The sequence below is a fragment of the Kitasatospora sp. NBC_01302 genome, assembly GCF_035976515.1.
Lineage (GTDB): Bacteria > Actinomycetota > Actinomycetes > Streptomycetales > Streptomycetaceae > Kitasatospora.
The window spans coordinates 8,676,067-8,789,006 of record NZ_CP108404.1 but is presented as its reverse complement, the minus strand read 5'-3'; the positions used below and the strand labels follow the sequence as shown (position 1 = coordinate 8,789,006).

Below are 112,940 nucleotides of genomic sequence, written 5' to 3'. Positions count from 1 at the left end.
GTCGAGGGCGCCGAGCCCGGCGACACCCTGGCACTGCACTTCGTGTCGATCGAGCCGGCCCGCGACTGGGCCGCCTCCACCACCGTGCCGCTGTTCGGCGCGCTCACCTCCACCCACACCACCGCGACACTGCAGGAACCGCTGCCCGAGCGGGTCTGGATCTGGCAGCTCGACCGCGCCGAGCGCAGCTGCCTGTTCACCGCCCGCGAGGGCGACCTGCGGCTCAAGCTGCCGATGGACCCGATGCACGGCACGGTCGGGGTCGCCCCGGCCAACCTGGAGGTGCGCTCCGCGCTGGTCCCCGACGCGCACGGCGGCAACCTGGACACCCCGGAGATGCGCGCCGGCGTCACCTGCTACCTCGGGGTCAACGTGCCCGGCGCGCTGTTCAGCCTCGGCGACGGCCATGCCCGCCAGGGCGAGGGCGAGACCTGCGGGGTGGCGGTGGAGTGCGCGATGCACACGGTGGTCGTGGTGGAACTGCTCAAGGGTGTGGCCACGCCCTGGCCCCGGCTGGAGTCGGACACCCACCTGATCTCCACCGGCTCCGCCCGCCCGCTGGAGGACGCCTTCCGGATCGCCCAACTCGACCTGGTGCAGTGGCTGGTGCGCGACTACGGCTTCGCGGCCATGGACGCCTACCAGTTCCTCTCCCAGGCGGTGGAGTCACCGCTGGCCAATGTCTGCGACACCAACTACACCGCCGTCGCCAAGGTGCGCAAGGAGTGGCTGCCGGCCCCGGCCGGACCGGCCCACGGCGGCCTGCACGAACACCTGCGCAGCGCCGCGCCGCAGGGCCCGCTCGGCTGACGCATCGTCGGCGAACCTGTGCAATGGTCCGCCGCACTTCATCTCGCCGACGCATTGTCACCGACTGGCCGAAACCTTACTGTCTCAGAGTCTCCCCGCTGGAGTTGTATAGATTACTTTCGGAGGCCCTCCGTGTCGCCCGTGACCCGTCGTACCTTCCTCGGTTCCGCCGCCGCGCTCGGCGCGGCCGTGGGGCTGGACTCCCTGCCCGGCGTCGCGCCCCGCGCGGCCGCCGCGACCACGGGGACGATCAGCGATGTCAAGCACGTCGTCGTGCTGATGCAGGAGAACCGCAGCTTCGACCACTACTTCGGGTCGATGAAGGGCGTGCGCGGCTTCGGCGACCGGTCGACGATCCAGCTCGCGGGCGGCAACAGCGTCTTCAACCAGCCCAACGGCAGCGGCCGGCAGTACCCGTGGCAGCTGAGCGCCACCAACACCTGGTGGTGGGGCAGCAGCGGCGAGCTGCTGGCCCAGTGCGACGGCTCGCTCGACCACTCCTGGTCCACCCAGCACCAGGCGTGGAACAACGGGAAGATGGACTCCTGGATCGCCGCCAAGGGTTCGAACAGAACCATGGGCTACATGACCCGCTCGGACATCCCGTTCCACTACGCGCTGGCCGACGCCTACACCATCTGCGACGCGTACCACTGCTCGATCCTGTCCGCCACCGGCCCCAACCGCACCTACCTGTGGTCCGGCATGATCGACCCGAACGGCACCGCGGGCGGCGCGGCCTACGACGGCGGCAGCGAGAGCGGCCTGCACTGGCAGACCTACGCCGAGGCCCTGCAGAACGCCGGGGTGAGCTGGAAGGTCTACCAGAACGCCAGCGACAACTTCGGCGACAACGGCCTCGCCTACTTCAACCAGTTCACCGGTGCGGCCAGTTCGAGCCCGCTGAGCCAGCGCGGCATGGGCTCGGTGCCCAGCACCGGCTCGACGCCGGACGACATCGCGGCGGCGATCAAGGCCGACGCGCTCGCGGGCACGCTGCCCCAGGTCTCCTGGGTGGTGTCCAACCAGCTCTTCTCCGAGCACCCCGACGGCCCGCCGGAGAACGGGGCGCACTTCGTCAACCTCGTGCTGCAGGCGCTCGCGGCGGACCCCACCACCTTCAACTCCACCGCCCTGTTCCTCAACTACGACGAGAACGACGGCTTCTTCGACCACGTGCCGCCGCCGGTCGCCCCCGCCGGGACCGCGGACGAGTTCTACTCCGGCACCAACATCGGCCTCGGCTTCCGGGTGCCGATGATCATCGCCTCGCCGTGGACCCGCGGCGGCTACGTGGACTCCCAGGTCTACGACCACACCAGCGTCATCCGCTTCCTGGAGACCTGGACCGCCGCGCTGGGCACCCCGGCCACCTGCCCGAACATCAGCACCTGGCGCCGCCAGGTCTGCGGCGACCTCACCGGCGCCTTCGACTTCGCCAACCCGGTCTACGGGCTCCCCGCGCTGCCCGACACCAGCGCCACCATCAGCCAGGCCACGGCGAACACGCAGGTCAACCCGGGCCCGAGCAACAACGCCATGCCCGGCCAGGAGAGCGGCACCAAGCCCGCCCGCGCGCTCCCCTACCAGCCCAACGCCTGGGTCGACCACATCGAGTACGACGCGAACAACCAGATCCGGCTCTGGATCGACCTCGCCAACCAGGGCCCGCAGGCCACCGCCTACGCGCACTACTCGGTCTACGCCAACGCCTACCGCACCGACGGCCCCTGGCAGTACACGGTCGCCCCCTACAACGCCGCCTCCCGCACCGACGGCAGCGCCAGCGAGGCCTTCGACATCGGCGCGAACTACGGCAACGGCCAGTACGACCTCACCGTCGTGGGCCCCAACCGCTTCCTGCGCCGCTTCACCGGCAACGCCACCACCGCGGGCAAGAGCGCCGAGGCCACCACCTCCTACGCACCGGCACCGGACACCGGGAAGCCGGCGGTCTGGTTCACGATGACCAACTCCGCTACCAGCAGCGCCACGTTCACCATCACCTCGAACAACTACCGCGGCGGCGTGTGGACGTACCAGGTCGCCGCCGGCGCCACCGTCACGGACTTCTTCAACGCCGTGACCGTCGCCCAGGGCTGGTACGACTTCACCGTCACCGTCAGCAGCGACAGCAGCTGGTCCCGCCGGGCCGTCGGCCACCTGGAGACCGGCACGGTGAGCATCAGCGGCTGACCACCGACCGCGCACACCATGCCGGAGGCCTGCGGGCGGCACTCGCCGCCCGCAGGCCTCCGGCATGCTTGATCAGCATCTTGTTGAATGATAAATTAAATGTCGGTGGGACCGCCGCGACCGCGCAGCCCCAAGCCGACAGCAGGAGGATGGAACGATGAGCAGCGACGTCAGGAACAACCCCGACCGGTCGCGGTTCGAGATCACCGAGGACGGTGCACTCGCGGGCTTCGCCGAGTACTTCCGGCACGAGAACGAGATCGCCTTCATCCACACCGAGGTCGACCCCGCTTTCGCGGGCCGCGGACTCGCCGGCCGACTGGCCCGCGCCGCACTCGACGCCGCCCGGGAGCAGCGCGCCGACGTGCTCCCCTACTGCCCGTTCATCCGCGACTGGCTGACCAAGCACCCCGACTACGTCGACCTGGTGCCCGAGGCCCAGCGCACCCGCTTCGGCCTCTGAGCACCACACGGCGACGGGTGCGCAGCAGCGAGGGGCGCGCCGGACCGGGGTCGCCCCCTGCACATGGAAATAGTTGAACGATGAACTATGTTCTCCCGTGCGAGGCCCCCGCACGAAAGGACCCGAGGTGAACACCACCGCGAACCACCCACGGATCGACGTCCGCCGCGCCGCCGAGCGCTCCAGCACGAAGATCGACTGGCTGGACTCCAAACACTCCTTCTCCTTCGGCGGACACTACGATCCCGCCAACACCCACCACGGGCTGCTGCTCGTCAACAACGACGACATCGTCAAGCCGGGCAGCGGCTTCGAGACCCACCCGCACCGCGACATGGAGATCGTCACCTGGGTGCTGCAGGGCTCCCTGGTCCACCAGGACTCCACCGGCCACTCCGGCGTGATCTACCCCGGACTCGCCCAGCGGATGAGCGCCGGAACCGGCATCCTGCACTCCGAGAAGAACGACTCCTGGCGGCTGGCCGGCACCGACGCCCACACCGACCCCGTCCACTTCGTCCAGATGTGGGTCCTGCCCGACGAGGGCGGCATCACCCCGGGCTACGAGCAGCTCGAAATCGACGGCGAACTGCTCTCCGGCGGCCTGGTCCCGGTCGCCTCGGGGATGGACAGGCACGACGGCGCGTCGGCCGTCCGGATCAGGAACCGCCACGCGGCGCTGCACGCCGCCCGCCTGCTGCCCGGCCAGAGCGTCGAGCTGCCCGACGCCCCCTTCGTGCACCTGTTCGTCCCCCGCGGCAAGGTCGCGCTCGAAGGCGTCGGCCCACTGGACGCCGGCGACGCCGTGCGCTTCACCGCGATCGGCGGGCAGAGGGTCACCGCGGTCGAGCAGGCGGAGATCCTCGTGTGGGAGATGCACGCCACCATCGCCCGATGACCGTCCGCCCGGCGCCGGCCCGGCGCGACCCCGGAGGTGCCGGATGTCGCGCGGGTCGGCCCGGGCCGACGGCCCGGCCTCAGGAGGCGTGCGGCAGCCCGCACAGGGCCGTGTCCACGACGTTCTCGACGTGCGTGGTGCCGACCGGGTCGGTCGGGATGGTGGTCACCGCGACGTCGGCGGCCCGGCCGTCGTCGGTGACCCCGCCCCGGGTCTCGTAACCCGGGATGTCGCCGCCGTGGCCCCAGTAGACACCACCGCAGGAGAGCGGCCTGCTGATGATCCCCAGCCCGTAGCCGGCGCCGGTGGTGCCGATGGGGACGGTGGTGCGCATCTGGGCGAGCTGGGCCGCCGGGAGGAGGCGGCCGCCGAGGAGGGCGGTGAACAACCGGTCGAGGTCGGAGTTGGTGGAGATCATCTGGCCCGCCGCCCAGCCCGCGGAGGGATCCATCTGGGTGAAGTCGAGCAGCGGTCCGCCGGCCGCATCCCTGCGGTACCCCTGGGGATGGGCCTCCCGGATGGTCCGGTCGCCGGGGGCGGGGAAGTAGGTGTGGCGCAGCCCGATGCGCTGGACGACCCGCTGCTCGATCTCCTCGGGCAGCGGGCGGCCGGTGACCTTCTGGACGATCAGGCCGGCCAGCACGTAGTTGGTGCTGCTGTAGTTGAACCCCGTCCCGGGAGCGAAGTCGGCCTTGTGCTGCAGCGCGATGTCCAGCAGGTCGCGGGGGTCGTAGTAGCGGTCCTGCATCGCGGCCTCGTCGATGTAGCCCTCGTAGTCGGGGATCCCGCTGGTGTGCTGCAGCAGCTGGCGCACGGTGATGTGGCGCCCGTCGATCCCGTCGCCCCGGACCAGGCCCGGCAGGTAGGTCTCGATCGGTTCGTCGAGGCCGATCTTCCCCTCGCCGACCAGTTGCAGCACGACCACCGCGGTGAACGTCTTGGTGTTGCTGCCGATCCGCACCTGCCCGTCGACCGGCACCTTCGCACCGGTGGCCAGGTCGCCGACCCCCGCGGTGTAGGTGCGGATGCGGCCGTCGCGGCCCTGGACGCCGGCCAGCGCGGCGGGCACACCGTCGTTGTGCAGCAGTGCGTTCAGGCCCTGCTGGACGGCGTCCGGCCTGGCGGTGGCGGAGGCGGCGGACGGCGCCAGGGCGGCGCTCAGGGTCATGACGCCGACCGCCACCACGGCCGGCAGCACCGCGCGCCGGCCCTGCCGCCCCCGCCCGACCGAAAGCCCCTGCCGCATCTGCTCACGCATGACTCAACTCCTCTGGGATCGTTGGGAGACCAGGGGAAGGCTCGGCAGCCGAGCGACTCCCTGGTCACGATCGGCCAGTGTGGTCGCAGGGCCCGCCGCTGACCTCCCCCGACCGAGCGAGGAGTTTCTCCCGCGTTCCCGCGATGCGCACCCGCTGTCCTGGCGGCCAGGATGGTGCGCGCCGGAGCCGTTGCCGGCCCGAGCCGGAGGGCGCGCCGGGGAGAGAGCGCGATCGCGCGGTCGAGACGGGCGGCCGAGGACGGGCGGACGAGGACGGGCGGACGAGAGCGCGCGGCCGAGAGCGCGCGGCCGAGACGGGCGGACGAGGGCATGCGGCCCCGCGGTCAGCCGTTCGTGCCGCCGCTGGTCGCCACCCGGGGGACGGCGGGGGCCGAGTGGCTCTGCGTCGCGACCCGGGGCGCGGCGCCCGGCGTGCGCTCGGGCGCCGTGCTGGACTCGGTGACGGTCCGCGGGGCCGAGGCCGGCGAGCGCTCGGCCGCCGGGGCGGACTCGGTGGCCCGCCACCCGGCGCCGCCGCGCTCCCACACCGGAGCCGACGTCGACTCCGTGACGGGCCGCCGCGCAGCCGTCTGCCGCTCCACGGGCACGGCGGCCGGCTCGGTGCGGGACCGCCGGACGCCGGCCACCAGCCCCGGGGCCGGCCCGCCCGAGCCGATCCGGTCGATGCGGATCACCAGGTTGCGCTCACCGGTGTCGCCCGGCCAGTCGTGGTCCTTGCTGCGGATCAGCTGGCTGCGCCCGTGCTCGGTGTCCGTCCACTTGCCCTGGATGGCGCGCACGTTCGGCCGCCAGAGGCCCTCGTACTGGTGCTCGACGGAGAGGTCCCAGCCGTGGCTCGCGTCTCCGGCGTCGATCACCTGGCTGGCCCCGACGGTTCCCGGGATCTCGATCGTGGCACCGCGGCGGATGCTCACCACCACGCGCTGCGGCCAGGAGGCCGCGACCCCGATCACCGTGATCCGGCAGGACCCCTCGTACCAGGGCATGAATCGAACCTCCGCACTCGCACCGTGACGCGGTTCCGAGAAGGATCCGCCACCCAGTAGCACGGCCGACCGGGCCCGATCGGTTCGGTTCGTACAACCGAAGGCAGCCCCCGACCAGGACTTATCGATAGAAGGCACCCCCACCTGTTGACCTACGAATGCAAGACGATAGGATCGTCTCAGTCGATAAAGCGAAGCTGGACCTCGCCAGGTCCATGATCAAAGGAAGTGCAGCACATCATGGCCGAGTCCACCCGGGTCATCGTCGGCGTCAGCGGTTCACGGCGCGACGCGGCGGTCCTGCAGCGCGCGGCGGCGGAGGCGGCCCGGCGCGGCGCCGAGCTGGTGCCGGTGATCGCCTGGACCCCGGTCGGTGGCGAGCCCGCCTACCGTGCGCACCCCTGCCCGCCGCTGGCCGCCGCCTGGCACCAGGCCGCGCGCAACCGCCTCGACAAGGCGTTCGGCGAGGCGTTCGGCGGCTACCCGGCCGGCCTGCCGGTCTCCCCCGTCGTGATCCGCGGTGCGGCGGGCCCCGCCCTGCTGCAGATCGCCGACCGCCCCGACGACCTGCTCGTGGTCGGCGCCGGCCGTCGCGGACCGCTGCGGCCGCTCTTCGCCCGGGTCACCCGCCACTGCCTGGCCCGCGCCCGCTGCACCGTCCTCACCGTCCCGGCCGACGCCCGGCCCACCACCCACCACCCGCGCGGTGGGCGCGCCGAGCTGGCCATGGCCGCCTGAGGGACCGTCCGGTCCTACCCGGCGCGGCGGGCCATCAGGTAGCCACGCCGGGTGGGCGCCTCCTGCGGGTGGTTCGTCCGCTCGATCGTCGCCTCCACCGTGAAGCCGGCGTCCGCCAGCCGGCCCGCGACCGTCGCGATCTCCAGGTGGCGGAAGTCCACGTCGACCTCGTGCCCCCACCACTGGGCCAAGTGGCGTGTCCCGGTGCCGAGATGGAACGCGACCAGGAGCAGGCCGCCGGGCCGCAGCACGCGCCGCATCTCCTCGAACGCCCCGTGCAGCTCGGACGGTTCGAGGTGGATGACCGAGTACAGCGCCACGGCCGCCGCGAACTCGCCGTCCTCGGCGGGCAGCCGCAGCAGGTCGCCCACCCGGAACTCCGCCGCGGGGTGTTCCCGGCGGGCGATCTCCACCATCGCCGGTGACAGGTCGATCCCCACCGACCCGGCGCCGTGCCCGGCGAGCCAGCCGGCCACGTGTCCGGGCCCGCAGCCCAGGTCGGCCACCGGCCCGCGGCCGTCGGTCTGCTCCACGAGCGAGGCGAGCAGCGCCCGGTCGAGCGGCTTGTGCGCGAGCTCGTCGCCGATCCGCTCCCAGTACTCCGCGGCCACGGTGTCGTAGCTGCGGCGCACCCTGGCGTGATCATCGTCTCCGATCATCGGCCCAGCATCACACGGCAGGAGAATTCACCTGGCTTCACGCGGCCTTCTGCTCTCCCTCCAGGGTGCGCGAGGCGGCGAGGCGGGGGCGGGCCAGCGGGTCGACCGGGGTGCCGGCGCCCTGGTCGGGGGTCTGCTGCCAGCCGCGGATCTTCGCCGCCACCTTGGTCAGGCGGGAGTCACCCGGCGGGACGTCGATCTGGAAGTGGCCCTCCTTGGGCTGCTCCTGGTCGTCCCCGCCCCAGCGGACCACGCCCTCGCAGTCGGCGAGGATGTCGCGCAGGACCAGCACCTGCGGAGCGAACAGATTGCCCGCCGAGCCGACCGGGTAGAGGTCGGGGCGGATCGCGAAGGCCGTGCCCGAGCGGTAGTTGGACTCGTACGGCGCCAGGTCGCCGGTGGCGGTGGTGTGGCCGTGCAGGTCGCCCCGGTTCAGGGTGTCGATCTCGTAGTTGAAGCGGCGGGCGACGTGCAGCAGCACGGTCTCCACCTCGCCGCCGCGCAGCGCGACCACGGCGTCGCTGCCCTCTATCCGGCTCTCGGCGACAGCGGACCCGGCGCCCAGCACCGGCCAGCCGTTCGCCGTGGTGGCGGTGGCACCCGTGGTGGCGGTGGCACCCGCGTCAGCCGCGGCGCTCGGCGCGGCCTGCGCCCGGCCCGCCGGGCCGGCCACCACGACCGCCAGGCCGGCCGTCGCACCACCGATCACGGTCAGCAGACTCCGGCGGGATATCAGCGTGTTCTCGCTCATCGAGCAAGTCCCCCTCTTCTGGCTCAGCTTCTTCGGTCTTCGACGGCGGTCTTCACCGGCCGTCTTCAGCGGTCGTCTTCGGCGGCCGTCTTCAGCGGGCGGTGCCAGCGGCGGCCGTGTCAGCGGCGGAGCCGGCCGGAGCCGTCGCACCGGCCCGGCGGTGCGCCACCTGCGCGAGCACCAGCAGCACGACCATGGCGACCAGGCAGCCGACGACCACCGGATTGACGTAGCCGGGCACCAGCTCGGTCGCGCTCCCGTCGCGCCACCGGCACTGGTGGCTCAGCGGCACCCAGCCCTGGAACTCCGGGCGGCCGGCCGGCTCCCCCGGTCCGCAGTAGGACGTCCGGCCGCGCAGGTCCAGGACGTGGCCCGACCACAGCCCGTGCAGGTAGGTGGCGACGGCGGCCAGCGGCGCGAGCACCGCACCGATCACGTAGTACCGCGCCGACCGTGCCTGACGCCTGACCACCTCAGCCCGCCGAATTCGCGCGCAGCATCCGGGCCTTGGCGTTCTCGTCGCCCACCCGCTGCAGCAGCATGTCGGCGAAGCCCTGGCAGAACTCGTCGAGCTTGCCGTCGGGCAGCATGGACGGCGTCAGGGTCGGAAAGCCGCCGGTGCTCTCGATCAGGTAGGTCCGGCCGGCGTCGATCACCGCGTCGTCGCTGCTGGTGAGCGCCTCCCGGGCGATGGCCTTGGCGCCGCCCGCCGAGCCGAAGCGCCCCTCGAAGAACCGCTTGAAGCGCGAAAGGTAGCCGCCACCGAGGTAGTTGAACCGCATCTCCTCGACGATGGTGCCGTTCTGCAGCATCCGCATGGCGATGTTGTAGGAGTCGGCGTCCTCGATCAGGTCGCGCAGCTTGAAGGTGCCGTTGCCGTCGAGCTTGGCGAGCTTCTCCCGGCAGTAGGTCAGGCCGGAGGAGTAGCTGTCGCTGTCGCGGCGCCACTCGCCGTAGAAGGTCATCCAGTCACCGGCCCAGCCGGCCACGTCGCCGCGCTTGACGGCGGTTCCGCCCGCCGCCCCGCGCAGGTACTCGCCGTTGATGGAGGCCGCCAGGTGGGAGACCTTGAGGTCGATCCCGTAGAACGGGTCGCGCAACTGGCGGATCATCTGCACGCCGGACTTGTCGACGTAGTCGACGAAGTCCCAGTCCAGGTCGCCGATCAGCAGCTGCCACTGGGTGTTCTGGTACTCCTCGTGGCGCATGAACTCCAGCACCAGCGTGTTGGGGCTGCGCTTGCCGCCGCCCGCCGCGTACGCGGTCGCCAGCGCGTAGAGCTTCTCGACGTACTCGATGAAGGCGTCGACGGGCGCGACCGGGTTGTTGACCGAGCCGACGGCCGGGTCGCTGCCGGTCTTGTAGACGTCGTTGTCGATCTCGACGGCGCCGCCGCCGGAGCCCACGGTCAGCGTCCGGATCTGGTTGAAGGACCAGTTCTCCGGCAGCGCGAAGCCCATGTTCCCGGAGAACCCGGTGGACATGCCGGAGACGAACGACCAACGCGCGTACGTGGACTTGGTCACCTGCGTGCAGACGTTGCGCGATCCGTAGACGCCGTGGACGTAGCGCTTGCCCTGGGAGGCCAGACCGGCCACCACCCCGCGGAAGTACGGAATGATGTTGTTGTCGATGTCGGTCTGGGTGGCGTCGTAGTCGACCCCGAAGTAGATCACGGTGCCGATGTCGAAGCCGTAGCCGAAGGCCGCGGCGTGCGCGTTGAGCGCGTCGTCGAAGCCCTGGGGGTAGTTGAAGTACTTGACCTCGCCGCCGTAGTACTGCGAGATCGGGAAGACCCGCAGCCCGTTGCGGAAGATGGTGTCCAACTCACCGGGCTGGATCCGCTTGTTGAGCTTGCCACCGGGCTTCTCGTCCAGGTAGCGCCCGACGAAGCGGTAGCCGGCCGCCCTCAGGGTCTGCGCGCGGGCGTCGGTGATGGTGGTGATGCAGTCGCAGCCGGCCCCGGGGCGGGTCGGATCGCCGGTGGAGACCAGCAGCTGGCACCAGGTCGCGAAGTCCGCGCTCCCGGTCTCCGGCAGCTCCGAGAACTTCTGGAAGCTCTTCACCGCGCTGGTCAGTTCGGCGCCGAAGCTGCCGGTGAACCCACCGTAGAAGCCGCCCTGGGAGAGCCGGACCCGGTTGAAGACCATGGCGGCGCTGAAGATGTTGACGAAGATACCGCTGGCACCCTCCGCGAGCGTGTGCGCCTTGAGCCCGGCCTGGGTGCCGGGCCCGAAGGCACCGGTCGCCTGGTCGTCGGTCATCCCCAACTCGTACTGGATCGCGAGGTAGAGGGCCTTCTGCACGTCGCGCGAGAAGATGCCGTCGCAGGGTATGACGAAGAAGTTCTTCCGGCTGGCGACGTAACGCCCGTTCAGCCACTGCTGGATGGAGCGGACCGGGTCCGTCCCGCCGGCCACCACCACGTAGGCGTCCATGGTCAGCAGCGCCTTCATCACCTTGGACGACACCGTGCCCCGGAGCTGGTCACCGAGGCCGGCGTTGCTCATCAGCGAGGTGACGGCGAACTGCGTCGGCAGCCCGAAGTTGCCGTTGATGCCGCCGGGTTCGTAGCCCTTGCAGTAGCAGGCGCACTGGACGATCCGGACCAGGTTCTTGTTCGACTCGTCCAGCTTGATGCCGCCGCGCTCGTCCAGCTTCCCGATCGTGGTGGGCCCGAAGCTGCTCGACAGCGAGGCGATGCCCAACTCGTACTGGAGCGCGCGGGTGAGCGCGAACATGGTCGACCAACCGGTCTTCCCGTCCTCCGGCGTCGCCACGTACCCGGCCACGCCCGCATAGGTGGCATTGACCCACTTCTGGGCCTCAAGGACCTTGGCATCCGCCATCAGTACGCCTCCCCGTGTTGCTGTTCCGCCCGGCTTCCGGCAGCGGCCCAGCGCCTGTGGGCGGCACCCCCGCCCCGAACCGCTCGAACAGTACCCCAGAGGTCATCAGCAGCAAAAACTTTGACAAAGCATTGGCAAATTGCCACCCCACCCTCGCTGCCCGACTCGTAGGCTGCACAGCCCGCACGTACAGAAAGCGTCAAGATCGACGGCAGCGGAAACCCGGTGAGCCGGACGGCCGTCACCATCATGGAGATCACTGATCCGGCATCAGGAGCTCCGGCGGCACCCGCCCGACCGGCCATCACCTGGGGGAACGTCCATGGCACAGCTGCTCGTCGAAGAGAACTTCCAGCACCTGGACGGCCAGGACGTGGAGTTGCTGATCGAGGCCCTCGCCGAGCTCGGCCTCACCGCGGAGCCCACCCAGCCCCGCACCGCGACCCGAGGCGACGACTGGGCGCTCATCCTGCACTGGCTCAGGGACGACACCGAGCCGATCACCGGCGATGCCGTGGCAGCGGCGCTGGTCACCAGCGTCGCCCGGGAGCTGTGCCAGGCGCACGCGGCCGGGCCCGGCGGCACCAGCGTGCGGGGCCGCACCCTGCCGGTCCGCATCGACATCCGCGGGCGCTCGGGGGAACTGCTCAAGTCCCTCGCCATGCCGGGCGCCCAGGCGAAGCCGACGGCCGCCCGGTGGTGGCGCGGCCAGCACCCGACGACCACCGACGGCGCGGCACGCCGCCCGGCCTCTCCACTGCCGTCCACCCCGTGACGGCCGGCTCGCTTCAGCCGGCCCCTCGCCTCAGGCCGGTTCCAGCCTCAGCGGTCCCGAACCGCCGACCAGGGGGCCGCCGGGCGGGCACACCGTCAACGCCGTCCCTTCACGGGCCGCCCCGCAGCGCTGCCCGAACGCCGCTCACCGACGTCCACGGGCAGCTTCACGCCGTCCGAGCACCATCCTGACGGGGAGCAGGGACACCCAGGTCCAGATCGCCGCCGAAGGCGAGGCAAAGGCGATCGGCACCGTCGCACCGAAGACCACGATGTTCGTCCCCAGGTCCATGACGATCTTCCGGCCCACCCGCTCGTCCGAGGGACGGGCTCGCTCCGGACCGCGCCGGATCGACAGGAGCAGCGCGAGTTGCAGCAGGTCGATGACGATGATGGTGCCCGCGTAGACGACGACGGCCAGGGACTGCGAGGCGTACTCGGACAGCATCGTGGTGGGAAAGGGAAGCAGCGCGATGACGCCCAGCCCGGCAAGCGCGAGCCGCATGGACAGCGTGCCCAGTGGCCCGGCGAGCTGGAGGATCCGGCGGTGGTCGCGCCAGACGCCGGCGAGGATGGCGAAGCTCAGCCCGTAGGCGCCGATGTTCGGCAGCAGCCCGTGCACCATCCGGCGGAAGGCGACCGCCTCCAGCCCGGGAGTCACGTGGATGTCGAGCACCAGCAGCGTCATGGCGATGGCGAAGATGCCGTCCGACAGAGTGGCCAGCCGCTCCAAGCCGCCCTCGTCCGCTTCGCCACTGTTCACGACCGACAGGATGACCGATGACTGCGGCGACGACCTTCATTAGGCCCATAGCGGGCACGCCGGGCAGTACCCGATGACACGAGGCCCGGGTGCCAGGGGCGCCGACGCGGTTCGGCCGCCTGCTCAGCGCCTCGCCGAGGAGGTGTAGTCCGCACGCAGTGCGACCAGCGCGCGAAGCAAGTCGTCGGTGCGCAGCAGGGCGCGCCCGTCCGGCGCGTGGATGTCCCACAGGACGCTCCCCAGGGGGACCGCCCTGCCCAGCGGCAGGGGGCGGGTGATGTCGGTGACGTCGCTGACCGCGACATGGTCGCCGGTGGCCACGATGGCGTAGGTGCGGCCCATGCACTTGACGCGCAGGACTGGTCCGGGGGCGCTGCGCCCGCCGTCAGCGGCCGGTGGGACGGAATTCGGGGAGGCTTCACCGGTCAGGCAGGTCAGGGAATCAGGCATGACCTGTCGCTCTAGGCAATCGTTCAGAAACACACCGTTAACTGTGACACAGTCGCACCCTCGCTCAAAACGCCCCGCGGTGCTGAGGAGCAAGGAGCAGAGCCGCACAGGGGGCGCAGCCGACCGCACACGCGCCCCGGGCGCGGACGTCGATGCGCTGCGGGCCTCCGCGCGGCTGAACAGCGCGCCGATCTGGCCGGCGGCCCGTCGTCACGGCAGCACCGGCCGGTGGTGGGCCGGAGCACGGCTCGGCGAGCACACTGGAAGGGCTGTTCCCCCTGGAGCCGGCGACAGTCCTGGATGGTGGGCCATGCCTGAGGTCACTGATGCGGCGCGGACCGTGCTGATGACCGTGGACGACGATCCCGCGGTGTCCCGTGCGGTTGCCCGGGACCTGCGCCGTCGCTACGGGAGCGACCACCGGGTGGTCCGCGCGGAGTCCGGTGCGTCGGCCCTGGAGGCGCTGCGCGAGCTGAAGCTGCGGGGCGCGCCGGTGGCGGTGATCCTGGCGGACTACCGGATGCCCCGGATGAACGGCATCGAGTTTCTCGAAGAGGCGCTCGATCTCTATCCGGGGGCCAGACGGGTGCTGCTCAACGCCGCCTGGGCCATGCACCACGCCGGAGCCGGCGGCGGCACCCTCACCGTCCGGACCGCACGGGACGGGGAGCAGGTGCTGGTCGAGTTCCGCGACACCGGCCCCGGCGTGCCCGCCGATGTGCAGAGCCGGGTCTTCGACCCGTTCTTCACCACCAAACCCGTCGGCGAGGGCACCGGCCTGGGCCTGGACGTCTCCTGGCGCATCGTCGTCAACCGGCACGGCGGCGACCTGCGCCTCGACTCCGCGCCGGGCGACACCCGCTTCCAGGTCCGCCTCCCGATCCACCCCGCAACGGCCGACGCCCCGCCGGAGCGTGCCTGAGGCGCACAGCGGCGCCACCACGACGACGTGGCCCTCCTCGTCCACCAGCAGTCCTGAGCCTGCCCCCGGCCCGAACCGGCGCCGTCGTCGGCGGCGGCACCGTCGCTGTTCGTCCGCTTCAGAAGTGCTGACGGTGCAGGACTCTGACCAGTCGGCGTACGGCCGTGGCAGACTGGCGTCCGCGCTACCATCTGAGTGCGGAGGAGCACCATGCAGAGCAGTGCCGTCGATGGCACCGGGGCTGCGGCCGCGGCCGACCGGTTGACAGTGGACGTCCGGGTCCACGGCCGGAACGTCGTGGTCTCGCTGGCGGGTGAACTCGACAACGACAGCATCGACCTCCTGCGGGAGCGGCTGGTCGATGCGCTGGGCCGACCCGCCAGCGACCGGCTGGTGGTCAACTGCCGCAACCTGTCGTTCTGCGACTCGACCGGCCTCAACACGCTGCTCACGGCCCGACGCAACGCGGAAGAGGCCGGCAGCACGCTCGTCCTGGCCGGGCTGCAGCCCGCCGTGGCCCGGGTCTTCGAGATCACCGGCGCCGACTCCGTGTTCGACATCCGCCCGGACCTGGACACCGCGCTGCGGTAGACGTCCCGTCGGTCTCCCGCTCCGGTCGGCGGGCGGACGAAGGCACTGCGTTCGACCTGTTCCCCTGGTACCCGGCTGTCGGAGTGAGGAAAGATGAGCGCGAGCGGCCCCCGGACGATCGGCCAACCGGTGGTGCCCTCGCTCCCGCCGCACGGCCAACTGCGTCGTTTTGCGCTGACCGGTGCCGCGGGCACGGTGGGCCGCTGCCGCGACCACACCCGGCAGGCGCTCCACGACTGGGGCTGGCTGCCCACCGACAGCCCCGACCAACTGGCCCGCGCCGATGACATCCTCCTCGTCGTCTCCGAGCTGGTCACCAATGCCTCCCGGCATGCCGACGGGCCTGACCAGCTGGTCCTGCGTGCGAGCGGGGAGCTGCTGCGCATCGACGTGCTGGACGGCCTCACGACGCCGCCACAGCCCCGTCTCCCGCACTCCCCGGGGCAGCTCGGTGGCCACGGGCTGCACACCGTCGCGCTGTTGGCCAGCCGCTGGGGAACCACGCCACGCGCCGACGGCCCGGGCAAGTCCGTGTGGGCCGAGTTCGACATCCCCAGGCTCTGATCCCTCCCGCGCCGTGAGGCCGAGGTTCGTCAGATGATCGGCGAAGCAGTCGACGTCCGTGGGCTTCGCCGAGCGCGATGCCTGTCCGGGCCGTCCGAAGGGTGTGGCGGCCTCTCCCAGGGGGCTCGTGGTTCCCGTGTCGGGCAGGTGTACTCGCGACAACACTGGTTGTCGCGAGTACACGACGCAGTCTAGGGTGATCGCATGCTGCCGCCCACGGTCTCCTCCCGCCCGAGCGGGAATCGGTCCGCCGACCTCGGGATGAAGTCGCCCGGCCAGGGAGACCCGCGCTTCTGCGGTCCTCCCCCGCCGGCCACCGCGGCCGGGCTCACCGCCAGTTCGCAGCACCGACATGCCGACGACCGGAGTACCTGATGTCCCAGCTCGGTCCCGAAAAGTCCTACCGCGTCCTGCTGGTCGAGGACGACCATGCCGACGCGATGCTCATCGAGGAGGCCCTCTTCGACCAGGGGACCGCGCGCACGATCACCCGCGCCGAGGACGGTGTCGCAGCCCTGGAGCACCTGCGCGCGGTCCGCCCGCTGCCCGACCTGATCATCTTGGACCTCAACATGCCCCGGATGAACGGCCGCGAACTCCTCGCCGTCCTGAAGGGCGACGACCTCTTCCGAGCCATCCCGGTGGTTGTCCTGACCACCTCCGGCGCACCCAACGACGTCTCAGGCGCCTACCGCGGCCACGCCAACGCCTATGTCACCAAGCCGGTCAACCTCGACGACTTCACCCACGCCGTGCAGAGCATCGACACGTTCTACCTGGAGACCGCCGCAGTGCTGCCGCAGATATGAACCGGGCCCGGGGGCGGGCGACCAGGACGCCGCCGCGGCCCCCAACCGGTCACTGCGCGGGCCGAGTTGCCCACTGCCCCGCGTCGCCGCCCGGGCGACCCGGCGACGCGACCAGGCCCGGCCAGCGCTTGCGAGCGCCCTGACGGCTTATTTCGAACGCGTCGCCGAGCTGCGGGTAGCCGGCCCCCGCCTCGGCCGCCTCGCGCGCAGCCTGGTCGGTGAGGCGCTCCACCGCACGCTGCAGGTGCAGCAAGGTGTGCAGCCGTGCCAGGGCGTTGCCCTTGGCCGGGGCCCAGGCCGGCGCCGGATCCGGGTCTGCGGGGGTGTCGGGCGCCGTCTCCGGCGGGAGCGGCCGGAAGGCCCGCGCAGCCAGTCGGGAGGCCAGGTCCGCCACCGCCACGTCGGCGAGCGCGGCGATCTGTTCCTCGCTCATCAACCGGGAGAACTGGGCAGGCGACATGGGCGCAGCTTACCGGGTCCCCTTCCTTCGGAGTGACAACCTGGGTTGTCACTTTGGCTGTATGGTGTTCTGCGCCATGCCGCCCATCCGGTGGTCCTGCCCGCTCGGTGGTCCGCTGTGCCCGGGCGTCTGGCACGGCGGATCGGGAGTCGGCGGGGCAGGTCGTGCCGGGCCGGTCGGATCGACTGACATTTCGAAGAGAAGAACACCCGGGATGACCGCTGATCTCTACGCCGTGGAGCGGGCACTGCGCGCCGCAGCACCGCACGCGCTGCTGGGCGCCCTCACCGCGAGCCTCGCCCCGTACGGGGTTTTCGACGTCCAACTGCTCATGGCCGACTACAGCATGACCGTCCTGCAACCGGTGTCCGGTCTGCCGCGCACCGCACCGCCGCTGGCGGTGCACGCGGGTGCAGCCGGTCGGGCCTTCGGAACGCAACGGCCGTACGCCGAACCCCTGGCGGATCAGCGGCCGCCCCGGGGCGGCCAACCTGCGACGCTGCTCCACCTGCCGGTTTCGGTGCGCGGTGACCGCCTCGGTGTGCTCAGCCTCGCGCTGGACGCGGACAGGCTGACCGCGGAACTGCGCGACGAACTCGCCGAGGTGGCCGAGATGTTGGGCCACCAGATCGTCGTGGCCGAGCGCGACACCGACCTGTACCTGCAGGCGCGCCGCAAGGATCGCCTCACCTTGGCGGCCGAGATGCAGTGGCAGCTGCTGCCGGCCCGGGCGTGCTCCCGCGCCGAGTACGCCATCGGCGCGCAGCTGGAGCCCGCGTACGCCGTCCACGGCGACAGCGTCGACTGGTCGGCCACCGGTGACCGGCTCACCTTGACCATCACCAACGGGATGGGCGAGGGGATCGAGGCCTCACTGCTGACCAACCTCGCCACCAGCGCTCTGCGCAACGCGCGCCGGGCCGGGGTCGGCCTGGCGGACCAGGCCGCCCTGGCGGACCAGGCGGTGTACGGGCAGTACCGTGGCCGCGCCCACGTCTCGGTCCTGCTGCTGGAGTTCCACCTCGACAGCGGACTGGTGGAGATCGTCGACGCCGGCTCACCCGAGCTGTTGCGGCTGCGTGACGGCCTGATCGAGCGCATCCCGTTCGAGGCCCAGCTGCCTCTCGGCCTCGCGGACGACACACCCTACGCAACGCAGCGGATCCAGGTCCTGCCCGGCGACCGTCTGGTCTTCGTCAGCGACGGTGTCCACGCGGTGGCCGGCGACGGGGCGCGAAGCGATGGGCGTGCCCTCGCACGGGCCATTCGGGCCGTCCGGATGCTGCCCGCCGCAGACGTGCCGCGCAGGGTCCTCAGCGAGCTCGTCCGGCACCGGGGCGAGTCCCCGGCCGACGACGCGTTGGTGGTCTGCCTCGATTGGTTCGGCCGGCCGGACCGCACAGAGGAGGGAGAGGATCGCAGTGAACGCCCGCGTTGTGCTTCCGGGGTGTCAGACTGACTCCATGGAACCCGCCGCCCCACTCCCGCATCGCACGGACGGCCCTGCCATCGCCTCATCGGTGGTGGAACTGCTGGAGGTGCTCTGGGGCGGCGGCCGCGATTTGTCGGCCGCGCCGGTGTCAGTCTCCCAACTGCGAGTTCTCTACGTCCTCGAGGCGAACGAGGGCATGAACCTACGAGCCCTGACCGACCAGTTGGGCTCGCTCCCGTCGTCGGTCAGCCGGCTCTGCGACCGACTGGAGGCGGTCGGATTCGTGCAGCGCACGCCGAGCGCCGTCAGCCGTCGTGAACTGGGGCTTCATCTGACTCCGGTCGGGCGGGCGTTTCTGGCGGATCTGCGCGTCCGCCGCGAGCAGGAGTTGGAGCAAGTGCTCGCCGCCATGACGCCCGCCGCCCGGCGGGCCCTGATCACCGGCCTCGAGGCCTTCCGGTCAGCCGCGGGCGACCGCCGCGAGGACGCGCCTGCGAACGCCTCGCGCACCGCGTAGCGCGCGGCCGCCCTGCGCGGTCAGGCTCCGGCGGCGACCGGAGCGGGGACAAGTGGGCACAGCCACCAGCCGGTTGACCCTCGGTGATGCCCGGTGCACCGACGAACCGTTGCCACGAGTGGAATGTTGTTGAATAGCAACTGTTGCCCCTAGGATGGCAAGCGCCGCAGCGCGCGACCCCGGGTGCCCCTGGGCGCCCGGTGAAGGGAGGCCGGCATGGCCGAACAACTGAGACCCTCGCGGAGCGTCCTGCAGTGGCCGGCACCGGTGCGCAAGGCCGACGGCGACCCGCTGCTGACCGTCGGCCTCGCCGTGATCGGACCGGTGGTGCGGATCGACCTGAGCGGAGACCTCGATCTGGACACCTCCCCGCAGCTCGCCGAGGCGGTTGCGCAGGCTCTGATCCACCGTCCGCGCGTGGCGATCATCGATCTGTCGGCCGTGGACTTCTGCGACTGCGCCGGCCTCAGCGCGCTGCTCCGCGTCGCGCGCCGTGTCACCGGCGAGTCGGCCGCCTTCCATCTCGAACGACCGTCCGCCGTGGTCCGCAGGCTGCTGCAGCTCACCGGGACCGGGCCGGTCCTTGGTCTGGCCGCTGCGGTCGAGGTGGTCGGTTGACTTCCGCTCTCCTCCCTTGCTCCACGAGCCCGGAGGGCACCGTTGCAGACCACCCTCGCACACCCGAACACCCCTGCCAGCTCAGTGCACCCGTGGCCCGTTCGGGTACAGGCGGAAGCCGTACCGAAGCTGCACGACGCGCAAAATATCACGGCGGTCCATGACTGAGCGTCAGAAACCTCAGGGCAGGCAGGCACTGCGCGTTCGTCCTCCACACGCACCCGCCGAAGGGCCTACTTCGCAGGACGAGTCGGGGGTGCACCGATCCGCCGCCCGGGTGCGGCCACGACTCGCGACGGCCACCGCGTCCGCGTCGAGGGACCCGGCCCGCGCCAGGCTCGGCGAGCTGGCCGTCCGGGCACTTCAGCGGTCGGAACGCGGGGATGTGACGGTATCTAGGAAGAAAGTGTCGATATTGTGGACGGCTTGGATGAAGTCGTCGAGATTGACCGGCTTGGTGATGTAGGCGTTGCTGTGGTTCCGGTATGCGGCCGACACGTCGTCGGGGGCGCCCGAGGTGGTCAGGACGACGGTTGGGATGATCTTCAGCTCGTCGTCCGCCTTCAGCACGCCGAGCAGTTCGCGGCCGTTCATCCGGGGCATGTTGAGGTCGAGGACGATCAGGTCGGGTGCGGCGATGGCGGGGTCGCGCAGTCGTTCGAGGGCGGCAAGGCCGTCGGGTACCCGGACGATGCTACGGGCGCCTCCTCGTTCCCGCAGCGCCTCCTCGATCAGCATGGCATCGGCCAGGTCGTCCTCGACGAGCAGGATGTCGCGAGGGTGCTGGGCACTGGGCATCAGTGGCTCCGGTCCATGGGAAGGTGGCGGGTCGGGGTTCTGCGGTGGGATCTTCTGACGGCGGTGAGGCCGGGCCGACGGCAGGCGCCCTGGCGGGTCATGCGGCTCGCCCGGCCGAGCCGCGGGAAGCCAGCCCCGTCCGGACCGCGCGGGGCGGGACGGGGCCGCTGCAGCGCCCCACGGCCGGCTACAGGCGGGACAGGGTATGCACCAGGCACAGGGCCGATCTCCTCGTCGGACAGCGCTGACGGGAACATCGGACGGGCATGGCTCACACCCTACGGCGGTCGGCCGTCACGGGACAACACCGGTTGTCAAGGCTGTACAGTACCGGTTCGTTCCAGCCTGCACACGCATCGCCGATGCCGGGACGCAATCCTTGAGGGGGACCGAGGTGGTAGACCAAACGACGCCCCAGAGGGCGCGGACCGCAGGCCCGAGATGGTCCGGCTGGACCACCCAGCGCTGGCTGGCGGCCGGGATCGGGATCATCGTGGCGGTGTTCCTGGTGCTTGGCCTGCTGGGCGGCTGGGCGATGGGCCGCGCCGACGCTGCCACGTCGAGCATGGTGGACCGGAGCACACCCGCTCTGACCGCCGCGGTGCGACTGGAGGAGGCCCTGGTCAACCAGGAGACCGGGATCCGCGGCTACGGCCTGTCCGGCCAGCCGTCCTTCCTTCAGCCCTACACCGACGGCGTGGCCGACGAGCAGAACGCCGTGGCGGACCTCCGGCCCCTGCTGGCCGGGAACGCCGTCGGCCGCGCGGACCTGGACACGGTGCTCGCACGTGTGCAGACCTGGCAGGACAGCGTGGCCAAGCCGATCGCCACCGCCCCACCGGGCACCCCGAACGCCCGGGCCACGCAGGACGCCGACCAGGCCAAGGCGGACTTCGACGCGATCCGGGCCGCTGCCGCGACCCAGCAGGACCACCTGGCAGCCGACCGTGCCAGGTCGCAGGCCGACCTGGACCGCGCCCAGGAACTGACCTACTGGACCTTCTCGGCCATCGCCGCGGCGGTGCCGGCCCTGCTCGCCCTCGCCTTCGCCGGCCTGCGAGCCATCACCAACCCGCTGGCGCTGCTCTCCCGCAACGTCCGGCGTGTCTCCACCGGCGACTTCGCCCACCCGGTCGGAGCCACCACCGGCCCCGCCGACCTTCGCCAGCTGGCCTCGGACGTCGAGGCGATGCGCTATCGCCTGGCCGCCGAACTGGCCTTCGCCGACCAGGCACGCGCCCTGCTGGACGAGCAGGCCACCGACCTGCGGCGCTCCAACACCGAACTGGAGCAGTTCGCCTACGTCGCCTCGCACGACCTCCAGGAGCCGCTGCGCAAGGTCGCCAGCTTCTGCCAACTCCTCCAACGCCGCTACGCGGAGAACCTCGACGAGCGGGCGAACCAGTACATCGGGTTCGCGGTCGACGGCGCCAACCGCATGCAGACCCTGATCAACGACCTGCTCGCGTTCTCACGTGTCGGCCGCCTGCACCGCCAGTACAAACCCGTCGACCTGGAAGAGGTCCTGGAGGCCGCCACCGACTCGCTCAGTGTGGCGATCGAGGAGTCCGGTGCACGCGTCACCAGCGAGCCGCTGCCCACGCTGCCCGGCGACACCACCCAGCTCACGATGCTGCTGCAGAACCTGCTCGGCAACGCCATCAAGTTCCGCTCCCCTGACCGGACCCCGCGTATCGCCGTGTCGGCGCGCCGCGACGGCGACCTGTGGCACTTCGCCGTGACCGACAACGGCATCGGCATCAGCGCCGAGTACGCCGAGCGCATCTTCGTGATCTTCCAGCGGCTGCACACCCGCGAGGAGTACTCGGGCAACGGCATCGGCCTCGCGATGTGCAAGAAGATCGTCGAGTTCCACGGCGGCACCATCGACATCGACACCGACCACACCGAGGGCACCCGCGTGCGCTTCAGCCTGGCCGCCGAGCCGAGGGACCAGCACACCGACGCCGCCGAGTCGGCGTCGCGTCAGCAGACCGCACAGCCGGCAGCCGACGAGCAGGCGGAGCGACTGCGATGATCCCACCGCTGTCGGGTTCCAACACGGTGGCGACGCCGGCCGACGTCGCCACCAACTACCGGATCACGGTGATCGAGGACGACGCCGGGGACGCGTTGCTCGTCGAAGAACTCCTCGCCGACACCGGCCTCACACACACCATCGACTGGAAGCAGACCCTGGGCACCGCACTGCCCGCCCTCGCCACCACCAAGCCGGACTGCGTCCTGCTGGACCTGCACCTGCCCGACGCCTCCGGCCTCAGCGCGATCCAAGCCGTCGAGGCCGCCTGTCCCACCACCGCGATCGTCGTGCTCACCGGTCTGGCGGAAGCCGCCGCCGGGGAGCGCGCGGTCGCCGGCGGCGCCCAGGACTACCTGGTCAAGGGGCAGGTGACCCCGGACCTGCTCGCCCGCGTGGTCCGGTACGCGGTCCACCGCAAGCAGGCGGAGCGCGCCAGCGCCGAACTGCGCGAGAACCGCCTGCACGCCCAGGAGAACGCCCGCCTCGAACGCGGGCTGCTGCCCGCCCCCCTGCTCGCCGGCTCGCCGGTCGCCGCGACCACCCGCTACCTGCCCGGCCGCGAACGGGCCCTGCTCGGAGGCGACTTCCTCGACGTCGTACAGACCCGCGACGGCCTCGTACACGCCGTCATCGGCGACGTCAGCGGCCACGGGGCCGACGAGGCGGCGCTCGGCGTCTGCCTGCGCATCACCTGGCGCGCCTTGGTGCTGGCCGGGCATCGCGGGATCGACCTGCTGGATCTGCTCGAACAGGTGCTCGTGGCCGAGCGCCCACGCGAGGACATGTTCGCCACCTGCAGCACCCTCGAACTCGACCCGAGCACAGGCTCCCTGACCATCCACCTGGCCGGCCACCACGAACCGCTGCTGCTCGAACAGACCGAAGCCGCTGAACTGCCCGCGGCCCACGGAATCGCCCTGGGCATCGTCCCCGGCCTGGCGAAATGGACACCGAGCCGGGCGCACCTGCCCTCGGGCGCTGCTCTGCTCCTCTACACCGACGGCCTCAACGAAGGCCGCACCGGCCACGGAAACGAACGGCTGGGCACCGCCGGCCTCATCGACCTCGTCAGGACCGCTCCGAGCAGGGCACCCGACGAGCTCCTGGACCACCTGGTCGACAGCGCCAGGGCACTCAACGCCGGCCGCCACGCCGACGACATGGCTGTCCTCCACCTCACCTGGAACTAGTGCCATTGTCCGGCCCGCCGCAGCGCGCCCGGTCACCGGGCGCCCCTCCGGCGACGGGGGCTCGGGGGGCGAGCGGCCGGACACCGGGGGACGGGCTAGGAGGACAGAGCGGTGTGCAGCCGGATGGTGGTGCCGCTCTCGGGGGTGGAGCGGATCTGGACGAGGTCGCAGAGCTGCTGGACCAGCCAGAGCCCGCGGCCCCCGCTCTGGTCGATGGTCGGCCTGCTCCGGCCGACCAGGGGATCCTGGATGTGACCGGAGTCGTGGAACTCACAGATCAGGGCGTCGCCCTCCACCCAGGTCCGCAGGGTGCCCCGGCCACCGCCGTACTTGATGCTGTTGGTGGCGACCTCGCAGGCAGCGGTCAGCAGCTCGCGAAGGCGCGAGCCTTCCAGACCGTGCTGGGTCGCACAGGTCGTGATCTTGGCCCGTACTGTTGCCAGTTCGCCCTTCTGGTAGAGGAGCTCCTGGCAGGGGTCGCACGGGGCGGTGAGCTCGGCAAAAGCGTAGGGCTCGTCGACGAACGCGCTGTTGGGACCGTGGGCACCCTCGCGGAGGAGCAGCGGGTGGCAGCGACCGGCCGTTTCCAGTACGGCGGGCTCCAGGGCGGCGGTGTCGTAGGGGCAGAGCAGCCACCAGGCGGGCGACTGCGCGAACGCCAGGTTCAGCAGCCACTCGTGGTAGTGCAGTTCGCCGCTCTCCGCCGGGGAACGGTCGCTCCACGGAAGCTCGCTGATCCCGCGGATCGAGTGCCCCTCGGCGGCGCGCTTGGCGATCCAGTCCCGCCAGGCGGGGATCAGGCGCCCGGGGTTGCGGCCGAGCGCTCCGGCGTCGAGGAAGGAGACGCCGGCTGCCGCCCCGGTGCCCTCCAGCTCGGTGCGCAGCATGCGTTCCTTCGGTTCGGCGACCGCCACCAGGACGAGCTCGCTGCCGGCGTGGGCGTCGTCGATGAAGGACATGGCGCCGGTGAGGAACTGCGCGTCGCCGTCGTAGGGGTAAAGCTCGTGCCGGAAGGCGGACTCGCTCGTGCCGGCCCCGGCGGTCGTGGTGCTGCTCTCGCTCATGGCGCCAGCTCCACCGGGATCTGCGGCACGTCGTAACCGAGCAGCGACCAGCAGCGACGGACCGTGTCGTTGGCGCCCTCCAGGACGATCCTGTGACCGGGAACCTCGCGCGCCGCCTCGGCCAGGGCTCGCATGCCGGCAGCGTCCATCAGCTCCAGGTCCTCGCACCGCAGTCGCACTGTGGTGGATCGGGCGACCAGTTCACCCATGGCCGTCCGGAAGATCGCGGCACCTTCCGAGTCCACCACGCCGCTCACACTCCAGCAGTTCCTTCCCGCACTGAACATCCGAAAGCCAGGCATCAACCGTCGCATTCCCAGTTGCTGCGGATGTACACCGGCGGCCTGCTCCAGAGCTGCCGGGTCGAAGCTGCCCCGGTGGTAGGCGCAGACCACGAGGGCCGTTCCGGCGGCCACCAGGTCGTCCAGGCCCAGTTCGTGCCGGGCGACCTCCTGCGGGCTCGCCCCGCCGGGCCAGACGCGGTCCATCTGTGCCAGCACCCGCAGCGCCCGAAAGCCCTGGCGACATGCGGTGTCCGCCTCGCGGCGCACCATCCCGAGCATCGCCGCCGCGTCCCACCCGGCCTCGTCCGCGCGCTCCACCGCAGGATCGACGACGATGCCCTGCGGCACACCGGCTTGCGACCAGCGGGCCTCGGGGGCTCCGATGACAAGCACCTTGTCGCCGAACAGCGCGCCATCGGCGGCGAACGCGCGGGCGGTGACGTTGAAGTCGTCGTCCGAGTCGACCAACCAGCAGACGTGGTCGCCGGTCTCGACCGGATCGAGGGTCGGCACAGCACGTGCGCTCCTCACCCGCGTCCTCCTTCGCCCGTCCCCGACGGCATCCTATCGGAGGCCAACACACCGCTGTGCGGCTCGGGACGGCGAGGGGTCCCGGCCGGGCCGGACCCGTGGGGCTGCTCCCGATCGGCTCCGGCGGCCGGACGGGGAGCCGGGTCCGGTGGTCAGCGGCGGGTTGCCGGCCGGGTTGCGGGTGGCGGAACTGCTCGTTGATCCGCAGGGCTTCTTCGAGCCGGTGCTCGACGGGGCCGATGAGGCCCTGTGCGCCAAGGGAGCGCAGGAAGCCGGGGTGGTGCCGGTCATCTCGGCGGCGCGGCCCATGGTGCAGGCGGGGTGGTCGTCGTCGGGGGAGTCCGGGGTGTGGCCCCGGCGCACCGCCATGGCGTCGGCCCGATCGTCGCCCGGCCTCGGAATCCGAGCGTCCAGCGGCTCGGCAAGCTGCTGCGCAGCCCGGACGGCACCAGCCACCCGGTGGCCGGCCCGCGGACCCGAACCGGCATCGCGGCCCAGGCGGTCTACGACCTCACGGTCGACGGCCCGCACACCCTCTCCGTGCAGGGGCAGCAGGCCGACGGCGCGGACCATCATCGAGACGGTGCGGTCAGCGAGCTCATCGGTGTCTCCCTTGATCAGGGTGTCCACCGAATCCATGACGCTCCCGAGCGCGCACCCTCGTTTCGAGGCCGGACGGATTACAGGAGGCTGACGTCGCACCGCAGCGCACCGGTGACCGGGGCGGGCGGCGATAGCGTCGCCGTATGGAGATTCTGGTCACCGGCGGTGCCGGGTTCATCGGTTCGGCCGTGGTGCGCGAGTTGGTCGCGGCCGGGCACGGGGTGCGGGTGCTGGATGCGCTGCTGCCTGCGGTGCACCCGTCGGGGCGGTTGCCGGACCTGCCCGAGGGGTGCTCGGCGGTGCGGGGGGACGTGCGCGATGCCGAAGTGGTGGCAGGGGCGCTGGCGGGGGTGGACGCGGTCTGCCACCAGGCCGCGATGGTCGGTCTGGGGCTGGACCTCGACGACGCGCCCGCATACGTCGGCTGCAACGAGCTGGGGACGGCCGTCCTGCTCGCCGGGATGGCCCGGGCGGGTGTGCGGCGGCTGGTGCTGGCCGGTTCGATGGTGGTGTACGGCGAAGGCCGGTACCACTGCCCGGAGCACGGCGACGTCGCCCCCGGACCGCGCCGCCCCGCCGACCTGGCCGCGGGGCGGTTCGAGCCGCCGTGCCCGCGCTGCGGCACCGCGCTGCGGCCCGGGCTGGTGGACGAGGAGGCACCGGGCGATCCCCGGAACGTGTACGCCGTGACGAAGCTGGCCCAGGAACACCTGGCAGCCGCCTGGGCCCGGGCGTGCCAGGGAACAGTCCTGACGCTCCGCTACCACAACGTCTACGGGCCGGGGATGCCACGCGACACCCCGTACGCCGGGGTCGCCTCGCTGTTCCGCTCGGCGCTGGCCCGGGGCGAAGCCCCCCGGGTGTTCGAAGACGGTTGCCAGCGGCGTGACTTCGTCCATGTGACGGACGTGGCCGCGGCCAACCTGGCGGCGCTGGTGGAGGTGGGCGGGCGGGCGCCGGGCAGCATCAGGGCGTACAACGTCGGCAGCGGCAGCGTCCACACGGTGGGCGAGATGGCCGAGGCCCTGGCTGCCGCCCATGGCGGCCCGGCTCCGGTGGTCACGGGCGAGTACCGGCTGGGCGACGTCCGGCACATCACCGCCGACTCGGGTCGGCTGCGTGCCGAACTCGGCTGGCGGCCACGGGTGTCGTTCGAGGAGGGCATGGCCGAGTTCGCCGGCGCACCGCTGCGGTGCTGAGCCGGCGAGCAGCCGAACGGGGTGGGGCGCTGAACGGGTGGCGGCCGAACGGCGCATCCCGGGCCGGTGGCCACCGCGACGTCCCACTTCCGTAAGGCGTCGCTGCGGCCACGGGGACCCCTGCCGCCCTTAGCGTGGTCGACGTGATCTCTCCCCCCTCACTCTCCGTCGATGTCGTGCTGCCGTGCCTTGACGAGGCCACGGCCCTGCCCTGGGTCCTGGGGCGGATCCCGCCCGGCTGGCGGGCGATCGTCGTGGACAACGGCTCCCGGGACGGCTCGGCCGACCTGGCCCGCTCGCTGGGCGCGACCGTCGTCGAGGAGCCCCGGCGCGGCTTCGGCGCCGCCTGCCACGCGGGTCTGCTCGCGGCGAGGGCCGAACTGGTCTGCTTCCTCGACTGTGACGGCTCGCTGGATCCCGCCCAGCTCCCGCGCGTCACCGATCCTGTGGCCGCCGGTACGGCCGACCTGGTGCTCGCCCGCCGACGGCCCGTCAGCGCCCGGGCCTGGCCAGTGCACGCGCGGCTGGCCAACGCCGTGCTGGCCCGCCGACTGCGGGCCAGGACCGGGGCGCCGCTGCACGACCTCGGCCCGATGCGCGCGGCGCGCCGCGAGCGCCTGCTGGCACTCGGGCTGGGCGACCGGCGCTCGGGATATCCGCTGGAGATGGTGCTCGCCGCCGCTGCGGCCGGGATGCGGATCGCCGAGACGTCCGTCGACTACCTGCCGCGCTCGGGACGTTCCAAGGTCACCGGCACCCTGCGTGGCACCCGGCAGGCGGTGCGCGACATGCGCGCCGTGCTCGCCGCTCCCCCGCCCACCCTGCTGGTGATCGCCAAGGCGCCGGTGCCCGGGCGGGTGAAGACCCGGCTGACCCCGCCCTGCACACCCGAGCAGGCCGCCGCCCTGGCCGAGGCCGCCCTCGTGGACACCCTGCACACACTCGCCACCGTCCCCGCCGGGCAGCGGCTGCTGGTCCTGGACGGCGAGCCGGGGAACTGGCTGCCGCCCGGGTGGCGGGTGGTCCCGCAGACCACCGGCGGACTGGACCGGAGACTCGCGGCTGCCTTCGCGCACGCCGCCCGCTCGGCCCCCACCGCACCCGCGCTGCTGGTCGGCATGGACACCCCGCAACTGACCGCGCCGATGCTGGCCGAGCCCCTCTCCCCGGCCGCCCGGGCCGGGGCCGACGCCTGGTACGGCCCCGCGACGGACGGCGGCTTCTGGGCCCTCGGACTGGCCCGGCCCACCGCGGAGTTGGCCCGGCACCTGCTGGTGGACCTGCCGATGTCCACCGCAGGCACCGGTCCCGCCCTGCTCGGCCGGCTCGCCGACGCCGGTCTGGCGGTCGTCCGGCTGCCCGAGCTCACCGACGTCGACACCCCGCCCGACGCGCACCAGGTCGCGGCGGCCGCACCGGACAGCCGCTTCGCCGACTGCCTGCGCTCACTCGCTCTCGCGCCGGAGGCGGCGGGGTGACGGCCACCGCTGCGTGGGTCGACGACCCGTTCGTCGAGGCCGTTGTCACCGGGCGGGGCCCGCTGTGGCTGCGCCGCGCCGACGGCGGCCGGATCCACCTCGACATCGAGCGCTGGTGCGGGCCGGCCGCGGGCGCGGACCACAGCCTGCTGCGGCGCTGCGCCCGCCTGGCCGCACCGGTCCTGGACCTGGGCTGCGGCCCCGGGCGCCTGGTGGCCGCACTGCTCGCGCTCGGCGTACCGGCCCTCGGCGTCGACCTCACCGGTGCCGCGGTGGAGCGCACCCGGGGGCTCGGTGCCGCGGCGATCTGCCGTTCGGTCTTCGACCGGCTGCCCGCCGAGGGCCGTTGGGGCGCCGCGCTGCTGGCCGACGGGAACCTGGGGATCGGCGGCGACCCGGACGCGCTGCTGCGGCGCGGCGCCGAGCTGATCGCCCCGGGCGGGCTGCTGCTGGTCGAGGTGGAGCCCCGGGAGATCGACGAGCGCGTCGAGGTCCGGGTCGAGGGGCCGGACGGGCGGGTCGGTCCGCCGTTCGCCTGGGCGCGGCTGGGTGCGGACGCCGCGGCCCGGCGTGCCCGGCCGGCCGGACTCGCCGAGGCCGAGCGGTGGACCTCGCACGGCCGGTGTTTCGTCGCCCTGCGGAAGAGGACGCCGGCCCGGCCGAGGTGACGACCAGTCAGGAGCTCAGCGGGTCACGGGCAGCGCGGCATCCCCTGCCGCGCCTGCCCCAGCCGTGGTCGCGTCGGCGTCACCGCGTGTCGCCACCGGCGCGAACCGCCGCCGCAGCAGCGCGCCGATCAGCACGCAGAGCAGGGCGGCACCGTAGGCGGCCTGCTGCACCGGCAGGGCCCCCTCTGCCAGATAGAGCACCTGGCCGGCGGCGGGCACCGCCAACCACTCCCAGCGTCCGTCGAGCGCGACCAGGGCCACCACGAGCAGCCCGTACCAGGGGTAGTTCGGCGCCACCAGCAGCAACGCCGAACCGGTCACCAGCAGCGCGCCGCTCCACGGGCGGGCCGGGTCGCCGCGCCGCAGCACCCCGAGGGCCACGGCGGCCAGGAGCAGGAACGCCGCTCCTGGTGCCAGGGAGTCGGGCAGCACCAGCCGCAGCAGGCCGAACCGCTCGATGTGGCCCTCGTCGTAGCCTTCCTCGCGCAGATAGCCCGGCAGGTAGCCCAGTACCCCGGTCCCGGAGGCGGCCAGGTAGGGCAGGTAGGAGACGGCGAAGGCGCCGAACGCCGCCGCCAGGACGACCAGGTCCCGCCGGGCCGGCCGGCGGGCCAGCACGCCGGACAACGCACCGGGCAGCGCCAGAGCCGGAAGCAGCTTGGTGGCGATGGCCCCGCCGAGCAGTGCGCCGCCGGCCCCGGCCCGCCGCCACCCCGGCCTGCGCCACCCGTCGCGGGGCCGGTCCGGCGCGCGCCGCTCCCCTTGGCGCCACGCGGCGCAGCCCAGGCCCGCGGCCATCAGCAGCGCGCCGAGGGTGTCGATGTGCGCGTCGTTGACCGACCACACGCTCACCCCCGGGCACCAGCCCCACAGCGCGGCCCGCCGGTCCCCGCCGCCGACCAGCAGCAGCACCGCCGTGGTGGCCACCGCCAGCAGGGCACCGGCCGCCTGCACCCCGCGGACGCCGCCGCCGAAGGGGTGCACGCCGAGGAACCACGCCTCCGCGACGGGCGGGTAGATGGTGTGCACGGCGGGCCGGTTGATCCGGGTGCAGTCGCCGGCCGCCGTCCTTCGCTCGTCCCACCCGGTGCAGCTGCCGGTCACCGGGAACAGTCCCGGATCCCGCAGCCGGGCGAGGACCGGAGCATCCGGCGCGTACGCGTACGGAGAGACACCGGCCGCCTGCACCCGGCCGTCCCAGACGTAGCGGTAGGCGTCATCACTGGTGCGCGGCGGCGCCAGCAGGCCCACCGCGGCGACGGCCGCGCTGCCCGCAAGCACCAGCGGCACGACGTGCCGGCCCGGCACCCGCCGCAGCACCAGCACGCTGATCGCGAACAGGGCGGCGTCCAGGGCGTACCAGGCGTACAGCGGGCTGCGGTCGGCGAGCGTGCCACCTCCCGCGACGGTCGCCGCCAAGGCGGCGACCAGGGCGGCGAGCGCGAGCAGGCAGGTCAGGACGCTACGGGTCGGCATCCGCCCACCCTGCCACCGGATCGGAGCCACCGACCGGATCAACAGGGCGACGTTCGAATTCCGTAAGGGGGCCCGCCGGCAGCGGGCCTGCGGACCCCCGGGCGGTCCGGGCCGGAGCCGTCAGCGCAACGGCGGTGACGGCCGGCTGCCCGGCCCCGTCCCGCGGGCCGAGCGGGAGCACGGGAACCCGGGCCCGGCGCCGCGTCGGCTCACCTCGCGCCGGACCCGGGCCGGGCCTCCGGTACGCCCGGCAGCCCGGTGGCGAGCCCGTCCAGAGCATGCGAGCAGACGCAGTCGCGGACGGCCGGCAGCCCCTCCAGGGCTTTGAACAGGACGCCGCGCAGCCGGTCGACGTTGCGGGCGAACTCCCGCAGCACCTCGGTGTGCGTGACGCCCTCGCCGCTCTCCACCCCGGCGTCCAGGTCGGTGACCAGCGCCAGCGAGGTGTAGCAGAGGCCCAGTTCGCGGGCGAGCACCGCCTCCGGGTGGCCGGTCATGCCGACCACCGACCAGCCGTTGGCCGTGAACCAGCGCGACTCCGCCCGGGTCGAGAAGCGCGGGCCCTCGATCACCACCAGGGTCCCGCCGTCCACCGGCTGCCAGTCGGCCGAGCGGGCGGCCTCGGCCACCGCCCGGCGCCCGGCCGGGCAGTACGGATCCGCCATCGACACGTGGACCACCTCCGGGACCGAACCGTCCGCCAGCGGCAGGCCGTCGTAGTAGGTCTGAGGCCGCCCCGAAGTCCGGTCGACGAACTGGTCGGGGACCACCAGCGTGCCGGGTCCGTACTCCGGCCGCAGCCCGCCGACCGCACACGGCGCCACCACCTGGCGCACCCCCAGCGCGTGCAGCGCCCAGAGGTTGGCCCGGTAGTTGATCCGATGCGGCGGCAGCCGGTGTCCCCGCCCGTGCCGGGGCAGGAACGCCACCTCGCGCCCCGCCAGCCGGCCCAGGAAGAGCGAATCGCTGGGCGGACCGTACGGCGTGTCGACCACCACCTCGCTGACCTCGTCCATCAGCGCGTACAACCCGGAGCCGCCGATCACCCCGACCTCCGCCTGTGCGTCCACGCCGTCCACCACCTGATTCATCGTCATGTCCTGACCCATTCGCCGGAGATGTCCCCTCACAGCTTAGGAGCGGCACACCCTTCGCCGGCGGTGGTCGACCTTACGATTCCCGAACGTCCACGCCCTGCCTACCGTCCTCCGCCTCCTGTCGCGTCCTATCGTCGTGCCGACGTGGCCGCCCCTGTGCACGAACGAAGGACGCCCCATGGATACCGATGACGGCGACGCCCGCCGACCGACCCCCCGCGACCTGCCGCAGCCCGCGCCGCAACCGGGACCGGAGCGGGAGCCCGCCGGCACTCCCGGGCTCGATGCTCACCAGGGCCGCGGCGGGGCGACCGCAGCAGACGGGCCGGCCGACGGCCGCCCCGGGCCCGCCGAGCCCACCCTCCCGAAGGAGAGCACGAGGACCGGGCGGCTTCGGACGGCGCTCGCCGCGGGCCCGCCGCCCGGCCCCGCGCGACCGGAGTTCTGGCGCAGTCCGCTGCGCGGGCCGTGGCTGACCGCGGTCCTCGGCCTGGTCCTGCTGGTCGGCATCACGGTGATGTTCGTGACCGGACTGCTCTCCTACGCCGCCTACAACCCGGACCTCGCGGCGGTCAACGACCAGACTCCGGACAAGGGCTGGCTGGGCTTCTACCTCTTCGCCTGGCCGACCGGCCCCAGCTGGCTCTACCGGCTCAACCAGGGTGTGCACGTCACCCTCGGCGTGGTGCTCGTCCCGGTGCTGCTGGCCAAGCTCTGGTCCGTCATCCCCAAGCTCTTCTCCTGGCCACCGGTCCGTTCACCCGCCCAGGGGCTGGAGCGGCTCTCGCTGCTGCTCCTGGTCGGCGGCGCGCTCTTCGAGTTCATCACCGGCCTGCTCAACATCCAGCTGCACTACATCTTCCCCGGATCCTTCTACACCCTGCACTTCTACGGCGCCTGGGTCTTCATCGGCGCCTTCGTCGTCCACGTCACCTTCCGCCTCGGACGGATGACCCGCGCCCTGCGCAGCCGCCGCCTGCGCACCGAACTGCGCACCCCCACCGCCGCCACCGTGCCCGAACCCCTCGACGACACCGGCCTGGTCTCCCCCCGACCGGCGAAGGCCACCCTCTCCCGGCGCGGCGCTCTGGGCATGGTCGGCGCGGGCTCCCTGGCACTCTTCGTGGTGACGGCCGGTCAGAGCATCGGCGGCGCGCTGCGCAGGACGGCCCTGCTCGCTCCACACGGGCAGAACCCGGGCACCGGGCCGAACGGCTTCCAGATCAACAAGACGGCCGCCTCGGTCGGCATCCGGTCTGCCGACATCGGCCCCGGCTGGCGCCTGACCGTCCGCGCACCCGGGCAGGAGCGCATCCTGACGCTGGACCAGGTGAGGCAGTTGCCGCAGAGCACCGCCGCCCTGCCGATCGCCTGCGTGGAAGGCTGGTCCACGCCCGACCAGCACTGGAGTGGCGTGCGCCTGAGCGACTTGGCGGCCCTGGTCGGACTGCACGACGACCTGCCCGAGGTCTTCGTCGAGTCCGTGGAGCGCGGCGGGTCCTTCAGCTCGACCGTCCTGCGCGACAACCAGGTCCGTCACCCGCACTCCCTGCTGGCCCTGCGCGTCAACGGCGCCGACCTCTCGCCCGACCACGGCTACCCGGCCCGGATCATCGTCCCCGCCAACCCCGGCGTCCACAACACCAAGTGGGTCACCCGCCTCACCTTCGGAGCCGACTCGTGACACGCCGCCGACCCTCCGACTCTCCGCCCCGCGTGCGGCCGAGCCGCGACGGCTCGCACCGCCGATACGGAGCCTCCCCCCTGCACCTGCTCCTCGTGCTCTGCTCCTTCGCCCTGGCCGGCTACGCCGGGATCCGGCTCCTGAAGGGCGAACCGGTCAAGGTCGCCCTGTGGTTCGTCGGCGCAGCCCTCGCCCACGACCTCCTGCTGCTTCCGCTCTACGCCTTCACCGACCGCGCCGTCCAAGCCCTCGCCAACCGCCTCGGCCGCCCTGGACGGCACTCGGGACTCCCGCAGGTCAACTACGTCCGCGTACCGGCGTTCCTCGCGCTGCTCCTGCTCGCCGTCTGGTACCCGCTCGTCCTGCGCCGCGTCCCCGATTACCACAACACCACCGGCCTCGATCCGGGCCCGTTCCTCGGGCACTGGCTCCTGATCACCGCCGTGCTGTTCGCGCTCTCGGCCCTGTGTCTGCTCATCGCGACGATCCGGCGCCGACCACCGGCACCGCGCCCCGTCAAGGCTTCCTGACCGCATACCACTGCTCGGTTCAGCGGGTGGGAAAGCCTTCGAGGAGGCCGTCCGGTCGACTGGGAGCCGCTCGCGAACGTCAGGCCGCTGGTCCGCGTCGCGGTGCCTTCCGACCTCGGCGCTTCAAGGTGACTGGCCTGTCCGTGCGGCTGACCGACGGTCCGCACGTCCGCCGGTGGCAGTCACGCTCTCGGCCGCGAGCGCGCCGCTGTCGCCGAACACACCCGCACCCTCGCCGCCGAACCCGCTGTCCGGTGAAGGGCCCTCAGGCGCCCGCGAGGTAGCGCTGCGGCGAGGTGCCGACGGTGCGGCGGAACGCCGCGAGGAAGGCGCTGGGTGTGGCGTAGCCGACCGCACGGGCGACCCTGGCGACGGGGTGCCCCTCGGCCAGCATCGGCAGCGCCGCCCGCAACCGCAGCTGGGTGCGCCAGTGGTCGAACGTCATGCCGGTGTCCTGGACGAAGATCCTGCTCAGCGTGCGACGACTGGTGCCGGTGGCGCGGGCGAAGCCGTCCAGGGTACGGGAGTCGGCGGGATCGGCGAGCAGGATCGCGGCCACCGCCCGGGCCCGGTCGTCGGTCGGGTCGGGCACCCGGATCGGGGTGCTGGGCAGCGGGTGGAGCAGGTCGAAAACGACCGCCTCGGCGCGTCGGCGGGCAGCCTCGGTCAGGTCCGACCGGCCGAGGTGCCGCAGGAGTTGGGCGAGCAGGTCGTCGACGGCCACCGCGACCGGTGCGTCCCACGTCAACGGGCAGTCGGCCGGCTCCAGATAGAGGCTGTGGAACACCGCGTCGCGGGTGGCCCCCGTGCGGTGCGGTACCCCGCTGGGTATCCAGAGCGCGCGTGTCGGTGGCAGCACCCAGGAGTCCTCGCCCACCTTCACCCCCAGCACGCCCTGCGCCGCCCAGGCGAGTTGGTGCCGCGAGTGCCGGTGCTCGTCGAGCCAGCGGGCGGTGGGAAGCGCGGAGGAGTTGACGACGATGGCGCCGACCGCCGGCGAGTCGCGCAAGGGAGAGAGCACCATGGTCGTCCTCGACGCGGCGACGCTCAACGCCCGCCTGGAACGGGCCGGCTTCGAGCGGGTCGAGTCGGATCACCAGCCCGGCGTCCGGATCACCTTCCTGGGCCACCGCCCGGCCTGAACCGGCGTCGGCTTCCCCGAACACCCCCGAACGTGCCGCCCCGCAACCGTCGAGGGCGCCACCGCACTCCCGCGCTGATGCCGACCGGCAGCGCGGCACCAGCGGATCCACTGACAACACCGTCTTCCGGAGGAACACCTTCGAGGGCCCGGGGCGGTGTGCTCCGCCCCGGGCCGGTGGCCGTACCCGGGTGCTACTCGTCGAGGTGGGCGAGGAGCAGGTTGGGGTCCTTGGCGGTGACGTAGGCGGCGCTCAGCACGTAGACGGTGTCGCCGCGCAGGGCGATGGAGGTGGGGTTCTGCAGGCCGTCGGCCGGGGTCAGCACGATGGAGTGGCTGCCGTCGCCCTGGACGAGCGCGACCTCGCTGGGGCCGTTGAGGGCGGCCAGCAGCTGGTCGCCGTGGCCGGTGAAGGCGAAGTCGTCGATCCCCGGCAGCCCAGTGGCCTCGGTGCGGACCTCGCCGGCCTGTCCGCCGGGCAGGATGGGGATGCGCAGCACGGTGCCCTTGTCGAGGTTGGTGGCCCAGAGCGCGCCGTTGTGGATCTTCAGGCCGTTGGCACCGAGGAATCCTGTGGAGGCCAGTTCGGGGGCGGTGGACCAGGCGGTGGGGGTGCCGCCGGCGGTGGGCACGCTCCAGATGGTGCCGAGTACGGAGTCGGTGGCGTAGAGGGTGCGGGTGTGCGGGTCCAGTGCCAGGCCGTTGGGCAGGCCGTCGGCGGGCAGTGCGGCGATCCGCTGCGGCTGGCCGCCGGGGCGCAGGCGCCACACGCCGGTCAGGTCGGCGGTGCCGGTGGCGTAGAGGAAGTACAGCGTCCCGTCGTGCGCACGGACGAGGCCGACGGTCAGCGGGAAGCCCAGGGCGGGGGTGTGGACACCCCCGTCGGCGGGCACGGGCAGGGTGGCCAGGATCCGGATGGCGCCGGTGCGGGAGACCTCGGCGATCTGGCGGCCCTCGGCGAAGGTGACGTACGCGGTGCCGCCCGGTGCCAGGGCGATGTTCTCCGGCGTCTGCCCCTTGGTCAGGTCGAAGTGCACGGCGATCCGTGCGCCGCTCAGCGGCGCGCAGGCGGCCGACGCCGACGTCGGAGTGAGTGTGGCGGCAGCAGCCGCGACGACAACGGCCGCCGACAGAGCGGACGTGGAAAGCTTCTTGAACATGGTTCCTTCACTGTTTTCGGGCATGCGCCAGCAACGCGCCGACGCACGGGTCGGGAAAGCCTGGATTCTGCTCGGGGGTCATGCGACCCCGGGGCTGTTCGCGGCACCGGCCGGTCGTCGGCCGAAGCCTGAGCAGGACACAGCTGCTCGCAGGTGTCGGCCGAGCGCCCGGTGACGTTCTGTGTGAGGTCAGGCGGCGTCGACCGGCGAACCCGTCCGCGCCGGATCGGCCGCGACGCTGCTCCCGGTGACGGCCTGGGCGAGCAGGGCCAGCGCGGCCCGCGAGGACGAGCCGGCCTCCGTGGTGGCGACCACGACGCTTGGACCCGGTCCATGACTGAGCGTCTGCTGGATCACGCTCAGCGAGCCGACCAGCGGGTGCCGCATCTCGTAGCCGGCGACGGTGCACGCCGTGACCCGGTGGTCGGCCCACATCGAGGCGAACTCGGCGCTCTTCGCGCTCAGTTCACCCAGCAGCGCGTGCAGCGCCGTGTCCTGCGGATACTGCGCCGCCACCAGGCGCAGACTCCCCACCACCGCCCTGGCCTTGCTCGGCCAGTCCGCGTACAGCTCGCGGGTGTGGCGGTCGAGGAAGACCAGCCGGGCCATGTTGGGACGCTGCGCCGAGGTGTCCGGGGCGCCGGGGTCCAGGTGCCCGGCGAACAGCGCGTGGCCCAGGCGGTTCCACGCCAGCACGTCGCTGCGCCGGCCGAGCACGATGGCGGGGACGTCGGCCAGCACGTCCAGCAACTGGCCCGCCGCCTGCGTCACCCGCTCCGGCGCGGGCCGCCGACCCCGAGTGCGGGGCCGGTCCACCCGGACCAGGTCGTGCAGGTACCGCCGCTCGGACTCGTCCAGCCGCAGAGCGCCGGCGATGGCCTCCAGCACCTCGGGCGAGGCGCTCAACGACTGCCCCTGCTCCAGCCGCGTGTAGTAGGAGGCACTCACCCCCGCCAGCAACGCCAACTCCTCACGCCGGAGCCCCGGCACACGCCGACGCTCCCCGTAGGTGGGCACCCCGACATCCTCGGGACGCACCTGGGAGCGCCGCGCCTGCAAGAACTCCCCGAGCTGCGATTTTCCGGTCATGGATCGAGTATGGGTCGGCTCGGCGGACGTAACCTGCCCCAGCTGTGGATAGGCACCAGCCGATCTGGCTCCCCGGCAGGACTGGTGGTGTCGTGGGGGTCGCCGAGATCCGGCACCACCCCGCACACCCCCAGGAGGTCGCCTTGAGCGCCGCCATCAGTGAACACGATCTCTTCGCGGCTCTGGACGCGTCAGGCTTCGCCTTCACCAGACGCGCATGGGTCGATGCCGGACCCGCCCGGGTCTACGACCTGGTCAGTGACGTCTCCGCGATCGGCCGCTGGAGCCCCGACGCGACCGATGTCACGTTCGACCAGGGCGCCGGGCCCCGGGCCGGCGCCTGGTTCAGCGGACGCAACCACAGGGACGGCAGGCAATGGACCACCCGCTCCCAGGTCGTACGAGCCGACCCGGGCGACGCCTTCGCCTTCGTGGTCGGCGGCGCCGAAGACGGCATCGTGCAGTGGAGCTGGACCTTCCACCCCCAGGGACGCGGAACCCTCGTCGAGCAGTCCTGGCAACTCCTGCGCCTCGACCCCGTGCTGGGCACCACCCGCGGCGACCTCGACGCACTGCGCGACCACATGGCGAACAGCGTCGAAGCCACCCTGATCTCCCTCGCCCAATGGATCGCCGAAGAGTGAGGTTCCGGGTACGGCCTCGGCGAGGGTGCCAGGCGCGAGCGACCGACGGCTCAGCGGTGCTCGGGGTTCTCGAAGTCGAAGCGGCAGCCGGCGTCCCACTCGGAGCGCTGGTTGCCGTGGGCGGGGATGCCGCCGGCGTCCTTGAGGAGTCGGGCCAGGTGGAGGAGGTTCCAGGTCATGAAGGTGGTGTTGCGGTTGGTGAAGTCGTTCTGCGGGCCGCCGGAGCCCTGGTCGAGGTAGGACGGACCGGGGCCGGCCTCGCCGATCCAGCCCGCGTCCGCCTGCGGCGGGATGGTGTAGCCGAGGTGCTGGAGGCTGTAGAGGACGTTCATCGCGCAGTGCTTCACGCCGTCCTCGTTGCCGGTGATCAGGCAGCCGCCGACGCGACCGTAATAGGCGTACTGGCCGGCCTCGTTGAGCAGCGAGGAGCAGGAGTAGAGGCGCTCGACGACCCGCTTCATGACGGAGGAGTTGTCGCCCAGCCAGATCGGGCCCGCCAGGATCAGGATGTCGGCGGCCATCACCTGGCTGTAGAGCACCGGCCACTCGTCGCTCTGCCAGCCGTGCTCGGTCATGTCGGGCCAGATGCCGGTGGCGATGTCGTGGTCGACGGCCCGCAGGACGTCGACCGGGACGCCCTGGCGCTCCAGGATGCCGCGGCTGACGTCGATCAGGCCCTGTGTGTGGCTGCGCTCGGGCGAGCGCTTGAGCGTGCAGTTGATGATCAGGGCGCGCAGGTCGGTGTAGCTGGTCGTGCTCTCGGTGTCCGGCATTCGGCTGCGTTCCGTCCTCGGCGGCGGGCATGGGTTCGCCTCCACTCCACCAGCCGGGGCGCGGCGGCGCAGGCCGGGCTGGGCCGGATGCGCGCTGCGGGGAGCGCAGTTCGGCCGTGCGGTCAGCCCCGCCCGGCGTCGCCCTCCCCCGGCTGACGGTCGGTGAGGAGGTCGGCCAGCCGCCGGGCGGTGTCGGTGGGGAGGGTGGGGTGGATGAGCTCCGTGCGGTGGACCAGGCGGGGTGCGGCGACCGGGACGGCCGCGACGGCGGGCAGGGTGGCGGCCAGCGGGAGGGGCAGGGCAGTGAGGCCGTGGCCCGCGGCGGCCAGGGCCGCCAGGCCGTGCAGGTCGGTGCCGCGGTGGCGGATCCGGGGGCGGAAGCCGTCGGCGCGGCAGACGGCGCGCAGCTGGTCGAGCGGGATCGCGGTGTCGGGGGCGTCGATCCACTGGGCCTGGGTGAGGTCGGTCAGGCGCACCGAGCCGCGGCCGGCCAGGGGGTGGCTGCGGGGGAAGAGCACCGCCAGGGTCTCCTCGGCCACGCCCAGCGTGGTGGTGGGGCCCAGGTAGGGCAGCGGGAGTGGGTCGCTGGGGGCGGCGGCACCGTCCAGCAGGCCGACGTCGGCGCCGCCGGTGAGCACCTGCTCGATCACCGCCTCCCGGCCGAGCACCCGTACCTCCAGGTCCAACGGGTGCGTGGCGGTGTGCAGTCGGGCCAGGGCCTGCGCGACGGCGGGGCCGAGCGCGGCGGGCGTGTGGGCGAGGGTCAGCCGGGCGGGGCGGACGTCGTGCACCCGCGCGACGTCGGCGCGGGCCGCGTCCAGGAGCAGCAGCAGGGCGGGGGCGTGTTCCATCAGCCTCGCGCCGGCGGGGGTGGGGGCCACCGGCCGGCGCTCGATCAGCCGGGTGCCCAGGTGGCTCTCCAGTGCGGCGATGTGCTGGGAGACGGCCGACTGGGTGTAGCCGAGCGCCGCCGCGGCGGTGGAGAAGGAGCGGTGTTCGAGGACCGCGACGAAGGTCCGCAGCTGATTCGGGTTCATGTGTATCAGCATCCCTTATCCGGAGTGCAGAAATCATCGTTGGACCTGATGACCGACGGGCCGCCAGGATGGCTGCCATGAACCACACCGCACGTATCGCCCTCGTCGGGGACCGCTCCGACGCCGTCCGCTCGCACGCCCGCGTCCCCGGTCTGCTGGAGGCGCTGCGCGTCCGCGAGGGGCTGGACCTGGACGCCTACTGGATCCCCACCGAGGACGCCCACCAGGGACTCGACGGCTTCGACGCGATCTGGGTGCTGCCCGGCAGCCCCTACCGCAGCGAGGAGGGCGCGCTGGCCGCGATCCGCACGGCCCGCGAGAACGGCATCCCGTTCCTGGGCACCTGCGGCGGCTTCCAGCACGCGCTGCTGGAGTTCGCCCGCAACGTCTGCGGCCTCGAGAGGTCCGGCCACGCCGAGAACGACCCGGCGACCGCCGACGAGGACGCCGTGATCGTCCCGCTGCCCTGCTCGCTGGTCGGCCACGAGGGCACCGTCCGGGTCGCCCCCGGCTCCCGGGTCGCCCGGCTGCTCGGCGCGGACCGGATTCAGGCGCGGTACCACTGCAACTACGGGGTCGGCCCGCACCACCTGGACGTGCTGCGCGCGCACGGTCTGGCCTTCCCCGGCAGCGACGAGTCCGGCGAGGTGCGGATCGCCGAACTGCCCAGCCACCCCTTCTTCCTGGCCACCCTCTTCCAGCCCGAGCTGCACGGGGACGGCACCCGGGCCCACCCGCTGATCACCGCGCTGGCCGTGGCCGCCGCCGACCACGCGAGCGCCCGATGAGCGCGCGTCCCGTGCTGGGCCTGGCCGGCGCCGCCGTCCGCGCCTGGCTGCGCGCCTGCACGGTGCCCGAGGCCCACGCCACGAGCCCGCTGGCCACCTTCCCGGAAGCAGCGCTCGGCGCCGCGCGGGCCGGGACCGCGCGGGCCGGCGCCGCGGGCGTCGGCACCCCGGGGTCCGCCACGTACCGGCCGTGACGCGGGGCCGACCACCGCCCGGGCAGGACCCGGGGCGAGGGCCGATGTCCGGAAAACCCACCGGGCCGTCCGCATCGCCCCTCGGCCCGGCCCCCGCCCCGCGCCTACCGTCGAGCCATGACCGAGCCCCTGAGCCCCGAAGACCTGGCCGCCTACCGCGAGAACGGCTTCCTGCTGGTCAGGAACCTGATCAGCAAGCAGGAGGCGCGAGCGCTGCGGGAGGAGTGCCACGCGCTCGCCGCCCGCCTCAGCTCCGACGCCGACCCGACCTGGGCGAGCGCGCGCACCGTCGCGGGCGCGTCCGTCGGCCGCACCACCCTCAAGCACGCCCACGACACCCAGTTCCACTCGGCCGCGTTCGCCCGCCTGCTGGTCGACCCCCGGTTCACCGACGTCGCGGCGGCGCTGCTCGGCGGGCCCAACGTCCAGCTGCACCACACGAAAATGTTCATCAAGCCGCCGGAGACCGGCTCGCCGTTCCCGCTGCACCAGGACCACCCCTTCTTCCCGCACGCCGGGCACTCCGTCGCCGCCGCGGTCTTCCACTTCGACGACGCGCCGGAGGAGAAGGGCTGCATCAGGGTCGTCCCCGGCAGCCACCGGGGCGGACCGCTGCCCCACGTCGAGGAGGGCAGCTGGCACCTGCCGCCGGACAGCTGGCCGCTCCAGGACGCCCGGCCCTGCCCGGCCGAAGCCGGCGACGTGCTGTTCTTCAGCTACCTCACCGTGCACGGTTCGGGGCTGAACACCTCGGACGAGGCCCGCACCACCTGGCTGGTACAGTTCCGCGATCCGGCGGACCGGCCCACCGCGGACGAGCACACCTGGTCCCTGGGCCAGGGCATGATCCTGCGCGGTATCGACCCCACCGCGCGCAGGACGGACGCGTACGCGACGGACGCGCACAGGGCGGACGCGCACAGGGCAGAGGGGACGGACGAGCCGCAGTGACCGGACTGGCCCGGGCGGGTGCCGCCCTCCCCCTGCTGGGCGGTGTGCGGCTGGGCGTCACCCTGGCCGGACGACGGGTCGAGTTCGTCGACTGGGGGTTCTACCCGCCCGAGCCGTGGCGCAACTTCTGGCACAGCCACTCCTACTTCGAGCTCTGCTACGCCTACGCCGGGCACGGCACCTTCCGGACCGGCGGGCAGCAGCACCCGGTGCGAAGCGGCGACCTGTTCGTGGCCCGCCCCGGCGACGTCCACGAGATCACCACCGACGCGCGCGACCCGCTCGGCATCGTCTTCTGGTCCTGGACGATGGTCCCCGAGCGAGCCACTCCCGAGCGAACCGCCCCCGAGTGCGGCCCGCGCGGCGCCGATCCCCACTCCCCCGACACGCTCGCCCTGCTGGACGCCTTCGCGACCGGCCCGCGCCGGATCGTCCCGGCCGGTGGGACCCCGCTCCCCCGGCTGCTGGTGACCCTCGCCGAGGAGGCCGCCGCCCCGGGCCCCGGCAGCGCCGAACTGCTGACCGCGCTCGGCTCGGCGCTGGTGCTGGGCTGCGCCCGCGCCCTCACCGACCGGCCCGCCGCCGTCCCCCGCCCGGCCCCCGCGCCCGGCGGGCGGGCGGCGGCGGCCGTGGCGCGGATGACGCGCTACCTCGACGACAACTTCGACCGCCCGATCCGGGTGCGCGACGTCGCCGCCCAGGTCCACCTGAGCGAACGTCACGCGGCCCGGCTGTTCCACCAGGCGACGGGCCGCACGATCCTCGGCCACCTGACCCGCTACCGGCTCGGCGTCGCCGCGCAGCGGCTGGCCGATCCCACCCTGCGCCCGCTCTCCGTCGCAGCCATCGCCCGCTCCTGCGGCTACCCGGACGCCCGGCACTTCAGCACCGCCTTCCGGCGGCACTGGGGCGTGCTCCCGACCCAGGTGCGGGCCCAGGGCGGCACCAGGCAGCTGGTGCCGCGTCAGGTCGGGGCCATGACGGGGCCGAAGGCTGGGGAAGCCGCGCGCTGATCCGACAAGATCGCCCGGACAGGCCCTGGTACGGCAACGGTGGTCACTGTGACGGGGCTTCAGCTCTCGGACTGTGGCCCCGTCTCCTGTCGTGGCTGGGTCCGGGCCTGGTGTTGGCGTCGGCGGTGCCATGGGGACCCGTGCAGGACGTGGCCGATGCTGCGGCGGGCGGGCCGTGTGAGACTGCTGATCAGTCGGCGGGAGGACGCCGGCGCGCAGGGTTCCTGCGCTGATCGCGTGCTGACTGCGCTGACCGCGCCGGCCCTTCTGCCACGCCGAGAACTCGGCCCGAGCGCGGAGCCCTCACTGCCGGACGGGGCACTCCTGCTGCCGGGCATCGACGGCCGGCCGCGGCTGAGTGCGGGCGAGGTCGGCAAGCCGGCGCAGGCGGTCGGCGCTGACCGACCCCGGTTCGGCGCTCACCGCCACGAGTTGCTGTTCCCCCTCGCCGGACAGCCGCAGGGTCTCGTAGTCCACCGTCAGATCGCCCACCACGGGGTGGTGGTAGCGGATCCGGCCGTGTCCGGGTTCAGCCACCTCGTAGCGAGGCCACCAGGTGCGGAACTCAGGGCTGCGGCTGGACAGATCGGCCACGAGCCGGTCACTGGCCGCAGTTCGACCTGCACGGACCCGGCGGCGTCCGGGCCTGGGTCGTCAATTTCCGCCGCGCATTCCCCGACGTGGACGACCGGGTCGTCGAGCAGGTCAGCGAGGGGGACGTCGTGTTCACACGGGTCCGGGTCACGGGCACCCAGCTCGGGCCGTGGCTCGGCACACCACCGAGCGGCCGCCGCGCCGACTTCACCGCGCTGGGAATCGACCGGTTCCGTGGTGACAGAGTCATCGAACGCACAGCCCTGTTCGATGTGACCGACGTGATGCGACAGCTCGGGCACGAGTCCCTCCCCATCCTTCCCTCGGCCCGGCAGTCGGTCACGGCCACCGACCTCGACACCTGACACCAGGGCCACCCGACACCAGGGCGAGCCGACACCAGGAGCCAAGCATCTCCGCTGCGAACGCCTCCGAGCCCCGCCGGTTTCCGAGACCGCGCCCGTGCCCGAGGACCCGCCGCGCCCCTGATCAGCCGGGGCCCGCCAGCAGGGTCCACGGCTCGGGGCGGGCCAGCGCGAGGCGGGGTTTGCGGGCGGCCCAGTAGCGGACGGAGGCGGCCAGCACCTGGGCCGGGTCGCTGACCGGGCGGGTGGGTTCGAAGGGGCGGGTCATGCTGGTGTAGCTCTGGAACATGGCGAGCAGCTTGACGGCCTGGCTCTGGAAGGGCGAGAGGTACTGGTCGGCCAGTGGGAGGAAGAAGCGGTTCCAGGTGTCGCCGGAGACCAGCGGCGGGCGCTCGATGGGGGCCGCGCCCTGGGCGGTGCGGCACTCGTTGAGGGTGGCGCAGATGACGTCGAGCATCGCGTCGAGGGTCAGGCTCGCGTGGCCGGCGGCGACCACCTCGGTGCGCGGGTGCCGCGGGGGCGGGCCGAGGACGGCGGCGGCGATCACCTCGGCGACCTCGTCCACGGGGCTGATCTCGGCGTAGCCCGCCGGATCGCCGACCACCACGGCGGCCAGCCCGGAGACCAGCGCCTGGAAGATCGTGTAGGGGCCGGAGAACCGGGCGATCTCGCCGCTGCCGCGCCGGCCGACCACCAGCGGCGGGCGGACGAGGGTCAGCGGGCCGGGGTGCTCCTCCCGGGCGATCTGCTCGCACCGCGCCTTGGACCACTCGTAGCCGTTGCGGTAGCCCTCGAACTCGGCGCCGCGCAGGTCCTCGGGGTTGCGCACGCCGCCGACGTAGGCCGTCGAGACGTGGACCAGGTGGGTGTCCCGGCCGGCCAGGGCGAGGACGGCCCGCAGCGGGTCGATGTTCGCGGCGATCGCCTCGGGCCGGGTGAGCGTCCAGCGGGTGCTGGCCGCCGCGTGCACGATCACGTCCCAGTGGCCGCCGAGCGCGGCGGGCGGCGGCTCCTCGCCGATCCGCCAGCGCACCAGCGGGTCGCCCGCCGGGCGCCGGGCCACCCGGACGAGGGTGTGCTCATGGTCGTGGGCGGCGGCGTGCAACCGGTGCACGAGTTCGGTACCGATCACTCCGGTGGCGCCGGTGAGGAGGACTCGCATGGCTTGGCCTGTTCGTCGTCAGGGTCGGGTGGTCGGGATCGAGGGATCGTGGGCGTCGGGGCCGGGGTGGTCGGGGGCGGGGTCGGGGCCGCCGCAAGCGGCGGGCCTCAGGGCGCGGGCGCGAGCACCAGGCAGGCGTTCTGGCCGCCGAACCCGAAGGAGTTGGAGAGCACATGGGCCGGCGCGACGCCGCGCGGTGTCCCGCCGACCAGGTCCACCAGGTCGGCCTCCGGGCTGGCGGTGAGGTTGGCGACCGGCGGCACCAGGCCGCGCGCGGCGCAGCGCAGCGCGAGTGCGGCCTCCAACGCGCCCGAGCCGCCGATCAGATGGCCGGTGACGCCCTTGACGGCGGTGACCGGCGGCGACTGGCCGGCGAAGCAGCGGTGGATCGCCCGGGCCTCCGCCCGGTCGTTGAGCACCGTCGAGGTGCCGTGCGCGTTGACGTGGCCGATGTCCGCCGGGGAGAGCCCGGCGTCGGCGATGGCCAGGCGCATGCAGCGGGCGGCCACCTCGCCCTCCTCGTGCGGGGCGACGATGTGGTAGGCGTCGCAGTTCTCGGCGTACCCGGCGATCTCGCCGTGGATCACGGCGCCGCGCGCCCGCGCCGCGTCCCAGCGTTCGAGGACCAGGACGGTCGCGCCCTCCGCCATCACGAACCCGTCGCGGTCCGCGTCGAAGGGACGGCTGGCCTGCGCGGGGTCGCCGTTCCTGGTGGACATCGCCCGCATCCGGGCGAAGGCGCCCATCACGACGGTGCTGACCGCCGAGTCGACCCCGCCGGCCACCGCCACGTCGAGTTCGCCGTAACGGATCTTCCGCGCCGCCTCGCCGAGCGCGGTGGTGCCGCTGGCGCAGGCGCTGGCATAGGTGGTGCAGGCGCCCTGGAAGCCGTAGCGCAGGGCCAGTCGGCAGGCGGGCGAGTTGGCCATGGTGCGGGGCACCGTGTGCACCGGCATGTCCCTGGGCCGGTCCGCGTGGCTGATGGTGACGGCCTCCATGCTGGGCAGGCCGCCGATGCCGGTGCCGATCTGGACGCCCACCCGGTCGGCCGGCTGGTCGGCGGGCAGCCCGGCCTCGGTGACGGCGTCGGTCGCCGCGCAGAGCAGCAGCTGGGTGGTCCGGTCGATCTGCCGTGACTCGCGCCGGGTCAGGTAGGCGTCGAGGTCGAACGGCGGTACCAGGCAGGCGAAGTGCACCGGCAGGTCGTGCTCGACCAGCCGTTCGACCCGGGCTGCGGTGGACCTGGCGGCCAGCACGGAGGCGAACGCGGTGTCCAGGTCGTTGCCGGCCGGGGACTTCACACCGATGCCGGTGACGGCGACCCGGTGACCGCCGGAGGGGTGGCGGCCGCTCACTGCGGGACCGCCAGCCGGTGCTGCAGCAGATCGATGGCGTGACCGACGTTCTGAGCTGCCGTCAGGTCCTGCAGTTCGATCCGAACCTTCAGGGTGCGTTCCAACCGGGCCCCGATCTCCATGAGTTCCAGGCTGTCGATCCCGTAGTCGTCCAGCAGGCTGGTCCGCTCGTGCACCTCGTCGGGCTCGGTGCCGAGCACGTCCGAGATCACCGTTCTGACCGTCAGGGCCAGTTCCTCGCGAGTGGGCAATGTGGTCGTTCCTTCCGCCGCGTCGTGCGGCAGTTGCGCCCGGTGGCGTCAACCGGCGCTGGTCACCGGCACGGTGCGCTCGGCCACCGCGATCGCGGCGTCGAGGATGCCGGCCGCCTGCGCGACGTCGGCCGGGGTACTGACCAGTGGGGGCAGCAGGCGCACGGTGGTCGGGCTGCTCAGGCAGGGCGAGACCAGCAGCCCCGCGCCCGCCAGCTCGACCACCACCGAGCCGGCGGCCTGCGGCGAGCAGAAGTCGATCCCGCGCAGCAACCCGCGTCCGCGCACCTCGCGCACCACCGCGGGATACCGTTCGCGCAGGCGCTCCAGCTCCTCGTCCAGCGCTGCGGACAACAGCCGCCCCTGCTCGGCCAGTTCCTCGATCACGGGCAGCACGGCGGGGAGCACCGCGCAGGCCAGCGGGTGGCCCCCGAAGGTGGCGGAGTGCAGGAAGGGATCGGCGGCCAGCGGGGCGTACATGCGTTCCGAGCAGAGCAGCGCAGACAGCGGCAGCACACCGCCGCCCAGCGGCTTGCCGAACAGCACCGCGTCCACCGGCAGGCCGTCGGCGAGGGCCACCGAGCGCTCCCCGCACCGGCGCAGTCCGCACTGGATCTCGTCGGCGATCACGAAGCTGCCGTGCCGGGCGGCGTCCTCGCACCACTGGCGCAGCACGCCGGTGGCCAGCGGGACGGCGCCGTTCTCGCCCTGCACCGGTTCGAGGACGACGGCGGCGACCTCGCCGCCGGCCACCTCGCGCAGCACCGCTGCCGGGTCGTCGGCGTCGACGTGGACCACGTCCGCCCGGCAGCCGAGCAGGCCGGCCCGGTAGAGCGGATGGTGGGTCAGCGCGAGTGCGCCGAGCGACTTGCCGTGGAAGCCGCCGCGGACCGCCACCACCCGTCCGCGCCCGGTGGCCAGCCGGGCGAGCTTGACCGCGACCTCCACCACGTCGGCGCCGTTGAGTCCGAAGTAGACCTTGGGCAGCACGTCGCCCAGGTAGGCCGAGAGGCAGGCGGCGGCCTCGGCCGCGACCGGGTTGGCCAGGCTGCGGGTGGAGGTCGGCATCGCGTCGAGCTGCCGGCGCACCGCCGCGACGGCCGCCGGGTGGCGGTGCCCGAGCAGGGTGACCGCGTAGGAGCCGAAGTCGAGCACGGTGCGGCCGTCGGAGAGCGTCACCCGGCAGCCCTCGGCGTGCTCCTCCACCGCGCCGCGCCCGGCGAAGTTCCCGGTCAGCGCGAGCTTCGGGGACAGGTGGCGGCGCAGCCGGTCGAAGGCCTCGGCCGCGCGGGCCTGGCCGGTCCGCGGGATGCCGCTCACCGCAGCGCCTCCGAGCCGGACAGCGGCCGAGCCGTGGCCTGCTGGACGGACGGATCACCTGCCGGCGGCCCGCCGAGCAGCCGCTGCTCCAGGGCCGCGAGCATCTGCGCCGCGTTCTCCCGCAGTGCGTCCGCCGCCACCGGGTTGAGCATCTGCGCCAGCAGCGGGATGCCGATGTCGAAGTCCACGTGCAGCGAGACGGTGCTGCCGCCGGGCGGCGCGGGCCGCACCGCCCAGTGTCCGGCGAACTCCCCCAGGTCGCCGCTGAGCTGCTCGAAGTCGAAGCGGCGCGCCTGGTGGTCGATCAGCTCGGTCTCGGTCCAGCACAGCACCGATCCCTTGAGCCGCACCGACCAGGCGGTGGTCCGGTGGCTCTCGTCGGGCTGGTCGACGATCTCGACCGAGTCGACGCTCTCCATGCAGTCCGGGTAGCCCAGCACGTCCACCACCGCCGCCCAGGCCTGCTCGGGTGGCACGGCGATGCGCAGATCCACTTCAACGCGTGGCATGACGCGACCTTTCCTCGTGGCGTTCGTCTTCCGGGGCCGGCCCGGGGGCGACCGGGGCAGCAGCAGGGGCAGGGGCGTTCGGGCCGAGCGCCTCGGCGAGCGCCGCACCCAGTGCCCGGGGCAGCAGTCGCCGCAGCACCGCGCGCGGCAGCGGGCGGACGTGGGTCATCGCGTACCACTGCTCGACCAGCTCGCAGCCCAGTTCGAGCTTGGGCTGGTAGGCGGTCTGGGCGAAGCGGATGTGCCGGCAGCCGGCCGCGATCGCCAGGCGGATCGCCGCGTAGTGCACGTTGTGGTAGAGCCGCGCCTCGTGGGCGAGCCGGTAGTCCAGGCCGATCCGGGCGCCGGTGGCCCCCGAGCCCGCGAAGAGGCAGAGCAGGAAGGCGACCGGCCGCTCCCCCTCGAAGCAGACCACCAGGCGGCGGCGCAGCCCCTCCCCGCCCTGCACGGCGGCCCAGAACGCGGTGTCGAGCAGGTCGAGCGTCTGGTCGGCACGGTCCATCACCTGCCGGTAGAGGCAGTGGAGTTGCGGCAGCAGGTGGCCGAACTCGTCGAGCACCTCGATCCGCAGCTCGGTCCGGGCCTCGAACTTGCGGATCTTGCTGCGGGCGTTGCGCCGCGGCTTGGCCGGCAGCGCGGCCAGGTACTCCTCGAACGAGCCCTGGGCGAGGCGCAGTTCGGTGTCGGGCAGGCTCGGCACGAGGAAGAAGTCGGCGGCTCGCAGCGCGGTGCGCAGCGGGTCCAGGTCCGCCGGGGCGAAGTCCTTGAACACCACCGTGCACAGCCGCTCGCGCCGCGCGAAGTCGAGCACCGCCGCCACCAGCTTCCGGGCGGCCTCCTCGCCGAGCTCTCCCGGGGCCAGCACGTGCCCCTGGCCCAGCAGGTTGCCGCAGAAGAGCATCGGCACCCGCAGCAGCCGGGGCGCCAGCCTGCGCACCGGGGCGAGCAGTCGCCGCTCGCGCGGCCCGACGACCCGGTCCAGCCGCAGGTCACGGAACAGGCAGAGCGGCAGGACGGCTGTCAGCACACCGTCCTGACGGAGTGTCAGATAGGCGTAGCCGCTGGGCCCGACGCTGCTGCACTCCAGCGCGGTGAAGACGCCGCGGGCCCACATCGGGTCGTCGGCGGGGGCCAGCCGCTCCCAGTCCCCGGGCGGCAACTCATCGATGCTGTGCAGCAGTTCGATGTGGCAGCCCGGCTCTTCGGCGGTACTCCTGGTCGGCTGCACCGGCTCAGCCGATCCGCAACGGATGACCGTCCAGGAAGTCCCGCAACGGGCGGGCCATCCGGCTGCGGGCGGGCGGGTGGAAGGTCAGTCCGACGGCGGCCGAAGCCAGGTACGAGCCGTCCGGGGAGCCGATGAACGCCATGCCGCCCAGCGCCGCCAGGCAGGTCCTGGTGGTACGCGCGATCGCGTCCTGCGCCGCGTAGCGGGCGGTCAGCGCCTGGACCAGCAGGGCGTCGTTCCACTCCTCGTCCGCCATCGCGCGGGCGACGGCTTCGACCGCGAGCATCGCCGCCTCGATCGCGACCAGATAGGGGGTCGGATCGTCCTGCGTGCCGCCCGGGCGCAGCAGGGTCCGCTCCACCAGCGCGCTGGCCACCCCCAGGTAGCCGGCCGTCAGCAGCACCTCGAACCAGAGGAAGCCCGCGACGTTCAGCGCATCCGGCACGGCGTCGGCGGTGACCTCGGTGGGCACCACCATCTGCGGGTCCAACTCGACGTCGGTGAGCACGACTTCGTCGCTCTCGGCACCCGCCAGGATCGGCGTGCCCCAGAACGGGCGCACCGTGATTCCCGGGGTGCCGGCGGGGACCAGGGCGACGCCGAGCCGGTCCACGCCGTCCTCGCCGCGCAGCACGACCGAGCAGGTCAGCAGGTCCATCGACCGGGAGAGGCTGCACGGCATCTTGCTGCCGTTCAGCACGATCACCTCGCCGCGCCGCTCGGCGGTGATGTGCGGGCTCAGGATGTTCTGGCCCGGGCGGCCCTCGGCGAACCCGGAGGCGACCAGCATCCGGTCCTTCGCGATGGCCTCCAGCAGCAGCCCTTCCAGGCCGTTGCCGTAGCGGGCGGCCTCGACCAGCCCGGCGATCGAGAAGTGGTGCATCGTGGTGGCCACCGCGAGCGAGGGGCAGCGGGCGCCCACCGCGCGCTGCACCCGGACGGCCTGCAGCGCGCTCGCCCCCGAGCCGGCGTTGTCCGTGGGCACCAGCAGTCCTGGTCCGCCGGCCTCCCGGAACGCCTGGATCGCCGGGCTCGGCGAGCTCTCCAGTTCGGCCAGCGAGTACCGCGCGAGGTCCTGGTCCAGGCCGGGCATGAGCGCTTCGAGTACGGCACGTTCGCGATGCAGGAAGTTCACGGGCACGTCCTTCGACGGGAGGGCGGTACAGCGGTGGCTCAGGATGCCGAACGGTGGTTCAGATGCCGAACAGCGGCTCAGGGGCCGGGCGCCGGCTCGGGCGCCCGGCGGCCTAGCCGGTGGCGGCCAGCGGCAGCACGTCGAACGAGCGCAGGGCGGCCGACTCGCGCCGCACCGGCGCGCCGGCCAGGGCGAGCGCGGGGAACCTCGCGAAGAGCCGCTCCAGCAGCACGCACCCCTCCAGCCGGGCCAGCCCCGCGCCGAGGCAGTAGTGCGCCCCCGCGCTGAAGCTGAGCACCCGGACGTCCGCACGCCGCACCAGGAACGCGTCCGGGTCCCGATAGCGCGCGGGGTCGCGGTTGGCCGCGCCGAGCACCGTGGTCACGCTGCCGCCCGCCGGGACCTTCGTGCCGCCCAGCTCCATCGGGCGGGCGGCCAGCCGCTCGGTCATCAGCACCGGCCCGTCCCAGCGCAGCGACTCCTCGACCGCGCCGGGCAGCAGCGCGGGATCGGCGCGCAGCAGGGCCAGCTGGTCGGGGTGGGTCAGCAGCGCGAACACCGCCGTGCCGAGCAGGCCCACGGTGGTCTCGAAGCCGGCCACGAAGACCAGCAGCAGCAGGTCCACCAGCTCCTGCCCGCCGAGCGGCGGCTCGGCGGGATCCGGGTGGGCCTGCAGGCTGGAGGCCAGGTCCTCGCCCGGGCGGGCCCGCCGCTGCGCCAGCAGGTCGGCGAAGTACGCGCGCAGCTCCAGCACCGCCTGGTCGGCGCGCTGCCAGTCCGCCGCCGTGCGCACCGGCTCCAGCAGCCGTGCGGCCCCGCGCCCCAGCCGGTGGAACCGCTCCTGGTCCGCCCGGGGGACGCCGATCACCTCGCCCACCACGGCGACCGCCAGCGGATAGCCCACCAAGGCCTGGAAGTCCGCCGCACCACCGTGCGCGGTGGCATCGGCGAACCGGTCGAGCAGGGCGTCGACGTGCCCGGCCACGGCCGCCGCCAGGGCCGCGACCCTTCTGGCGCTGAACGCCCGCTGCACCGGCCGGCGCAGCCGTTCGTGCCCGGGCCCGTTCGTGCCGAGGAGCGAGGAGTAGAAGAAATCCGCCGCCGGGTGCCCCGTCCAGTCCGGCCGCTCCCGCAGCAGCCAGTCCCGGTCGGGCACGATGAACCCGGGATCGCTCAGCGCGGCCTGGCAGTCGGCGAAGCGGGTCAGGAAACGGGTGTCCAGATTTCCCTGCCGCCAGTGGAAGACCGGAGCGATCTCGCGCAGCACCGCCAGCGACGCATACGGGCCGTCGCCGCTGTCCGGGGCGAGTGCCGCGGCCAGCGCGGCCTCGGCACTCGCCGGACCGTCCAGCAGACCGTTCACGGGGCTGTTCAATGCGCTCGCTCGCCTTCAACTGCGGCTGTGCACGACGAATTCACGGACATTGGTCGTTCACCAACGTCCGGAAATGGAGCCTACACCTGAGGCCGCAGAGCACACCAGGAAACATATGCTCGAAGAGAGAATCCGATGATATACCGGAAGGCATTTCCGCATCATTCCTATGATCTCATCAGCGGCTTTCCTGCACAGCCACCGAACGCACGCGCGGACCACTCGGAAATGCTGTCCGGGAATCCGATTCGCTCGCGCAATCGGGCGGGCGGCCGAGGTCCGGCCTCGGCCTCGGCCGAGGCGGGCCAACCGAGGCGGGCCAGGAGCGCCGCCGTGGCCGCGGGACCGGCGCGGTACGGAGCACCCTCCCGGATGCCGTAGAGTTGAGGAACCGACGCGGGGTGGAGCAGCTCGGTAGCTCGCTGGGCTCATAACCCAGAGGTCGCAGGTTCAAATCCTGTCCCCGCTACGAACGTGAGGGCCCGGCAGTCGCCGGGCCCTCACTGCGTTGCCGACCAGGCGACCAGGCGCCCCGGCTGCTACCGGGCGTCCGGCTCGAAGGTCCGCAGCAGCCGCCCGTCCCGGTCGTAGAGGGCCACCGTGCTGGGCAGTTGCTTCCCGGCGCTCTCGAAGTGCTCCCGGATCCGGGCGATCACCCCGGGCAGGGTGGCGTCGAGGCCGGCCGGCACCGGTGTGGCGGGCTGCCAGTGCATCGTCAGTTCCCAGTGGCGGCCTCTGCCACTGCTGCGCGGTGCGGTGGGCTCGGCCTCCAGGGACAACTCGTCGAGCAGGTCGAGGATGAGGTTCATGTCGCCGCCGTCGATGTGCGCGAAGTTCTCTTCCACCAGGATCTCAGCCATGCCCGCTCCGTACCCTGATACCCGCAGGGACCAACCCTGAGGAGCCCAACCCCTGAAGAGCCCAACCCTGATGAGGCCGGCCCTCGGCGTCAGGCGCCCGTCGACGCAGCCGCCGGGACGACCACCACCGCGTCGCCCACCGGGCGCTCGCCGGTGGCGTCGGAGGGCCTGCTGACCAGGCCGCCTGCCACGGACATGGCCGAGGAGCCGCCGCCGTCGAGGTTCATGGCCGCGACCACGCCGAGCGACCGCAGGGCCTTGGCCTCCTCGTCCAGGCTCAGGCCCTGGCTGTAGCCGGGCTCGCGGCCGTCGGCCTCCAGCAGCACCACGCGGCCCTGCCCGTCCTTGCCGATCACCGTGCGCGGGTTGCGCCGGATGCCCCAGCCGTAGAAGTACGACGGGTCGCCCGGGTGCGCCACGCCGTCGGCGACCGGGTCGATGACCTCGTGGCCGCCTTCGAGCAGCTGCGGGCCGCCGTTGACCACCGAGTCGTGCGGGCCGAAGGTGACCGGGCGGCCGTGCTCGTCGGTCACCCGGGTCTGCAGGGTGACCTGCTGACCGACCTGCACGGCGCCGGCCAGCCAGCCGGACTCGGTGCCGATCGACTGCAGCACCGAGTCGCCGGCCGGTACCGCCGCCCCGTCGCGGGCACCGAGGGAGACCACCCGGCCGCTCGCGTCGAGGACCGCCTGCTCGCCCGGGCCGGCCGGCGGGGCGGCACCGAACTCCGGGGTGAGCAGCACGGATTCGTTCGCGTTAATGCAGGTGACGTCCATCAGCGGCTTGCCGGTGGGCTGCTCACCGGGGTGGCCGCAGTCCCGGATCAGTCCGGCGGGCCGGTTCAGCCCCTGAATGGTGTGCCGGGTGCCACCGGCCGAGACGCTCAGCCGCGTGGTCAGCTTGGCGAACTGCAGCTGCCTGCCGCCGTCGCGCAGGATGGCCGTGATGCGGCCGTCGGTGCTCTCGCGCAGCACCTTGCCGTTCTCCACCACCATGCCCGCCGACTCGCCGGGCGTTCCGTCGCTCGGGCTGATCACGAAGAAGCCGCCGTTCACCGCCGCCAGCGCGCCCGCGGCGGTGGCCAGTTGGCTGGTGGTGCGGCGCCCGGTCATGGTGCCGCCGTGGGATTCCGCGATCGTGCCCTTGAACTGCTCCGGGTCGATGACCAGTTCGTGCAGCACCCAGGGTCCGTCGGCCTGGGTGCTGTCCATCCCGGTGTAGAGGGTGGAGGTGGCGTAGCCGAGCTTCGCGAGGGTGCCCGCGAGCGCCGTGGCCGAGGGCTGGTCGGCGAAGGCCCCGACCCGCACCACGTAGCCCTGCGGACCGCCCGCGAAGTCCTTGAAGGCCGGGCTGTCCTGCTCGCTGACGGCCGGGGCATAGCCGGCGGCGGTCAGCTTGGCGGCGATCGCCTCGGCGTTGGCCCGGCTGCCGAGCACCGACTGCGGGGTGTCGGGGTCCAGGGTGGACGGCACCACACCGGTGGGGACCGCCACGTCGACCGTCCAGTGGTCGGCCGGCGAGACCCTCCCCCGCACGATGGTGGTCAGGCTCACCCCCGGGGCGATCCGCTGGACGCTGCGGGTCTCCGGCAGACCGGCGGCGCCCAGCGGCAGCCCCCGGTGGCCGGCGGCCCGCTCCGGCGCCGCGGCGACGGTGAACGGCGCGATCAACACCAGCAGACCGGCGAGTACGCCCTGGCGCCGCGACATACCTGTGGACATCGTTCTCCTCTGCCGGCCGGTCCGAGCGGGCTCGGGCCGGGCACTGGTGGTTCCGTGTGCACACCAGCCGTACCGGGCCGGGGTGCTGACGGCCCCGAGTATCGTCCATCCCGGCGAACGCCTCCTGACGGCCGGGCGTGGTCGAACCGTCGGCTGTGTGAGCAGCTGAGGTCACGTCAGGGGGTGCCGGCCGGCGGGCAGGGCACACCGGCCACGGGACGGTGCCGCACCCGGACCGCCACCGTGAGGCTGATCAAAGCCGATCAGACGCGGCCGACCGACGTGCCGAGATGCTCCAGGTAGCGGGCGGGGTCCGGGCCGTGGGCGCGGTCCTGGGCTCCGGGCCGAACGTGGGTCAGCTGCCCGTCCGGGGCGATCCGCAGCATGGTGGTGGCGGCGTGCGGCGTGTCGGTGGAACGCAGGCGGTCGGCGTCGGTGATCGGGATGCCGGGGCCGAACATCGCCGCGGCCTGGGCGGCGGTGGCGGCCGGTGGCCGTCCGGTGCGGTTGGCGCTGCTGACGTACAGGCGGGGGTGGCGGGCCAGCAGCCGGCTCAGGGGCTGCCAGCGGGCGCCGAAGAGGAGCAGGTGGCCGCCGCGCAGGGCCGCACCGGCCCAGTCGGGTGGCGCGGCGTCGGCTCGGACCGGCACGAGCAGCGTGACCAGCTCGTCGCGCAGCAGGGTGAGCGCGGTACGCAGGGCACCGGGTCGCAGTTGCAGGGCGGGCACCAGGTCGTGCCAGGCGGTGTCGTGGTGGACCCACAGGGCGACTTCCTGGTCGGCGGGCCGTGCCTTGGCGCTGTTCACGGCCCGGGGTGTCGTGGCGGCGACGACGTAGGTCAGCGGGCTGGGGTTGGGCAGGATCACGGCCTGACCGGCGGTCAGCGCACGGTCGGCGGCGGTGTCGAGCGGGTCAGGGGCGGGCATGGGTGTCCGTTCCGGTGGCGTGGGCGCTGGTCAGGCCGTCCAGGTAGGCGGCGAAGTCGCTGTCGGCGACGACGGCCCGGCCGAGCCGGTAGGCGCGGTCCTTGACCCAGGCCAGGGCGGTGCGGGTCTGGGCGGGGTCGAGGTGGTGGCCGAGCCGTTCGGCGACCGCGTGGAGCACCCGCGCGCTGGCCAGGTGGGTCAGGACCACCGTCGCCGGCAGGCCCAGGTGCTGCTCGGGGTCGTAGGGCTGGAAGGTCCGCGGGTGGGTGAAGGGTGTGCCGGTGGAGATGGTGGCGACCCCGGTGCCCACGATCGGGGTGGTGACGGTCAGCGGCACTCCGGTCTCGGCCGACACCATCCGCGCGATCCCGGGCAGCCGGGTCAGGTCCGGGGCCGTCCACCACGGCCGGCAGTCGGCTCCCAGGACCTGTGCGGCCTTGGCCGGGTCGTGGGCCAGCAGGAAGAGCACCTGCTCGGTGGCCACCATGCCGCTGCGCTCGGCCATGCCCAGCCAGGAACAGGCCGCCACCCGGACGCCGGTCTCCAGCGCGGCCAGCGTGTTGGCCAGCCCCAGGCCCAGGTCGTTGTGCAGGTGCGAGACCAGGACCACGTCCGGGCCCGCGCCCGCCGCGACCCGCGTGAACAGCTCGCGCGTCCGGCCGGGCAGCAGGTCGCCGACCGTGTCGGCCAGCACGATCGTCCCGGCCCCCTCGGCCGTCATCGCCCCCGCGTACTCGGCCACCAGGGCGTGGTCGGCCCGCGGTGCGTCCACCAGGCAGACGTCCACCGCCACACCGTCCGCCAGGTCCACGGCCTCCTTGACCACCTGCAGCCCCTGCGCCAGCGCCGTACGGGCGCCGCAGTGGACCAGGGCCCGCGCGGTCGCCTCCGAAGCCGCCACGATCACCATCACCCGCGCGTGCGCCGCACCGCGCACCGCGCTCAGCGCCAGTCGCACGTCCGCCGTGGTGCCCCGGCAGATCGCGGCCGGGCTCACCGACTCCTGGGCCTCCAGCGCGACCTGACGGGTCGCCTCGAACTCCTGCGCGCAGACCGAGGGGAACCCGGCGGCGAACACCACGTGCCGCGGCCCGTCCGTCCCGAAGACCGCCCCCTGCTCCCGGGCCAGCCGCACCCGGAAGTCCGCGCTCATCAGGGTCTTGGCCTGCGCTCCGTCGCGCGCCGACTCCTCGAAGAACACCATGCGGCCGGCCCGCGCCGACTCCCGTACCGCGTCCATCCCGAGCCCCCGCCCTCCGTGCGGCGGATGCCCACCGCGCAGCCGAAACGCATTCCTCCAGATCGTAGAAGGCGGGACGCACCGCCGGAGCGCCATCGGGGAATGTCGGTGCCGCAGATCCGCGCACACGTCGCCCGGCGTCGCCCCGGGCGGCGGGTGACGCAGCAGCAGGGCGCCGGCCCCGTCACAGCGGATCCGAGTCGTCGGCGGACCCGGACCAGGACCCGGACCCGGACCCGGACCCGGACCCGGACCACGATAGGCAACCGCTATCCGCACCGTGAATGTTTCTCCTTGCCCCGCCCGCACACCGTGGGATTCCCTTCCATCAGGCCCTTCGTCGCCCCACGCCGCATCCGCGCGCCCGTCGGCGACGCCCTCGCCCCCCATCGCCGGGGGCAACCACCGCCCCGTCGGGCGGCCTCTCCCCGGAAGGATCCCCATGACGTCCCGCCTGCGTCTGCTGTCCGTGCCGCTCGCCCTCACCGTGGTGCTCGTCCCGGTCGCCTCCGCCACGGCCGCCTCCGACGGCTCGGCCGGCCACGTGCCCCCGGTGCTCCAGGTGTCCGGGCCGCCGGCCGACCCGGACACCGCGACCGTGCTGCGTCCCGGCGCCAACGGTGGCGTCACCCCGGCCCCGGTCGCGCACCTGCGGCTGGCGCGACTGGACGCGGACGGCTCGGCGCTGCTCGTCGGCGGCTCCCCGCCGGGCGCGCCGCAGAGCGCCGAGCAGCTGCGCCCCGGCGATGTGATCGCCGCCCCCGCCACCGGTGCGACGCCGCACGGCGCGCTGGTGAAGGTGACCGCCGTCCACCCGGGCACGGACGGCTCGACCGCGGTGGACACCGTCCCGGCCACCCTGGTCGACGCGCTGGGCGACGCCAGCGCCGACCTCACCGTGCCGCTCACCGCCGCCGACCTCAAGGTCAGCCCTTCCTCGGCCGGCGGCAAGGTCAACACCGTGGCGGGGCAGGCCGGTTCGCCGGGCGTCAGCTTCGACGTCGACGTGCCGACGCCGCCGGGTGTCGAACCGACCCCGGGCCACGGCTCGGCGCTCCACGCCCAGCTGGACCTCCACCCGGAGCTGCTCTTCTCCTACCAGCGCGCCCACTGGTACGGCGTCGCCCCGTCGAAGGCCGAGATCGGCCTCGCCGGGGACTACAGCCACAGCGTCGAGGTGCACGCCCAGGGATCCGCGGCCTACGACACCGGGCACCAGCCCCTGCACATCCCCGCGGCCGAGGTGAACGTCGACAAGACCGTGTGGCTCGGACCGGTCCCCATCGTCCTCAACCTGAAGGTCGACTACTTCTACGACGTCTCCGCCGACGGGAAGATCACCGTCGACGCCGAGGAACACACCCAGGGCAGGCTGCAGGTCGGCGCCCGCTACGACGCGAACGGCGGCTGGAGCGCCCTGTCCGGCCCCGCCCCCACCAGCAGCGGCAGCTCCTCGCGGATCAGCGGCACCGCCACGGCCAAGGCGGGCATCGGCAGCCACACCGCCCTCGGTCTCTACGGGTCGGTGGGAGTCGCCGCCGACACCCAGCCCTACCTGAAGGCCACCGTCGGCGCACAGGGCGCAGGGAGTGCGCCGAACGCACAGGCGAACTGGGCGCTCTACGGCGGGCTCGACATCACCGGCTCCTTCTTCACCAAGCTGAAGATCTTCGGCACCACGGTCCTCGACAAGGACTGGCAGCTGCCACCCGTGTCCTGGGAGCGGAAGCTGGCCGAAGGGACCGCCTGACACGATCTCGAACCCTCGGTCTCCCAGCTTGCGCGGGCCCGGCCGTGGCGGAGTCCGCCCGCCGGTCCCCCGACCGGATGACGCGCGCATCCACCGCCGGGTGGAGGGGCGCGACCGGCGCCTCGGGTCGGGCGCACGCGGGCTGTCCGGCCGACGAGTCCGGGGCACGGACGTGGGGCGGCTGCTCCTCCGGCGGTTCGGCCGATCAGGTGAGCCGCGCGGGAGGCCGGTCGCGGCACGGTGGGGACAGTACGGAACCTCCTGTCCGGGCTTCGGCGGCTCCGTCACGCGCCCTTCCTCCGCGCGAGCAACGGTCGGTCCAGGCCATGGCCCGGGAACGACGGCGCGGCCCCCATGAACGGAGTCCCCCCATGACCAGCACGAGCAGCACGAGCACCACCGAAACCCACCCCGCCGCCCCCGAGCAGTCCCGGCCGGCCGCTGTCCTCGACGGCCGCGGCCTGGTCGCGCTCTGGACCCCGGCAGCGCACCGACTGCTCGGCTACACCGCCGAGGAGGTCGTCGACCGCCCCGTCGGCCGGCTGCTCCGCGCACCGCTGCCGGCGCCCGTACGGCGGGCCGTGGCCGAGGGGCACTCCTGGTACGGCCTGCTGTGGGCCCGACACCGCGACGGCCATTCGATCGAGATCGGCGTCGAGGCCCACCCCTGCCGGACCGGGGACGACCGCTGGCGCTGGGTACTGCTCCTCGAACCCGCCGAGCGCCGGGTCGCCCGCCTGGTCGAACGCGCCTTCACGCAGTCCCCGATCGCCACCTCGCTCTACGACACGCAGGCCCGACTGGTCCGGGCCAACCCCCAGATCGTCGAACTGGCCGGGCAGGACGAGGCGGAGATGCTCGGCCGGCGGATCGACGAGATCCACCCCTTCCCCCCGTTCCTGGAGTTCGCCGAACTCCAGCGCCAGGCCCTGCGCACCGGCAGGCCCACGCACACCAGAATGGTCAGCCCCCCGCCCAGCGGCGGCCGGGAACGCGCCTGGGACGTCTTCATGACCCCGCTGATCGACGAGACCGGCACGGTGAGCGGAGTCAGCGCCTCAACCATCGACGTCTCCCTGGAACACCGGGCCCGGCAAAGGCTGTTGCTCGCCACCAGCGCCTGCGACCGGATCGGCAGCACGCTGGACGCCACCCGCACCGCCCAGGAACTGGCCGACACCCTGGTCGGCCGGTTCGCCGACTTCGCCGCCATCGACCTGTACGAGAGCCTGCTGCGGCCCGGCCGACCGGCCGCCGACCAGGCCGACAGCACCCTGCTGCGCTGCGCGCAGGCGTCGGTCCTCGAAGGCTGCCCCGAAAGCCCGGTTCTGCCGGGCCAGTTGGCGCTCCACCCGCCGCTGCCTCCGTTCCTCGCCGCGCTGCGCGGCGCCGGGCCGTCACTGCACCAGCTCGGGCCGGCCGAGGCCGTCATCCTCTCCCCCACCCCGGGCAGTCCCCGGCCGCACTCCCTGCTGCTCGTGCCGGTCACCGCGCGCGGCGTGACCCTGGGCGTGGCCGCCATCCTGCGCCATCAGCGGCCGGAACCGTTCGACCAGGACGACCTGCTGCTCGCCGAGGAGATCGTCACCCGGGCCGGGACCTGCATCGACAACGCCCGCCGCTACGCCCACGAACGCGACATCTCGCTCGCCCTGCAGCGCACCCTGCTGCCGCACCACACCCCCGAGCAGGACGCGCTCGACGTCGCCTTCCGCTACCTGCCCGCCCACAACGGACGCGACACCGGCGGCGTCTGGTTCGACGTCATCCCGCTGTCCGGCACCCGCGTCGTACTCGTCGCCGGAGACGTCACCGCACGCGGGATCAACGCCTCCGCCACCACCGGCCGGCTGCGCACCGCGGTGCGCGCCCTGGCCGATCTCGACCTGCCGCCCGACGAACTCCTCGCCCACCTCGACGACCTCGTCACCCAGCTCGACCGCGAGGAGCGCCGCCCGGCCCAGCGGGAGCCCGCGGACACCTCGGCCGGCATCGGCGCGACCTGCCTCTACGCCGTCTACGACCCGGTGGCCCGCCGCTGCACCCTGGCCAGCGCCGGACACCCCGCTCCGGCCCTGCGCCGCCCCGGCGCCCCGGCCGAATCCGTCCCGCTGTCCGCCGGACCGCCGCTGGGCACCGGCGCGATCACCTTCGAGACCACCGAGACCGAACTCCCCGAGGGCTCGGTGCTCGTCCTCCACAGCGGCTACCGCCGCACCCCGCCCGGCGCCGGAGCACAGACCGTGCGGCAGGCGCTGTCCATCGCCCAGGGCAGCCCGGACCAGACCTGCGACCAGGTGCTCCGAGCCCTGCGCTCCGAGGACGACGTCGCGGTGCTGACCGCCCGGACCCGCGGCATCGCCCCCTCCCGGGTGGCGACCTGGCAGCTCCCCGCCGACCCCGCGGTGGTGGCCGAGGCCCGCGCGAAGGTGGGCGCGCTGCTGACCGCGTGGGACCTCGCGGACCTGGCCTTCACCACCGAACTGGTCGTCACGGAACTCGTGACCAACGCCATCCGCTACGGCCGCACTCCCATCGAACTGCGCCTGGTCCACGGGCGCCGGCTCATCTGCGAGGTCTCCGACGCGGCAGCCGCCTCACCGCGCCTGCGCCGGGCCCATCCGGACGACGAGGGCGGGCGCGGCCTGTACCTGGTCGCCCAGCTCACCCAGCGCTGGGGCTCCCGCTTCACCGCCGACGGCAAGACCATCTGGACCGAACAGGACCTCGTGCCGCAGCTCTGACACCCGGACCGAGCGCACTCGGCCACCGCTCCGACACCCGGACCAAGCCCACCCGGCCGCCACTCCGACACCCGGACCAAGCCCACCCGGCCGCCACTCCGACACCCGGACCAAGCCCACTCGGCCACAGCTCCGACACCCGGACCGAGCCCACCAGGAGGCACCCGCCATGACCACCACACCGAACAGCGCCGGCCTGTCCCTGCGGCAGCTCGAGTACCTGGTCACCACGGTCGGCGAAGGCCGGCTGAACCGGGCCGCCCGGCAGCTGCACGTGACCGAGCCGACCCTCTCCCAGCAGCTCAGGGCCCTGGAACGGGCAGTCGGCACACCGCTGCTGGTGCGCGGGGCCGACGGTGTGCGGCCGACCGCGGCGGGCGAGGCGTTCCTGCCGCACGCGCGCTGCGCCCTGCACAGCGCCGAACGCGCGCGGGCCGAGGCACGGGCGGTCCAGCAGGGCCGCGGCCGCACCGTCCGGCTGGCCGTCCTGCCCTCGCTCCTGCCCGGGCTGCTCACCGCGCTGGGCTCCTGGGCACAGGCCAGACCCGGCGTCGACCTCCTCGTGGAGACGCAGCCGACCGGCGAGCGGCTGCGCGAGCAGCTCACCGCCCGCGCCGTCGACCTGGCCCTCGCGCCCCGCCCGCCGGGCTGGAGCGGGGCGGTGTGGCCCGTGCACACCGAGGAGCTCGTCCTGCTCTGCCCGGCGGACGACCCGCTGCGCGGCCGCCGCGTGCCGCCGACGGACCTGCTCGACCGCCGCTGGATCTGCTACGGCGAAGAACCCTGGCAGCCGCTGCGGTCGACCGGGCGCACAGAGCGCTTCGGCGGCGACCGGGCCGCCTCGGTCCTGCGGGTCCCCTGCGCCCGGGCCGCCGTGGACCTCGCCGCGAGCGGGGCGGGACTCACGGCCGTACCGGCGCACATCCTGCCCCCGGAGCTGCGCTCCCGGGTGATCCACACCGATCCGGTCACCCGCCGGGAGATCACCGTGTTCGCCGGCCCGCAGGCACCGCCCGAAATCCTGGCGGACGGCGCCCTGCTGGCCGCCGACGCCGCCACGCGGCTGCCGCCCGACGACCCGCACAGCGGACCTGCCACCTGACCCGGGCAGGTGCGATCCGACAGCCATCCGGGCGAGACGCACCGCCGATGCCACCGGCCACCGGCCCGCGCCACGCCCGGGCCGCTACCGTGAGGCCGGTGCCGCGGCACCGGCCGGCTCCGGCGGCGGGCCGCCCCACCGTGCCCGTGCGAACCCGGCCGATTGGTGTGCGATGACGACCCGGTGGCGTGATCACCAGCTCAGCGGGATGGCCGAGCTGACCTACCGCTATGTCGCCTGGCTGCGGCTGCCCTTCCTGGTCCCGCTGCTGCTGGCCGGCTGGGACTGGCCCGGTCATGCGGTGAGCGTCTGGTTCTACGTCACCCTGGCGGCCTACGCCGCGTGGGCCGTGGTGCGGCTGGTGACCGTCTACCGGCCGCCACCGGGCGGCCTGCGCGGCGCGGTGGGAGCCGCCGTCGTCGACGTCGTCGCGGCCGGCACGCTCTCGGCGCTCTCCGGCGGCCAGGCCTCCGCGGTGCGCTACGCCTACTACGTGCTGCCGATGGCCAGCGTGCTGTGGCAGCTGCCGCGGGTGACGGCCTGGCTCGGCGGGATCTGCGTCCTGGCCTACGCGGTGCTGGCGATCCCCACCCTGGCCAACGGCCCCTCCTCGGGCCGCTGGACGGTGGTCGTGGACGAGGCCTACCTGCTGTGGGACGTGCTGACCTGCGTCCTGGTCGCCGAACTGCTGCGCCGTCAGGCCGCCTCGGTCGGCCAACTGCTCGACACCCGCGAGTCGCTGCTGCGCGACGCGCTGGCGGCCGAGACCCGCGAACGCACCGAACTGGCCGACGCCCTGCACGACAGCGCCGTGCAGAACCTGCTGGCCTCGCTGCACGACCTGGAGGACGCCCAGGAAGCGTCGCCCTCCCCCGCGCTGGACCGGGTCGAGGCCGAAGTGCGGCGCACCGTCCAGGAGATCCGCGACGTCACCTTCGAACTGCACCCCCAGGTCCTGGCGTCCATCGGGCTCTCGGCGGCGCTGCGCAGCCTCGGCGAACGCTCCGCCCGCCGGGGCGGTTTCACCGTCCACTACGAGCTGACCCCGCGCGGGGAGGTCCCCGACCAGGCGCTGCTCTACTCCGCGGCCCGCGAACTGCTCAACAACACCGTCAAACACGCGGCCGCCGACAACGTCTGGCTCTCCCTCAGGCCCGAGAGCGGCGACACCGTGCTGACGGTGCGCGACGACGGCGCGGGCTTCGACCCGGCGATCATCCAGTCCCGCCTGCGCGACGGCCACATCGGCCTGGCCAGCCACTACATGCGGGTCGAAAGCGCGGGCGGCCGCTTCACCGTGGACAGCACCCCGGGCGGACCCACCACCATCGAGGTCCGCCTCCCGGCCCAGCCCTCGGGCCGGTCCCCAGGACGAGGTGACTAGCCGAACGCACCACAGACCTGCCAGGCTCCGCCCACCGGGATCCGGCCCGCGCTACGGGGAGTGGTAGTTTGGGGGCTTCCGACCTACTGCGTCACGCCTACGGCGTCGCGCAACCCGGGTCGGGGTGGCTGTGCCTCACCTCCCCGCCGCTCAGTGCCCTTCGACGGGCTGTGCGGCCCGGCACGACGGTCAGGGCCACCAGGTTCTCCCGCAAGGTTCCGCACCATGGATGTCGTCCTCGACAGGACCGCGCACGCCCGTCCGCCCGCGCCCGACGCTCCCCCGCCGCCCGCTGGGCCCCCGCTCCCGGACCGTCCGCCCGCCGCGGCTCGGCTGGCCGCGTTCGTCGCGCTGACCAAACCACGGATCATCGAGCTGCTGCTGGTGACCACCATCCCCGTGATGTTCCTGGCCGCCCGGGGCGTCCCCGACCTGGCGCTGGTCCTGGCCACCTGCACCGGCGGCTACCTCTCCGCGGGCAGCGCCTGCGCGTTCAACATGTACCTCGACCGGGACATCGACGCACGGATGGACCGCACCGCGGGCCGGCCCCTGGTCACCGGGGTGGTCTCCCCGCGCGAGTGCCTGGTCTTCGCCAGTGCGCTCGCCCTCGCCTCGGTGGGCTGGCTCTGGGTCCTGGTCAATCCGCTCTCGGCGCTGCTCGCGTTCGGCGCGCTGCTGTTCTACACGGTGGTCTACACCATGCTGCTCAAGCGGCGCACCTCGCAGAACATCGTCTGGGGCGGTATCGCGGGCGCCATGCCGGTCCTGATCGGCTGGTCGGCCGTGACCGACTCGGTGTCCTGGACGGCGGTGGCGCTCTGCCTGGTGGTCTTCTGCTGGACCCCGCCGCACTACTGGCCGCTGTCGATGAAGACCCGGGCCGACTACGAGCGCGTGGGTGTGCCGATGCTGCCGGTGGTGGCCGGCACCACCGTGGTGACCCGTCAGATCGTGCTGTACAGCTGGGTGATGGTCGCCGTGTCGCTCTCACCGTGGCCGCTCGGCCAGGTGGGCTGGTGCTACACCTGCGCGGCCGTCGCGCTCGGCGCCTGCTGGCTGCGCGAAGCCCACGCGCTGCACGCCCGGGCCAGGGCCGGCCTGCGTGGCGCGCGGCTGAAGGAGATGCGGCTCTTCCACTGGTCGATCAGCTACATCTCCCTGCTGTTCACCGCCATCGCCGTCGATCCCTTCCTGCGCTGACCAGGCGCACCGGCCCTGGTACGGGACCCTGTCACCCCGGCCCTCCTGGCATCGGCCGACCGGCTGACCAGGCCGCACAGTTGAACAGCTGATCAGGATCCGCTGGTCGCGAGGTACGCGCGCCAGCCGCCGTGGTGGGTGATGTCCGTTCCCGTGGATGCCGCGTACGAGTCGCATTGGAAGCCCAGCACCCAGGTGCCCTCGGCGAGTTCGATCCGCCCCAGGGACATGGGAGCGGGCAGGGCGGCCAGGAAGCGGCCGAGGGCGGCGGGCGAGAGGGTCCAGCGTTCTCCGGTGATCGGGCCTCCTGCGCCCGGGCCGACACGCACGAGGCCGGGCCTCGCCGGGTCGGTGGTCAGCGCGGTGAGGCGGTAGGCAGCGGTCGTGGTGACCTCGCCCGCGTAGCGTGCGCCAGTGTCGGTGAGCTGGTGGCTGAGGGGCTGGCCGCGCAGGTGGGCACCGAAGACGGCGAGGTCGACGCCGGTGTCGGGCAGGGGGGTCGGGTCCTGTTCGCCGGTGAGGCGGGCGGCGATGTCGAGGGCCGGCTGGTCCTCGAAGGCGCGGGTGACGACGCTGACGCCGAAGGGGCTGCCGTCGGCCCCGCCGGCGGGGACGGCGACGGCGGCGAGGTCGAGGAGGTTGACGAAGTTGGTGTAGGTGCCCAGCCGGGAGTTGATGGTGACGGGGTCGGCCTGGACGGCGGCGATGTCGGGATGCTCGGTGGTGGTCGGCAGGAGCAGTGCGTCGTAGCCGGACAGGAGGCGGTGGGCGAGCGCCTTGTACACGTCGAGGCGTTCCTGGTCGGCGGCCAGGGCATGGGCGGGCAGTTCGGCGGCGGCGAGGATGATCCCGGCCACGGTGGGGTCGGCGGCCGACGGGTCACGGGCGATGAACTCGCCCACCCCGGCGTAGCGTTCGGCGACGAGTGCGCCGTCGTAGAGGAGTCGTGCCGCCTGCAGCAGGGGTGAGACGTCGATGACGGCGGCCTCGGCGCCGGCGGCCTCCAACCGCTCGACGGCCGCATGGAAGGCGGCCCGTGCCTGCGACGAGAGCGGCGCGAGGTCCTCGTCCCTGGGGATCGCGACGCGTGGGTGATCCGGGGCCGACAGGCGTACGTCGTCCGGCCAGCGGCGGCTCAGCGGGTCGCTCCCGTCGGGGCCGATCATGACGGCCAGGGCCCGCTGGGCATCGGTGAGGGTGCGGGCGAAGACGGTGACGGCGTCGTAGGAGCGGGCGGCGGGGACGACTCCGGTGGTGGGGACCAGTCCGAGCGTGGGCTTGATGCCGACGATGCCGTTGAGGGCGGCGGGGACGCGGCCGGAGCCGGCGGTGTCGGTGCCGAGGGCGATGTCGGCGATGCCCAGTGCGACGGCGACCGCCGATCCGGAGCTGGAACCGCCGGAGATCTTCTCGGGGCGCAGGGCGTTGCGGACGGGGCCGTGGGGGCTGCGGGTGCCGACCAGACCGGTGGCGAACTGGTCCAGGTTCGTCTTGCCGAGGACGAGCGCGCCCGCGTCCAGCAGCCGCTGCACGGCGGGCGCCGAGCTGCCCGGCGTGTAGGCGTAGCCGGGGCAGGCTGCGGTGGTGGGCAGGTCGGCCACGTCGATGTTGTCCTTGACGGCCACCAGTGTGCCGGCCAAGGGCAGTTCGGCCCCTGCGGCGATCCGCCGGTCCAGCTCGCGGGCCTGCGTCAGTACGTCGGTCTCGGGGCGCAGGGTGATCCAGATCTCGGGCCGGTCGGCTTCGGCGATGCGCCGGTAGGCGTCGGTGACGCGCTCGGCGCAGCTGACGGTCGGGGCCTGGGTCATGCGGATTCCTCTCCTACGACGGTTTCCACGCCGGTTTCCTTGCCGGCTTCCACGCCGGTTTCCACGACGACGGCCAGCGGGATGCCGGCGTCGATCTGCTGTCCGGTGGTGACGAGCACGTCGGCGACGACGCCGTGGGCGGGGGCCCGGACCACGACCTCCATCTTCATGGCTTCCAGCACGAGCAGCGGCTGGCCGGGTACGACACGCGCTCCCGGCCGGGCCTCGATCTTCCACACGGTCGAACTGAGCGGTGCCTCGACCAGGATGCTGCCCGGATCGAGGGTCAGGGAAGCGGCGTCCTGGGCGACGGCTTCGGGTGCCTCGCGGGGGGCGAACTCACCCGCCTGCTCCCACGCCTGACGTTCCGCCTCGAAGGCGGCCGCCTGGCGGGCACGGAAGGCCGCGATGCTGTCGGCGTTCTCGCGCAGGAACCTCTCGTGCTCGCCGAGGGAGAAGGTGCCGGGACGGATGTCCAGGGCGGTGCGTCCGGCGCTCAGGTCGGCGCGGATGTCCGCGAGTTCCTCCGGGCTCACCGGGTGCCAGACGATGCGGTCGAAGAAGCGCAGCAGCCAGGGCTCGCCGTCCGCGAAGGAGCGGGGCGGGCGCAGGCCGCCCCAGACGGGGACGGTGCGGCCGATGAGCTGGTAGCCGCCGGGGCTCTCCATGCCGTAGACGCACAGGTAGGCGCCGCCGATGCCGACCCCGCCCTCGGCGGTCCAGGTGCGGGCCGGGTTGTACTTCGTGGTGACCAGGCGGTGACGCGGGTCGAGCGGCGTGGCGGCGGGGGCGCCGAGGTAGACGTCGCCCAGCCCGAGCACGAGGTACTGGGCGGCGAACACGGCCCGCCGCACGTCGTCCACGCTGTCCAGGCCGTTGATGCGGCGGATGAACTCGAGGTTGGACGGGTTCCAGGGCGCGTCGTCGCGGACCGAGGCCGTGTAGCGGGCGATGGCCTCCCGGACGGTGGGGTCGTCCCAGGAGAGCGGGAGGTGGACCTCCCTGCTGGGCACGGTCAGCCCGGCGGTCGCGGGGAGCTGGTCCTCCGCCTCCTGGAGCAGACCGAGGAGGGTGCGCAGGGGCAGCGCGTCGGGGTCGGTGTGCAGGTGCAGGGAGCGCACGCCCGGGGTGATGTCGATGAGCCCCGACGGGCGCAGTGCGTGCAGGTGCTGGGCGAGGGCGTGCACGCGCATGCGCAGCGCCAGGTCGAGCGTCATCGGACCATACTCGACCAGGATGTTGTCCTCGGCGCCGCGCCGGTACGTCACCTCGGGGGTGGTACCGGTGGCCGGGCGGCGGGCGATGACGCCGTCGTCGCCGTCCGGGCCGGCGCTCGCCGGGAGGGCGAGCAGGGCGGGGGCGCGGCGCAGGGCGTCGGCGGTCGTCTCGCTGACGGGAACGAAGCGCACGGTGTCGCCGGGACGCAGCTGCCCGGTCTTCCAGCGCTCGGCGCGGACGATGGTGACGGGGCAGGCGAAGCCGCCGAGGCTGGGGCCGTCCGGGCCGAGGATGGCGGGCGTGTCGCCGGTGAAGTTGACCGCGCCGACGGAGTACGCGGTGTCGTGGACGTTGGAGGGGTGCAGGCCGGCCTCGCCGCCGTCCGGCCGGGCCCATGCGGGCCGCGGACCGATGAGCCGTACGCCGGTGCGGGCGGACTGGGCGGAGACCTTCCAGTCCGTCTCGTAGACGGTGCGCAGGCCGTCGCGGGTGAGGAAGTCCGGTGCGGGGTGCGGGCCTTCGCTGACCGCGATCCGCCAGTGGGCGGTGAGGTGCGGGCGGTCCGCCACTGGCACCCCTGACGGGGCCGGGGCGTCGGCGGCGGGCGCCGCCGGGCGCAGGACGTCACCGGTGCGCAGCGCCCGACCGGCGTGCCCGCCGAAGGCACCGAGGGTGAAGGTGGCGGCGCTGCCGAGGTAGTCGGGGGTGTCGAGGCCGCCGCGGACCAGGACGTAGGTCCGCATGCCGGGGCCCTTCGCGGTGCCCACGTCCAGCACCTGACCGTCCGTCAGTTCCAGTGGCTGCCACTGCTCGACGGGCCGGCCGTCGACCCGGACCTCGGCCCGTGCGCCGGTCACGCAGACCACCGCCGGGTGGGAGAAGCGCAGGGCCGCTCCGTCCAGCGTGCACTCCAGGCCCGGCGCGCCCTCGGGGTTGCCGACCGCGGTGTTCCCGAGGCGGAAGGAGAGGTCGTCCATCGGACCGCCGGGCGGGATGCCGACCTCCCAGTAGCCGGTGCGCCCGGGCCAGTCCTGCACGGTGGTCTGCGCGCCGCCGCGCACGACGTCGATGCGCGGACGCGGATCGGTGATGCCCGCGAGCGTGGCGGTGGTGTGCCGGGCGGCCCGCACCTCGGGCGCGCGGCAGGCCGCGCGGAGCAGGCCGAGGTTGGTCTCCACGCCGTCGATCCTGGTGTCGGCCAGGGCCTGCGCGAGGCGGTCGAGGGCCTCGGCCCGGCTGCCGCCGGTCGCGATGATCTTGGCGATCATGGGGTCGTACGCCGTGGAGATCCGCTGCCCGGTCTCGGCCCAGCCGTCGACGCGGACGCCGTCGGGGAAGCGGACCCGGGTCAGCAGGCCGGAGCTGGGCCGGTGGTCGCGGGCGGGGTCCTCGGCGTAGATCCGGGCCTCGACCGCGTGGCCGCGCGGGACCGGTTCGTGCAGGAAGCCGGTCTCGCCGCGGGCCAGGCGCAGCATCCAGGCGACCAGGTCGATGCCGTGGATCTCCTCGGTCACCGGATGTTCGACCTGGAGGCGGGTGTTGACCTCGAGGAAGTACGCTTCCTGGCGCGCGGGGTCGTAGACGAATTCGACGGTGCCGGCGGAGCGGTAGTCGACCGACGCGCACAACTCTCGTGCCGCCGTGTGGAGTCGGTCCCTGACGTGGGAGGGGAGGTCCGGTGCCGGGGCTTCCTCCAGGACCTTCTGGTGGCGGCGCTGCAGGGAGCAGTCGCGGTCGCCGAGCACGGCGATCCCGCCGGTGCCGTCGCCGAAGACCTGCACCTCGACGTGGCGGGCGCCGTCGACGTACCGCTCCAGGAAGACCCCGCCGTCACCGAAGCTGCCCTGGGCCAGGCGGGCGACCTGGGTGAACGCCTCCCGCAGCTCCCGCGGTCCGGCACAGGCCCGCATGCCGATGCCGCCTCCGCCGCCGGTGGCCTTGAGCATGACCGGGTAGCCGATCGTCTCCGCCGTCCTCAGCGCCTGCGCGTCGTCGGCGAGCAGGCCGCTGCCGGGCAGCAGGGGAACTCCGGCCGCGAGCGCGGCGGCCCGGGCGCTGTGTTTGGCGCCGAAGACCTCCAGCTGGGCCGGGGCGGGGCCGACGAAGACCAGGCCGGCCGCCTCCACCGCGGAGGCGAAGGAGGCGCTCTCGGAGAGGAAGCCGTAGCCGGGGTGGATCGCTCCCGCGCCGGTGGCCAGGGCTGCTTCCAGGACCAGGTCGGCGCGCAGGTAGCTGTCGGCGGCGGGGGCCGGGCCGAGTCGTACGGCCTCGTCGGCCATGCGGACGTGCGGGGCGGTGCGGTCGGCGTCGGAGTACACCGCCACCGTGCGCAACCCCAGGGCGTGTGCGCTGCGCAGGATGCGGCAGGCGATCTCGCCGCGGTTGGCTACGAGCAAGGTGTCGAACACGATGGCGGCTCCTCCGCAGGGGGCGACAGGGCGGCGGTTGACGCGCCGCCGGTGTCTCGGGGTCAGACGGTGATCGGCTGTGCGGGCAGCGGGGTCAGCCGGTGGTCGGCTGTGCGGGCAGCACGTGGTCGCCGGCCTTGTCGGTGCTCAGGCACAGCGAGCAGACGGCCGCTTCATGGGTGGCACAGGCGGTCGGCGTGCACGGCCATCTGGGTCATGGCGCGCTGGGCGCGTTCCAGCACCACGGCCATCGAGTCGCCGACATGGGCGTGCAGGGCCCGGTAGCCCTCGTCGAGGCGTCCGTCGCGGACCAGCTCCATGATCCCGATGTGCTCGGCAATGGTCGTCCCGACACGGTCGGGGGTGAGGAAGTCGTACATCCGCACCCGGCGGATGCGCTCGCCGACCGCCACCAGGGCGTCGGTGAGCGCGGGGTTGCCGGAGGCGCGGGAGAGTTCGGCGTGGAAACGCTCGTCCTGCACGACGAACCGCGGGTCGGGCGCCGGGGGGCTCTCCCGCATCGCGTACCAGCGGTCCAACTCGGCCGCGATGACCGCCGGATCGTGCCGGACCGAGGGGTCCTCGATCGCCCGCGCGACGCCGCGCAGTTCCAGGGTGACCCGGAGCTCGTAGAAGTCCTTCAGCCGCGCGAGGTTGGGCACGGTGACGAAGAAGCCGCCGTCTGCCCGCTCGATCAGCCCGTCGGACACCAGCCGCGCCAGTGCCTCGCGCACCGGGGTGCGTGACACCCCGAACCGTGCCGCGAGCCGCACTTCGGCCAGCCTCTCGCGCACGCCGAACTCGCCGTCGAGCACGGCCGCGCGGAGCTTCGCGTAGACCGTCTCACGCAGTGAGGGCGCGGGCAGCACCCCCGGTGCGGGCAGCACCCCCGCATCCGGCGCGGTGTCCGAAGGCGTATACAGCGTCGCATCCATGAACGGACACGCTAGGAACCGCTTGTTTCCCAAGAGCCCGAGCGGCGTGAACGGTTCGTTACCGGCACCTCACCCGCACCCCACGTGGACGCCGCGTCCCAGGCCCCCCGCCGCACGTGCCCGGTCGCCCGCCGAGCCCTGACGGAGCACGGCGTCGTCGTCGCGCGCCGCGAGATGGTCGACCGGGGCGTCGCCGGCATCGAAGACGAGATGAACATGGGTGTCTATCAGCCCCGGCAGGATCCAGGCGTCCGCGCCGTGGTCGATGACCTCGGCACCCTCCGGGGGCCGGGCACCGGTCGTGTCGACGGCCTTGATCCGGCCGTCCTCGACCAGCACCGTGCCGGGCCCCAGCGCCGTCGTTCCGTCGAACAGGCCACCGGCCCGCAGTGCCTTCAGCATCGGCCCGTCCCTTCGTCCGGCTCCGGGAAACGGGCACAGGGATGCGCCGCACGCCTCCCGGGCGATTGACCGTGCCATCCATCGAACCCGCCCACCCCGCAGGCGGCCCTCCCCCGATCGGCCGACCCGGCGCCTGAAGCGACCGTCGGCCGGACGGTTCGGCGGTCCGCGGCCGGGATCAGGGCCGGCGTCAGGCCCGTACGCGCGTCAGTCGTGCCGTGAAGGACGGTGCGGGAAGGTCTTTCACCAGGGCGATCGGTACGGTCGGGGCGTCCGGTCCGCTGCCCACCGTCACCGCACCGACCGTGGTACCGGCCTTCGCTCCGTGTGGCGGGGGTGTGCCGTGGTCGCCGAGCGTGACGCCCAGCTGTTGGCCGGGAGTCCCGAGCGCGTTGAGGTCTTCGGTCGCGGCGACCGGTGTCCGGCCGCCCAGCTTGTCGTCGATGTAGCCGACGACCTGGCCCTTCCTGATGACGGTGGCCGATGTCAGGGCGTTGCGGACAGCGTCGATGATCTTCTTGCTGTTGTCCTGGACCAGGACGAGGCTGTTGGAGCCGTAGGGATCGGCTCCTTGGACGTGCTGGTCCAGCATGGTGCCGAGGATCAGCCGGTCCTTCCCGGCCACCGTCTTGTAGGCCGCCCAGGAGAGGGTTCCGCCGGCCGCGGTGTTGGAGCCGGTCTTGATCCCCCGCACGCTCGAACCGGACAGGAGGAGACGGTCGTTGTTGTTGTTGATCCGCTGGGGAAGGCCCGGAATATCGGCGTTGGGCATGGCGACGACCTGGCGGAAGGCATCGAACTTCATCACCGCCTCGGCCAGCTTCAGCTGGTCGACCGCGGTGCTGACGGTTCCCTGGTCCAGGCCGCTCGGATCGGTGTAGGTCGTGTTCGCCAGTCCCAGCTCCCGCGCGGTGTCGTTCATCTTCGTGACGAAGGCCGTCTCGGAGTCGGAGGCGGTGTCCCAGCGCGCGAGCAGCCGGGCGACGTTGTTGCCCGAGGGGATCATCAGCATCCTGAGCATGTCCTGCTCGCTGAACTGCTGTCCCACCGTGAGTCCCTCGATGCGCGACTCGTCCTTCGCCGTGCCCTCCTGAACCGCCTTCGCGTCGACCGTGATCTGCGGCCCGCTGTCGTCCCTGTCTTTCAGGGGGTGGTCCCGCAGCACTATGTAGGCCGTCATGACCTTGGCCACGCTGGCGGTGGGAACGGGCTTCTGCTCGCCGAAGGCTCCGACGGTGCCCGACCCGGCGACGGTGACCGCGGCCTGTCCGTGCTCCGGCCACGGCGGGGAGAACGCGTCGCCCGGGAACGAGAACGACGACTGCGCGTCAACACCCACCAGGGCCAGGGCCGGGAGGGGCCGCAGCTCCTGGACGACCCCGAGAGCGGTACCCAGTGCCACCACCGGTGCCCCGTAGATCGCGGTCCTCCGCACCAGCCCGCGCCGTGCGGTCCGGCGCGGCGCGTTCGTGCAGCCGGGACTCCCGCTGTCCCTCGACACGGCAGGCTCCGACGAGCCGTGGGCGCCGAAAAGGTCGTTCGCCATGGTTGTCTGCTCCTCCTCAGTACCGGTGTGCGGAGTCGGATCGCTCGGGCGTGAGCACTCCACGGCGGCCCGGAGGCGTATCCATGGTGTGTCTTCTCTCCGCTTCTGCAGGCCACCGGCACAGTGGTGCCCTTTTCAGGACATCTGGGTCTGTTCTTCCCTTATCGGGACGCAGCTCCACGCGAATCCGTTCCCGGCTGCCCCAGGTCCGCCCGTCCACACCGCCGATCCACCCACCCCCTGGTGCCCGGTCCGGCCATCGCGGGGCAGGAAAGCCCCGGTCGCCGGACGGGAGGCCCAACGCCGATCAGGGCGCCGAGTCGGGCACATCCGGACTCTTCGCGAATGCCTCGGTGGGTGTCATGGGGATGCCGTCCAGGTTGGCGGTTCGGAAGGTGCTGACCTGGGCGCAGCCGCTGGAGTCGTCGGCAGTCGCGGGGTTGGCGCTGCTCAGCGCCGTCCGGGGGTCGACCGGTGCGGGCGCTGAGGGGGTGAAGGGTGCGGACGGTGGCACGGCGGAGGGCTCGGCGGTGGGGGTGGTCGCCGTGGAGGGGGCCTGGGTCGCGGCGGCGGAGTCGTCTCCGCTGCCGGTGGTCAGCGGCTGGTCGTTGATGATCGTGGTGAAGAGGTTCTTCGCGGCCGGGGAGACCAGGACGCGGTTGGGATTCGAGGGGTCGGGCTGGTTCTGCATGGTGGCGAAGGTGATCCGGTCCATGGGCACCTTGTTGAGGTCGTCCGCCAGGCCCACCAACTGCGTGATGCTCTTGAGGCCGTCATCGACCGTCAGCGCCTTGGTGGCGGCGTTCGCCAGCGAGAGGACGGCGGCCGGGTTGGTCATGGTCCCGGCGCTCTTGAGCTGGCGGACCATCGAGCCGAGGAACATGTGCTGGGCCACCGTGCGCCCCAGGTCGCCGCCGTCACCGAAGCCGTGGCGCGTGCGGACGAACTGCAGCGCGGACATGCCCTGGAGGGTGTGGGTGCCCTTCGTCAGCTTGAGGTGCGAGTCGGGATCGTAGACGTTGTCACTCACGCAGACGGGCACGCCGCCGATCGCGTCCGACATCTGCACGACGCCGGTGAAGTCGACCATCATGAAGTGGTCGATGGGTATGCCGGTCACCTGGTGCACGGCGGCCACCGCGCAGCCCGGCCCGTAGTCCAGGGTGCTGTTGATCTGCCCGAACCGCGCCTTCATCGATGTCTTCTTCTGGCTGTCGGTGCAGGCCGGCAGGTCGGTCATGGTGTCGCGCGGGATGCTCAGCACCGTGGCGTTGCTGCGGTCCGCCGAGACGTGCAGCACCATCTGGACGTCGGCGTTGGCGCCGGGGCCGCAGTCGCCGCCGATCGCGCAGTCGGCCGCGTTGTCACGGCTGTCGGAGCCGATCAGCAGGATGTTGATCGGGGTGCGGCCGAAGGCGTCGGGCTTCTCGTGTCCCGCGTCGCCCGAGGTGCCGGCGAAGAGCGGCGCGTGCTTGATGTTGCCGTTCAGCTTCTCGTAGAGGTAGCCGAAGGCCCCGGCGGTCACCAGGACCAGGCCGGCCGTGGTGCAGGCCAGGATCCGCAGGCCCCGGCGCCTGGGTTTCCTCCTGCTCCTGCGCGCCGCCGCCCGGCCACCGCCCGCCTCGGCGCTCTGCGTACCGCGGTGCACACAGTGCCTGCCGCCCGAGGCGCTCGCTGGTGTGTTCGTCATGCCCGCCCATCCTCGTTCGTCGACCGGTCCGGCCTGCACAGCGCGGTGGGCCGGACCGCTCGCCCACCGGCCGAGGGAGCGAGGTGCTGGTGATGGCACCCCGCTCCCCCTGGCGTCGGCTCAGACCTGGTAGCGGCCAGGGGCGAGCAGGTGCAGGTGCTCGGCGACCCGGTCCGAGGTCCGCTGCAGCCCCTCGGCCAGGTCGACCCGGGGCTGCCAGCCGGCCAGGCGCACCAGAGTGCTGCCGATGAAGCCCTCGGCGCCGGTGACGAGCATCGTGCGCCCGCTCCAGTCGTGCGTGGTGATGGGGCTGTCCATGGGGAACTCCGTACTGTGCGGGTCGGGTTGGCGGTTCACTGGGACCAGGCGGAGGGCAGCCAGGAGGAGTGGCAGTCGGCGGGCGCCACCGGGTAGGGCACGGGGGTCTGGCCGATGGTGCGCAGGACCTTGGCGGCGAGCAGGTCGGCTGCCTGGGCGTGGGTGCCGGGGTCGGCGGCGCGGCTCATGGTGAGCAGGCGGGTGGGGTCGGCGAGCAGTGGTTCGATGAGGGTGGCGAGTGCGTCGCCGGTGCAGGCGTGGTCGGGGAGGAGGAGGCCGGCGCCGGCGCCGGAGAGGACGCGGGCGTTGTGTGTCTGGTGGTCGTGGGGTGCGTGGGGGTAGGGCACCAGGACGGCGGGCAGGCCCACGCTTGCGAGTTCGGCGACGGTGGCGGAGCCGGCGCGGCAGATCATCAGGTCGGCGGCCGCGTAGGCGAGGTCCATCCGGTCCAGGTAGGGCACGGCGACGGCCACCGGGTTGTCGGCCAGTCGGGTGCGGACCTCGTCGAGCGTGGCCGGGCCGGTCTTGATCAGCAGGCGCAGGTCGCTGCGGTGGCGCCAGCGGGCGGCCAGTTCGACGGCGGCCTCGGTCAGGCGGGCGGCGCCGAGGCTGCCACCGTTGAAGACCACCAGCCGCACACCCTCCGGCACCCCGAACCACCGGCGGGCCTGGGCCCGCAGCGCGCCCCGGTCGAGCCCGGCCACCGCGCCCACCAGCGGCATGCCGACCGTCTCCGCCCGCACGCCGGCCGGCAGGTGGGCGCGGGTGCGGTCGAAGGCGAGGGCGATGTGCGGGGTGAGCCGGGCCGCGAAGCGGTTCGCCCGCCCGGGCACCGCGTTCGACTCGTGGATCACGCTGGGAAGCCCGGCGAGCCGGGCCCCCACGATCACCGGCGCACTCGGGTAGCCGCCCATCCCGACCGCCACCTGCGCACCCTGTGCGCGCAGGATCTCCCGGCACTGCCGCCCCGAACTCAGCAGCGCGGCGGGCAGCAGGTAGCGGCGCAGACCGAGCGACGCGTCGAACGGGATCATGTCCACCGTGTGCAACCGGTAGCCCGCCTCGGGGATCAGCCGGGTCTCCAGCCCGCGCTCGGTGCCCACGAACGAGATCACCGCTCCCGGATCGGCCCGCCGCAGCGCCTCGGCCAGGGCCAGGCCCGGATAGATGTGCCCACCGGTGCCACCGGCACCAATCACCACCGACAGGGGTCGGTCCTCGCGCTCTGTCCTCATGCCCAGCAGCCTGCTGGGACGGTCTAAGAGACTTCTCAGAGGACGTCAAGTCCGTTTCTGGATGACCTGGTGTCGCCCGTCCGTGTGTACGGAGCTGTTCGAGCCGACTCGCATGTCGTGAGCATGATGGGGTCGGGGTATGGCACGGATGCCGTACTCAACGGACTCGTCGGACGGGCAGTGGGCCTTGATCGAGCCGCTGGTCAGCGCCTGGAAGCAGGAGCGGTGTCGCGGTCGGCGACCGGGGACCGCGGCGCCCCGCTCCCCGGGGGCAGCCCGAATGGCTCGCCGACTACCGGCTGATGACTACGCGTCCGGCCCCCCGGGGGCCCAGCGGCTCGATCAGGGCCCACAGCTCGTCGTCCCCGATCCACGGCTTCTTGCTCAACCATCACGAACGGACGCATCGTCACATCGGTAACGTCCCACCAGCAACGATCAGCAAGTTCCTGTTAGAGCTCTTACGACGTGGTGCGCGATTGGGGTCGGGACGTGTCGGCCAGGCGGGTTGTCTGATGGGTGATCATCTCTCGGCGGCGCGGTCGGAGACGAGGCTGGCTATGGCTGTGTAGGTCTCGCCGAAGTCTTCGCGGCGGCCGAGGAAGCGTTGCAGGGTGCGCCACTGCTTGTGCTCGGCGTTGGCGTGCTCCACACAGCTCCGCTCCGAGGACTGCTGATGGCGCTCCGCGTACCAGGCGGCGACTTCCTCCGGTGTCGCGTCCTTCTTCGGTTTGAGTGGCGGGGCCTGGACCCGGCCTGGAAATTCCTTGGCCAGACCCCGGTATCCGGCGGCGACCTTGGCTTTGACCTGTGGGAACTGCTCGAACAGGTCGGCGATGCCCTCGGTGCGCACCGCTGTCTGGTCGTGCATCCGGCCGGGGCGGAACGCGCCGGCCCACAGGGTGCGGCCATCGCCGTCGGTGACGACGGTGGCCTTCTTGGTGTTCATCTTCTTCTTGCCCGAGACGAGCGCGCGTCGGCCGGGCTTGTTGAAGCGCGGGCGGCGGACCTGGACCTCGGTCCCGTCCAGCCGCAGTTCGACGCCCTCGGCCGCCGCACAGGCGAAGACGTCCGCCAAGGTGCGAAGTCGCAGTTCGGGGTGTCCCTTGACGGCGCAGCCGCGCGCCGCGAGCAGCGGTCTGATCTCGCGGATCGCGCGGGTGACCGTGGAGCGGTCCACCCGATACGGCTCCACCAGGGCCGCGTGGGGGAGCTGGAAGCGCAGCGCCACCAGGGTCACGACGATCCGGTCGACGAACACCAGATGGTGATCGGGACCGGCCCCGGGTGCCCGCAGCCGCTCATGGCCACGGCGTTCACGCAGCCAGGACTCCTCGGTGGCCGTCCAGGCACCGGCGAGTTCGGCGACGAGTATGCCGAGTCGCCGAGGGTGGAGCCCGGTGAAGATACGCTTGGACAAGGCCGTGCGGCCCGGGTGTTGCGTCATAACACCACCCCACCGCACGGCCTTCATCGTGTGCAGGCAATGCCGTGCTCCACACCCTAAACGTCCACTGGGGCGGGTGAAGCGGTCGAGTGTGGATCTTCAGGCTTCGCCGCGGGCTGCCCGTAGGCGTTCGCCGCGCAGGCCCACGCAGTCCAATGCCCAAAAGGTCTCGGAGTAGACAAAGGTGCCCGTCATCCACGGCTCGTGTGCGGATAGCTGGACGACCTGGAAGGCACCGTCTGGATAGCGCAGCGACGGCGCACGGAAACCTGCCGCTTCGGCGGCCTGGAAGCCGCGCTTGCCGTAGTAGCGAGGCGACCCCTCCAGGAAGACCAGGGGAACACCCTGACTGTCGGCTGCCGCGAGGGCGTGCTGGATGAGCTGGGTGCCGATGCCCTGGTGCTGGAACGCCGGGAGTACACCCAGCGGTGACAGGGACAGGACGTCCACAATCCGGGGCGGGGCGTCCAGCCGGGCCGCGCTCAGCATGACGTGGCCGACGACCCGGTCATCGAGGGTGGCGACGAAGGACATTGGTGCCAACGCAGCATTGGCAACGCGAAGTGCCTCCACGAGCCCAGGGACCCGCTCGCTGTCACCGAAGGCGAGCGCATGGACCTCGCGCACGTCCCCGTGGTCGCCATCCGCCTCCTGACGGATAACCAACTCAGCACTGTCGGAACTGGTTCGGGGGCCCTTCGGCGCAACACGGGACGTCATGACCGCGAGGGTAGCCCGTGCGGCAGGACGTGCGCGAGGCAATTGCGCACCACGCCGTTAGGGCGTGCAGATCTTTAACTCGCTGAGTTGATCTTGATTTGAGGGGCTTCGAGCCTGAGGAAGGCAGTGATGTCGCCTGGTGTTTGGAAGCGAGCAGTAGAGGCGGCGGTGCGGTGGCCGTGCGCTTCCAGGAGTGGGCGGACTTCCTGATTGGCTCGGCTGATGGTCACTTTGGTGACGCCGAAGAGTTGGCCGAGCAGTTCCGTGGTGGCGAGTTTGCGCAGGTGGAGCACGGTGGCCAGGATGCGGTCCGCGGGGGTGAGCTTGGGCTTGGCGCCCGCTCCGGGAGCCAGGAGGCGTTCGTGGCCGCGGCGCATGTGCAGCGTCGCCTCGCGTTGTGCCTGAAGCGCGGGTGTCAGTGTGTCGATCAGTTCGCTCAGTTGCCGGCGAGTCATCCCGGTCAATTCGGGGTGTCCCAGGTCCCACGCCGTCAGCGGCTGCGGATTGGTGGGAGGAGCCTCCTCGCCTGATCTGCCGGAGAGGTCCGCGCCGTGGTCCGGGCAGGGGTGGAGGGTGTAGTTCCAGTCGCCGTGGAAGCGATGTCGTGTGATTGGCAGGGCGGCGATCTCCTCGTCGCTGACCCGGATGCCGGTGGGGTACTGGTCGGCGACGAGTTCGGCGTGCACGGTCAGGCCGGTCTTGGTGGTGGTCGCGGCGATACTCTGGATGATCACTTCATGGCTGGTCAGGGGTCTGCCGCGCCAGTTCATGGTGATATGGGAGAACAGCCGGTGCTCGATCCGGTTCCACTTCGATGTTCCGGGACAATGCCGTTGCTTGACTCAGTGAACTATCGCTGGTTGCAGGGTGATGACCTTGGGTGTGACGCGCCGTGTCGGCTGCCGGTCTCGGGTGTTGATCCGATAGGAGAGCTTCGAGGAGTACTTGGAGTCCGGCCGCTTGAGATGCCGGTCCGCCTCGCGTAGACGCCTGGCGCCGTTGTCGAGCTTGCGGCGCGCCTTCGCCGCCAGCACGGCCAGGAACTCCTTGATCTTCGTGGGTGTGTCCGCGCACTGCCGGATCACACTGCGTCGGGTGTGCTTGAGGACCTTGACGAACGAGATCCGGTCGGGATCGATGCCGTTGTCGTCGGCCAGGCGCACGATGACTCGCGTGAGGCAGTGGTGCACGACCAGGTGCGCCCAGACCTCCTGCCGTACCAGCTGCGGGTCCGCTGAGCGCAGGACCTCGGCCGGCCCGCGCTGGAACGTCTTGATCTGCCGGAACGCCGACTCCGCCTCCCACCTGGCGTGGTAGAGCCGGGCCAGCTCCGCCGCCGGATACGCAATCGGGTCCAGCAGATCGGTCAGCAGCCGGACCACCTCGCCGTCGTCAACGCGGTACTCGATCACCCGCACGGTCACCCCGCCCGGATGCGAGGCTCGTTGGCCGGCCAGGCTCATCTTCGCCAGATAGGTCCCGTCGGGCAGATACTCGACCGGCCGGTGCGCCACCGGTGACCGGGCCCGGATCAGCAGGTGGGCCCCGGCCCCGAGATATGCCTTCCACAACTCGACCCCGGGGAAGCCCCGGTCCATGATGACCAGTATCTTGCTCGCCGAGGGCGCCAGATCGATCGCCAACTCCCTTTCACCGCCGTTGAATCCACCCACGGCCGCGTCGATCTGCGCGTGCGTGCCACACTCGGTCAACGTCACCACCCTCACCTGAGGGAATCCGGCCGCTTGGCCGTTCTTGGTCGGACCGCCGAACGTGGCCCGGTTCGCCTTCGTGTCCGGCGCGTCCAGCACGAACCCGTCCACCGCGGCCAGCCGCATCCCGCGGTAGAAGGAGCCCTCTGGGCCGACCGAAGCCAAGGGGCCGGCCAACTCGCGGAACAAGGTCTCCAGGACCTGCGGCCCCAGGCGGGTGCGCGCCCGAGCGAATGAGGACTTGTTCGGGACGCTGGCACTCAACTCCGGCACATTGCATACCAGTTGCTCGGCGACGTCGTCATAGGAGTCCTGCTGGAACAGCGCCAGGGCAAGCGTGAAGTAGACCATGAACCCAGCAGGAAGCGCGCCGGGCTTCTTGTCCCGGACCCCGCACCTCTCCAGCACTTCGGCGACCAGCTCCGGCGTCACCCACCGGGTCACCACCCCCAGCCGCACCTGATCGGACAACCCCACCCACGGATGCATGCCAGGCCCAACGACCGTGCCACCCCGACGTCACGAACTGCTTGACGAGTTCAAGCAACGGCATTGTGTTCCGGGAGGAAGGTGGCAGACGGTGATCGCCAGGCCGGACTCGGCGGCGATCCGCGCGAGTTCGGTCTTCCAGGTGCGGGTGCGGTAGCCGTGCCTTGGTGGGTGTGGGCCTGCTGGTTGAGGTAGTGGAACTGGGCGTCCCTGTCGGGGTGTTGTCTGCCCTCCAGGGTCTTGGCATTGCTCTGCAGGCTGAAGCCCTCCTCGCGCAGGAGATCGCCCACTGTGTCTGCGGAGATCCGGTGGCCCTGGCGGGTCAGTTCCCCGGCGAGGTTCCGCGTCGATTTGGTGGTCCAGCGCAGCGGTGGCATCGGGTCTCCGCGCATGTCCGGCTCGACCAGTGCGAGCAGCGCGGTTCGAAGGGTAGGGTCCAGATCCACGATCCGCTTACGGCCGCCTCCTGCTCTGCGTACTCGCCCCAGCGGACCCTGGCCAGAGTCGAGTTCCCGCACTCCGAGCGACACAGTGGCCTCCCGGACGCCGGCGGCACGGGCGACCGTCGTGATCCCACCGTGACCGAGCGACCGGGCCTCCGCCCCCATCAGCAGACGCCGCTGCCGTTCATCGAGATGCGGCAGGATCGCCGCGAACTTGGCTGCCAACACGGCCCGTTGCACATCCAACTCGCTCATACCAGATCAACGATCCACCGGGTGGGAAGCCACGGGTTATAGATCTGCACGCCCTTACAGTAGCTCCTCTTATTTCCATGGTGGTTTGACGCCACGTCGGAGTAGGGTGTGGCTACCGAAGGCACTTCGCGAACCGGCCCCGCTGCTGGTTTCGTCTCCGGAGATCGACGATCCCGGGCCCGTGTGAGTGGACCCGGAGACGGGTCCACGTCATGACTGTCACCCTCGACCGCGTGCAACCCACTGAAACGCCCGCACTGGCCGCCACGGAACCGACACTTCGGCTCTCGCTCACCCCCGACGGTACCGCCCCTGGCCGACTGGACGGCGCCTGGTGGCCACGTTCGCACGATCTCCTCATCGAACTTCCTTTGCTGGTAGCTGAACTGGACGAGCGGTGGGGACGCGTCACACGCGTCGTGCTGAATCCCACCCACTGGCCGGTGATCCCCCATCTGATCCCGGTCGCCGGCCACGTGGTCCGCTGCGGCTGGTTCCGCCAGGAGCAGGACGAGAACGAAGTCATGGTGCGCCCCTACGCGGTGCGGCGCCTGGACCTGCTGGTGGTGCCGCCGCAGACCGGCGAGGCCGAGGCCGGGATGCTGATGAGTGCTGCGGCCGGTCCCACGAACGCCCGGACAGCGAGCGAACTGCTCGCGCAGCGGCCGGCGGACATGCGCCGTCCTCACCGGCAGGGCGGCAGCGCAGAGCCTGTCGAGGGATCGGACAGCCGAGGCAGTCGAGACTTCTGAGCACCTCGGACCGCTCCTCTGCTCGCTGTTCGTGCCCCGACACGGCCAGCAGCCTTGGGCGCACCTCCTCCAGGTCCGGCAACGACCGCACAACGCAGACGCCGTGGAGCAGTAGTTGCACCAGGACGGCGACAACGGGTTCGTGATGCCAGGCGTGTACAGGAAGCCCGAGGGCTCGGCGGCGTGCTGGACCGCGCGCGAGCGGACGGAGGCTGAGCGGACCCGACGCGGGACACCCTCGTAGCGGTCGGCGTTCCGGGCAATCCGCGGGGCCGGCGGCCGCGAATCCAGACCGTCTCTGCCCGCTGCCGTACCCAGGAGGTTTTCATGTTCAGCTGCCGACCGGGCGGCAGGCCCCGGCTGTCGAGTGCGGCCGGGTGTGCCACCTGTTGCGGAGGGGCGGGCTGGTGAACGCCGTCGTGTACCTGTCGGGTCCCCGGTACCGGGGCCCGGACCTGAAGGAACTGGTGGCCAAGGCGGCGCTCGGCGACCAGGAGGCGTTCTCCCGGCTGTATGACGCGGTGGCGGGCCCGGTGCTGGGACTGGTGCGGCGGGTGCTTCGCGATCCGGCGCAGTCGGAGGAGGTCGCGCAGGAGGTGATGTTCGAGCTGTGGCGCACGGCTGCCCGGTACGAGCCGCAGCGCGGCGAGGTGATGTCGTGGGTGCTGACGATGGCGCACCGGCGTGCGGTGGACCGGGTGCGGGCGGCGCAGGCGGCCGCGGACCGGGAGCAGAAAGTGGCCGCTCGCTCGCACACGCCCGCCTTCGACGAGGTCGCCGAGCACGTCGAGGGCCGGCTGGAGCGCGAGCAGGTCCGCCGGTGCCTGGAGTCGCTGACGCAGCTTCAGCGCGAATCGGTCACCCTGGCGTACTACCGGGGGTACACCTACCCTGAGGTAGCCGAGCTGCTGGGCACCCCGCTCGGCACCGTCAAGACCCGGATGCGGGACGGGCTGATCCGCCTGCGCGACTGCCTGGGGGTTGGATCATGACTGCGGCACCCGACCTGCACACCCTCACCGGCGCCTTCGCGACGCACGCCCTGCCCGAGGAGGAGCGCGTCGCGTTCGAACGGCACCTCGTCCAGTGCCCGGCCTGCGCCCAGGAAGTCGCCGAGTTCGAGGCGACCGTGGCCCGGCTCGGGGCCGCCGAGGCGGTGGAGCCGACGCCCGTTCTCAAGGCCCGGGTGATGGCCGGCGTCAGGGAGATCCGCCAGCTCCCGCCGCTGACCTCGCCCGCCGACCGTCCCCGGCGCACATCGCGCCTGGCGCGCCAGTGGCCCAAGCTCGCCCTGGCCGCGTGCCTGGCCCTGGCCGCCGGACTGGGCGCCCTCGCCGTTCAGCAGCACGACGAGGTGACCCGGGCACAGGCCCAGGCGAGCCGTCTGCGCGCGCAGCAGGGCGCCGTCACGAGCCTGCTGACCGCCCCGGACGCCCGGACCTCCACCACAGCTGCCGGCTCGGCCGTCGCCACGGTGGTGTGGTCAGCCGACCGCGGGCAGGCGGCGTTCCTTGCCACCGGCATGCCCGCTCTCCCCCAGGGCCGCACCTACGAGCTGTGGTTCAACGACGCCGGCACGATGCGTCCGGCCGGTCTGCTGCCGGCGAGCAGCGGACAGATGCTGCTCACCGGCCGGATCGACGGCGCCAGCGGGGTCGGCGTGACCGAGGAACCCTCCGGCGGCTCGGCCCATCCCACGGGGCAGCCACTCGTGCTGCTGCCGCTCACCTGACCCGGTCCACCGCTTCCATCCGGGTGCCGACGGCGTCCTGATTGCGTCCGTCGGCCCGCGCGAGCTCCGCCATCCCTCCGCCGTCGTCATCCCGACGAGCCGGGGGAAGCCCGCGTGGCACCTGCGGCGCGTGCCGAGTGACTGGGAGGCGAAGGTGTCAGGAGCGCGGTACGGCGCCGCAACCGCGCTCTGCGGCTGCGACTCTACGACCAGTGGTGCTCGGTGACTTCGCATCCGCGGATGGTGCGGTCGGCGTCCGGTGGAGCCCGGGCCAGGAGTTCGCCGACCTGTGCCCGGAGGATCTGCACCCCAAGGCGCTGGTCACCCGGACCTCGACGACAGCCCCGCCCGAACCAGGATGGCTTCAGGTGTCGCCGTCCATGAACGCTCGCAAGCGCGTCAGACCGTCGCGCACCCGGGACTTGGCGGTGCCCAGTGGCACGCGCAGCAGTTCGGCGATCTCCTGGTGGGAGAGGCCGTGGTAGTAGGCCATGACGACGGCCTGCCGCTGAAGGGCGGTGAGTTGCTGGAGGCAGTCGCGGACCTGCTGATGCCCGAGCCGTTGCTCGACCTGTTCGCTGACGTGGTCGAAAGGAGTGTTGTGATCCAGCACGGCTGCGCGCAGGTCGCGGTCGACGGCGGCGCGCACCGTGCGGACACGGTCGACGGCACGGCGGTGGGCGATGGTCGCGATCCAGGCCATCGCGCTGCCCCGGGCCGGCTGGAAGCGGTGGGCCTTGCCCCAGATCTCCAGGAGTACTTCCTGGACGACTTCCTGGGTGTGCCCGCGGTCGCGCACGACGCGCAGCACGATCAGGAACAGCGCGGCGCCCACGGCGTCATGCAGGAGGTTGAAGGCCGCAGGGTCGCCGTCGGCGACCCGGATGATCAACCCCTCGATCGTGTCACACGGAGGATCTGATGGTGTCTCGGAAGTCAATGACTGCTCACGGGATCGGTGGCGCCGGCCCGCTGAAGTGCCTCCCGGCTCACCCGGGTGCGCGGGCTGGTGTTCGACCCAGCGGGATCCCCGAACGGGCGGCATCCGGGCCAGGGCGGTGGCCGTGGGGCCGGTACCGGGGCGTGGAACGCGTCCGGAGGCGAGATCGGGCACGGCGGACTGACGTTCGGCTCACAGGGGTACTGCGGCCCCGCGGCCAGGCGACAAGAACGGACAGGGCGAGGATGGCGATGCCCTGCGCCCACGCGGCGGCGGCCTTGTCGCTGGACCAGATGGGTTCGTACATGTTCGGCAGCGGACCGATGGCACCGATGCCGGTGCGGCGGTGGACGAGGATCGCGGCCAGGCCGGCCGCCGCGACCAGCAGCGCGACGATGTCACCGGGGCGCCTGCGCCGGCGGAGCACGAGCAGGGCCGACAGGACGGCGGCTGCGGCTGCGGCGCGGAAGAGGTCGCCTTCGCCGACCGTCGCGGAGACGGTGTCGTACTGCCCGGCCGGACGGGCGTGGACGGCGGCGTCGACAGCGAGGCCGGCTGCCGCCACGAGACGAGGGCCCCTCGCACCACCGGGATGGAGGACGGACGGCTGGGGTGTGGGGCGGGCACGTGGGCCTCCGCACGGAAGGGACCGGCGGCTGCCGGTCAGCTGACGGTGAGGGTGGCGTGCATGTACTGGTGGATGCTGCAGATGTAGGGGTAACTGCCGGCCTTGGCCGGAGCGGTGAAGGTCGCGGAGGCTCCGCCGCCGATGGCCTTCGTGTCGAAGGACTTGTCGTCGGCGGTGACGGTGTGCGGGGTGGAGTCCTCGTTCACCACGGTGATGCTCCGCCCCGGGTGCACGGTGAGGTCGGCCGGCCGGAACTGGAAGTCCTTGATGGTGATCCGGGTACCGGCAGATGCCGGGGTCGACGAAGCCACGCCCGTGCCGTTGGACGCGGAAGGGCTGGATGAGCAGGCACCGAGCGCAAGGATCAGCAGGGCTCCGGCGAAGGCACAGCGAAGGCGTACGGCGGTCACAGAAGGTATCCGTTCGGAAGGCGGAATGGTGCGGGCCCGGGCGCGAGGGAGTCGACGTTTCGCGCCCGGGCCCGCACCGGTCTTCGGGCGGCCCTGGTCAGACGGTGAGCAGGGAGGGGCTGGCGGCCTTGTCGACGGGCAGGAAGTCGTCGGGGACCGGGTACTGCCCGAGCACGTAGTTGAGGATCGCGGCGTGCATCGCCTCCACCGGGGCGATGGTGGCGGCGGTGGCGATGCCTGCGGGGCTGGTCACGCTGTAGGTCGCGAACAGGTAGGTCTGCGCGGCCTGGTCCTCCAGTGACAGGGCCAGTTTGGCGACGGTGCCCACGTCGGTGGCGGCGTTCAGGGCCTGCAGGGTGGCGGGCTGGTTGGACAGCGGCACAGTGGTGATGGCGGGTTTGCCGGCACCGGTCAACACGGCGTTCCACGCCTTGGCGTGGTCGGCGTGCTGGGCCTGCGCGGTGGTGATGAAGGTGCCCACCGCCGGCGGCACGGTGCCGAGCTTGCCGGCCTTGGCGGCGTCCAGGGCGGCCTGGTAGGCGCCGACCGCCTGGTTCTCCAGCGCGGTGGCCAGAGCGACGACCCTCAGGTCGCCGGTGTACTGCCCGGACGCCGAGTCCGAGGCCGGCATCGATGTACCGGAGGAGCCCGCTGAACCGCCGGACTTGCTGCTGGAGCACGCCGCGAGGGTGAGTGCGACCGCCGCGCCGCCGGCCCCGAGCAGGAATCGGCGCCGGCCCGCCTCGCGCGGCGCGTCGTTCCGGCGGGCCCGGATCTCCTCCGTCAGGTCGACGGCGGCCGCGCGCATCGCGGGCAGCGTCTCCTGGTGCACGTCGTGCATGTCCCGCGTCAGCCGGGCCAGTTCGCCCTCGCTGATGGGGAGTTCCCAGCCGCCCTTGGTCGTTGTCACTGCACGGCCCCTTCGCTGATCGGGGAAGCGTTGTCGGTCTTGTAGAACGAGTCGGGGAACCCGACGCTGCCGGCCGCAGCGGGCAGCTTGGCCGGGTCGACCGGGATGGTGACCAGGTCGGCGGCATCGCCGGCGAGCAGCGCCTGCACGGCCAGCAGGGTGGCCCGGTGCTGGGCTTCCACCGGGGCGACGGAGGCGAACAGCTTGCGCAGTTGCGCGTCGGAGACCTGCGAGACGTTCTTGGTGTACGTCTGGGCCGCCACGTCCTCCAGTGTGATGGCGAGCTTCACCACGTCGGCCGGACCCTGGATGGTCGGCAGTGCCTGGTCGACCACGGCCTTGTACTTCGGGTCCGGGTTGTTCTGGGCCTTGCCGCCGGCCTGGGTGGCGGCGGCGTTGAACGCCTGCGCGTGGGCCTGGTGCTGCTGCGTGGTCTTCGTGATGAAGGCGGCCACCGTGGCGTTGCCGTTCTTGATGAACGGCAGGCCGGCGGCGGTCTGGTAGACGCTCACCGCCAGGTTCTCGATCGAGGCGGCCGTCTGCAGCGCCATGATGTCGTCCGCCATGGAACCCGAGGGCGAGGCGTTGTCGGCGGAGGCGCGCGAGGCGCCCCACAGCGCGGCCAGGCCGCCCGCGCCGGCGATCAGGCCGCCGCGCTGCCACCAGCGGCGCCGGAGGGGCTCGACCGCCTGCCCGAAGTCGATCAGCGCCCCGCGGGTGATCCGCAACGCGTCGCTGTTCAAGTCCTCGGACTGCTCGGTGAGTTCCTCGAGCAGCCCGGTGTCGATGTGCTCTGAAGGCATCATGCTCCCGTCCCGGGCCGGAGCCCGCAGCTCGCGGGCTCGTACGTCCTGCCTTCGGCGCCACCGAGGAACCGGCTTGCCCGAGATCTTCGCGTTCACCCGCACGGGTGACCCTCCCCCGCTGCACCGCCTGCCGGACGGCGACCGGAAGGCCGGTGAGCCGGCGCGGCCCCCGTCGGGCAGCAGGTGGGCGGCGGGGCTTCGGCCTGAGTTCCGAAGCCCCGCCCGATGACACCGCGCCGATCGGAGCCGGACCGGCTGGGCGCACACCGACTCTTCGCACTCGCGCTCCCACCGGATCGCCGCCGTGGACGGCTTCCACCCGGATGGGCCAGCCGGGCCCGTTCCCGGAGGCGGGGACACCGCCGGCCGTGCCTGGCAGGCGGTTACCCCTGCCAGGTCGAAGACCTCCCTGCTGGACGCTCAGCTGTGGTCGGCCGGCGGGTGGTTCTTGCGGTGGATGACGGGGGCCAGGCGAGGACCACGGCCGCGTGGTCGGCGGCCAGTGCCTGCCAGTGGCGGGCACCGCGGAGCATGGCGTGCCCGCCGCCCGGCATCGGGACGCACTGGACGTCGGCTCCGGCGGTGGCAGCCCGGCGGGCGAAGTCCCAGGTCTGCGCGGCGGAGGTGACGCGGTCGGCCTCGTCATGCAGGAAGACGGCGGCCTTACCGTGCAGGTGGGCCACCCTTTCTGTGGGTGGGCACCAGGGTGCCAGGGCGATCACCCCGCGCACTGTGTCGTGTTCAGCGGCGTTCAGGGCCGCGCGCCCGCCCATCGAGTGCCCGATCAGGACCACGGGGATCCCTGGGGCACGTGCTGACAGTTCCTCAAGGGCCTGGAGCGCGTCGTGCGCGGGGTGGGCGTGATTCCCGTTCCAGCCCCGGTAACGGTAGCGGACCGACGTGATCAGGACCTGGCGCCCCCACGGTCGCCGGCCGATCTCCGACGCGAAGGGGCGCATCCGAAGCCTGGCCAGGCTGAACCTGGGCACCGGTTGCAGGCTGTCCGCCCTGCCACCGTGCAGCAGCAGCACGGCTGCCGCGGGCCGCTCGGGTACGCGGTGCACCCGCAGGCGGCTCCCCGGCGGCGGGAGCCTCTCCGGCACGCGGTCAGCTCCTTCGCCGGGGGCGGCGGGTGCCGGTGTGGCGGTCGCGGGTTCACTGGGCACAGGGCATCAGGTCATCGACGTGGTGGGCGGGGAAGGAAGCTGCTGGTACGGGCGACGTATGCGTCCCATCCCGGCTTGGTGGTACTGAGTTGACGCTCCAGCAGCGGTCTGCCGCTGCCGAACGCCAGCAGGTAGGTCATCAGCACGGGGGTGAGGACGAACGCCCAGCCGATCGGTTCGGCCGCGGCGAGCAGGAAGAGCCCCCACCAGACGCAGGCGTCGCCGAAGTAGTTGGGGTGTCGGGTCCACGCCCACAGCCCACGGTCCATCACCTTCCCGCGATTGGCCGGGTCGGTCCTGAAGCGGGCCAACTGCCAGTCCCCCACGGTCTCGAAGACCATGCCGGCCAGCCACAGGCCCACCGCGGCGAAGGCGAGCGGGCCGAGCGGGACGGTCAGGTACTGGGCGGCCTGGACCGGCAGGGAGACGAACCAGACGATCGCGGCCTGCAGCAGGTACACCGTGCGCAGCGCGTAGGCGTCGCGCCGCCCGGCCGGGGCCTTGGCCAGCAGGCGGTCGTAGCGCGGGTCCTCGCCGTGGCCCCGCGAACGCCACCCGATGTGCGCCGACAGCCGCAGACCCCACACCGTGACCAGGACGGTCACCAGCAGGCGTCGGCCCGGGTCGCCGTGGCCGGCGGACAGCGCGTACCCGGTCCAGGCGACGGCGGTGAAAGCCAGGCCCCAGGCGACGTCGACGCCGCGGTGCCGGCCGGTTCGCACGCCGACCGCGAAGGCGGCCAGCAGGACGGCCGAAGCCGCGCCGGTCGTGGCGGCGAGGTTGACGGCGAAGGCACCGGCGTTCACGGCCGCCCCTGGTACCAGGCGGCCGGAGTCGCCGGGGCGCCGCTCGTACCGTCCTGGCCGGGCCGGACGGCGAGGATCTGGTCCACGCCCATCCGCCGCTCGGCGAAGGCCAGTGAGCTGCCGGCCAGGTAGAGCTGCCACAGCCGCACCGTCGGCTCCCCGACCAGGGCGGTGAACTCCGCGCGGCGCTCGCGCAGGTTGTCGTACCAGGCGTCGATGGTGCGGGCGTAGTGCTCGCGCAGCGCCTCGACGTTGCGCACCTCCAGGCCGGCGGCTTCCAGCAGGGCGACCGTCTCGCCGACCGGGCGCATGTGCATGTCGGGGGCGATGTAGGTCTCGATGAACGCGCCGCCGCCGGGCGCCACCGCGCCGCGGGACATCTGCTGGACCAGCAGGCGGCCCTGCGGGCGCAGCATGCCGTGGAGACGGCGGGCGAAGGCGGGGTACTGCTGGTCGCCGACGTGCTCTCCCATCTCGACGCAGCTGACCGCGTCGTACTGGCCGGCCGGGATCTCCCGGTAGTCGCGCAGCAGCACGGACACCCGGTCGCCGACTCCGGCGGCCGCCACGGCCGAGGTGGCGAAGGCGTGCTGACGCTCGGACAGGGTGACCGCGGTGACCTGCGCGCCGAAGGCGCGGGCGGCGTGCACGGCCAGGGCTCCCCAGCCGCAGCCCACGTCCAGCAGGCGGCTGCCGGGGTGCAGGTCGAGCTTGCGGCAGATCAGGTCGAACTTGGCCTCCTGGGCGGTCTGCAGGCTGTCCTCCTCGGGCGTCCAGTAGGCGCAGGAGTAGGCCGTCGCCGGGCCGAGCAGCAGGGCGTAGAACTCGTTCGACAGGTCGTAGTGATGGCTGATCACCGCCCGGTCCCGGGACCGGCTGTGCAGCGTCCCGCGCACCCGGGCCCGGCCCGAGGAGAGCGCGGGGCGCGGCCCGAGGGCGCCGAGCCGGGTGGCGGTGGCGAGCAGCCGTGGCCAGTCCCGCACGCCTGGGCGGACCGGGCCGTGTCCGGCCAGGGCTCGGCGCACCTGCGACAGGGCCGGGGCGAGGTCGCCCTCGACGTCGAGGTCGGCGCTGATGTAGGCATCCGCCAGGCCGAGTTCGCCCGGCTGCCAGAGCAGGCGGCGCAGCGCACGGCGGTTGCGCAGCACCACCGTTGGCACATCGCCGGCCGGACCGGCGGTCGAGCCGTCCCATGCCCTGAGGCGGAAGGGCAGCGGGCGCTGCAACAGGTCGGCGAGGAGGCCGGCGAGCTGGGCTGCGGCAGTCATCGGGTGCGCTCCGGGCGGGTGAGGAGGATCTGCTGGACGTCGAGGTAGCCGGTGCGGAACCCGGCCTCGGAGTAGGCGAGGTAGAGCTCCCACATGCGCTGGAACACCTGGTCGAAGCCCAGGGCACCGACCTCGTCGGCGTGGTCGGTGAAGCGCTCGCGCCACAGCCGCAGGGTCTCGGCGTAGTGCGGGCCGAAGGAGTCGCAGACCGCCACCCGCAGGCCGGTGTACCGGTCGGTGGTCTGCCGGATCGCCTCCAGGGAGGGGATCTGGCCGCCGGGGAAGATGTACTTGAGGATCCAGGTGTAGGTGCCGCTGCTGGCCAGCATCCGCTGGTGCGGCATGGTGATGGCCTGCAGCGCCGCCCGCCCTCCCGGAGCCAGCACGCGGTCGATGGTGGCGAAGTAGGCGGGCCAGAACGGCCGGCCGACCGCCTCGATCATCTCCACGCTCACCACCGCGTCGAACTCGCCTTCGGCGGCCCGGTAGTCGCACAGCCGCACCTCGACGCGGTCCGCGAGGCCGGCGTCGGCGATCCGGCGGCGGGCCAGCGCGAGTTGCTCCTCGGACAGGGTGAGGCTGACCACCCGGGCCCCGCGGGCGGCCGCGCGGATCGCCAGCTCGCCCCAGCCGGTGCCGATCTCCAGCACCCGGCTGCCCACCCCGACCCGGGCCAGATCCAGCAGCCGGTCGATCTTGCGGTGCTGCGCGGCTGCCAGACTCTCCCAGGAGGCGACCGGAGCCTCGCCCGGACCGGTCGGGAAGAGGGCCGAGGAGTAGGACAGAGTCGGGTCCAGGAAGAGCGCGAACAGCTCGTTGGACAGGTCGTAGTGCCGGTGGATGTTCGTACGGGCGTTGTCCGGAGTACTCACTTCGGTGGCCGGAGTCCGCTGCACGTAGAGGCGGCGCAGCCACTGCGCGCCGGTCGGCACCAGCGTCTCGGGCGCGGTCGCCAGCTCGGTGAGCAGCGCCACCAGGTCGGGTGAGTCCCACTCGCCGGCCTGGTAGGACTCACCGAAGCCGATGAGCCCGCTTTCGCCCACCCGGTGGAAGAAGGCGTCCGGCCGGTGCAGGCGCAGCACCGGCGCTGTGGCGGGGGCAGGTTCGAGCAGGCGGCCGTGCGGCAGTTGGACCCGCACGCCCCGTCGGCGGGCGATGCGCCGCAGCAGGCGCCGCGCCACCGCCGCCTTGAGCGGCACGCGGGGCACGCGGGCCACGTCGGGCCAGTGGCGCGGATCCGCCGACGCGAACGCACTGGGTGCGAGGGCTTCAGCGTGCACGGTCATGATGGCGGAACCTCTTCCTGGGAGTGTGGTCGGGGCGGGGCTGGAGGGGCAGGCCGCGCAGCCGGAGCCGGATGCCCTGGCAGCGGATGTGGGTGCCGACCGCCAGGGTGGACAGCGGGTGCCGCACGGCGGTCCGCAGCAGTTGCGTGCCGCCGACCGGCCGGCCGGCGGGCGCCGCGCACGGTCGCGGCGGACGGGCGGCCTCCGGCCCGTCCGAGGTGCACCCTGGGGGAGAGCCGTTCACCCGGCACGGGCAGCGCCGTCCGGTGGCGGCCGTCGACGGCGAAGAACGGGGAGACGTAGAACTCCTTGGTTGCATCGGTGCGGCCGCGCTCGTCGGTGTGCAGCAGGTAGCGGTGCCGCTCACCGTAGGTGGTGTGGACCTCGGCGACCGTGCACAGCGGAGCACAGGTGCCGCAGCCGGGGCAGCCGGTTGCGTGGTCACGGTGCGCTCACCCTGAGCAGGGCCTGGGCGGCGTCGAGGCCCGAGCGGCAGCCGTCCTCGTGGAAACCCCAGCCGTGGTACGCGCCGGCGAACGCCGTCCGCCCGGTGCTCAGTTCGGGCAGCCGGGCCTGGGCGGCGACGCTCTCACGGGTGTAGATCGGGTGCTCGTAGACGGTGCGGGAGACGACGTGCTCGTCCGCCACGGGCCGCTCGGGGTCCTCGTTGAGCGTCACCAGGTAGTCCTCGGCAGTGTCGAGGCCGAGCAGGCGGTTGAGGTGGTAGCTGACCTTCACGCCCGCGCCATCGCCCGCGCAGCCGGTCATCCGGTAGTTCCACGAAGCCCGGGCCCAGGCGGCCCGGGGCAGGTGGGCGACGTCGCGGTGCAGCACCGTGGGGTTGCGGGAGTACCGGAAGGCGCCCAGCACCTCCTTCTCGGCCCGGGTCGGGTCGGCAAGCAGCGCTAGCGCCTGGTCCGCGTGCGTGGCGATCACCACGGCGTCGGCCCCGGTGGTCCGTCCGTCGGCGCAGGTCACCGACACGCCGTCACTGTGGCGCCGGACAGCCCGCACCGGTGCTCCGCGGTGGACCGCGCTGAGCTGCTCGGCGATCCTCGCCACGTAGGTCTGCGAGCCGCCCACCACGGTGCGCCAGGTCGGCGAACCGAGGACGGAGAGCAAGCCGTGGTTGGCCAGGAACGCGAACAGGTAGCGCGCCGGGTACTCCCCCGTCAGGTCCGGGGCGCAGGACCACACCGCAGCCACCACCGGCGTCATGAAGTGCTCGACGAAGTAGCCGGAGAACCCTCCGGCCTCCAGGAACTCGCCCAGCGTCGGATCACCTGCCTGAGGATCGGCCAGCAGCGCGCGGGCCCGGCGGTGGAAGCGCGGCACCTCGGCCAGCATCCGCAGGTACGGCCCGCGCAGCAGCGCGCCCGGCCGGGCGATCAGCCCCGCCGGGCCACGCGCGCCCGCGTACTCCAGTCCGCACCCGTCGCAGCGCACCGACATGCTCATGTCGCTGTCGCGCGTGGCCACGCCGAGTTCGCGGAACAGGGCCACCAGATGCGGATAGGTCCGCTCGTTGTGCACCAGGAACCCGGTGTCGAGCGCCACCTCCCGGCCGTCCGCGCCCACCGCCGGCTGGGTGTGCGCGTGCCCACCCAGCCGGCCGTCGGCCTCGAACAACTCCACGGCGAGCCCCGCGCCCTGCAGCCGATAGGCAGCCGTCAGACCAGCCACCCCCGCCCCGACCACGGCCACGGTGCCGCGCCCCGCACGGCCGTCGCGCCACGACTGCTCCGCCCCGTGCCGGACGGTAACCGACATATCGCTCTCCCCTCGCGCGGGAGGCCGCACAAGGCCTTCCCGTCTCTGTACTCACTCCACCTTCGGAGCACGCGAGGGGGCAGATTGCCCCGAACGTGTTCCACGCCGAGCGCGCCCGCCGGTGCACGGGACCGGCAGCATCCCGCCGCGGTACTCACCAGCAGAGGTCGCTACAATGTCGTCAATACGATGACACGAGCCGAGTCAGCGAAAGAGTGACGACATGGATTCGCGGGATCCCCGTACGACCGGGGTGGGTCCGCCCTCGTTCCTGGCCGCCGCCGCAGCACTGGGCACGATGGACGCAGCCGCCCGCTCCGCCCGCCACGCACCCCAGGACGACGCAAGCCAGAACGACCCGCAGCAGGCCCTGTCCGCACTCCTGTTGCTGCGCCATCTTCGCCAGGAACTCGCAGGCTGGGAGACCGGCCTGATCGAGACCGCCCGTGGCGCAGGCGCCACCTGGGCCGACCTCGCCGAACCGATGGGCGTCCAGAGCCGCCAGGCCGCCGAACGCCGCTACCTGCGCATGCGCCCCGACACCGACGTCGGCACCGAGACGGGAAGCACCGGCGAGCAACGCGTCCAGGCCACACGCGACCAGCGCGCCGCCAACCGCGCGGTGACCGCCTGGGCCCGCGACAACGCCGCGAGCCTGCGCCGCCTCGCCGGGCAGATCGGAGCCCTGGACGACCTCACCACCTCGGCGGCCCCTGCCATAGGACGCCTGCTGGATGCGCTCGGCAACAACGACCCCGCCCGCCTGCTCGCCCCGCTCACCGAGACCCGGCCTTTCCTGGAAGCCCACCCGACAATCGCCGGCCGCCTCGATGAACTCACCGCACGAACCGACCAACTGCGCGCCGACAGCGGACGGCAGCGCCGCACACCCCCGGCACGCCCATGACCGCCCCGGCCGCGACCCCTCTCGGCCCGCGGCCCGGCACACCGCGGACCCGTCGCCGCCGTCGGCCTGCCCACACGTCTGCCCACGCGGAGCGCGATGTGACGCCCTGAATCCCCCGGCGTGAAGACGACCCGCTCCCCTGACCCGGTCCTCGCCCATGACTCCATCCGACCTGCAGCAGCTACTGATCACACGCGCCCCCCGCATACCGGGCATCGCCGACGCCGACAGGCGCAGCGACGACAGCCCCTACGGACTGACCGTGACCCTGGACAGCGGTGGGCAGGTGTGGTGGACCATCACCGGCGCCGGCGGCGCCGCCCCCACCCAGGCCGTCAGCGGCAATGCCGGCGAGGAGACGCAGCTGCCGGACCTGACAGGTCGCCCTGTCGCGGTGGCCCTCGTCGAACAGGCCCTGGTCGCCGCCGCCACGGCGGGCGATGCGTCCAGTGATGTCGTTCGGGTCGACCGGTACAGCACCCGCCCTGACCCGCCGGCGGTGCGCTACGGCGCCACGTTGGAGTGCCGCGACGGCTGGAAGCTCTTCCTGTCCTGCTACGGCACCGTTCACCCCGGCGCCGCCCACCCCGAGCAGCCCTACCAGCCCCTCAGCCATATCTGAACGCCCGGAGCCGGCCACGCTGCGCACATCCGGCCCCCGGCATCCCGACCCGACCGCCTTTTCACCGACCGAAAGACGCATCCGTGGCCGGCCCGACCGAGACGCTGGTGTTCCGGGCGGAGACCCGTCCCAGTCCGGACGGCCTACCGTGAGACCAGGTCCGGGACGACCTCACGCAGCCGGTCCGCGCTGATCGCCCCCGCGCGCACGAGTACGGGAGCCGTGCCGGTGATGTCCACGATCGAGGACGGCACGGCCGCCGGGGTCGCACCCGCGTCCAGGTAGACGGCCACGGCCTCACCGAGCATGCCCTGTGCGGCGCCACAGTCCTGCGGGGACGGGTGTCCGGTCAGGTCGGCGCCACCGCACCCACGGAACAGCCCGGCTCGGTGCGGCCGGTCAGGCCTGGATCTGCTTGCGGTCGCCGCGGTGACTGATCACGATCTTGCCGAGCAGGCCACGTGCTCATCGCCGACGATCATCGCGCCTCGCAGGCGTTCGGCTTGGCGGTGCTTGGCGGTCCGCCTGCGAGCAGCTGCGCCAGCAGGTCCACGGCGCCACGCAGGTCGCGGGGGTGCAGGAAGCCTTGGGGGCTGCTGGTACCGGCCCAGCCGGGGCCCGCAGTGAGGATGACGGGGCGGGCGCGAGATCCGCGGCCGCCCCAGGCTGTCTGCGCCGCGCGGAGTGCCAGGGTCCGGTCGGCGGTCTGCCGGGTCTGGGACCAGAGCATGACGGCGGCTGGTCCGGTGCGGCGTACCGCCTCCAGCAGCGCTTGCGGGGGGACCGCCGGTCCGAACATCCGAAAGGGGAGTCCGCGTTCGGCGAGGGCTGCGGCCACGGCTTCCAGGGGCAGGGTATGCAGTTCTGCGGGCATGCCGGCGAGCAGGACGGGCGGGCCGTCCGGCGTCGTGTCCGGGCGGTCGGCGATATGTCGCAGAGCGCTGGAGACGTGCCAGGACAGCAGGTGCTCCACCTCGACGTACCGTTCGCCGTCGGCCGCCCATTTCCGCCCGGCGGCACGCAGCGCCGGCATCATCACCTCGGTCCAGGCCGTGATCGGACCCAGATCGTCGACCACCGCACGGAGCATCCGTGCCACCTCGGGGGTGTCGAGCCGGACGGCGGCTCGGGCCAGGCCCCGGCACTCGGGCCGGACCGGGCCGACCGGCAGGGCGGTGGAGCCGGGCGCTTTCGGGCGGAACGCGCCGCTCGGCGGCTCAGCGGCCCCGGTGGTCCGCCTCGGCGGAAGCGGACCCTCCGCGGGCCGCGGCGTCGACGGGTGCCGGCCCTGGAGTGCCGGGCGGATGCCGGACCGCGTGTCGAGGGCCGAGGCGGAGGCGAGGGCGGCCCGGGCCGCCTCGGCGGGAGGAACACCCCGGGCGGTCAGTCGGCACATGGCCTCCAGGACGGCGATGTCCTGTGGGCTCCAGCGGCGGTGGTGTCCGGCCTCCCGGTGCGCGGGTCCGATGCCGTAACGGCGTTCCCAGGAACGGACGGTGGTAGGCGACACCCCGAGTCGACGGGCCACCCCGCCGGTGGTGAGGCTCACCTCGGCGAACGGCTGCGGCGTGGCGGGTTCAGGCACGGTGCGGAGCTTACGGTGGCCGGGCTGCCACTCGCTGGACGGCACGTTCGGCGAACCCGCCAGGCTCACCACCCGAAGATCCGGCCGACCGCGAAGCCGGCACAGCTGACCACCATCGCGGCGATGACCAGCAGCGGGATCCATCCCGGCCAGGCGTCGTGCAGTTCGACGGCCTCCGGGGTGGAGATCCCCGCGCAGGTGGAGGCCTCACACTCGGGGGTCTCGGCGGGTTGTGCACCGGTGGCGGCCCGGCGGCCGGGCGCCACGACGGGGTCGGTCGCAGCCATGGGGATCCTCCTGACGGACATGGACCGGTCAGCGGCCCTGGAATCGGGCGAGGCGGACGGACGCCGCGACGAGCGCTGCGGCCGTGATGGCGGCCGGCACGAGGGCGATCGGGACCCCGGCTGCCGCGACGAGGACTCCGGCCGCCCGAGCTCCGGCTCCTCGTGGCGCGGCCGCTCTTCGATCACGTTCAGCAGGCTCCGCTCCCGAACGGTCAGCGGTACGGTCACCGTGGGCACACCTCCTCGGTCGGACCCAGGGTCGCCCAGCTGTCTTCAGCGTCCTCCAGGTGTCGGGCCGAAGGCTTCTCGCAGCGTTTTCGCATCGCTTGCCCATGCGCAGGCCGCAGGAGCCGCACGACCCGCCGCGTGGTGCAGAGTCGCGCGGTCTCAGCCTGGCGATCCGCACGGGCGGCCGGTCGGCCGCACGCGTGTGTGGGCCCACGCACGCGGCGGCGCCGTGCATGGTGACCGTTGGCCGCTCCGCGCCGCGAGCGATCAGCGAGTGCGCGTAGAGGCCCGGCGCGTCCGCTGCCCCGGAACAGCACGGCAACTCCAGACTGGATTCCGGACAACCGGACGGTGGGAGGACCTCGGTGCGCGCTGGCTCTGCGGTGGACGTGGTGGTGGTCGGAGCCGGACTCGCCGGTCTGGCCTGTGCGCTGGACGTGGCACGGGCGGGCCTGAGCGTACAGGTACTGGAGGCCTCGGACCGGGTCGGTGGCCGCATGTGCACGGACGTGGTGGACGGTTTCCGGCTCGACCGCGGATTCCAGGTCTTCAACACCTCGTATCCGCAGGTCAAGCGCCGGGTCGACCTCCGGGCTCTACGGCTTCGTCCGTTCACTCCCGGGTTCGTCCTGGCCGGTGCGCGCGGACGGTTCCGCTTCGCCGACCCGTCGCGGCGCCCGGATCTGGCGGCCGACCTGCTGCCCGGCCGGCTGGCCCCGCTCGGGGATGTGCTGGCCCTGGGCCTGATCAGCGCCCGCGACCTGGTTCTCCCCGCGGCCGTCCTTCGTCGTGGCCGCGATGTGCCGACCGACCGGGCACTGCGCGCTGCCGGAGTGTCCGCCGCCACCGTGGACCAGGTCCTGCGCCCCTTCCTGGCCGGCATTTTCCTGGAGGACGCGCTGGAGACCTCCAGCCGGGTCTTCCACCTGTACTGGCGCAGCATGCTGCGCGGGACCCTGTGCCTGCCCGCGGCCGGTATCGGTGCGGTCCCGGAGCAGTTGGCGGCCGGCCTCCCGCCGGGCGTACTGCGACTGGGAGCGGCCGTCGCGGAGGTGACCGACGACGGCGTGCGACTTGCCGACGACTCCGAGATCGGGGCCCGCGCGGTGGTCGTCGCGACGGACGCGCAGGGCGCCGCGCGGCTGCTGCCCGGTCTGACCGTCCCACCGACTCGGGCCGTGACGACCTTCTACCACGCCGTCCCCGGCAGTCCGCTGCGCGAACCCGTCCTGGTGGTGGACTCCGACGGCACGCTGCTCAACTCGGTGGTGCTGTCCGAGGTGGTGCCGGGTCTGTCTCCGGACGGCCGGGCGCTGATCTCGACCTCGGTCCTCGGCGTCGACGCCGAGGAGGCGACCGTCCGGGCCCGGCTGGCCCAGCTCTACGAGACGGACACCTCTGGCTGGCAGCCGCTGGCGGAGTACCGGATCGCTGCCGCGCTGCCCGCCATGCCGGCGCCCCGTCCGCTGACCCGGAGCACACGTGTGATTCCGGGCCGCTCGTACGTCTGTGGCGACCACCGGGGCACCGGTTCGGTGCAGGGCGCGCTGGCGTCGGGGGCGCGCGCGGCGCGCGAGGTGCTCGCCGATCTCGCGGCGGGACGGGCGGGCTGACCGGTCAGCCCGCAGGGCCGCATCAGCCGGCCGATCGGGTCCGGCTGCCGGCCGATTGCCGAGCGGATGCCGAAGCGTCCCTCGGCAACCTCTGCGGAAGCGATGCGAGTGGGCGTTCGCGCCCCGCGCGGAAGATCCTCGACGTATCAGCGAAGCCGCACCGCGGTTTCCCGGCACTGGGGAAGGACCGAGCGATGACCATCGTGCGAAAGCTCCACGAGGCGGGAGTCACCAGTGAGCACGCCTACGCCGCCGCCTTCGGCTCCGTCGGGTTGTCCCTGGTCAGCTGGCTGGCATCGATGAAAGCCGAGCAGGCCGGTGTCGAGCGCGCCGACCGCTGGGGCATCTTCGTCGGCGAATGGGCGCCGACCTTCTTCGGCCTCGGCCTCGCGCTCGCGACCTACGAGCGGGACGAGCCGGCCGCGGTGGGCACCGACACCCCGTGGTTCGGTGAGCAGCGCAGCAAGGCCGACTGAATGGCGGACCGACTCGACGAGGTGCCGCAGGCGGGCCTGTTCGGGCCCGCCTCGGTCTCCTGGCGGGTGCACGCCGACCCCGCGATGGGCCCGGCAGGCCTGCGCGCACTGCTTCTCCAAGCGCTCCACCCGGTGGCGATGGCCGGCGTCGCGCAGCACTCCGTGTTCCGCGAGGACCCCTGGGGCAGGCTCTGCCGCACGGCCTTCTTCATCGGCGCGGTGACCTACGGCACCGGGGAGGAGGTCAGGGAGACGGTCCGCCGGGTGCGCCGGGTGCACACCCGGGTGCACGGCACCGACCCGGTGACCGGACGCGACTACCGAGCCGACGACCCCGACCTTCTGGTCTGGGTCCACTGCAGCGAGGTGGCCTCGTTCCTGGACGTCGCCAGGCGGTCCGGGCTGGCGCTGTCGGCGGCGGACGCGGACTCCTACCTGCGTGAGCAGGCACAGGTGGCCCGACTGGTCGGCGTGCCCGACCACTACCCGGTGCCGGACAGCGTCGCCGCGATGGACGCCTATGTCCGGCAGGTACGCGGCGACCTGCGAGTCACCCCGGCCGCGCAGCAGGCGGTGCGGTTCGTCTTCGCCCCGCCGTTCCCGGCCTGGGTCCGCTGGGCGACGCCGGCCCAACCCGCCTGGGGCGCCCTGGTCGCCCTGGGGTTCGCCCTGCTGCCGGGCTGGGCTCGCCGGATGTACGGCTTCCCCGGCTGGCCGGTCACCGATGCCCTGGCAAGCGCCCAGGCCCGTGCCCTGCGCACCGCGCTGCTGGGTCTGCCGGACGGTTGGCGCGCGGGCCCGCACCTGGTTGCGGCGCGCAGGCGCTGGTCGGCCGGACCGTCCTGATCGCACGTCATCCGGAGCCCGGGAAGGCGGTGGACGAGCCGTGTTCGGCCAGGCGCCGTCGCAGCTCGGCCAACCCGCGCCGGACGTGGCTCTTCACGGTGCCGAGCGGCAGGCCGGTGCGCTCGGCCACCTGGACATGGGTCAGGTCCGCGTAGTGCACAAGCCGCAACACCCGCAACTGAGGCCACGGGAGCCGGGCCAGCTCGCTCTCCAGGAGCAACCGGTCCGCGTGGCCCATGGTGTCGCCGGGATCCGTTCCCCCCAGCCGAGGGACGGGGTCCGGGGCAGCGGCGTGGTGCGGGCGAGATCGTCGGCACGTCAAGGGCGGCGGCTCAAAGCAGTCTTGATGGTCTGTCAATTTCCTTACAGGCCGTCGAACTGGCGTCCGGGTGCGATATAAGGAGGCTCCGTGAAAGCTTCGAGAGGGGAACCAGATGAAGCTCAAACTCGGCCTGGCCTGTTCGGCACTCGCCATGGCCGGCGCCCTGGCGGGCACCGTGCCGGCCGCCGCCGCTGCGCCGACGGCTCCCACTGCAAGCGTCGCTCCCGCCCAGGGGGCCGATGAGGCCGTCGCGGTCTACCCCGAGGTCATCCCGCGCTACGGCGAAGTGGACGTCCATTGGACGGCGGTGGGCACCGCCGACACCACCGGGCCCACCCAGATCACCCTCGACCTGCCGTCCTGGATGACCATCGGCATACCCATGATCACCGACGAACAGACCTTCACCTTCAGCTACAGCATCTCGCCCGACGGCCACCACCTCACCGCCCTGTACACCGGTACCCAGAAGCCCGGTCAGACCGAGTTCCTGCAGGCGCGCGTCTCCTCGGCCCTCACCATCCCGCCCGGCGTGATCACCGCGACCGTGTCCAACCCCGGCGACCGCAATCCGGCCAACAACGTGGCCACCGCGGGCATCGGCGGTGAGACCGCCCCGCCGCCGGTGATCCCCGCGGCGCCGCGCGCCGTCAGCTCGGACATCAGCACCGGCCCCGGGGTCGGCGGGTCCGTGGTGACGATCACGGGCACCTCGCTGGCGAACGGCATGGTGCTCTTCGGCGACACGCCGGCCACCAACGTCTCCTGCACCGACACCAGTTGCACCGCAACCGCGCCCGGCGGCTGGGGCCTCGTCCCGGTCACGGTGGTCACGCCCGGCGGCACCGCGTACACCCCGTCGGCCTTCCTGTACACGGGCCCGCCGCCGCCCGCGCCCCCGGCCCCCGCGCTGACCGCCTTGGACGTCACGAGCGGGCCGACCGCCGGTGGCAACACGATCTACCTGGCGGGTAGCGATCTGGCCGGCGGCCTGGTCCTCGTCGGCGGCAGGCCGGCCGCCGATTCCTCCTGCGGTACCAACCTGTGCAGCGCCACGGCTCCGGCGGGTACCGGGACGGTCGACGTCCAGGTGCTCACGGCAGGCGGGCTCAGCCCGGCGGTGAGCGGGGACCAGTACACCTACACCGGCTGACCGGTCGGGCCGGGCGATCCGGCTGCTCGGCGCGGGGTGGCCCGGGACCGGGGGTCCGGTGTGAACCGGGCCTCTCCGGCGCGCGATCGCGCGATGATGCCACGGCCCTCACGTCCGTGATCCCCGAGCCGAAAACCCCCGTCATGACCTCCGAACTCGCCTGCGCCGATGGCGCGCTGGATCACGCCCTGGTGCAAGGATTCAGGCCGCGAGGCGGCGGGCGGCGAGTTCGGCGTAGAGCGCGGCGCCGTCGGGGAGCACCGCGTCGTCGAACTCCGCGTAGGGCGAGTGGTTGGCCGGCAGGTTCTCCGGGTCGACCCCCTTCGGGGCGGCGCCGACGTAGGCGAACGAGCCCGGAACGGCGTCGAGGATCCGGGAGAAGTCCTCAGCCGCTGTGGCCGGGTTCGGCAGCGTCCGGTAGCGCTCCTCCCCGAAGACCTCCCGGACGGTGTCCGCCAGGAAGTCGGTCTCGGCCCCGTCGTTCACGGTCACCGGGTACCCGGGGACGTACTCGACCTCGGCCCGCAGGCCGTGGGCGGCCGCGATGGCCCGGACCAGCTCCACCGTGGTGTCGGCGACCTTGGACTCGGCCTCGGCGGAGTAGGTGCGCACGGTCGCCTCGAAGTAGGCGGTCTCGGGGATGATGTTGCGCTGGGTGCCGGCCTGGATCAGCCCGACGGTCACCACCACCGGGTCGAACACGTCGAACCGGCGGGTCACCATGGTCTGCAGCGCGGTGACCATCTCGCAGGCCGCGGGGATGGGGTCCTTGGCCCGGTGCGGCACCGAGCCGTGGCCGCCCGCACCGTGGACGGTGACCTTCAGCGAACCGGAAGCCGCGAGGATCGGCCCGCTCCGGGAGCTGAACTCCCCGTGCGGCATGGCCGACACCACGTGCAGGGCGTAGGCGGCGACGGGGTGTCGGCCGGCCGCGTCCAGCACGCCCTCGGCCAGCATGGCGCCGGCGCCGTCCCAACCCTCCTCGCCGGGCTGGAACATGAACACGACGTCGCCGTGCAGTTGCTCGCGCCGTGCGGCCAGCAGGTGCGCGGCGCCCGCGAGCATGGCGGTGTGCAGATCGTGTCCGCAGGCGTGCATGGCGCCGTTGGCGGCGGCGAACGGCACCGGCGCCTTTTCGACGACCGGCAGAGCGTCCATGTCACCGCGCAGCAGCACCACCGGACCCGGCTTGCCGCCGCGCAGCACCGCGGTGACCGAGCTCAGCGACGCGCCCAGGCTCACCTCCAGCGGCAGGCCGTCGAGGGCCTGCAGCACCCGCTCCTGGGTGCGCGGCAGCACCAGTCCCAGCTCGGGGAAACGGTGCAGGTCGTGCCGGAGCCGGACCAGGTCCGGGGCCAGCGCGAGAGCGTCGTCGTACAAGGACACGGGTACCTCCATCGGACCCGCCCGGGGCGGGAACTTGTGCAGAGCGATCTTGATCCGTGATTCTGGATCTCGCGGCGGGAGTTTCCCGCGATTCCGCAGGATCACGCCAGGGGAAGGCCCTCCGATGAACGAATCCACCGGCACTCGACGGTGACCGGCACCGATGTGACCGTGGACGAGCTGGACCTCGCCCTGGTGAACGCGCTGCAGCTGCGGCCCCGGGCACCCTGGGCGCTGCTCGGCCAGACCCTCGGGATCAGCCCGGTCACCGCCGCCCGCCGCTGGCACCGGCTCTCGCAGGCCGGCATCGCCTGGGTGACCGCCTACGGTCTGCCGCACCCCGAGGACCCCGGGTGCGTCGCCTACCTCGACCTCGACTGCGCGCCCGACCGGCTCCGGCAGATCGCCGACGACCTGGCCGAGGACCCGCACGTGATGACCATCGAGCACCTCTCCCAGGGCTGCGACCTCGTCGTCACCGCGGCCTTCACCGACCTCGCGAGGCTCTCGCGCTACACCACCGGACGGCTCGGCCGCCTGCCCGGGGTCAACGCCGTCCGCGTCCACCTGGCGACCGGCTTCTACGCCGAGGGGATCCGCTGGCGACTGGACTCACTGGACCCCGCCCAGCGCGTGGAACTGCACGACGATCAGCAGGGCGGCACCGGGACCCCGTCCGGAGCACGAGCCGAAGTCCGCGCAGAAGACCGGGAGTTGCTCATCAGACTGGGCGTCGACGGCCGCCTCGACCAGGCCGAGCTGGCCGCCGCCACCGGGCTCAGCCCCTCCACGCTGCGCCGCCGCCTCCACCGGCTGGCCGCCTCCGACGCGATCCGCTTCCGCTGCGAGATCGCCGCCCGCGACGCCGGCCGACCGGTGCTGGCGACCTTCCGGGCCGACCTTCCCCCGGACCGGCTCGACGAGGTCGGCCCGCAGCTCGCCAGACTGCCCGAGATCCGGCTGTGCGTGTCCGTCACCGGCACGCACAACCTCATCCTCTCCGTCTGGCAGCGCTCCCTCGCCGACGTCCAGCGACTGGAAAGCGTCCTCGCCCGCAGGTTCCCCGACCTCCGGGTGGCCGAGCGCCGCGTCTCCCTGCGCACCGTGAAACGGATGGGCCGGATCCTCGACGCCGACGGCCGCGCGGTCCGCGCCGTCCCGATGGACATCTGGCGGGACCCGAACACGGTCTCCTGACGTGCTTTCAGATCAGCTGGCACGCAGGCGAGTTACCGAGTCCTCAGCCCAGCTCGGCCGGCTGGACCTCCTGCGGCGTTCCCTTCAGCGCGGTGTCGGGACGGAATTCACCGGGTGCCGCACAACAGCGCTTGGTACTACCTCAATTCGTCTGCCAGAAACCATAGTTGATGACAGACTTTCGCATCGGCGAGAAATTTCCTATCGCCCAGGCGAGGAAAGTGAATTGCGGAAACATCCCCGGCCGTACATTCGAGCCCGATGCGTTCCCCGCTGACGAAAGGTGTCAGGCCCGGGCCCTGGAGGCGGTGTGCGAGCGCCGGCAGCTCGCACGGTTCGGCTTCGGCGGGGCCACCCAGGAGGGGGCCCGCGGCGTGTCGGGCGGTACCGGGCTGGACCAGCTGGCCCCCCAGCCGGCGTGCAGCTCGGCCAGCATCTCGTGCCACTCGCGCCGGGTGCGGTACGGCGAGTAGGGCATCGGCCGGATCAGGTTCTCCGAGGTCCAGACGACGTCGACCTGCCCGTCCGCGCGGATGCGGCCGATCCGCGCCTTGCGCCACAGGTGGAGGTTCTCCTCGTCGACGTAGAGGGTCCCCTCCGCGCCGGCCCTGCGCTGGCCGCGGATCGCCCGGCGCACGTCGGCGGGACGTGTACTGCCGCAGGCCCGGACGGCCTGGGCCCACAGGTGGACGAGGTTGTAGGCGGCGGCCATCGTGTCGCCGACAACGCGCTCCTGGCCGTACCTGGCCCGGAAGGACTCCACGAAGCGGGCGTTCTGCGGGGTGTCGATCGACTGGAAGTAGTTGAACGCGAGGTAGTCGCCGGCCATCTGCGCCCGGTCGAGATGCTGCAGCTCGCACTCCCCGATGACGAACGAGAGGGTCGGGGTGCTCGCGGGCCTGATCCCGGCGGCGCGCAGTTCGCGGAAGAAGGGCATGTTCGTGTCGCCGACGAGCGTGCTCAGGATGACCCCCGGCTTGGCGTCGGCGATGGCCCGCACCAGCGGGGCGACGTCGCTCTGGCCCAGCGGCACGTAGACCTCACCCGCCACGTGGCCGCCGAGCGCGGCGAGCAGGTCCTTGACCACGGCGTTGACCGAGCGCGGGTAGACGTAGTCGGAGCCGATCAGGTAGAAGTCCCGGCCGCGGTTGTCCAGGAACCAGCTGACGGCCGGGATGACGCACTGGTTGGCCGTAGAACCACCGTAGACGACGTGCTCGGAGGACTCGATGCCTTCGTAGAAGGTCGGATAGAGCAGGATCGCGTCATGCGCCTCGATGACCGGGATGACGCTGCGCCGGCTGGCGGAGGTGTAACAGCCGAAGACGGCGCAGACACCGTCGCCGGTGAACAGGCTCTCGGCCGCCTCGGCGAAGGCCGGCCCCTGCGAGCAGCCGTCGGCGATGACGGGCTCCAGGGTCCGGCCGAGGAGTCCGCCGCTCGCGTTGATCTCCTCGATGGCGAGCAGGGTGGCGTCGACGACCGGCAGTTCACTCAGCGCGACCGACCCGGTCAGGGAGTGCAGCACGCCGACGCGCGCGGGCTGCGGAGCGCGGTTGCGCCTCACGGCGGGCTCCCGGGCGCGTGCCGGCGTCTGCGGGTGTGGGCGGGGTCGGGGTCGGGGGCGGGGGTGTGGGCCGGGGCGGGGGCCTGGCGGAACCGGGACACGGTCAGTAGTCCTCCAGGTTCTGCAGGGACGCCAGGACCGTGCTGAACGCCGCGGGACTGACCTTGAGGTCACCGCTGAACGCGGCGTCGAGCTCGCCGATCAGGAAGAGCACCAGGGCGATCGTGCCCACGATGCTGATCATCACGAGGCGGTCGCGCGCCTGACCCGACAGGCCGAACGCCTGGGCCATGGCCACGATGATGACCGAGTCGGCGGCCATCAGCATCCACAACGCGGTCGGGATGCGCTTGGCGGCCAGCAGGAGCCGCTGGCGCCGGCAGTCGTCGAGGTTCGTCAGCAGGGCCATGGAATGGGCGTACAGCGGATCGCCGCGCTCCGGCTGGCCCATCAGTGTGTAGACCTCCCAGAGCTCGGCCAGCGCGGCGCCGGCCCGCTCGCTGGCACCCGCGTGCGCCAGCGCGGGCCACTCGTCGTGGATCACCAGACGCGCGTAGGTGCGCACCGCGCCCTGGACCTGACGGCGGATGCGCACCGGGAACCCCCGCGAGACGCGTTCCAGATCGGCCAGGGCGTTGGCCTCGCGGGCCGTCACCGAGTCGGCATCGGACATCGACTGCCAGACCACCACGACGACGAAGGCGACCATCAGACCGAAGAGCGTGCCGACCAGCCCGAGGATCACGGCCATGAGGCCGTTGTCGTTGCTGGCCAGGCTCCTGGGGAAGAGCCAGTGCCCGAGCGGGACCATCAGATCCGCCAGCGCCACGATCCCGATGATCCGCAGCGCGGTGGCGAGCCAGACCGGCCGCGAGGCGGGCAGCAGCCACAGGGCCGCCAGGCAGCTGAGAGTCGTCGCCGCCTCGGCCGTCTGAAGCAGGTGCATCGTGACCGGTCCCGTCGTCCTGTCCGCTCGAAACCCCCTGACCGCGCCGCCTGCCAGGCTCGCACGCCCGCGCCCCGGCCGCCAGCCGTCCGGCAGTCCCACCGCCCTCCCGTCCCTGCAGGCCTTCGCAGCCCCCGGTCACACCCTCTACGGCGGCGACTGGCCCTTGGCCCCGGTCTCCACCGGTTCGTACTTCACCACCGCCCTGGATGACCAGGACCGGTTCCCGGCCAGGGGACGCCGGGCACGGCCCTGTCCCGCACCAGAGCGAGGCCTTCCCCCTGCCAGGGGGCTGATCGGACGACAGACAGGCCCTGGCCGCAGCGAAACGCTGAAGGCAGTCGCCGTCTCCGTCAGGGGACGTGCGGGACTGTCCGTTCGCCGGGACTGTCCGTTCGCCGGGACCTTTTCGATACCGGGAACAGGGGATGTCGATCATGATCAACCGTGTCGTTGTCGGAGTCGACGGTTCACCCGCCAGCGTGAGCGCGCTGCGGTACGGCGCCCAGGAGGCGGCGCTGTCCGGCGCGCCCCTGTGGCTGCTGCACGCCCTCCCGCCCGGGGGCGAGGCCGTGTACGTGCGGTGGCCCGCCTCGGTCGCGCTGTGCGAGGCCCGGGGCGACCTGGCCAGGGCCGAGCTGCGCGCCGCGCGTGACCAGGCTCTTGCCGGCTTCACGGACAGCCCCGAAATCGTCACCCGCATCGTGCGCGGTCGTCCCGGTGCCGTCCTGGTGGCCGGTGCCGACCAGGAGGGCGACCTGCTGGTCCTGGGGTCCGACGCGCGCGGAGTGCTGCGCCGGGGCCTGTCCGGCTCCGTCCACCGGCACTGCCTGGTCCATGCCCGCTGCCCGGTCCTGATCACCTGCCTCCCCGAGAGTGCCGGCCGACGCCAGCGCCGTCCACGGCCGGGTGCGCCGAGCCGCACGCACCAGCAATGATCTACGCAGTCGTCGAACCGGTCACGGCCCGGCGGTACTGGGACAGGTCGTCCGACACTCCCAGCAGCCAGGCCTCGACGGAGGCCAGGAACAGGTGGGTCTCCGTCACCTCCGGGAGCAGTTGCTCGGCGACCTCCAGGGGGTGCGACCCGCCCGGCAGGCACTCCGGTGTCCGCTCCGCCTGCGCGACGTCCCCGGTGCCGAAGGCGTCCGCGGTCCGCAGGGCCATCGCCGCCACCCTCTCGGACAGGGCCGAGAGCGCCGCCACCGCGGCCGGGGGCAGCGGTGCGAGCCCCTCGCTCCGGTGGCGGACCAGGAGGAAGTCACCGCCGTAGACGATGAAATGGCCGGCTGCCAGGGCCGCCTCCCAGCCGGAGGACGCCGTGTACTGGTGGGTGCGTTCCGACTGGTACTGCGCGGAGGACGCGTCGGCGAGCAGCATCGCGCGGCGCGCGGGGCGCAGCGGGTCCTCGTCCGTCGCCGGGCCGCTCACTTCGGTGACCACGGCTCGGCACGCCGTGGCACCGCGGGCAAGGAAGTCGCCGATGTCCCTGCGCAGCGCGCCGTAGCCGCCCTTGGGCCAGGCGAGCAGGCTGGCGACGCCTCCGACCACCCCGCCGATCAGGACGTCGGTGAGCCGGACCTCCGAGAGGTGCCAGTTGGGAGTGGAGAGCTGACTGAAGATCACGATGAAGGTCAGCGTGAACAGGCCCTGCATCCAGGCCGGCCCGCACACCAGCCCCAGCGTGAAGCCGACGAGCATCAGGACGGGGAGCAGCGCCGCGTAGAAGGCGGGCACGTCGCCGACCAGGAAGAGCATGAGCGCGGCGACCGCGGCTCCGGCGATCGTGCCGAGGAAGGCGGGGCGCAGGGCGGCGCGGGTGTCCGAGGCCGAGGTCCGCATCAGGCTGACGGTCGCCAGCAGCACCCAGAATCCGTGGGAGAGATCGAGCGCACCGACCAGCAGGCGGGCGGCGGCCAGCGCCACCGCGGTGCGCAGGGCGTTCTGCAGGTGGACCGAACGGGGCGTCAGGTGGACTCCCAGCCGGCGCCACCACAGCACGGGCGCGGGTGCGAACGCGTACCAGAACACCTGACGGTACGGTCGGCTCCGCTCCCCGGCCGGGGGCCGCACGCCGAGCGCGATCCGCGTGGCTTCCGTCGCCACCCAGGTGGCCGTGGCCACCTCCCGCACCATCGCGTGGCGCAGCAACCGGGTGGCCGGTGGCGGCGGCCGCTCACCGACGCGACTGGCGTCGAACACACCGAGAGCCGCGTCGAGGCCGTCGACGCGCAGCGGGGCGGTACCCGTGCACAGCGCTTCGGCGTCAGCGCGCAGGGACGCCGCGACGCGATCCAGCAAGGCCGCCGCGGCCGGGGCGGCGGACTTCCCGTCGCGGCCGTCGAGCAGTCGGTCCAGCCGACCGCGGATGTGCCAGAGCGCCGCACACGCCTGGTTGAGCGCTCGGTCCCGGGCCGAGGGTGAGGTGGGGCGTTCGGTCGACGGCTGACGGACCGGCCGGGCCGCCTCGTACGCCCGTTCGGCCTGCTCCTGCCGCTCGAGCGCCGCCGTGGCGGGCGTCGCCGGGCTGCGCAGGTCGTCGGCGAGGGCCCCGCTGTACGCGGCGACGGCGGCCACCGCGTCGGCCAGCACCACCCGGTAGGGCACCGGCGGCGGGCCGGGAAAGACCAGCCGTTCGGCGAGGCCGGCCAGCACGATCCCGATCGTGAGGCCGATGAGCCTGGAGCCCAGTGACCCCGGTGCGTACGGGGGAAAGCAGGGCAGCACGTAGAACAGCTGGAAGGCGATGGCCAGGCCGGCCGGCCGCGGTCCGCCCACCGTCAGGAAGGCGATGACGAAGCCCACCACGAACATGCCGATGGCCGCCGCCCAGGCATGCACCGCCAGCAGGGTGCCCATGGTGACCAGGATCCAGCCGGCGGGCAGCGCCAGCAGCAGGGTCCGGGCCCGCTGCGCCGCGCCACCGGGGATCCGGCAGAACAGGCTCAGGGGAAGCGCGCCGAAGATGGCGTAGAGGGCGATCACCGAGTCGCCGAGGCCGTACCGGCAGGGGTAGAAGCCCGCGCACCCGGCGACGGTCACCCGCGCCGCCCGCCGCAGCGCCGCCGGTCCCTCCGGCTGTGCACGCAGCCACCTGCCGGGTGCCCCGCCGCCGAGGAGCCGCCCGGCCGTCACCGCCGCCCTCCCGGCCGGGGCGCCCCGGGGCGTCCGCGCAGTCCGTCGGCCACTGGAACACCTCGTCCACTCCGCTGGTCCCCGGCGTGTGTCCCGGGCGGGGATCTGATTGACTGCCAGGTCCGTCCGGCAGGACCGGGCCTTGGTCCGGCCAGCCTGTCACATCGCGTTCCACGCCAGGCGGCCCCGCGCCGCGACCGGCCCCGACCGGCTACCAGCCGGCGTCAGGAGCAGGAGCCGGAGCACCGCCGTGTCAGCCCCGGCCTGCCAGGGCGAGCCGGACAGCAACCGCCGGGCTGTCGGCCACCACGGGGCCCGGGACGGCTTCGCCCCGCGCGTCGGTGACCCGCCAGCCGCCAAGAGTGACCACCGGCCCGATGCCTCGCCGCATGGCCATCGCCACCTCGGAGAGCGTCCCCCATGACCCGCCGACGACGATGACCGCATCCGCGGAGCCGACCAGGACGCTGTTGCGGGCCTGCCCCATGCCGGTGGCCACCCCGACGGTCAGGCCGGGCGAGGCCCCGGACCGGTCGGCCCCGGACAGGATGCCGACGACTGTTCTGCCCGCACCCGACGCACCCTGCGCCACCGCGGCCATGACCCCGCCGTAACCCCCGCAGAGGACGACCGCGCCCGCGCGCGCCAACAGGGCCCCGACCTCCGGGGCCGCCGCCTCCTCGGCCGCACTGCACTGCGCGGGACCGCAGACCGCCACCTGGACCACCGCTGCTCCCTACTCGTCGTCGGGCAGGTACCAGTGGTGCGGCGCGATGAGCCCGTCGATCGACCCGGGGCCCCAGGAGCCGGGCGCATACGGTTCCACGGGCCGTGGGCGGGCCAGGAGTTCGCCGGAGATCTCCCACAGGCGCTCGATCGAGTCCGAGCGGGTGAACAGCGACTGGTCGCCGAGCATCGCGTCCAGCAGGAGGCGTTCGTAGCCCTCCAGGCCGTGGCGGCGCCGGAAGGAGTCCGCGTAGCGGAAGGTCATCTCCGCGGTGCCGAGCCGCATCGCCGGTCCCGGTTCCTTGGTGAGGAAGCGGGCGCTGATCCAGCCGGGATCGTCGAAGTCGATCACCAGGGCGTTGCCGCGTTCCGCGCCGGGGCCGTCGTGCGCGTCATCGGGGAACATCCGCCGCGGGGGCTTCTTGAAGTGCAGGGTGACGGTCTGGCGGCGCTTGGCCATCGACTTGCCGGAGCGCAGGAAGAACGGGACACCGGACCACCGCCAGTTGTCCACCTGCGCGCGCAGCGCGATGAACGTCTCGGTCTGCGACTGCGGGTCCACTCCCGGCTCGGACCGGTAGCCGTCGTACTGCCCGCGCACCACAGCAGCGGGGTCGAGGGGTTCGAGGGCGTTGAAGACCTTGGCCTTCTCGTCGCGCAGGGGCTGCGCGACGAGGGAGACGGGTGGCTCCATCGCCACGATGCCGAGCACCTGGAACAGGTGGGTGACGATCATGTCCCGGTAGGTGCCGGTCTCCTCGAAGAAGGAAGCGCGGCCCTCGATCCCGATCGTCTCGGGCACGTCGATCTCGACGTGGCTGATGTGCTCGCGGTTCCAGACGGGTTCGAACAGTCCGTTGGCGAAACGCAGGGCGAGGATGTTGTCGACGGACTCCTTGCCCAGGAAGTGGTCGATGCGGAACACCTGGGACTCGTCGAAGACGGCGTGCACGGTCTCGTTGAGCGCGCGGGCCGAGGCGAGGTCGGTGCCGAACGGCTTCTCGATGATCACCCGGGTGTCGCGGGCCAGGCCGGTGTCGCCGAGCATGGCGATGACGGAGGTGAACGCGGCCGGTGGGACGGCCAGATGGCACAGCCGGCGCGGGCTGCCGCCGATGGCCTGCTCGGCGGCCCGGACCGCACCCAGCAGCGGCTGCGGATCCTCCGGGTCGGCGGCGCCGAAGCTCAAGCGGTCCGCGAAAGCCTGCCAGCTCGCGCCGGTGGGCTCGGCGAGGCCGAACTCCCGCACCGCATCCTCGGCGTGCCGGCGGAACTCCTCATCGCTGAGCGCGTACTGGGCCGGCGCCGAGCCGACGACCCGGTAATCCTCGGGGAGCAGACCGGCCTTGGCGAGGTGGAACAGGCCCGGGAGCAGTTTGCGCCGGGCGAGGTCACCGGTCGCGCCGAACAGCACGATGACGTGCTGCTCGGGGCGGTCGGTGGTCATGGGGGCGGTCGGGGCCGCGGGCGTGGTGGTGGTCATGGAGTCTGCTTCTCTGCGTGTCCGCCGAACTCGCCGCGCATCGCGGAGAGGATCCTGTCCGTGAACTCGCCGGGGCCACAGGGGGCGGGAGCGCGACGGGTTCGCCGGGCCAGGGCACCTGCGGTCGGTCCGTCCACAGCACATGGTGCGGCCCTCCCGTCGTCCTCGTCGGCCG

At 72.8% G+C, this 112,940-nt stretch carries 103 protein-coding genes, 1 tRNA gene and 9 pseudogenes (2 of these 113 only partly in view); 45 read left to right on the top strand and 68 right to left on the bottom strand.

The features are described from left to right. The 4 genes from OG294_RS38260 to OG294_RS38245 form a co-directional block, all read left to right on the top strand. Positions 1–810, top strand: the 3' portion of a protein-coding gene (locus tag OG294_RS38260) for an acetamidase/formamidase family protein (RefSeq protein WP_327071180.1). It extends 213 nt beyond the left edge of the window; only the last 810 of its 1,023 coding nucleotides appear in the window; its start codon lies beyond the left edge, outside the window; the stop codon is at positions 808–810. A 132-nt stretch (positions 811–942) separates the two neighbouring features. Further along, complete coding sequence (locus OG294_RS38255; protein ID WP_327071179.1) at positions 943–3,006, top strand: phosphocholine-specific phospholipase C; 2,064 nt, start codon at positions 943–945, stop codon at positions 3,004–3,006. Positions 3,007–3,163: 157 nt separating this feature from the next. Beyond that, entirely contained in the window at positions 3,164–3,469 is a 306-nt protein-coding gene (locus tag OG294_RS38250; RefSeq protein WP_327071178.1) for a GNAT family N-acetyltransferase, read from the top strand. A gap of 127 nt (positions 3,470–3,596) precedes the next feature. Then, on the top strand, positions 3,597–4,367 hold the full coding sequence (locus tag OG294_RS38245) for a pirin family protein (RefSeq protein WP_327071177.1): 771 nt from the start codon (positions 3,597–3,599) through the stop codon (positions 4,365–4,367). A gap of 79 nt (positions 4,368–4,446) precedes the next feature. On the opposite strand, the gene OG294_RS38240 is transcribed toward OG294_RS38245, so the two are convergent. Further along, positions 4,447–5,625 (bottom strand): serine hydrolase domain-containing protein, encoded by a 1,179-nt coding sequence (locus OG294_RS38240; RefSeq protein ID WP_327071176.1) that lies wholly within the window; start codon positions 5,623–5,625, stop codon positions 4,447–4,449. Positions 5,626–5,969: 344 nt separating this feature from the next. Then, the gene (locus OG294_RS38235; protein WP_327071175.1) at positions 5,970–6,632 is read right to left on the bottom strand and encodes a hypothetical protein; all 663 of its coding nucleotides are present in this window, start codon (positions 6,630–6,632) and stop codon (positions 5,970–5,972) included. A gap of 240 nt (positions 6,633–6,872) precedes the next feature. Between OG294_RS38235 and OG294_RS38230 the strand changes: the two genes are divergently transcribed. Continuing rightward, entirely contained in the window at positions 6,873–7,370 is a 498-nt protein-coding gene (locus tag OG294_RS38230) for a universal stress protein (RefSeq protein WP_327071174.1), read from the top strand. A 14-nt stretch (positions 7,371–7,384) separates the two neighbouring features. On the opposite strand, the gene OG294_RS38225 is transcribed toward OG294_RS38230, so the two are convergent. The 4 genes from OG294_RS38225 to OG294_RS38210 all read right to left on the bottom strand — a co-directional run bounded on the left by OG294_RS38225 (position 7,385) and on the right by OG294_RS38210 (position 11,629). Beyond that, positions 7,385–8,029, bottom strand: a complete 645-nt coding sequence (locus OG294_RS38225) for a class I SAM-dependent methyltransferase (protein WP_327071173.1) — start codon at positions 8,027–8,029, stop codon at positions 7,385–7,387. Positions 8,030–8,066: 37 nt separating this feature from the next. Further along, entirely contained in the window at positions 8,067–8,780 is a 714-nt protein-coding gene (locus tag OG294_RS38220) for a hypothetical protein (protein ID WP_327071172.1), read from the bottom strand. 91 nt (positions 8,781–8,871) lie between these two features. Next, positions 8,872–9,252, bottom strand: a complete 381-nt coding sequence (locus OG294_RS38215) for a hypothetical protein (protein WP_327071171.1) — start codon at positions 9,250–9,252, stop codon at positions 8,872–8,874. A gap of 1 nt (position 9,253) precedes the next feature. Then, the gene (locus OG294_RS38210; protein ID WP_327071170.1) at positions 9,254–11,629 is read right to left on the bottom strand and encodes a glycoside hydrolase domain-containing protein; all 2,376 of its coding nucleotides are present in this window, start codon (positions 11,627–11,629) and stop codon (positions 9,254–9,256) included. Between the two features lie 322 nt (positions 11,630–11,951). Here OG294_RS38210 and OG294_RS38205 point away from each other — a divergent pair, with 322 nt between their 5' ends. Beyond that, positions 11,952–12,404: a hypothetical protein gene (locus tag OG294_RS38205; protein ID WP_327071169.1), complete on the top strand. Its 453-nt coding sequence runs from the start codon at positions 11,952–11,954 to the stop codon at positions 12,402–12,404. Positions 12,405–12,548: 144 nt separating this feature from the next. On the opposite strand, the gene OG294_RS38200 is transcribed toward OG294_RS38205, so the two are convergent. After that, positions 12,549–13,166 (bottom strand): TMEM175 family protein, encoded by a 618-nt coding sequence (locus tag OG294_RS38200; protein ID WP_327071168.1) that lies wholly within the window; start codon positions 13,164–13,166, stop codon positions 12,549–12,551. A gap of 123 nt (positions 13,167–13,289) precedes the next feature. After that, positions 13,290–13,508, bottom strand: coding sequence for a hypothetical protein (locus tag OG294_RS38195; protein ID WP_327071167.1), 219 nt, complete (start codon positions 13,506–13,508; stop codon positions 13,290–13,292). Positions 13,509–13,926: 418 nt separating this feature from the next. Here OG294_RS38195 and OG294_RS38190 point away from each other — a divergent pair. The 5 genes and pseudogenes from OG294_RS38190 to OG294_RS38170 all read left to right on the top strand — a co-directional run. Next, positions 13,927–14,217 (top strand): annotated as a pseudogene (locus OG294_RS38190) (response regulator); the annotation flags it as partial. Continuing rightward, a pseudogene (locus OG294_RS38185) lies at positions 14,212–14,538 on the top strand (ATP-binding protein); the annotation flags it as partial. The pseudogenes OG294_RS38190 and OG294_RS38185, both read left to right, overlap by 6 nt. Positions 14,539–14,748: 210 nt before the next feature. After that, entirely contained in the window at positions 14,749–15,129 is a 381-nt protein-coding gene (locus OG294_RS38180; protein ID WP_327071166.1) for an STAS domain-containing protein, read from the top strand. Between the two features lie 93 nt (positions 15,130–15,222). Further along, entirely contained in the window at positions 15,223–15,693 is a 471-nt protein-coding gene (locus OG294_RS38175; RefSeq protein ID WP_327071165.1) for an ATP-binding protein, read from the top strand. 374 nt (positions 15,694–16,067) lie between these two features. Beyond that, on the top strand, positions 16,068–16,502 hold the full coding sequence (locus OG294_RS38170; RefSeq protein WP_327071164.1) for a response regulator: 435 nt from the start codon (positions 16,068–16,070) through the stop codon (positions 16,500–16,502). A 49-nt stretch (positions 16,503–16,551) separates the two neighbouring features. Here OG294_RS38170 and OG294_RS38165 read toward each other — a convergent pair whose 3' ends face one another. Next, on the bottom strand, positions 16,552–16,962 hold the full coding sequence (locus OG294_RS38165) for a hypothetical protein (RefSeq protein ID WP_327071163.1): 411 nt from the start codon (positions 16,960–16,962) through the stop codon (positions 16,552–16,554). A gap of 214 nt (positions 16,963–17,176) precedes the next feature. On the opposite strand from OG294_RS38165, the gene OG294_RS38160 reads away from it, so the two are divergent. From OG294_RS38160 to OG294_RS38150, 3 genes are all read left to right on the top strand, one after another. Beyond that, positions 17,177–18,421 (top strand): PP2C family protein-serine/threonine phosphatase, encoded by a 1,245-nt coding sequence (locus OG294_RS38160; RefSeq protein WP_327071162.1) that lies wholly within the window; start codon positions 17,177–17,179, stop codon positions 18,419–18,421. Between the two features lie 4 nt (positions 18,422–18,425). Continuing rightward, positions 18,426–18,911 carry a MarR family winged helix-turn-helix transcriptional regulator gene (locus OG294_RS38155; RefSeq protein ID WP_327071161.1) on the top strand — a complete coding sequence of 162 codons (486 nt, stop codon included), beginning with the start codon at positions 18,426–18,428 and terminating at the stop codon, positions 18,909–18,911. 216 nt (positions 18,912–19,127) lie between these two features. Then, on the top strand, positions 19,128–19,529 hold the full coding sequence (locus OG294_RS38150) for an STAS domain-containing protein (RefSeq protein ID WP_327071160.1): 402 nt from the start codon (positions 19,128–19,130) through the stop codon (positions 19,527–19,529). 363 nt (positions 19,530–19,892) lie between these two features. Here OG294_RS38150 and OG294_RS38145 read toward each other — a convergent pair whose 3' ends face one another. Continuing rightward, a complete protein-coding gene (locus tag OG294_RS38145; protein ID WP_327071159.1) occupies positions 19,893–20,327 on the bottom strand; it encodes a response regulator in 435 nt (144 codons plus the stop codon). Positions 20,328–20,820: 493 nt separating this feature from the next. Between OG294_RS38145 and OG294_RS38140 the strand changes: the two genes are divergently transcribed. Together OG294_RS38140 and OG294_RS38135 are read left to right on the top strand one after the other, a co-directional pair. After that, on the top strand, positions 20,821–22,365 hold the full coding sequence (locus OG294_RS38140) for a sensor histidine kinase (protein ID WP_442789390.1): 1,545 nt from the start codon (positions 20,821–20,823) through the stop codon (positions 22,363–22,365). Beyond that, positions 22,362–23,558 (top strand): PP2C family protein-serine/threonine phosphatase, encoded by a 1,197-nt coding sequence (locus OG294_RS38135; RefSeq protein WP_327071157.1) that lies wholly within the window; start codon positions 22,362–22,364, stop codon positions 23,556–23,558. The genes OG294_RS38140 and OG294_RS38135 overlap by 4 nt, the downstream gene beginning before the upstream one ends. A 95-nt stretch (positions 23,559–23,653) precedes the next feature. Here OG294_RS38135 and OG294_RS38130 read toward each other — a convergent pair whose 3' ends face one another. After that, complete coding sequence (locus OG294_RS38130; protein ID WP_327071156.1) at positions 23,654–24,622, bottom strand: sensor histidine kinase; 969 nt, start codon at positions 24,620–24,622, stop codon at positions 23,654–23,656. After that, a complete protein-coding gene (locus OG294_RS38125) occupies positions 24,619–25,437 on the bottom strand; it encodes an MEDS domain-containing protein (RefSeq protein ID WP_327071155.1) in 819 nt (272 codons plus the stop codon). Before OG294_RS38125 ends, OG294_RS38130 begins: the two co-directional genes overlap by 4 nt. Positions 25,438–26,183: 746 nt before the next feature. Between OG294_RS38125 and OG294_RS38120 the strand changes: the two genes are divergently transcribed. The 4 genes and pseudogenes from OG294_RS38120 to OG294_RS38105 all read left to right on the top strand — a co-directional run bounded on the left by OG294_RS38120 (position 26,184) and on the right by OG294_RS38105 (position 29,385). Further along, positions 26,184–27,239, top strand: coding sequence for an NAD-dependent epimerase/dehydratase family protein (locus tag OG294_RS38120; RefSeq protein WP_327071154.1), 1,056 nt, complete (start codon positions 26,184–26,186; stop codon positions 27,237–27,239). Between the two features lie 134 nt (positions 27,240–27,373). Continuing rightward, a pseudogene (locus tag OG294_RS38115) lies at positions 27,374–28,087 on the top strand (glycosyltransferase family 2 protein); the annotation flags it as partial. After that, entirely contained in the window at positions 28,067–28,717 is a 651-nt protein-coding gene (locus OG294_RS38110; RefSeq protein WP_442789389.1) for a TIGR04282 family arsenosugar biosynthesis glycosyltransferase, read from the top strand. The pseudogene OG294_RS38115 and the gene OG294_RS38110, both read left to right, overlap by 21 nt. Next, the gene (locus tag OG294_RS38105) at positions 28,714–29,385 is read left to right on the top strand and encodes a class I SAM-dependent methyltransferase (protein WP_327071153.1); all 672 of its coding nucleotides are present in this window, start codon (positions 28,714–28,716) and stop codon (positions 29,383–29,385) included. The genes OG294_RS38110 and OG294_RS38105 overlap by 4 nt, the downstream gene beginning before the upstream one ends. Before the next feature lie 15 nt (positions 29,386–29,400). Here the strand turns inward: OG294_RS38105 and OG294_RS38100 are convergent, their stop codons facing one another. Continuing rightward, positions 29,401–30,861 carry a hypothetical protein gene (locus OG294_RS38100; RefSeq protein ID WP_327071152.1) on the bottom strand — a complete coding sequence of 487 codons (1,461 nt, stop codon included), beginning with the start codon at positions 30,859–30,861 and terminating at the stop codon, positions 29,401–29,403. 209 nt (positions 30,862–31,070) lie between these two features. Continuing rightward, positions 31,071–31,952, bottom strand: a complete 882-nt coding sequence (locus OG294_RS38095) for an S-methyl-5'-thioadenosine phosphorylase (protein ID WP_327071804.1) — start codon at positions 31,950–31,952, stop codon at positions 31,071–31,073. A 184-nt stretch (positions 31,953–32,136) separates the two neighbouring features. Between OG294_RS38095 and OG294_RS38090 the strand changes: the two genes are divergently transcribed. Continuing rightward, positions 32,137–33,642 carry a molybdopterin-dependent oxidoreductase gene (locus OG294_RS38090; protein ID WP_327071151.1) on the top strand — a complete coding sequence of 502 codons (1,506 nt, stop codon included), beginning with the start codon at positions 32,137–32,139 and terminating at the stop codon, positions 33,640–33,642. A 32-nt stretch (positions 33,643–33,674) separates the two neighbouring features. Beyond that, positions 33,675–34,172, top strand: coding sequence for a hypothetical protein (locus OG294_RS38085; RefSeq protein WP_327071150.1), 498 nt, complete (start codon positions 33,675–33,677; stop codon positions 34,170–34,172). 265 nt (positions 34,173–34,437) lie between these two features. On the opposite strand, the gene OG294_RS38080 is transcribed toward OG294_RS38085, so the two are convergent. The 3 genes from OG294_RS38080 to OG294_RS38070 form a co-directional block, all read right to left on the bottom strand. After that, entirely contained in the window at positions 34,438–35,196 is a 759-nt protein-coding gene (locus tag OG294_RS38080) for an AraC family transcriptional regulator (protein WP_327071149.1), read from the bottom strand. Positions 35,197–35,507: 311 nt separating this feature from the next. Further along, complete coding sequence (locus tag OG294_RS38075) at positions 35,508–36,473, bottom strand: SMP-30/gluconolactonase/LRE family protein (RefSeq protein WP_327071148.1); 966 nt, start codon at positions 36,471–36,473, stop codon at positions 35,508–35,510. A 189-nt stretch (positions 36,474–36,662) separates the two neighbouring features. Continuing rightward, entirely contained in the window at positions 36,663–37,562 is a 900-nt protein-coding gene (locus tag OG294_RS38070) for a helix-turn-helix domain-containing protein (protein ID WP_327071147.1), read from the bottom strand. A gap of 143 nt (positions 37,563–37,705) precedes the next feature. On the opposite strand from OG294_RS38070, the gene OG294_RS38065 reads away from it, so the two are divergent. Beyond that, positions 37,706–38,206: an SRPBCC family protein gene (locus tag OG294_RS38065; protein ID WP_327071146.1), complete on the top strand. Its 501-nt coding sequence runs from the start codon at positions 37,706–37,708 to the stop codon at positions 38,204–38,206. A gap of 50 nt (positions 38,207–38,256) precedes the next feature. On the opposite strand, the gene OG294_RS38060 is transcribed toward OG294_RS38065, so the two are convergent. After that, positions 38,257–38,979 (bottom strand): flavodoxin family protein, encoded by a 723-nt coding sequence (locus tag OG294_RS38060; protein WP_327071145.1) that lies wholly within the window; start codon positions 38,977–38,979, stop codon positions 38,257–38,259. A 122-nt stretch (positions 38,980–39,101) separates the two neighbouring features. After that, positions 39,102–40,016: a LysR family transcriptional regulator gene (locus OG294_RS38055; RefSeq protein ID WP_327071144.1), complete on the bottom strand. Its 915-nt coding sequence runs from the start codon at positions 40,014–40,016 to the stop codon at positions 39,102–39,104. A 68-nt stretch (positions 40,017–40,084) separates the two neighbouring features. On the opposite strand from OG294_RS38055, the gene OG294_RS38050 reads away from it, so the two are divergent. The 4 genes from OG294_RS38050 to OG294_RS38035 all read left to right on the top strand — a co-directional run bounded on the left by OG294_RS38050 (position 40,085) and on the right by OG294_RS38035 (position 42,962). Continuing rightward, positions 40,085–40,804: a CTP synthase C-terminal region-related (seleno)protein gene (locus tag OG294_RS38050; protein WP_442789291.1), complete on the top strand. Its 720-nt coding sequence runs from the start codon at positions 40,085–40,087 to the stop codon at positions 40,802–40,804. Then, positions 40,801–40,998, top strand: a complete 198-nt coding sequence (locus OG294_RS38045; protein WP_327071142.1) for a hypothetical protein — start codon at positions 40,801–40,803, stop codon at positions 40,996–40,998. The genes OG294_RS38050 and OG294_RS38045 overlap by 4 nt, the downstream gene beginning before the upstream one ends. A gap of 117 nt (positions 40,999–41,115) precedes the next feature. Then, positions 41,116–41,949 carry a phytanoyl-CoA dioxygenase family protein gene (locus OG294_RS38040; RefSeq protein WP_327071141.1) on the top strand — a complete coding sequence of 278 codons (834 nt, stop codon included), beginning with the start codon at positions 41,116–41,118 and terminating at the stop codon, positions 41,947–41,949. Next, complete coding sequence (locus OG294_RS38035; RefSeq protein ID WP_327071140.1) at positions 41,946–42,962, top strand: AraC family transcriptional regulator; 1,017 nt, start codon at positions 41,946–41,948, stop codon at positions 42,960–42,962. The genes OG294_RS38040 and OG294_RS38035 overlap by 4 nt, the downstream gene beginning before the upstream one ends. A 303-nt stretch (positions 42,963–43,265) precedes the next feature. Here OG294_RS38035 and OG294_RS38030 read toward each other — a convergent pair. Beyond that, positions 43,266–43,574 (bottom strand): annotated as a pseudogene (locus OG294_RS38030) (MmyB family transcriptional regulator); the annotation flags it as partial. Between the two features lie 2 nt (positions 43,575–43,576). Between OG294_RS38030 and OG294_RS38025 the strand changes: the two are divergent. Further along, positions 43,577–43,921: pseudogene (locus OG294_RS38025) on the top strand (ester cyclase); the annotation flags it as partial. 124 nt (positions 43,922–44,045) lie between these two features. Here the strand turns inward: OG294_RS38025 and OG294_RS38020 are convergent. The 8 genes from OG294_RS38020 to OG294_RS37985 all read right to left on the bottom strand — a co-directional run bounded on the left by OG294_RS38020 (position 44,046) and on the right by OG294_RS37985 (position 52,256). Beyond that, entirely contained in the window at positions 44,046–45,083 is a 1,038-nt protein-coding gene (locus OG294_RS38020) for an SDR family oxidoreductase (protein WP_327071139.1), read from the bottom strand. 107 nt (positions 45,084–45,190) lie between these two features. Next, positions 45,191–46,438: a beta-ketoacyl-[acyl-carrier-protein] synthase family protein gene (locus OG294_RS38015; RefSeq protein WP_327071138.1), complete on the bottom strand. Its 1,248-nt coding sequence runs from the start codon at positions 46,436–46,438 to the stop codon at positions 45,191–45,193. Continuing rightward, on the bottom strand, positions 46,435–46,689 hold the full coding sequence (locus tag OG294_RS38010) for an acyl carrier protein (protein ID WP_327071137.1): 255 nt from the start codon (positions 46,687–46,689) through the stop codon (positions 46,435–46,437). The genes OG294_RS38015 and OG294_RS38010 overlap by 4 nt, the downstream gene beginning before the upstream one ends. A 48-nt stretch (positions 46,690–46,737) precedes the next feature. Beyond that, positions 46,738–48,009, bottom strand: coding sequence for an aspartate aminotransferase family protein (locus OG294_RS38005; RefSeq protein ID WP_327071136.1), 1,272 nt, complete (start codon positions 48,007–48,009; stop codon positions 46,738–46,740). Continuing rightward, positions 48,006–48,518, bottom strand: a complete 513-nt coding sequence (locus tag OG294_RS38000; RefSeq protein WP_327071135.1) for a type II toxin-antitoxin system RatA family toxin — start codon at positions 48,516–48,518, stop codon at positions 48,006–48,008. Before OG294_RS38000 ends, OG294_RS38005 begins: the two co-directional genes overlap by 4 nt. After that, positions 48,505–49,746, bottom strand: coding sequence for a GNAT family N-acetyltransferase (locus OG294_RS37995; RefSeq protein ID WP_327071134.1), 1,242 nt, complete (start codon positions 49,744–49,746; stop codon positions 48,505–48,507). The genes OG294_RS38000 and OG294_RS37995 overlap by 14 nt, the downstream gene beginning before the upstream one ends. Before the next feature lie 4 nt (positions 49,747–49,750). After that, on the bottom strand, positions 49,751–50,881 hold the full coding sequence (locus OG294_RS37990) for an acyl-CoA dehydrogenase family protein (protein WP_327071133.1): 1,131 nt from the start codon (positions 50,879–50,881) through the stop codon (positions 49,751–49,753). A gap of 112 nt (positions 50,882–50,993) precedes the next feature. Next, positions 50,994–52,256: a cytochrome P450 gene (locus OG294_RS37985; protein ID WP_327071132.1), complete on the bottom strand. Its 1,263-nt coding sequence runs from the start codon at positions 52,254–52,256 to the stop codon at positions 50,994–50,996. A 395-nt stretch (positions 52,257–52,651) separates the two neighbouring features. On the opposite strand from OG294_RS37985, the gene OG294_RS37980 reads away from it, so the two are divergent. Further along, positions 52,652–52,725, top strand: a tRNA-Met gene (locus tag OG294_RS37980). Positions 52,726–52,795: 70 nt separating this feature from the next. Here the strand turns inward: OG294_RS37980 and OG294_RS37975 are convergent. The 4 genes from OG294_RS37975 to OG294_RS37960 form a co-directional block, all read right to left on the bottom strand. Continuing rightward, complete coding sequence (locus tag OG294_RS37975; RefSeq protein ID WP_327071131.1) at positions 52,796–53,116, bottom strand: hypothetical protein; 321 nt, start codon at positions 53,114–53,116, stop codon at positions 52,796–52,798. Between the two features lie 89 nt (positions 53,117–53,205). Continuing rightward, positions 53,206–54,837 carry a phosphodiester glycosidase family protein gene (locus OG294_RS37970; protein WP_327071130.1) on the bottom strand — a complete coding sequence of 544 codons (1,632 nt, stop codon included), beginning with the start codon at positions 54,835–54,837 and terminating at the stop codon, positions 53,206–53,208. Between the two features lie 263 nt (positions 54,838–55,100). Further along, complete coding sequence (locus OG294_RS37965) at positions 55,101–55,763, bottom strand: hypothetical protein (protein WP_327071129.1); 663 nt, start codon at positions 55,761–55,763, stop codon at positions 55,101–55,103. Next, positions 55,750–57,003: a 2-isopropylmalate synthase gene (locus OG294_RS37960; protein WP_327071128.1), complete on the bottom strand. Its 1,254-nt coding sequence runs from the start codon at positions 57,001–57,003 to the stop codon at positions 55,750–55,752. The genes OG294_RS37965 and OG294_RS37960 overlap by 14 nt, the downstream gene beginning before the upstream one ends. Positions 57,004–57,445: 442 nt before the next feature. On the opposite strand from OG294_RS37960, the gene OG294_RS37955 reads away from it, so the two are divergent. The 5 genes from OG294_RS37955 (at position 57,446) to OG294_RS37935 (ending at position 65,186) form a co-directional block, all read left to right on the top strand. Then, the gene (locus OG294_RS37955; RefSeq protein ID WP_327071127.1) at positions 57,446–58,753 is read left to right on the top strand and encodes a hypothetical protein; all 1,308 of its coding nucleotides are present in this window, start codon (positions 57,446–57,448) and stop codon (positions 58,751–58,753) included. 371 nt (positions 58,754–59,124) lie between these two features. Further along, entirely contained in the window at positions 59,125–61,497 is a 2,373-nt protein-coding gene (locus tag OG294_RS37950; protein ID WP_327071126.1) for a SpoIIE family protein phosphatase, read from the top strand. A 169-nt stretch (positions 61,498–61,666) separates the two neighbouring features. After that, a complete protein-coding gene (locus OG294_RS37945; RefSeq protein ID WP_327071125.1) occupies positions 61,667–62,599 on the top strand; it encodes a LysR family transcriptional regulator in 933 nt (310 codons plus the stop codon). Positions 62,600–62,771: 172 nt separating this feature from the next. Then, positions 62,772–63,983, top strand: a complete 1,212-nt coding sequence (locus OG294_RS37940; RefSeq protein ID WP_327071124.1) for a sensor histidine kinase — start codon at positions 62,772–62,774, stop codon at positions 63,981–63,983. Between the two features lie 225 nt (positions 63,984–64,208). Beyond that, complete coding sequence (locus OG294_RS37935) at positions 64,209–65,186, top strand: heme o synthase (protein ID WP_327071123.1); 978 nt, start codon at positions 64,209–64,211, stop codon at positions 65,184–65,186. 92 nt (positions 65,187–65,278) lie between these two features. On the opposite strand, the gene atzF is transcribed toward OG294_RS37935, so the two are convergent. The 14 genes and pseudogenes from atzF to OG294_RS37865 form a co-directional block, all read right to left on the bottom strand. Then, positions 65,279–66,994, bottom strand: coding sequence for an allophanate hydrolase (gene atzF, locus OG294_RS37930; protein ID WP_327071122.1), 1,716 nt, complete (start codon positions 66,992–66,994; stop codon positions 65,279–65,281). Next, complete coding sequence (uca, locus tag OG294_RS37925; protein ID WP_327071121.1) at positions 66,991–70,620, bottom strand: urea carboxylase; 3,630 nt, start codon at positions 70,618–70,620, stop codon at positions 66,991–66,993. Before uca ends, atzF begins: the two co-directional genes overlap by 4 nt. Before the next feature lie 173 nt (positions 70,621–70,793). Further along, positions 70,794–71,555 carry a GntR family transcriptional regulator gene (locus tag OG294_RS37920; protein ID WP_327071120.1) on the bottom strand — a complete coding sequence of 254 codons (762 nt, stop codon included), beginning with the start codon at positions 71,553–71,555 and terminating at the stop codon, positions 70,794–70,796. Positions 71,556–71,624: 69 nt separating this feature from the next. Continuing rightward, positions 71,625–71,957 carry a hypothetical protein gene (locus OG294_RS37915; protein ID WP_327071119.1) on the bottom strand — a complete coding sequence of 111 codons (333 nt, stop codon included), beginning with the start codon at positions 71,955–71,957 and terminating at the stop codon, positions 71,625–71,627. 190 nt (positions 71,958–72,147) lie between these two features. After that, the gene (locus OG294_RS37910) at positions 72,148–73,503 is read right to left on the bottom strand and encodes a D-alanyl-D-alanine carboxypeptidase family protein (RefSeq protein ID WP_327071118.1); all 1,356 of its coding nucleotides are present in this window, start codon (positions 73,501–73,503) and stop codon (positions 72,148–72,150) included. 307 nt (positions 73,504–73,810) lie between these two features. Beyond that, positions 73,811–75,193: an LCP family glycopolymer transferase gene (locus OG294_RS37905; protein WP_327071117.1), complete on the bottom strand. Its 1,383-nt coding sequence runs from the start codon at positions 75,191–75,193 to the stop codon at positions 73,811–73,813. A 120-nt stretch (positions 75,194–75,313) separates the two neighbouring features. Then, positions 75,314–75,511, bottom strand: coding sequence for a hypothetical protein (locus OG294_RS37900; RefSeq protein WP_327071116.1), 198 nt, complete (start codon positions 75,509–75,511; stop codon positions 75,314–75,316). A 35-nt stretch (positions 75,512–75,546) separates the two neighbouring features. Next, a complete protein-coding gene (locus OG294_RS37895) occupies positions 75,547–76,746 on the bottom strand; it encodes a UDP-N-acetylglucosamine--N-acetylmuramyl-(pentapeptide) pyrophosphoryl-undecaprenol N-acetylglucosamine transferase (RefSeq protein WP_327071115.1) in 1,200 nt (399 codons plus the stop codon). A gap of 523 nt (positions 76,747–77,269) precedes the next feature. Continuing rightward, positions 77,270–78,193, bottom strand: a complete 924-nt coding sequence (locus tag OG294_RS37885) for a transposase family protein (RefSeq protein ID WP_327071114.1) — start codon at positions 78,191–78,193, stop codon at positions 77,270–77,272. A 99-nt stretch (positions 78,194–78,292) separates the two neighbouring features. Further along, entirely contained in the window at positions 78,293–78,913 is a 621-nt protein-coding gene (locus OG294_RS37880; protein WP_327071113.1) for a GNAT family N-acetyltransferase, read from the bottom strand. A 74-nt stretch (positions 78,914–78,987) separates the two neighbouring features. Beyond that, a pseudogene (locus OG294_RS37875) lies at positions 78,988–79,737 on the bottom strand (ISAzo13-like element transposase-related protein); the annotation flags it as partial. An 18-nt stretch (positions 79,738–79,755) separates the two neighbouring features. Beyond that, positions 79,756–81,102, bottom strand: a complete 1,347-nt coding sequence (locus OG294_RS37870; protein WP_327071112.1) for an IS4 family transposase — start codon at positions 81,100–81,102, stop codon at positions 79,756–79,758. A 42-nt stretch (positions 81,103–81,144) separates the two neighbouring features. Next, complete coding sequence (locus OG294_RS41280; RefSeq protein WP_442789388.1) at positions 81,145–81,234, bottom strand: hypothetical protein; 90 nt, start codon at positions 81,232–81,234, stop codon at positions 81,145–81,147. A gap of 44 nt (positions 81,235–81,278) precedes the next feature. Continuing rightward, positions 81,279–81,812, bottom strand: a pseudogene (locus OG294_RS37865) (ISAzo13-like element transposase-related protein); the annotation flags it as partial. 212 nt (positions 81,813–82,024) lie between these two features. Here OG294_RS37865 and OG294_RS37860 point away from each other — a divergent pair. The 3 genes from OG294_RS37860 (at position 82,025) to OG294_RS37850 (ending at position 84,296) form a co-directional block, all read left to right on the top strand. Further along, a complete protein-coding gene (locus tag OG294_RS37860) occupies positions 82,025–82,564 on the top strand; it encodes a DUF5994 family protein (RefSeq protein WP_327071111.1) in 540 nt (179 codons plus the stop codon). A gap of 407 nt (positions 82,565–82,971) precedes the next feature. Continuing rightward, complete coding sequence (locus OG294_RS37855; RefSeq protein WP_327071110.1) at positions 82,972–83,556, top strand: sigma-70 family RNA polymerase sigma factor; 585 nt, start codon at positions 82,972–82,974, stop codon at positions 83,554–83,556. Then, entirely contained in the window at positions 83,553–84,296 is a 744-nt protein-coding gene (locus OG294_RS37850; RefSeq protein ID WP_327071109.1) for an anti-sigma factor, read from the top strand. Before OG294_RS37855 ends, OG294_RS37850 begins: the two co-directional genes overlap by 4 nt. A gap of 364 nt (positions 84,297–84,660) precedes the next feature. Here the strand turns inward: OG294_RS37850 and sigK are convergent, their stop codons facing one another. The 11 genes and pseudogenes from sigK to OG294_RS37795 all read right to left on the bottom strand — a co-directional run bounded on the left by sigK (position 84,661) and on the right by OG294_RS37795 (position 94,286). After that, positions 84,661–85,236 (bottom strand): ECF RNA polymerase sigma factor SigK, encoded by a 576-nt coding sequence (gene sigK / locus OG294_RS37845; protein WP_327071107.1) that lies wholly within the window; start codon positions 85,234–85,236, stop codon positions 84,661–84,663. A gap of 49 nt (positions 85,237–85,285) precedes the next feature. Beyond that, complete coding sequence (locus OG294_RS37840; RefSeq protein WP_327071106.1) at positions 85,286–85,801, bottom strand: hypothetical protein; 516 nt, start codon at positions 85,799–85,801, stop codon at positions 85,286–85,288. 98 nt (positions 85,802–85,899) lie between these two features. After that, on the bottom strand, positions 85,900–86,274 hold the full coding sequence (locus OG294_RS37835) for a cupredoxin domain-containing protein (RefSeq protein WP_327071105.1): 375 nt from the start codon (positions 86,272–86,274) through the stop codon (positions 85,900–85,902). Between the two features lie 97 nt (positions 86,275–86,371). Further along, positions 86,372–87,184, bottom strand: coding sequence for a ferritin-like domain-containing protein (locus OG294_RS37830; RefSeq protein WP_327071104.1), 813 nt, complete (start codon positions 87,182–87,184; stop codon positions 86,372–86,374). Further along, a complete protein-coding gene (locus tag OG294_RS37825) occupies positions 87,181–87,987 on the bottom strand; it encodes a ferritin-like domain-containing protein (RefSeq protein ID WP_327071103.1) in 807 nt (268 codons plus the stop codon). Before OG294_RS37825 ends, OG294_RS37830 begins: the two co-directional genes overlap by 4 nt. Positions 87,988–88,373: 386 nt before the next feature. Beyond that, positions 88,374–89,093, bottom strand: coding sequence for an alpha/beta hydrolase (locus OG294_RS37820; RefSeq protein WP_327071102.1), 720 nt, complete (start codon positions 89,091–89,093; stop codon positions 88,374–88,376). Positions 89,094–89,167: 74 nt separating this feature from the next. Next, positions 89,168–89,962, bottom strand: coding sequence for a DUF1295 domain-containing protein (locus OG294_RS37815; RefSeq protein WP_327071101.1), 795 nt, complete (start codon positions 89,960–89,962; stop codon positions 89,168–89,170). After that, the gene (locus tag OG294_RS37810) at positions 89,959–91,230 is read right to left on the bottom strand and encodes a cyclopropane-fatty-acyl-phospholipid synthase family protein (RefSeq protein WP_327071100.1); all 1,272 of its coding nucleotides are present in this window, start codon (positions 91,228–91,230) and stop codon (positions 89,959–89,961) included. Before OG294_RS37810 ends, OG294_RS37815 begins: the two co-directional genes overlap by 4 nt. Beyond that, positions 91,227–92,516, bottom strand: a complete 1,290-nt coding sequence (locus tag OG294_RS37805) for a cyclopropane-fatty-acyl-phospholipid synthase family protein (RefSeq protein ID WP_327071099.1) — start codon at positions 92,514–92,516, stop codon at positions 91,227–91,229. Before OG294_RS37805 ends, OG294_RS37810 begins: the two co-directional genes overlap by 4 nt. Continuing rightward, positions 92,500–92,923: pseudogene (locus tag OG294_RS37800) on the bottom strand (DUF1365 family protein); the annotation flags it as partial. The gene OG294_RS37805 and the pseudogene OG294_RS37800, both read right to left, overlap by 17 nt. Before the next feature lie 34 nt (positions 92,924–92,957). Continuing rightward, on the bottom strand, positions 92,958–94,286 hold the full coding sequence (locus OG294_RS37795; RefSeq protein WP_327071098.1) for an NAD(P)/FAD-dependent oxidoreductase: 1,329 nt from the start codon (positions 94,284–94,286) through the stop codon (positions 92,958–92,960). A 223-nt stretch (positions 94,287–94,509) separates the two neighbouring features. Between OG294_RS37795 and OG294_RS37790 the strand changes: the two genes are divergently transcribed. Next, positions 94,510–95,193, top strand: coding sequence for a hypothetical protein (locus OG294_RS37790; protein WP_327071097.1), 684 nt, complete (start codon positions 94,510–94,512; stop codon positions 95,191–95,193). 157 nt (positions 95,194–95,350) lie between these two features. Beyond that, positions 95,351–95,815: a hypothetical protein gene (locus OG294_RS37785; protein WP_327071096.1), complete on the top strand. Its 465-nt coding sequence runs from the start codon at positions 95,351–95,353 to the stop codon at positions 95,813–95,815. A 143-nt stretch (positions 95,816–95,958) separates the two neighbouring features. On the opposite strand, the pseudogene OG294_RS37780 reads toward OG294_RS37785, so the two are convergent. From OG294_RS37780 to OG294_RS37770, 3 genes and pseudogenes are all read right to left on the bottom strand, one after another. Then, positions 95,959–96,174 (bottom strand): annotated as a pseudogene (locus OG294_RS37780) (L-threonylcarbamoyladenylate synthase); the annotation flags it as partial. Between the two features lie 119 nt (positions 96,175–96,293). Beyond that, positions 96,294–97,400 (bottom strand): MerR family transcriptional regulator, encoded by a 1,107-nt coding sequence (locus tag OG294_RS37775; RefSeq protein WP_327071095.1) that lies wholly within the window; start codon positions 97,398–97,400, stop codon positions 96,294–96,296. A 65-nt stretch (positions 97,401–97,465) separates the two neighbouring features. Further along, entirely contained in the window at positions 97,466–97,687 is a 222-nt protein-coding gene (locus tag OG294_RS37770; RefSeq protein ID WP_327071094.1) for a DUF6480 family protein, read from the bottom strand. A gap of 593 nt (positions 97,688–98,280) precedes the next feature. On the opposite strand from OG294_RS37770, the gene OG294_RS37765 reads away from it, so the two are divergent. The 3 genes from OG294_RS37765 (at position 98,281) to OG294_RS37755 (ending at position 100,850) form a co-directional block, all read left to right on the top strand. After that, positions 98,281–99,528 carry an NAD(P)/FAD-dependent oxidoreductase gene (locus OG294_RS37765; RefSeq protein WP_327071093.1) on the top strand — a complete coding sequence of 416 codons (1,248 nt, stop codon included), beginning with the start codon at positions 98,281–98,283 and terminating at the stop codon, positions 99,526–99,528. 194 nt (positions 99,529–99,722) lie between these two features. Next, complete coding sequence (locus OG294_RS37760) at positions 99,723–100,004, top strand: hypothetical protein (RefSeq protein ID WP_327071092.1); 282 nt, start codon at positions 99,723–99,725, stop codon at positions 100,002–100,004. Beyond that, positions 100,005–100,850, top strand: a complete 846-nt coding sequence (locus tag OG294_RS37755; RefSeq protein WP_327071091.1) for an oxygenase MpaB family protein — start codon at positions 100,005–100,007, stop codon at positions 100,848–100,850. A 7-nt stretch (positions 100,851–100,857) separates the two neighbouring features. Here OG294_RS37755 and OG294_RS37750 read toward each other — a convergent pair whose 3' ends face one another. Continuing rightward, positions 100,858–101,088: an RNA polymerase sigma factor gene (locus OG294_RS37750; RefSeq protein ID WP_442789290.1), complete on the bottom strand. Its 231-nt coding sequence runs from the start codon at positions 101,086–101,088 to the stop codon at positions 100,858–100,860. Positions 101,089–101,284: 196 nt separating this feature from the next. On the opposite strand from OG294_RS37750, the gene OG294_RS37745 reads away from it, so the two are divergent. After that, complete coding sequence (locus OG294_RS37745) at positions 101,285–102,325, top strand: IPT/TIG domain-containing protein (protein ID WP_327071090.1); 1,041 nt, start codon at positions 101,285–101,287, stop codon at positions 102,323–102,325. A 201-nt stretch (positions 102,326–102,526) separates the two neighbouring features. Here OG294_RS37745 and OG294_RS37740 read toward each other — a convergent pair whose 3' ends face one another. Beyond that, a complete protein-coding gene (locus tag OG294_RS37740) occupies positions 102,527–103,711 on the bottom strand; it encodes a M20 metallopeptidase family protein (RefSeq protein WP_327071089.1) in 1,185 nt (394 codons plus the stop codon). Between the two features lie 150 nt (positions 103,712–103,861). On the opposite strand from OG294_RS37740, the gene OG294_RS37735 reads away from it, so the two are divergent. Then, a complete protein-coding gene (locus OG294_RS37735) occupies positions 103,862–104,908 on the top strand; it encodes an Lrp/AsnC family transcriptional regulator (protein ID WP_327071088.1) in 1,047 nt (348 codons plus the stop codon). A gap of 286 nt (positions 104,909–105,194) precedes the next feature. On the opposite strand, the gene OG294_RS37730 is transcribed toward OG294_RS37735, so the two are convergent. Both OG294_RS37730 and OG294_RS37725 read right to left on the bottom strand, forming a co-directional pair. Continuing rightward, positions 105,195–106,475 carry an urea ABC transporter substrate-binding protein gene (locus OG294_RS37730; RefSeq protein WP_327071087.1) on the bottom strand — a complete coding sequence of 427 codons (1,281 nt, stop codon included), beginning with the start codon at positions 106,473–106,475 and terminating at the stop codon, positions 105,195–105,197. 103 nt (positions 106,476–106,578) lie between these two features. Then, positions 106,579–107,421, bottom strand: a complete 843-nt coding sequence (locus tag OG294_RS37725; protein ID WP_327071086.1) for a bestrophin-like domain — start codon at positions 107,419–107,421, stop codon at positions 106,579–106,581. Positions 107,422–107,858: 437 nt separating this feature from the next. Between OG294_RS37725 and OG294_RS37715 the strand changes: the two genes are divergently transcribed. Next, the gene (locus OG294_RS37715; RefSeq protein ID WP_327071085.1) at positions 107,859–108,359 is read left to right on the top strand and encodes a universal stress protein; all 501 of its coding nucleotides are present in this window, start codon (positions 107,859–107,861) and stop codon (positions 108,357–108,359) included. A gap of 1 nt (position 108,360) precedes the next feature. Here the strand turns inward: OG294_RS37715 and OG294_RS37710 are convergent, their stop codons facing one another. The 4 genes from OG294_RS37710 to OG294_RS37695 form a co-directional block, all read right to left on the bottom strand. Then, positions 108,361–110,556: an FUSC family protein gene (locus tag OG294_RS37710; protein WP_327071084.1), complete on the bottom strand. Its 2,196-nt coding sequence runs from the start codon at positions 110,554–110,556 to the stop codon at positions 108,361–108,363. Positions 110,557–110,809: 253 nt separating this feature from the next. Next, the gene (locus tag OG294_RS37705) at positions 110,810–111,283 is read right to left on the bottom strand and encodes a TIGR00725 family protein (RefSeq protein WP_327071083.1); all 474 of its coding nucleotides are present in this window, start codon (positions 111,281–111,283) and stop codon (positions 110,810–110,812) included. 9 nt (positions 111,284–111,292) lie between these two features. Then, a complete protein-coding gene (gene zwf / locus OG294_RS37700; RefSeq protein ID WP_327071082.1) occupies positions 111,293–112,765 on the bottom strand; it encodes a glucose-6-phosphate dehydrogenase in 1,473 nt (490 codons plus the stop codon). Further along, positions 112,762–112,940 carry the final stretch of a glycerophosphodiester phosphodiesterase family protein gene (locus OG294_RS37695; RefSeq protein ID WP_327071081.1) on the bottom strand. 976 nt of this gene lie beyond the right edge of the window, so only the last 179 of its 1,155 coding nucleotides appear in the window; its start codon lies off the right edge, out of view; its stop codon occupies positions 112,762–112,764. The genes zwf and OG294_RS37695 overlap by 4 nt, the downstream gene beginning before the upstream one ends.

Coding starts and splice junctions, on each gene's coding strand:
- OG294_RS38175 (WP_327071165.1), top strand. CDS start 15,223: ATGAGCGCGAGCGGCCCCCGGACGATCGGCCAACCGGTGGTGCCCTCG.
- OG294_RS37970 (WP_327071130.1), bottom strand. CDS start 54,837: ATGTCCACAGGTATGTCGCGGCGCCAGGGCGTACTCGCCGGTCTGCTG.
- OG294_RS38155 (WP_327071161.1), top strand. CDS start 18,426: ATGGAACCCGCCGCCCCACTCCCGCATCGCACGGACGGCCCTGCCATC.
- OG294_RS37770 (WP_327071094.1), bottom strand. CDS start 97,687: ATGGCTGCGACCGACCCCGTCGTGGCGCCCGGCCGCCGGGCCGCCACC.
- OG294_RS37750 (WP_442789290.1), bottom strand. CDS start 101,088: ATGGGCCACGCGGACCGGTTGCTCCTGGAGAGCGAGCTGGCCCGGCTC.
- OG294_RS38045 (WP_327071142.1), top strand. CDS start 40,801: ATGAGCGCGCGTCCCGTGCTGGGCCTGGCCGGCGCCGCCGTCCGCGCC.
- OG294_RS38040 (WP_327071141.1), top strand. CDS start 41,116: ATGACCGAGCCCCTGAGCCCCGAAGACCTGGCCGCCTACCGCGAGAAC.
- OG294_RS37895 (WP_327071115.1), bottom strand. CDS start 76,746: ATGAGGACAGAGCGCGAGGACCGACCCCTGTCGGTGGTGATTGGTGCC.
- OG294_RS37905 (WP_327071117.1), bottom strand. CDS start 75,193: ATGACGAACACACCAGCGAGCGCCTCGGGCGGCAGGCACTGTGTGCAC.
- OG294_RS38160 (WP_327071162.1), top strand. CDS start 17,177: ATGACCGCTGATCTCTACGCCGTGGAGCGGGCACTGCGCGCCGCAGCA.
- OG294_RS37920 (WP_327071120.1), bottom strand. CDS start 71,555: ATGGATGCGACGCTGTATACGCCTTCGGACACCGCGCCGGATGCGGGG.
- OG294_RS38195 (WP_327071167.1), bottom strand. CDS start 13,508: ATGGGCCGCACCTACGCCATCGTGGCCACCGGCGACCATGTCGCGGTC.
- OG294_RS38000 (WP_327071135.1), bottom strand. CDS start 48,518: ATGCCACGCGTTGAAGTGGATCTGCGCATCGCCGTGCCACCCGAGCAG.
- OG294_RS37935 (WP_327071123.1), top strand. CDS start 64,209: ATGGATGTCGTCCTCGACAGGACCGCGCACGCCCGTCCGCCCGCGCCC.
- OG294_RS38240 (WP_327071176.1), bottom strand. CDS start 5,625: ATGCGTGAGCAGATGCGGCAGGGGCTTTCGGTCGGGCGGGGGCGGCAG.
- OG294_RS37725 (WP_327071086.1), bottom strand. CDS start 107,421: ATGCACCTGCTTCAGACGGCCGAGGCGGCGACGACTCTCAGCTGCCTG.
- OG294_RS38075 (WP_327071148.1), bottom strand. CDS start 36,473: ATGTTCAAGAAGCTTTCCACGTCCGCTCTGTCGGCGGCCGTTGTCGTC.
- OG294_RS38145 (WP_327071159.1), bottom strand. CDS start 20,327: ATGCCCAGTGCCCAGCACCCTCGCGACATCCTGCTCGTCGAGGACGAC.
- OG294_RS38130 (WP_327071156.1), bottom strand. CDS start 24,622: ATGAGCGAGAGCAGCACCACGACCGCCGGGGCCGGCACGAGCGAGTCC.
- OG294_RS37760 (WP_327071092.1), top strand. CDS start 99,723: ATGACCATCGTGCGAAAGCTCCACGAGGCGGGAGTCACCAGTGAGCAC.
- OG294_RS37950 (WP_327071126.1), top strand. CDS start 59,125: ATGACCAGCACGAGCAGCACGAGCACCACCGAAACCCACCCCGCCGCC.
- OG294_RS37805 (WP_327071099.1), bottom strand. CDS start 92,516: ATGACCGTGCACGCTGAAGCCCTCGCACCCAGTGCGTTCGCGTCGGCG.
- OG294_RS38050 (WP_442789291.1), top strand. CDS start 40,085: ATGGCTGCCATGAACCACACCGCACGTATCGCCCTCGTCGGGGACCGC.
- OG294_RS38165 (WP_327071163.1), bottom strand. CDS start 16,962: ATGTCGCCTGCCCAGTTCTCCCGGTTGATGAGCGAGGAACAGATCGCC.
- OG294_RS38095 (WP_327071804.1), bottom strand. CDS start 31,952: ATGAATCAGGTGGTGGACGGCGTGGACGCACAGGCGGAGGTCGGGGTG.
- OG294_RS37910 (WP_327071118.1), bottom strand. CDS start 73,503: ATGGCGAACGACCTTTTCGGCGCCCACGGCTCGTCGGAGCCTGCCGTG.
- OG294_RS38060 (WP_327071145.1), bottom strand. CDS start 38,979: ATGCCGGACACCGAGAGCACGACCAGCTACACCGACCTGCGCGCCCTG.
- OG294_RS38220 (WP_327071172.1), bottom strand. CDS start 8,780: ATGAGCGAGAACACGCTGATATCCCGCCGGAGTCTGCTGACCGTGATC.
- OG294_RS37795 (WP_327071098.1), bottom strand. CDS start 94,286: ATGTCGGTTACCGTCCGGCACGGGGCGGAGCAGTCGTGGCGCGACGGC.
- OG294_RS37880 (WP_327071113.1), bottom strand. CDS start 78,913: ATGACGTCCCGTGTTGCGCCGAAGGGCCCCCGAACCAGTTCCGACAGT.
- OG294_RS38100 (WP_327071152.1), bottom strand. CDS start 30,861: ATGCCGACCCGTAGCGTCCTGACCTGCCTGCTCGCGCTCGCCGCCCTG.
- OG294_RS38225 (WP_327071173.1), bottom strand. CDS start 8,029: ATGATCGGAGACGATGATCACGCCAGGGTGCGCCGCAGCTACGACACC.
- OG294_RS38180 (WP_327071166.1), top strand. CDS start 14,749: ATGCAGAGCAGTGCCGTCGATGGCACCGGGGCTGCGGCCGCGGCCGAC.
- OG294_RS37885 (WP_327071114.1), bottom strand. CDS start 78,193: ATGACGCAACACCCGGGCCGCACGGCCTTGTCCAAGCGTATCTTCACC.
- OG294_RS37945 (WP_327071125.1), top strand. CDS start 61,667: ATGACCACCACACCGAACAGCGCCGGCCTGTCCCTGCGGCAGCTCGAG.
- OG294_RS37790 (WP_327071097.1), top strand. CDS start 94,510: ATGGATTCGCGGGATCCCCGTACGACCGGGGTGGGTCCGCCCTCGTTC.
- OG294_RS37955 (WP_327071127.1), top strand. CDS start 57,446: ATGACGTCCCGCCTGCGTCTGCTGTCCGTGCCGCTCGCCCTCACCGTG.
- OG294_RS38070 (WP_327071147.1), bottom strand. CDS start 37,562: ATGACCGGAAAATCGCAGCTCGGGGAGTTCTTGCAGGCGCGGCGCTCC.
- OG294_RS37965 (WP_327071129.1), bottom strand. CDS start 55,763: ATGCCCGCCCCTGACCCGCTCGACACCGCCGCCGACCGTGCGCTGACC.
- OG294_RS38080 (WP_327071149.1), bottom strand. CDS start 35,196: ATGGTGCTCTCTCCCTTGCGCGACTCGCCGGCGGTCGGCGCCATCGTC.
- OG294_RS37940 (WP_327071124.1), top strand. CDS start 62,772: ATGACGACCCGGTGGCGTGATCACCAGCTCAGCGGGATGGCCGAGCTG.
- OG294_RS37850 (WP_327071109.1), top strand. CDS start 83,553: ATGACTGCGGCACCCGACCTGCACACCCTCACCGGCGCCTTCGCGACG.
- OG294_RS38250 (WP_327071178.1), top strand. CDS start 3,164: ATGAGCAGCGACGTCAGGAACAACCCCGACCGGTCGCGGTTCGAGATC.
- OG294_RS38205 (WP_327071169.1), top strand. CDS start 11,952: ATGGCACAGCTGCTCGTCGAAGAGAACTTCCAGCACCTGGACGGCCAG.
- OG294_RS38230 (WP_327071174.1), top strand. CDS start 6,873: ATGGCCGAGTCCACCCGGGTCATCGTCGGCGTCAGCGGTTCACGGCGC.
- OG294_RS37860 (WP_327071111.1), top strand. CDS start 82,025: ATGACTGTCACCCTCGACCGCGTGCAACCCACTGAAACGCCCGCACTG.
- OG294_RS37915 (WP_327071119.1), bottom strand. CDS start 71,957: ATGCTGAAGGCACTGCGGGCCGGTGGCCTGTTCGACGGAACGACGGCG.
- OG294_RS37785 (WP_327071096.1), top strand. CDS start 95,351: ATGACTCCATCCGACCTGCAGCAGCTACTGATCACACGCGCCCCCCGC.
- OG294_RS38210 (WP_327071170.1), bottom strand. CDS start 11,629: ATGGCGGATGCCAAGGTCCTTGAGGCCCAGAAGTGGGTCAATGCCACC.
- OG294_RS37810 (WP_327071100.1), bottom strand. CDS start 91,230: ATGACTGCCGCAGCCCAGCTCGCCGGCCTCCTCGCCGACCTGTTGCAG.
- OG294_RS38090 (WP_327071151.1), top strand. CDS start 32,137: ATGGATACCGATGACGGCGACGCCCGCCGACCGACCCCCCGCGACCTG.
- OG294_RS38055 (WP_327071144.1), bottom strand. CDS start 40,016: ATGAACCCGAATCAGCTGCGGACCTTCGTCGCGGTCCTCGAACACCGC.
- OG294_RS38135 (WP_327071157.1), top strand. CDS start 22,362: ATGATCCCACCGCTGTCGGGTTCCAACACGGTGGCGACGCCGGCCGAC.
- OG294_RS38120 (WP_327071154.1), top strand. CDS start 26,184: ATGGAGATTCTGGTCACCGGCGGTGCCGGGTTCATCGGTTCGGCCGTG.
- OG294_RS37900 (WP_327071116.1), bottom strand. CDS start 75,511: ATGGACAGCCCCATCACCACGCACGACTGGAGCGGGCGCACGATGCTC.
- OG294_RS38020 (WP_327071139.1), bottom strand. CDS start 45,083: ATGCGAGTCCTCCTCACCGGCGCCACCGGAGTGATCGGTACCGAACTC.
- OG294_RS37755 (WP_327071091.1), top strand. CDS start 100,005: ATGGCGGACCGACTCGACGAGGTGCCGCAGGCGGGCCTGTTCGGGCCC.
- OG294_RS38170 (WP_327071164.1), top strand. CDS start 16,068: ATGTCCCAGCTCGGTCCCGAAAAGTCCTACCGCGTCCTGCTGGTCGAG.
- OG294_RS37715 (WP_327071085.1), top strand. CDS start 107,859: ATGATCAACCGTGTCGTTGTCGGAGTCGACGGTTCACCCGCCAGCGTG.
- OG294_RS38235 (WP_327071175.1), bottom strand. CDS start 6,632: ATGCCCTGGTACGAGGGGTCCTGCCGGATCACGGTGATCGGGGTCGCG.
- zwf (WP_327071082.1), bottom strand. CDS start 112,765: ATGACCACCACCACGCCCGCGGCCCCGACCGCCCCCATGACCACCGAC.
- OG294_RS37960 (WP_327071128.1), bottom strand. CDS start 57,003: ATGGACGCGGTACGGGAGTCGGCGCGGGCCGGCCGCATGGTGTTCTTC.
- OG294_RS37975 (WP_327071131.1), bottom strand. CDS start 53,116: ATGGCTGAGATCCTGGTGGAAGAGAACTTCGCGCACATCGACGGCGGC.
- OG294_RS37825 (WP_327071103.1), bottom strand. CDS start 87,987: ATGCCTTCAGAGCACATCGACACCGGGCTGCTCGAGGAACTCACCGAG.
- OG294_RS38150 (WP_327071160.1), top strand. CDS start 19,128: ATGGCCGAACAACTGAGACCCTCGCGGAGCGTCCTGCAGTGGCCGGCA.
- atzF (WP_327071122.1), bottom strand. CDS start 66,994: ATGACCCAGGCCCCGACCGTCAGCTGCGCCGAGCGCGTCACCGACGCC.
- OG294_RS37745 (WP_327071090.1), top strand. CDS start 101,285: ATGAAGCTCAAACTCGGCCTGGCCTGTTCGGCACTCGCCATGGCCGGC.